General features: G+C 57.5%; 105 protein-coding genes (2 of these 105 only partly in view). 60 read left to right on the forward strand and 45 right to left on the reverse strand.

Going from position 1 to position 115,343, the window contains the following annotated elements; genetic code table 11:
* Positions 1 to 745 carry the start of a methyl-accepting chemotaxis protein gene (locus D777_RS06570; protein WP_036129737.1) on the reverse strand. It extends 1,286 nt beyond the left edge of the window, so only the first 745 of its 2,031 coding nucleotides appear in the window; its start codon is at positions 743 to 745; the stop codon falls past the left edge of the window.
* Positions 746 to 1,027: 282 nt separating this feature from the next.
* On the opposite strand from D777_RS06570, the gene ubiU reads away from it, so the two are divergent.
* The 7 genes from ubiU to D777_RS06605 all read left to right on the forward strand — a co-directional run bounded on the left by ubiU (position 1,028) and on the right by D777_RS06605 (position 7,453).
* Positions 1,028 to 2,023, forward strand: a complete 996-nt coding sequence (gene ubiU, locus D777_RS06575) for a ubiquinone anaerobic biosynthesis protein UbiU (RefSeq protein ID WP_036129738.1) — start codon at positions 1,028 to 1,030, stop codon at positions 2,021 to 2,023.
* 10 nt (positions 2,024 to 2,033) lie between these two features.
* The gene (locus D777_RS06580) at positions 2,034 to 2,924 is read left to right on the forward strand and encodes a U32 family peptidase (RefSeq protein ID WP_036129739.1); all 891 of its coding nucleotides are present in this window, start codon (positions 2,034 to 2,036) and stop codon (positions 2,922 to 2,924) included.
* 116 nt (positions 2,925 to 3,040) lie between these two features.
* Positions 3,041 to 4,474, forward strand: coding sequence for a 4Fe-4S binding protein (locus tag D777_RS06585; protein WP_150112619.1), 1,434 nt, complete (start codon positions 3,041 to 3,043; stop codon positions 4,472 to 4,474).
* 76 nt (positions 4,475 to 4,550) lie between these two features.
* On the forward strand, positions 4,551 to 4,976 hold the full coding sequence (locus D777_RS06590; protein WP_036129740.1) for a hypothetical protein: 426 nt from the start codon (positions 4,551 to 4,553) through the stop codon (positions 4,974 to 4,976).
* On the forward strand, positions 4,976 to 6,163 hold the full coding sequence (locus tag D777_RS06595) for an FTR1 family iron permease (RefSeq protein WP_036129743.1): 1,188 nt from the start codon (positions 4,976 to 4,978) through the stop codon (positions 6,161 to 6,163). Before D777_RS06590 ends, D777_RS06595 begins: the two co-directional genes overlap by 1 nt.
* 43 nt (positions 6,164 to 6,206) lie before the next feature.
* Positions 6,207 to 6,746 (forward strand): iron transporter, encoded by a 540-nt coding sequence (locus D777_RS06600; RefSeq protein WP_036129745.1) that lies wholly within the window; start codon positions 6,207 to 6,209, stop codon positions 6,744 to 6,746.
* 68 nt (positions 6,747 to 6,814) lie between these two features.
* A complete protein-coding gene (locus tag D777_RS06605; RefSeq protein ID WP_051668986.1) occupies positions 6,815 to 7,453 on the forward strand; it encodes a bacteriohemerythrin in 639 nt (212 codons plus the stop codon).
* A 19-nt stretch (positions 7,454 to 7,472) separates the two neighbouring features.
* Here D777_RS06605 and ubiT read toward each other — a convergent pair whose 3' ends face one another.
* The 3 genes from ubiT to D777_RS06620 all read right to left on the reverse strand — a co-directional run bounded on the left by ubiT (position 7,473) and on the right by D777_RS06620 (position 10,665).
* Positions 7,473 to 8,042, reverse strand: coding sequence for a ubiquinone anaerobic biosynthesis accessory factor UbiT (gene ubiT / locus D777_RS06610; protein ID WP_227501700.1), 570 nt, complete (start codon positions 8,040 to 8,042; stop codon positions 7,473 to 7,475).
* Between the two features lie 85 nt (positions 8,043 to 8,127).
* Complete coding sequence (gene narL, locus D777_RS06615; protein WP_036129746.1) at positions 8,128 to 8,787, reverse strand: two-component system response regulator NarL; 660 nt, start codon at positions 8,785 to 8,787, stop codon at positions 8,128 to 8,130.
* 18 nt (positions 8,788 to 8,805) lie between these two features.
* Entirely contained in the window at positions 8,806 to 10,665 is a 1,860-nt protein-coding gene (locus D777_RS06620; RefSeq protein ID WP_036129749.1) for a histidine kinase, read from the reverse strand.
* A gap of 157 nt (positions 10,666 to 10,822) precedes the next feature.
* Here D777_RS06620 and D777_RS06625 point away from each other — a divergent pair, with 157 nt between their 5' ends.
* The 15 genes from D777_RS06625 to D777_RS06700 all read left to right on the forward strand — a co-directional run bounded on the left by D777_RS06625 (position 10,823) and on the right by D777_RS06700 (position 29,701).
* Positions 10,823 to 12,085, forward strand: a complete 1,263-nt coding sequence (locus D777_RS06625) for an MFS transporter (RefSeq protein WP_227501701.1) — start codon at positions 10,823 to 10,825, stop codon at positions 12,083 to 12,085.
* 129 nt (positions 12,086 to 12,214) lie between these two features.
* On the forward strand, positions 12,215 to 15,955 hold the full coding sequence (locus D777_RS06630) for a nitrate reductase subunit alpha (protein ID WP_036129756.1): 3,741 nt from the start codon (positions 12,215 to 12,217) through the stop codon (positions 15,953 to 15,955).
* Positions 15,952 to 17,529 carry a nitrate reductase subunit beta gene (narH, locus tag D777_RS06635; RefSeq protein ID WP_036129764.1) on the forward strand — a complete coding sequence of 526 codons (1,578 nt, stop codon included), beginning with the start codon at positions 15,952 to 15,954 and terminating at the stop codon, positions 17,527 to 17,529. Before D777_RS06630 ends, narH begins: the two co-directional genes overlap by 4 nt.
* 10 nt (positions 17,530 to 17,539) lie before the next feature.
* On the forward strand, positions 17,540 to 18,280 hold the full coding sequence (gene narJ / locus D777_RS06640; protein WP_036129766.1) for a nitrate reductase molybdenum cofactor assembly chaperone: 741 nt from the start codon (positions 17,540 to 17,542) through the stop codon (positions 18,278 to 18,280).
* 19 nt (positions 18,281 to 18,299) lie between these two features.
* Positions 18,300 to 18,977, forward strand: coding sequence for a respiratory nitrate reductase subunit gamma (gene narI / locus D777_RS06645; protein WP_036129768.1), 678 nt, complete (start codon positions 18,300 to 18,302; stop codon positions 18,975 to 18,977).
* Positions 18,978 to 19,037: 60 nt separating this feature from the next.
* On the forward strand, positions 19,038 to 19,844 hold the full coding sequence (locus tag D777_RS06650; protein ID WP_036129777.1) for a peptidylprolyl isomerase: 807 nt from the start codon (positions 19,038 to 19,040) through the stop codon (positions 19,842 to 19,844).
* Positions 19,845 to 20,153: 309 nt separating this feature from the next.
* The gene (locus D777_RS06660; protein WP_036129782.1) at positions 20,154 to 20,903 is read left to right on the forward strand and encodes a Crp/Fnr family transcriptional regulator; all 750 of its coding nucleotides are present in this window, start codon (positions 20,154 to 20,156) and stop codon (positions 20,901 to 20,903) included.
* Positions 20,904 to 20,942: 39 nt separating this feature from the next.
* Positions 20,943 to 21,329, forward strand: a complete 387-nt coding sequence (locus tag D777_RS06665; protein ID WP_036129785.1) for a putative zinc-binding protein — start codon at positions 20,943 to 20,945, stop codon at positions 21,327 to 21,329.
* A 28-nt stretch (positions 21,330 to 21,357) separates the two neighbouring features.
* Complete coding sequence (locus D777_RS06670) at positions 21,358 to 21,759, forward strand: hypothetical protein (RefSeq protein ID WP_036129788.1); 402 nt, start codon at positions 21,358 to 21,360, stop codon at positions 21,757 to 21,759.
* Between the two features lie 149 nt (positions 21,760 to 21,908).
* On the forward strand, positions 21,909 to 24,023 hold the full coding sequence (gene nosR / locus D777_RS06675; protein ID WP_036129990.1) for a transcriptional regulator NosR: 2,115 nt from the start codon (positions 21,909 to 21,911) through the stop codon (positions 24,021 to 24,023).
* A 62-nt stretch (positions 24,024 to 24,085) separates the two neighbouring features.
* Positions 24,086 to 25,984 carry a TAT-dependent nitrous-oxide reductase gene (gene nosZ / locus D777_RS06680; RefSeq protein ID WP_036129791.1) on the forward strand — a complete coding sequence of 633 codons (1,899 nt, stop codon included), beginning with the start codon at positions 24,086 to 24,088 and terminating at the stop codon, positions 25,982 to 25,984.
* A 102-nt stretch (positions 25,985 to 26,086) separates the two neighbouring features.
* Positions 26,087 to 27,355 carry a nitrous oxide reductase family maturation protein NosD gene (locus tag D777_RS06685; RefSeq protein WP_036129793.1) on the forward strand — a complete coding sequence of 423 codons (1,269 nt, stop codon included), beginning with the start codon at positions 26,087 to 26,089 and terminating at the stop codon, positions 27,353 to 27,355.
* Entirely contained in the window at positions 27,352 to 28,278 is a 927-nt protein-coding gene (locus D777_RS06690) for an ABC transporter ATP-binding protein (RefSeq protein WP_036129796.1), read from the forward strand. Before D777_RS06685 ends, D777_RS06690 begins: the two co-directional genes overlap by 4 nt.
* Positions 28,278 to 29,108 (forward strand): ABC transporter permease, encoded by an 831-nt coding sequence (locus D777_RS06695; protein WP_036129799.1) that lies wholly within the window; start codon positions 28,278 to 28,280, stop codon positions 29,106 to 29,108. Before D777_RS06690 ends, D777_RS06695 begins: the two co-directional genes overlap by 1 nt.
* A gap of 14 nt (positions 29,109 to 29,122) precedes the next feature.
* Complete coding sequence (locus D777_RS06700) at positions 29,123 to 29,701, forward strand: nitrous oxide reductase accessory protein NosL (protein ID WP_036129800.1); 579 nt, start codon at positions 29,123 to 29,125, stop codon at positions 29,699 to 29,701.
* A 19-nt stretch (positions 29,702 to 29,720) separates the two neighbouring features.
* On the opposite strand, the gene moaA is transcribed toward D777_RS06700, so the two are convergent.
* Positions 29,721 to 30,710, reverse strand: a complete 990-nt coding sequence (gene moaA, locus D777_RS06705; RefSeq protein ID WP_036129803.1) for a GTP 3',8-cyclase MoaA — start codon at positions 30,708 to 30,710, stop codon at positions 29,721 to 29,723.
* A 182-nt stretch (positions 30,711 to 30,892) separates the two neighbouring features.
* Between moaA and D777_RS06710 the strand changes: the two genes are divergently transcribed.
* Positions 30,893 to 31,261, forward strand: coding sequence for a YbaN family protein (locus D777_RS06710; protein ID WP_036129806.1), 369 nt, complete (start codon positions 30,893 to 30,895; stop codon positions 31,259 to 31,261).
* A 29-nt stretch (positions 31,262 to 31,290) separates the two neighbouring features.
* Complete coding sequence (locus D777_RS06715; RefSeq protein ID WP_036129809.1) at positions 31,291 to 31,728, forward strand: Rrf2 family transcriptional regulator; 438 nt, start codon at positions 31,291 to 31,293, stop codon at positions 31,726 to 31,728.
* Here D777_RS06715 and D777_RS06720 read toward each other — a convergent pair.
* Both D777_RS06720 and D777_RS06725 read right to left on the reverse strand, forming a co-directional pair.
* Positions 31,716 to 32,807: a fatty acid desaturase family protein gene (locus tag D777_RS06720; protein WP_036129811.1), complete on the reverse strand. Its 1,092-nt coding sequence runs from the start codon at positions 32,805 to 32,807 to the stop codon at positions 31,716 to 31,718. The two genes, D777_RS06715 and D777_RS06720, sit on opposite strands and share 13 nt — an antisense overlap.
* Positions 32,808 to 32,855: 48 nt before the next feature.
* Positions 32,856 to 33,959, reverse strand: a complete 1,104-nt coding sequence (locus D777_RS06725) for a ferredoxin reductase (protein WP_036129814.1) — start codon at positions 33,957 to 33,959, stop codon at positions 32,856 to 32,858.
* A gap of 195 nt (positions 33,960 to 34,154) precedes the next feature.
* Here D777_RS06725 and D777_RS06730 point away from each other — a divergent pair, with 195 nt between their 5' ends.
* Entirely contained in the window at positions 34,155 to 34,784 is a 630-nt protein-coding gene (locus tag D777_RS06730; RefSeq protein WP_036129817.1) for a TetR family transcriptional regulator, read from the forward strand.
* A gap of 18 nt (positions 34,785 to 34,802) precedes the next feature.
* Here the strand turns inward: D777_RS06730 and D777_RS06735 are convergent, their stop codons facing one another.
* Complete coding sequence (locus D777_RS06735; protein ID WP_036129819.1) at positions 34,803 to 36,242, reverse strand: WS/DGAT/MGAT family O-acyltransferase; 1,440 nt, start codon at positions 36,240 to 36,242, stop codon at positions 34,803 to 34,805.
* Between the two features lie 216 nt (positions 36,243 to 36,458).
* On the opposite strand from D777_RS06735, the gene D777_RS06740 reads away from it, so the two are divergent.
* The 4 genes from D777_RS06740 to D777_RS06755 all read left to right on the forward strand — a co-directional run bounded on the left by D777_RS06740 (position 36,459) and on the right by D777_RS06755 (position 41,247).
* Positions 36,459 to 36,842, forward strand: a complete 384-nt coding sequence (locus D777_RS06740; RefSeq protein ID WP_036129993.1) for a CidA/LrgA family protein — start codon at positions 36,459 to 36,461, stop codon at positions 36,840 to 36,842.
* Positions 36,835 to 37,566, forward strand: a complete 732-nt coding sequence (locus tag D777_RS06745; protein ID WP_036129821.1) for an LrgB family protein — start codon at positions 36,835 to 36,837, stop codon at positions 37,564 to 37,566. Before D777_RS06740 ends, D777_RS06745 begins: the two co-directional genes overlap by 8 nt.
* A gap of 211 nt (positions 37,567 to 37,777) precedes the next feature.
* Entirely contained in the window at positions 37,778 to 39,853 is a 2,076-nt protein-coding gene (locus D777_RS06750) for a TonB-dependent receptor family protein (RefSeq protein ID WP_036129824.1), read from the forward strand.
* A gap of 35 nt (positions 39,854 to 39,888) precedes the next feature.
* Positions 39,889 to 41,247 carry a TrpB-like pyridoxal phosphate-dependent enzyme gene (locus tag D777_RS06755; protein ID WP_036129827.1) on the forward strand — a complete coding sequence of 453 codons (1,359 nt, stop codon included), beginning with the start codon at positions 39,889 to 39,891 and terminating at the stop codon, positions 41,245 to 41,247.
* Between the two features lie 63 nt (positions 41,248 to 41,310).
* Here D777_RS06755 and D777_RS06760 read toward each other — a convergent pair whose 3' ends face one another.
* The 4 genes from D777_RS06760 to tmpT all read right to left on the reverse strand — a co-directional run bounded on the left by D777_RS06760 (position 41,311) and on the right by tmpT (position 47,028).
* Positions 41,311 to 42,885 (reverse strand): SpoVR family protein, encoded by a 1,575-nt coding sequence (locus D777_RS06760; RefSeq protein ID WP_036129830.1) that lies wholly within the window; start codon positions 42,883 to 42,885, stop codon positions 41,311 to 41,313.
* Positions 42,882 to 44,177, reverse strand: a complete 1,296-nt coding sequence (locus tag D777_RS06765) for a YeaH/YhbH family protein (protein ID WP_036129832.1) — start codon at positions 44,175 to 44,177, stop codon at positions 42,882 to 42,884. The genes D777_RS06760 and D777_RS06765 overlap by 4 nt, the downstream gene beginning before the upstream one ends.
* A 20-nt stretch (positions 44,178 to 44,197) precedes the next feature.
* Positions 44,198 to 46,120: a PrkA family serine protein kinase gene (locus D777_RS06770; RefSeq protein ID WP_036129835.1), complete on the reverse strand. Its 1,923-nt coding sequence runs from the start codon at positions 46,118 to 46,120 to the stop codon at positions 44,198 to 44,200.
* Positions 46,121 to 46,374: 254 nt separating this feature from the next.
* Positions 46,375 to 47,028 (reverse strand): thiopurine S-methyltransferase, encoded by a 654-nt coding sequence (gene tmpT / locus D777_RS06775; protein ID WP_036129837.1) that lies wholly within the window; start codon positions 47,026 to 47,028, stop codon positions 46,375 to 46,377.
* Between the two features lie 75 nt (positions 47,029 to 47,103).
* Here tmpT and D777_RS06780 point away from each other — a divergent pair, with 75 nt between their 5' ends.
* Positions 47,104 to 48,039 carry a D-2-hydroxyacid dehydrogenase gene (locus D777_RS06780; protein WP_036129838.1) on the forward strand — a complete coding sequence of 312 codons (936 nt, stop codon included), beginning with the start codon at positions 47,104 to 47,106 and terminating at the stop codon, positions 48,037 to 48,039.
* 64 nt (positions 48,040 to 48,103) lie between these two features.
* On the opposite strand, the gene D777_RS06785 is transcribed toward D777_RS06780, so the two are convergent.
* Positions 48,104 to 49,357, reverse strand: a complete 1,254-nt coding sequence (locus tag D777_RS06785) for an OmpP1/FadL family transporter (RefSeq protein WP_036129840.1) — start codon at positions 49,355 to 49,357, stop codon at positions 48,104 to 48,106.
* Positions 49,358 to 49,555: 198 nt separating this feature from the next.
* Between D777_RS06785 and D777_RS06790 the strand changes: the two genes are divergently transcribed.
* Positions 49,556 to 50,914: a YihY/virulence factor BrkB family protein gene (locus D777_RS06790; protein WP_036129841.1), complete on the forward strand. Its 1,359-nt coding sequence runs from the start codon at positions 49,556 to 49,558 to the stop codon at positions 50,912 to 50,914.
* On the opposite strand, the gene D777_RS06795 is transcribed toward D777_RS06790, so the two are convergent.
* The 4 genes from D777_RS06795 to D777_RS06810 form a co-directional block, all read right to left on the reverse strand.
* A complete protein-coding gene (locus D777_RS06795; protein WP_036129843.1) occupies positions 50,896 to 51,939 on the reverse strand; it encodes an HDOD domain-containing protein in 1,044 nt (347 codons plus the stop codon). The genes D777_RS06790 and D777_RS06795 overlap by 19 nt on opposite strands.
* A gap of 107 nt (positions 51,940 to 52,046) precedes the next feature.
* A complete protein-coding gene (locus tag D777_RS06800; protein WP_036129995.1) occupies positions 52,047 to 53,276 on the reverse strand; it encodes a DUF445 domain-containing protein in 1,230 nt (409 codons plus the stop codon).
* Positions 53,277 to 53,553: 277 nt separating this feature from the next.
* Complete coding sequence (locus D777_RS06805) at positions 53,554 to 54,288, reverse strand: 16S rRNA (uracil(1498)-N(3))-methyltransferase (protein ID WP_036129846.1); 735 nt, start codon at positions 54,286 to 54,288, stop codon at positions 53,554 to 53,556.
* A gap of 15 nt (positions 54,289 to 54,303) precedes the next feature.
* Complete coding sequence (locus D777_RS06810; RefSeq protein WP_036129848.1) at positions 54,304 to 55,653, reverse strand: adenosylmethionine--8-amino-7-oxononanoate transaminase; 1,350 nt, start codon at positions 55,651 to 55,653, stop codon at positions 54,304 to 54,306.
* A gap of 169 nt (positions 55,654 to 55,822) precedes the next feature.
* On the opposite strand from D777_RS06810, the gene D777_RS06815 reads away from it, so the two are divergent.
* A complete protein-coding gene (locus D777_RS06815; protein WP_036129850.1) occupies positions 55,823 to 56,311 on the forward strand; it encodes a DUF2505 domain-containing protein in 489 nt (162 codons plus the stop codon).
* Positions 56,312 to 56,315: 4 nt separating this feature from the next.
* Here the strand turns inward: D777_RS06815 and D777_RS06820 are convergent, their stop codons facing one another.
* The 7 genes from D777_RS06820 to D777_RS06850 form a co-directional block, all read right to left on the reverse strand.
* The gene (locus D777_RS06820) at positions 56,316 to 57,062 is read right to left on the reverse strand and encodes an amino acid ABC transporter ATP-binding protein (protein WP_036129853.1); all 747 of its coding nucleotides are present in this window, start codon (positions 57,060 to 57,062) and stop codon (positions 56,316 to 56,318) included.
* Between the two features lie 13 nt (positions 57,063 to 57,075).
* Positions 57,076 to 57,747 carry an amino acid ABC transporter permease gene (locus D777_RS06825; RefSeq protein ID WP_036129855.1) on the reverse strand — a complete coding sequence of 224 codons (672 nt, stop codon included), beginning with the start codon at positions 57,745 to 57,747 and terminating at the stop codon, positions 57,076 to 57,078.
* Between the two features lie 88 nt (positions 57,748 to 57,835).
* The gene (locus D777_RS06830; RefSeq protein WP_051668988.1) at positions 57,836 to 58,594 is read right to left on the reverse strand and encodes a transporter substrate-binding domain-containing protein; all 759 of its coding nucleotides are present in this window, start codon (positions 58,592 to 58,594) and stop codon (positions 57,836 to 57,838) included.
* Positions 58,595 to 58,832: 238 nt separating this feature from the next.
* Positions 58,833 to 59,702, reverse strand: coding sequence for a methylenetetrahydrofolate reductase [NAD(P)H] (metF, locus tag D777_RS18055; protein WP_036129858.1), 870 nt, complete (start codon positions 59,700 to 59,702; stop codon positions 58,833 to 58,835).
* Positions 59,703 to 59,714: 12 nt separating this feature from the next.
* Positions 59,715 to 61,109: an adenosylhomocysteinase gene (ahcY, locus tag D777_RS18060; protein WP_036129860.1), complete on the reverse strand. Its 1,395-nt coding sequence runs from the start codon at positions 61,107 to 61,109 to the stop codon at positions 59,715 to 59,717.
* Between the two features lie 210 nt (positions 61,110 to 61,319).
* Positions 61,320 to 62,510, reverse strand: a complete 1,191-nt coding sequence (gene metK, locus D777_RS06845) for a methionine adenosyltransferase (protein WP_036129865.1) — start codon at positions 62,508 to 62,510, stop codon at positions 61,320 to 61,322.
* 151 nt (positions 62,511 to 62,661) lie between these two features.
* Positions 62,662 to 63,663 carry a metalloregulator ArsR/SmtB family transcription factor gene (locus tag D777_RS06850; protein ID WP_036129866.1) on the reverse strand — a complete coding sequence of 334 codons (1,002 nt, stop codon included), beginning with the start codon at positions 63,661 to 63,663 and terminating at the stop codon, positions 62,662 to 62,664.
* A gap of 224 nt (positions 63,664 to 63,887) precedes the next feature.
* On the opposite strand from D777_RS06850, the gene tkt reads away from it, so the two are divergent.
* From tkt to fba, 4 genes are read left to right on the forward strand one after another with little or no spacing between them, the layout of a single operon-like run.
* Positions 63,888 to 65,888: a transketolase gene (gene tkt, locus D777_RS06855; RefSeq protein WP_036129870.1), complete on the forward strand. Its 2,001-nt coding sequence runs from the start codon at positions 63,888 to 63,890 to the stop codon at positions 65,886 to 65,888.
* Positions 65,888 to 66,922: a type I glyceraldehyde-3-phosphate dehydrogenase gene (gene gap / locus D777_RS06860; protein ID WP_036129873.1), complete on the forward strand. Its 1,035-nt coding sequence runs from the start codon at positions 65,888 to 65,890 to the stop codon at positions 66,920 to 66,922. The genes tkt and gap overlap by 1 nt, the downstream gene beginning before the upstream one ends.
* Positions 66,923 to 66,951: 29 nt before the next feature.
* A complete protein-coding gene (locus D777_RS06865; protein ID WP_036129877.1) occupies positions 66,952 to 68,112 on the forward strand; it encodes a phosphoglycerate kinase in 1,161 nt (386 codons plus the stop codon).
* Between the two features lie 48 nt (positions 68,113 to 68,160).
* Positions 68,161 to 69,225, forward strand: coding sequence for a class II fructose-bisphosphate aldolase (fba, locus tag D777_RS06870; protein ID WP_036129879.1), 1,065 nt, complete (start codon positions 68,161 to 68,163; stop codon positions 69,223 to 69,225).
* Between the two features lie 79 nt (positions 69,226 to 69,304).
* Here fba and D777_RS06875 read toward each other — a convergent pair whose 3' ends face one another.
* From D777_RS06875 to D777_RS06890, 4 genes are read right to left on the reverse strand one after another with little or no spacing between them, the layout of a single operon-like run.
* Positions 69,305 to 69,940: a DUF2894 domain-containing protein gene (locus D777_RS06875; RefSeq protein ID WP_051668989.1), complete on the reverse strand. Its 636-nt coding sequence runs from the start codon at positions 69,938 to 69,940 to the stop codon at positions 69,305 to 69,307.
* Positions 69,930 to 70,586, reverse strand: a complete 657-nt coding sequence (locus tag D777_RS06880; protein WP_051668990.1) for an OmpA family protein — start codon at positions 70,584 to 70,586, stop codon at positions 69,930 to 69,932. The genes D777_RS06875 and D777_RS06880 overlap by 11 nt, the downstream gene beginning before the upstream one ends.
* Positions 70,586 to 72,664: a coiled-coil domain-containing protein gene (locus tag D777_RS06885; protein ID WP_036129881.1), complete on the reverse strand. Its 2,079-nt coding sequence runs from the start codon at positions 72,662 to 72,664 to the stop codon at positions 70,586 to 70,588. Before D777_RS06885 ends, D777_RS06880 begins: the two co-directional genes overlap by 1 nt.
* Positions 72,661 to 73,353 carry a DUF3348 family protein gene (locus D777_RS06890; RefSeq protein WP_036129884.1) on the reverse strand — a complete coding sequence of 231 codons (693 nt, stop codon included), beginning with the start codon at positions 73,351 to 73,353 and terminating at the stop codon, positions 72,661 to 72,663. Before D777_RS06890 ends, D777_RS06885 begins: the two co-directional genes overlap by 4 nt.
* Before the next feature lie 199 nt (positions 73,354 to 73,552).
* Here D777_RS06890 and D777_RS06895 point away from each other — a divergent pair, with 199 nt between their 5' ends.
* Both D777_RS06895 and D777_RS06900 read left to right on the forward strand, forming a co-directional pair.
* Positions 73,553 to 74,512, forward strand: a complete 960-nt coding sequence (locus tag D777_RS06895; protein WP_036129887.1) for a DnaJ C-terminal domain-containing protein — start codon at positions 73,553 to 73,555, stop codon at positions 74,510 to 74,512.
* Positions 74,513 to 74,523: 11 nt separating this feature from the next.
* Positions 74,524 to 74,877 carry a chaperone modulator CbpM gene (locus D777_RS06900; RefSeq protein ID WP_036129888.1) on the forward strand — a complete coding sequence of 118 codons (354 nt, stop codon included), beginning with the start codon at positions 74,524 to 74,526 and terminating at the stop codon, positions 74,875 to 74,877.
* On the opposite strand, the gene D777_RS06905 is transcribed toward D777_RS06900, so the two are convergent.
* The 3 genes from D777_RS06905 to D777_RS06910 all read right to left on the reverse strand — a co-directional run bounded on the left by D777_RS06905 (position 74,847) and on the right by D777_RS06910 (position 76,948).
* Positions 74,847 to 75,653, reverse strand: coding sequence for a substrate-binding periplasmic protein (locus tag D777_RS06905; protein ID WP_150112621.1), 807 nt, complete (start codon positions 75,651 to 75,653; stop codon positions 74,847 to 74,849). The genes D777_RS06900 and D777_RS06905 overlap by 31 nt on opposite strands.
* A gap of 94 nt (positions 75,654 to 75,747) precedes the next feature.
* Positions 75,748 to 75,918, reverse strand: a complete 171-nt coding sequence (locus tag D777_RS17920; RefSeq protein WP_150112622.1) for a DUF6435 family protein — start codon at positions 75,916 to 75,918, stop codon at positions 75,748 to 75,750.
* Between the two features lie 67 nt (positions 75,919 to 75,985).
* Entirely contained in the window at positions 75,986 to 76,948 is a 963-nt protein-coding gene (locus tag D777_RS06910) for an NAD(P)H-dependent flavin oxidoreductase (RefSeq protein ID WP_036129894.1), read from the reverse strand.
* Between the two features lie 92 nt (positions 76,949 to 77,040).
* On the opposite strand from D777_RS06910, the gene D777_RS06915 reads away from it, so the two are divergent.
* The 3 genes from D777_RS06915 (at position 77,041) to D777_RS06925 (ending at position 79,732) form a co-directional block, all read left to right on the forward strand.
* Positions 77,041 to 77,772 (forward strand): DsbA family protein, encoded by a 732-nt coding sequence (locus D777_RS06915; RefSeq protein ID WP_036129896.1) that lies wholly within the window; start codon positions 77,041 to 77,043, stop codon positions 77,770 to 77,772.
* 173 nt (positions 77,773 to 77,945) lie between these two features.
* Entirely contained in the window at positions 77,946 to 78,980 is a 1,035-nt protein-coding gene (trhO, locus tag D777_RS06920; protein WP_036129898.1) for an oxygen-dependent tRNA uridine(34) hydroxylase TrhO, read from the forward strand.
* A 20-nt stretch (positions 78,981 to 79,000) separates the two neighbouring features.
* On the forward strand, positions 79,001 to 79,732 hold the full coding sequence (locus D777_RS06925) for a DUF481 domain-containing protein (RefSeq protein ID WP_036129900.1): 732 nt from the start codon (positions 79,001 to 79,003) through the stop codon (positions 79,730 to 79,732).
* On the opposite strand, the gene D777_RS06930 is transcribed toward D777_RS06925, so the two are convergent.
* From D777_RS06930 to D777_RS06950, 5 genes are all read right to left on the reverse strand, one after another.
* The gene (locus tag D777_RS06930) at positions 79,733 to 80,680 is read right to left on the reverse strand and encodes a YbgA family protein (protein WP_036129903.1); all 948 of its coding nucleotides are present in this window, start codon (positions 80,678 to 80,680) and stop codon (positions 79,733 to 79,735) included.
* 102 nt (positions 80,681 to 80,782) lie between these two features.
* On the reverse strand, positions 80,783 to 83,020 hold the full coding sequence (locus D777_RS06935) for a glycosyltransferase (protein WP_036129905.1): 2,238 nt from the start codon (positions 83,018 to 83,020) through the stop codon (positions 80,783 to 80,785).
* A complete protein-coding gene (locus tag D777_RS06940) occupies positions 83,017 to 84,075 on the reverse strand; it encodes a lysylphosphatidylglycerol synthase transmembrane domain-containing protein (RefSeq protein ID WP_036129906.1) in 1,059 nt (352 codons plus the stop codon). The genes D777_RS06935 and D777_RS06940 overlap by 4 nt, the downstream gene beginning before the upstream one ends.
* 65 nt (positions 84,076 to 84,140) lie before the next feature.
* Positions 84,141 to 85,157 (reverse strand): DUF6160 family protein, encoded by a 1,017-nt coding sequence (locus tag D777_RS06945; protein ID WP_036129907.1) that lies wholly within the window; start codon positions 85,155 to 85,157, stop codon positions 84,141 to 84,143.
* A gap of 293 nt (positions 85,158 to 85,450) precedes the next feature.
* Positions 85,451 to 86,107: a GntR family transcriptional regulator gene (locus D777_RS06950; protein ID WP_036129908.1), complete on the reverse strand. Its 657-nt coding sequence runs from the start codon at positions 86,105 to 86,107 to the stop codon at positions 85,451 to 85,453.
* 259 nt (positions 86,108 to 86,366) lie between these two features.
* Between D777_RS06950 and D777_RS06955 the strand changes: the two genes are divergently transcribed.
* Positions 86,367 to 87,506 carry an alkane 1-monooxygenase gene (locus D777_RS06955; RefSeq protein WP_081849493.1) on the forward strand — a complete coding sequence of 380 codons (1,140 nt, stop codon included), beginning with the start codon at positions 86,367 to 86,369 and terminating at the stop codon, positions 87,504 to 87,506.
* 138 nt (positions 87,507 to 87,644) lie between these two features.
* Positions 87,645 to 88,193, forward strand: coding sequence for a lactoylglutathione lyase (gene gloA, locus D777_RS06960; protein WP_036129909.1), 549 nt, complete (start codon positions 87,645 to 87,647; stop codon positions 88,191 to 88,193).
* Positions 88,194 to 88,202: 9 nt separating this feature from the next.
* Here gloA and D777_RS06965 read toward each other — a convergent pair whose 3' ends face one another.
* The 7 genes from D777_RS06965 to D777_RS06995 all read right to left on the reverse strand — a co-directional run bounded on the left by D777_RS06965 (position 88,203) and on the right by D777_RS06995 (position 96,025).
* Complete coding sequence (locus tag D777_RS06965) at positions 88,203 to 89,144, reverse strand: DMT family transporter (RefSeq protein ID WP_036129910.1); 942 nt, start codon at positions 89,142 to 89,144, stop codon at positions 88,203 to 88,205.
* The gene (locus D777_RS06970) at positions 89,141 to 89,797 is read right to left on the reverse strand and encodes a LutC/YkgG family protein (protein WP_036129913.1); all 657 of its coding nucleotides are present in this window, start codon (positions 89,795 to 89,797) and stop codon (positions 89,141 to 89,143) included. Before D777_RS06970 ends, D777_RS06965 begins: the two co-directional genes overlap by 4 nt.
* The gene (locus D777_RS06975; protein WP_036129915.1) at positions 89,794 to 91,224 is read right to left on the reverse strand and encodes a LutB/LldF family L-lactate oxidation iron-sulfur protein; all 1,431 of its coding nucleotides are present in this window, start codon (positions 91,222 to 91,224) and stop codon (positions 89,794 to 89,796) included. Before D777_RS06975 ends, D777_RS06970 begins: the two co-directional genes overlap by 4 nt.
* Complete coding sequence (locus D777_RS06980) at positions 91,221 to 91,997, reverse strand: (Fe-S)-binding protein (RefSeq protein ID WP_036129917.1); 777 nt, start codon at positions 91,995 to 91,997, stop codon at positions 91,221 to 91,223. The genes D777_RS06975 and D777_RS06980 overlap by 4 nt, the downstream gene beginning before the upstream one ends.
* 123 nt (positions 91,998 to 92,120) lie before the next feature.
* Complete coding sequence (locus tag D777_RS06985; RefSeq protein WP_036129919.1) at positions 92,121 to 93,140, reverse strand: asparaginase; 1,020 nt, start codon at positions 93,138 to 93,140, stop codon at positions 92,121 to 92,123.
* Positions 93,137 to 94,540: an aspartate ammonia-lyase gene (locus D777_RS06990; protein WP_036129921.1), complete on the reverse strand. Its 1,404-nt coding sequence runs from the start codon at positions 94,538 to 94,540 to the stop codon at positions 93,137 to 93,139. The genes D777_RS06985 and D777_RS06990 overlap by 4 nt, the downstream gene beginning before the upstream one ends.
* A 6-nt stretch (positions 94,541 to 94,546) precedes the next feature.
* Positions 94,547 to 96,025 (reverse strand): alanine/glycine:cation symporter family protein, encoded by a 1,479-nt coding sequence (locus D777_RS06995; RefSeq protein WP_036129924.1) that lies wholly within the window; start codon positions 96,023 to 96,025, stop codon positions 94,547 to 94,549.
* Between the two features lie 176 nt (positions 96,026 to 96,201).
* On the opposite strand from D777_RS06995, the gene D777_RS07000 reads away from it, so the two are divergent.
* Positions 96,202 to 97,017 (forward strand): helix-turn-helix domain-containing protein, encoded by an 816-nt coding sequence (locus D777_RS07000; RefSeq protein WP_036129926.1) that lies wholly within the window; start codon positions 96,202 to 96,204, stop codon positions 97,015 to 97,017.
* A gap of 42 nt (positions 97,018 to 97,059) precedes the next feature.
* Here D777_RS07000 and D777_RS07005 read toward each other — a convergent pair whose 3' ends face one another.
* Together D777_RS07005 and D777_RS07010 are read right to left on the reverse strand one after the other, a co-directional pair.
* Positions 97,060 to 97,329 (reverse strand): ComEA family DNA-binding protein, encoded by a 270-nt coding sequence (locus tag D777_RS07005; RefSeq protein WP_036129929.1) that lies wholly within the window; start codon positions 97,327 to 97,329, stop codon positions 97,060 to 97,062.
* 460 nt (positions 97,330 to 97,789) lie between these two features.
* Positions 97,790 to 98,422, reverse strand: a complete 633-nt coding sequence (locus tag D777_RS07010) for a GntR family transcriptional regulator (protein WP_051668991.1) — start codon at positions 98,420 to 98,422, stop codon at positions 97,790 to 97,792.
* Positions 98,423 to 98,804: 382 nt separating this feature from the next.
* Between D777_RS07010 and urtA the strand changes: the two genes are divergently transcribed.
* From urtA to D777_RS17835, 16 genes are all read left to right on the forward strand, one after another.
* Positions 98,805 to 100,103 (forward strand): urea ABC transporter substrate-binding protein, encoded by a 1,299-nt coding sequence (urtA, locus tag D777_RS07015; RefSeq protein WP_036130009.1) that lies wholly within the window; start codon positions 98,805 to 98,807, stop codon positions 100,101 to 100,103.
* An 81-nt stretch (positions 100,104 to 100,184) separates the two neighbouring features.
* The gene (urtB, locus tag D777_RS07020) at positions 100,185 to 101,789 is read left to right on the forward strand and encodes an urea ABC transporter permease subunit UrtB (protein WP_036129931.1); all 1,605 of its coding nucleotides are present in this window, start codon (positions 100,185 to 100,187) and stop codon (positions 101,787 to 101,789) included.
* A 3-nt stretch (positions 101,790 to 101,792) separates the two neighbouring features.
* Entirely contained in the window at positions 101,793 to 102,914 is a 1,122-nt protein-coding gene (gene urtC / locus D777_RS07025; RefSeq protein ID WP_036129933.1) for an urea ABC transporter permease subunit UrtC, read from the forward strand.
* The gene (gene urtD / locus D777_RS07030; RefSeq protein ID WP_036129935.1) at positions 102,911 to 103,735 is read left to right on the forward strand and encodes an urea ABC transporter ATP-binding protein UrtD; all 825 of its coding nucleotides are present in this window, start codon (positions 102,911 to 102,913) and stop codon (positions 103,733 to 103,735) included. The genes urtC and urtD overlap by 4 nt, the downstream gene beginning before the upstream one ends.
* 17 nt (positions 103,736 to 103,752) lie before the next feature.
* Entirely contained in the window at positions 103,753 to 104,451 is a 699-nt protein-coding gene (gene urtE / locus D777_RS07035; RefSeq protein ID WP_036130011.1) for an urea ABC transporter ATP-binding subunit UrtE, read from the forward strand.
* Positions 104,448 to 105,344, forward strand: coding sequence for an urease accessory protein UreD (locus D777_RS07040; protein WP_036129936.1), 897 nt, complete (start codon positions 104,448 to 104,450; stop codon positions 105,342 to 105,344). Before urtE ends, D777_RS07040 begins: the two co-directional genes overlap by 4 nt.
* A gap of 38 nt (positions 105,345 to 105,382) precedes the next feature.
* Complete coding sequence (gene ureA / locus D777_RS07045; RefSeq protein ID WP_036129938.1) at positions 105,383 to 105,685, forward strand: urease subunit gamma; 303 nt, start codon at positions 105,383 to 105,385, stop codon at positions 105,683 to 105,685.
* Positions 105,686 to 105,695: 10 nt separating this feature from the next.
* Complete coding sequence (locus tag D777_RS07050; protein ID WP_036129940.1) at positions 105,696 to 106,007, forward strand: urease subunit beta; 312 nt, start codon at positions 105,696 to 105,698, stop codon at positions 106,005 to 106,007.
* Positions 106,008 to 106,162: 155 nt separating this feature from the next.
* The gene (gene ureC, locus D777_RS07055) at positions 106,163 to 107,866 is read left to right on the forward strand and encodes an urease subunit alpha (RefSeq protein WP_036129942.1); all 1,704 of its coding nucleotides are present in this window, start codon (positions 106,163 to 106,165) and stop codon (positions 107,864 to 107,866) included.
* Positions 107,867 to 107,904: 38 nt separating this feature from the next.
* A complete protein-coding gene (gene ureE, locus D777_RS17830; RefSeq protein WP_081849488.1) occupies positions 107,905 to 108,477 on the forward strand; it encodes an urease accessory protein UreE in 573 nt (190 codons plus the stop codon).
* Entirely contained in the window at positions 108,449 to 109,162 is a 714-nt protein-coding gene (locus D777_RS07065; protein WP_036130013.1) for an urease accessory protein UreF, read from the forward strand. Before ureE ends, D777_RS07065 begins: the two co-directional genes overlap by 29 nt.
* Positions 109,163 to 109,348: 186 nt before the next feature.
* Positions 109,349 to 109,987: an urease accessory protein UreG gene (gene ureG / locus D777_RS07070; protein ID WP_036129948.1), complete on the forward strand. Its 639-nt coding sequence runs from the start codon at positions 109,349 to 109,351 to the stop codon at positions 109,985 to 109,987.
* A 43-nt stretch (positions 109,988 to 110,030) separates the two neighbouring features.
* A complete protein-coding gene (locus tag D777_RS07075; protein ID WP_036129951.1) occupies positions 110,031 to 110,606 on the forward strand; it encodes a HupE/UreJ family protein in 576 nt (191 codons plus the stop codon).
* 734 nt (positions 110,607 to 111,340) lie between these two features.
* Positions 111,341 to 112,429: a DUF4297 domain-containing protein gene (locus tag D777_RS07085; protein WP_150112623.1), complete on the forward strand. Its 1,089-nt coding sequence runs from the start codon at positions 111,341 to 111,343 to the stop codon at positions 112,427 to 112,429.
* A gap of 32 nt (positions 112,430 to 112,461) precedes the next feature.
* Positions 112,462 to 114,177: an AAA family ATPase gene (locus tag D777_RS07090; RefSeq protein WP_036129957.1), complete on the forward strand. Its 1,716-nt coding sequence runs from the start codon at positions 112,462 to 112,464 to the stop codon at positions 114,175 to 114,177.
* A 126-nt stretch (positions 114,178 to 114,303) separates the two neighbouring features.
* Positions 114,304 to 115,343: the 5' portion of a YaaC family protein gene (locus tag D777_RS17835; protein ID WP_081849490.1), read on the forward strand. Its footprint extends 292 nt past the window's final position; 1,040 of the gene's 1,332 nt are visible here — the first part of the coding sequence; it begins with the start codon at positions 114,304 to 114,306; the stop codon falls past the right edge of the window.

Here is a 115,343-nt window from a genome sequence, read left to right on the forward strand (position 1 = left end):
GAAAGGCGAGGATCTGCTCCCGAACGTCAGCGGAAAGGCGGCTGCCCGCTGTCCGCAGCAAAGCATCCTGCTGGCCTGCGAGCGACGAAATTCGGCTCAGTGTCGGCAAGTTGAAGGTGCCACCACGGATAAGACCAGCACCCACCGCCCGCTCCCGGCCCGCCATTTCCGCCGCGCCTGCGAGGGCGTGGTAAGCGCTGATCTGTCGGGACAGTTCAGGATCGCTGGCCTGGCGGACGAGCAGGGGAATCCGGTTCACAATCTCCATAATCAGGCCGGTGTAGCGTTGGGCGGATTCGGCGCTGCTTACTTGCCGGCGATCGACACCTGCGCGTAGCCGATCCAGCGTGCCGATGTCCTGCCGGAAACGTTCGAGACTTTTGCCGATCTCAGAGCTGAACCCGGTGCTTGAGCGCAGCTCGCGAATCCCCTGTTGGTAGCGTTCCAGGGCCTGATCTGAGGCGGCGCGTTGGGTGTTGAGCGCCCTCGAGGCGTCGGCCTGCCCCTGCGCACCTGCTTTGCTTGCCAGCGCAACGGCCGAGCGTCCACGCTCCCGTTGGAGTTCCTCGACCAGCGGGTCGCCCAGCCGGGCCAGCGTGGCCATGGCTTGAAGCTGGTGCATGTCGTTCAACACATTGGCGTTGCGGCGAATGCTGTCTCCGGCAAGGAAAGCGATCACAAGCAGGGCCGGGATAACCAGCATAACCAGCTTGCCGCGAATGGAGAGATTGTTGAGGAAGTTCATGATGTGTCCCTATCAGTATTCAATAGCCACATTTTGCAAAAGCCCGGCTGCGGGCACTATTGGCTGCTTGGGGTACCTGAAGGGGTATTCCGCTCTTTGTAAGTTGTTGTAATTTGGTGTTAGTTGCCTGAATTGCGTTCGGTTTTTCTATCGGTAGGGGTAAGTGCCGGGAATACCTCCAATGAGGTATGGAAAGCATTTCCGCGAGTCCGGTGACAAAGGTCAAGGTGCCCCGGTTGGCAGCCCGTTAAGGTGCACGGGTATTTTTCAGCGGAGAAAACCATGGAGCTCGTATGCCCGGCCGGCAGTCTTCCGGCCCTGAAAGCCGCCGTGGACAACGGTGCCGATGCCGTCTATTTCGGCTTCCGCGACAGTACCAATGCCCGCCAGTTCGCCGGTCTGAACTTCAACGACAAGCGGGCGGCTGAGGGCATAGCGTATGCCCATGCCAGGAACACCCGGGTGTTCTGTGCCATCAATACCTACCCGCAGCCTGAGGGCTGGGCCCAGTGGACCGCAGCGGTAGACCGTGCGGCCGGTCTGGGGGTGGATGCCATTATCCTCGCCGATATGGGGTTGCTGGATTACGCTGCCAATAAACACCCACACATCCCCCGTCATCTTTCCGTACAAGGGTCAGCAACCAGCTATGAGGCCCTTTCGTTCTATAAGGACAACTTCGACATCCGCCGGGCGGTTCTGCCCCGGGTGCTGTCGCTGGATCAGGTACGAGGCGTGGCGAAACACAGCCCAGTGGAGCTTGAGGTATTCGCGTTCGGTAGCCTGTGCATCATGGCTGAGGGACGTTGTTACCTCTCCTCCTATCTGACAGACGAATCCCCGAATACCCGGGGCGCCTGCTCCCCCGCCAAGGCGGTGCGCTGGGAGGAAACCCATCAGGGCCTGGAGTCGAGGCTGAACGGTGTCCTGATTGATCGCTATGGGGCGGGGGAGTCGGCTGGCTATCCCACACTTTGCAAGGGCCGTTTCGAGGTGGAGGGCAGTGTCTATCATGCCATTGAGGAGCCGGTCAGCCTGAACACCCTGGATCTGTTGCCTGAGTTGAAGGACTTGGGGATTGCGGCGGTCAAGATTGAAGGTCGCCAGCGTAGCCCGGCCTATATCGCGGATGTTGCCCGGACCTGGAGCCAGGCACTGGACAATCTGGACCGCACTCCCGGCATGTTCACGGTCGAGAATGCATGGCGGCAGACCCTGTCCGGCCTTTCCGAAGGCGGTCTGACAACGCTGGGTGCCTACCATCGTAAGTGGAAATAAGGGTGTACCAATGATGAAACTGTCGCTCGGGCCGATTCTCTGGTTCTGGTCCAAGCAAACCGTATTCGATTTCTACAGCAAGGCCGCCGAGTGGCCGGTGGATACCATTTACCTGGGCGAGGCCGTGTGTGCCCGTCGCCGGGAACTGAAACCGGACGACTGGTTTGCGCTGGCCCGGGATCTGCGAGCGTGCGGCAAGGAGGTCGTGCTCTCGACCCAAACCCTGATTGAATCGGAAGCGGATCTCAGACGCCTGCGCAGAATCTGTGAACAGGATGACTTCCTGGTGGAAGCCAACGATCAGAGCGCTGTGCAGGTCGCGGTCCGACACCAGATTCCGTTTGTGACCGGCCCGTCCATGAACATCTATAACGTGGCCTCGCTCGTGGTGCTGGCCAAGCAGGGGCTCCGGGGCTGGAGTCTGCCCGTGGAGCTGGGCAAAGACACATTGCAGCAGCTGCTTGAAGGCCTGTCTGCGTCCGGACTGGAATTGCCGGCGGAGGTATTTTCCTGGGGATTCCTGCCCCTGGCCTGGTCTTCCCGTTGTTTTACGGCTCGCCATTACAATCTGCCAAAAGACAACTGCGAGTTCCGCTGCCTTCAACACCCGGATGGCCTGGCGCTCCGGTCGCGAGAATCCGAGGAGCTGTTCCGCCTGAATGGCATCTCCACGCTGTCCGGTGCCCGTTATGATCTAATGCGTGAGTTGCCGGACATGGCTCGCATGGGCGTGGGAACAGCACGTCTGAGCCCCGAATTACACGGAATGGAGGAGGTGATTGCGAGGTTTGACCAGGTGCGTCGGGGGCTTCTTCCCGAAACTGATCCCTTGACGCTGGTGGAAGCGCCTCCCTGCAATGGTTACTGGTATGGAAAACCGGGGATGGCACAGGTTCTCTGATCAATTAATGCTAAACATGTTAATAAAAATGATTTTCATCCACTTAAATTGATAAGAATCATTATTGATTGAGTTTTTGTGGGGTAAGTTATGCATGGTTGTCCACGGGGTATGCCATGCAATCGATTCCCATCAAAGATGTCACAGAACCGGAGTTGACGACTCGGTTCATCCGCGACCAGGTAAGTGCGCCGGAGCAAACGTCTGTTGAACGTTTGCTTGCCGGCATCCGCCCCTGGCTTCCCTGGGTCCACCTGGCCATGTTTCTGGTTTTCCTGGCGGTTCTGGTGGTTCCGGTCTATCTGCCGGAATCCCCGGAACAGGCCACCTTTCTTGATGACGGCCGTGTCTTGGCCAACTACCTGCTCTGGGGTGTCTGGTTCCCTCTGGTGTTCTTTTCGGTGGTGGTGACCGGACGGAGCTGGTGCGGCTTCCTGTGCCCGATGGGCGCTGCGGCGGAAGCCGCCAACCGCCGGGGATTACAGTGGGCAACGCCGGCCTGGATTCGCTGGCCGGGTACCCCAATCATCAGTTTTGTCGTGATCACCATTCTGGGGCAGACGACGGGTGTTCGCGATCATCCCGAAGCAGCGTTGGAAGTATTCGGCGGCACCTTCGTACTGGCGATTCTGGTTGGCTGGCTCTGGGGCCGGAACAAGCGGGTATGGTGTCGTCACCTTTGTCCGATCGGCCTTTTGCTCGGGGTATTTGCCCGACTCGGAGCCGTCCAGCTGTCGCCCCGCATGAGGAAAGCCGGATCGGACCGGTTGACGGAAAAAACCATCTGCCCGACCTATATCGACCTTCCGAGGAAACAGGCTGCCCGACACTGTATTGAGTGTTTGCGATGCATTCTGCCGGGCCATAAGGCTGGGCTGGCGGTTTCTTTTCGCAGGCCGGGACGGGAGTTGGAGTCCATTCGGCATCACCAGCCGGATGGCTGGGAAGTCCTGTTTATCTTTCTCGGCGCGGGCATCGCACTGGGTGGTTTCCTGTGGCTGGTCCTGCCGTTCTACGACACCTGGCGTCAGTCTGTGGGTACCTGGTTTATCGAGCAGGGGCAGTACTGGATCGGTGAGCCGGGGCCTGCCTGGCTAATGAGCGTGCATCCCGAGCGCCGGGAAGTCTTTCGCTGGCTCGACTTTCTGATGATCGCCGGAACCATGGTGTCTGTCATGGTGCTGTCTGCCTTGATTCTGGGCCTTGCGTCCCTTGCCAGTGCGTCTCTGGCCCGTCGCTTTGGCGGCAACTGCAAGACCCCTCAAGCAATGATCCAGATCGGCTACAGCCAGGCACCTGTTGCGCTCATGGCCCTGATGATAGGTCTTGCCACCGAGTTGTTCACGCCGTTTTTGGGGCTGGGCATGACCCACACCCAGGTAAACCATGTGAAAGTCGCGATGATTGTACTGGGCTTGCTGTGGAGCCTCTGGCTGGCCTGGAAGATTCTCGGCGGGCTGGGTGTGAAACGCGGCCGTCTGGTGAGCATCCTGCCCACCGCATTGGGAAGCACCGCCATGGCTGCCGCCTGGTGGATAGCGGTTCTGTGAGGGACCGAGTGCGAAAATATAAATCAGGAGCCGACGGCAGTCATTAACGATGAAGAGTAATAGGAAAGGCACCGGTATGAAAAAACGTATGAGATGGATTCCTGTCCTGTATGTGGCTCTGTTCCTGCCATTGACGCTTGTCGCCAAGGCAGGGAGCGAGGACTGGAGTCCAGTGGCTGAGCAGGTGAACGAGCAGCTCGACTCAGCCCTCGAGGCCTACCGGGCCGGTGACCCCCAGGCTGCGCGCCGTGGCGTGATCCAGGCCTATTTTGGGCCCTTTGAAGGAGAAAAAATGGAAGCGGCCATCCGCAGTCAGTTCGGAATCGAACCGGCCTTCCTTCTCGAACGGCAGTTTGGGGCATTGCGCAAGGCCATCAAGCAGGGCGCGGAGCTTCATCGGGTGAGCGAACTCGCCGAACAGTTGCAGGCGGCGCTTATGAGCCAGGCAGACAAGCTTAACGAAGCCGGTGTGCCACGAATCGTATTCGAGGTGAACCAGTGATGAGCCGATGGATGTTACTGGTGGTCAGTCTGATCCTTCCCGCCGCCGGCATGGCGGCAGCGGCCGAGCGTAATAACCTGGATGCCGGCGCCGTCATCCAGGATCTGGTTGCCCGTGGCGATGCGACCATGGATGGGTACGCGCCGGACCAGGGGGTGGAGGCCATGGATGCTTTTTCCGGTCTCTATTTTGACGTGTTTGAGGGCTCAGGCCTCGAAACGGCTGTTGGTATGAAGGATCCGGGACTGAAAACCCGGGTCGAATCCCTGTTCGGTGCCGTGATCGGACTTGCTGGTAACGGTGCTGCGGCACCAGAAACAGCCGGGGCCTGGTCTGAACTCCGCACCGCTCTGACAGAAGACGTTGCGCCTCTGTTTGATCAGAAAGCCGTGGGATTTGGCGGGATTGTGCTGCAATCCTTCCTGATCCTGGTGAGGGAAGGGTTTGAAGCGATGCTGGTGGTCATGGCATTGGCCGCCTACTTGCGCCGGTCCTCGGCTGGCGCCGGAATGTCTGCCCTGTACGTGGGTATCGCACTGGCGTTATTGGCCAGTGTATTGACCGCCTATGGTCTGAACATTCTGTTCCAGGCTTCCGGGGCAGCTCGAGAGGCTCTGGAGGGCGTCACCATGCTGGTGGCATCCGCTGTCTTGCTGTATGTCAGTCAATGGTTGCTGGCAAAACGCCAGGCGGATAAGTGGCAGGCCTATATCCGCAAGAAAGTCGACAGTGCTTTGTCCGGTGGGCAGCTCTGGGCCCTGGGGCTGGCAGTTTTCCTCGCGGTGTATCGGGAAGGGGCAGAAACCATCCTGTTCTTCTATGCCCTGGCTGGGCAGGCACAGGATGCCGCATTACCGATGTTGCTGGGTGCCAGTGGTGCGGTTGCTGTGTTGGTGGCGGTATTCCTGCTGATGAGGATGGCGTCCCTGCAGCTGCCGTTACCGATATTTTTCAGCGTAACGGCGGCTTTGCTTTTCTATCTGGCCTTCAGCTTTGCCGGTACCGGCGTTCTGGAGTTACAGGAAGCCGGCTGGGTAGCCATCACGCCCGTCATCGGTGTGCCTCGCCTGACCTGGCTCGGCGTGTACCCGACCCTGGAAACGCTGCTGGCCCAGTCGCTTGTATTACTGCCGCTTGCACTGACTTTTGCGTGGGTGTGGCGGCGCCAATCCTTTAAAGCGGTCTGAAGGACCGGTTCATGTTTAACGGCCAAAAAACAGGAGTGAGACGATGAAAAAATACACACGGGTTCTGACGGCCAGCGCCTGGCTGGCGAGTTCTGCACTACTTGCCGGTAATGCCCTGGCCGGGGAGGTCATGATTGGCGAGCCGGTGGAGGTGAACGGCATGGAGATTGGCGCGGTCTATCTGCAGCCGGTCATGATGACCCCGGAACTGCCCGGTATGGGAGACAAAGACATTCACCTGGAGGCGGATATTGTTGCGATGCCAGGGAACAACAGCGGCTTCGGCGCAGGAGCCTGGGTGCCTTATCTCGGCGTCACTTATACCCTGACCAAACTGGATTCTGACTGGTCAGCCAGCGGTGCCTTCATGCCCATGGTCGCCTCGGATGGACCCCACTATGGCGCCAATATCAAGCTCGATGGCCCCGGTAAGTACCATGTGACCTATCACATCGATCCGCCCCCGTATCAGGGGTTCTATCGCCACAAGGACAAAGAGACCGGCGTTGGTAAGTGGTGGGCTCCGTTTGATCTGGAGTGGGACTTTGCTTATGTGGGTACCGGTAAAAAGGGCGGCTATTGATATCTGATTGGCTTTTTCTGACCTCGGGCAAGTTTCATGGCATCGGTCTGGATTACAGTGGAAAGTAAATGCTGACTCAGAGGCCGACTGCCATGGACATAAAGCCTGAATCCAGCGGCTTTGAAATCTTCCCCTGGAACCGGAATTTCGAGACCGGTCTGGAGGAAATTGATAAGCAGCATCGGGTTCTTGTCGATATCCTGAATCGTCTGGCAGAGCATTTCGCCATTGAGGGAGCGGAGCTGAATTGCTCAGTTATTCTGGATGAACTCCTGGCTTATACGGCTTTTCATTTCGAATGTGAGGAGACTATCTGGAACAATGCCTTGGGTAATTGCGACATGGCCCGAAATCATCACGATTGCCATCAGATGTTCTTTGCCCAGATTCAGGAGCATCGACAGAGCCAGGCACCCAGGGAGCAGATCCTTGAGGAGTTGCTGACCTTTCTTACGCGATGGCTTGCCTTCCATATTCTGGAATCTGATCGAAGAATGGCGCATACCGTCAAGGCCCTGGAAAGAGGCGTCCCTCTGGAACAGGCCCGGCATGAGGTGGATTCAGAATTGAGTGGTTCGATCTCCGTGTTGGTCAATGCCTTACTTGAGATCTATGGCAAACTCTCCGAAACGACCGTTCAGCTGATACGAGAAAAGAATGCCCGGTTTCGGGCAGAAGACGAATTGGTCCGCATACGTAACGGGTGACAGGTGTGCATTAACAGGATCAAGAGCCCGGGAAAAGAACGGCTCCCGGACTCATATCCCACTCCAGACCGTCCAGCAGGTTTTTCAGTGCCAGACCCAGTTCGGTATCTCCCTCAATAACGAGGCGGCGCTGAAAGAATAGCTGATCCGGATCCTGTCGCCGCTCTGCCAGGGTGACAAACGCCGACAGTGATCCTCGAATCGTGGCCTCCCCCGGGCCGTCCACGACCCGCAAGCGGCCTGCCCAGAACCCAAGGGTGATGCCCGGATGTCCCCCGTTCAGCTCGAGCCTGATCCGACGCCCTTCGAAATCGTCAAACTCCCCGTCCGCCATCGCACTCGAAAACAGACGGTTCAGTGGTGCTTCCGCAGCGATCTGTTTCACCGGCATGGGGACCTGACTGTCCAGCGCGCCCAGTACAGGCGCGGGTGAGGGCAGGTATTCCCGCAGCATGGCAACCGATTGGCCAAGCAGATTATGGCCGGTGAGGCTGCTGCGCAGGTGTGAAAGTCGACCGATGCCGGGTAATGACATAATCGATGGCAGTACCGCGTTCGGCAGGGGCGGTTTAGGAAAGGACATGGTCATGGGTTCTCCAGGCAGCACAGATCATGCTCAGAGTACCGGATTACCCCATGAACCGATTTGACTTAACTCAGGTGCACGCAGGGGATCAGCCTTTGTGCAGGCCTTCTTCCACAGCCCAGACGGCCACTTCAACACGGGAGCGAAGGTTAAGCTTTTTCAGCAGGTGTTTGACGTGGACCTTGACCGTGCCGTCACTGATGTCCAGCTTACGGCCAATCATCTTGTTGGACAGGCCCTCGGCGATCAGACGAAGGATGTCCTTCTCCCGCGGCGTCAGGCTGTCATAGTCAGGGCGAGAGGTTTGCTGTGGCTTGTTGGAGCGAAGCGCTTCCGCAAGCAGGGTGGTCAGCCGGTCACTGATCACCATTTTACCGACCGCTGCCTGGCGAAGCTGATCGATCATGTCCTCGGGTTCCATATCTTTCAGCAGGTAGCCGTCGGCCCCGGCGCGCAGAGCTGCTACCACGTCATCTTCCTGGTCGGATACGGTAAACATCACGATTCGAGAACTGACGTTCTGCTCCCGAAGCTTTTTCAATGCCTCTATACCATCCATTTCCGGCATGTTCAGATCCATCAGGATCAGATCCGGTTCCAGCTCTGTCGCGAGGCGAATACCGTCAGCGGCGTTGCTGGCTTCGCCGGCAACATCGATATCGTCTTCCATGTCCACCAGCTGTTTGATGCCCTGTCGGAGCAGCGGGTGGTCGTCAATTAGCAGAATACTTGCGGGTGATTCAGGCATGTTATCTCTCTTGTTGATTCAGGCGCTGGAAGCTTCGGTCGGGATAAGGTTCCGGCTCTTGGGAACGAACGTCAAGGCGACTTCCACGCCGCCGACCTCCCGGTTGGATACGGCTATTTTACCGCCAAGGGTTCGAGCCCTGTCCTGCATGATAATCAGCCCGTAGTGATTGACCGGCTGGCCTCCTCCGGGCAGTCCCTTGCCGTTATCCCTGATCCAGACCTGCACCTGGGGGGAATCGAACAGCACTTCTACGGAGATGCTGGTGGCATCGGCATGTTTGACTGCATTGGCAAGCCCTTCCCGAACGATCTGCAGGGTATGGATCTCTTCGTTGGGCGACAACGTCTGCGGTGGTAGGTTGTACTCCAGATGAACCGGTTTGCCAAGGCGCTCAGAGAATTCTTCAACGGTTTTGCGCAGTGCCGTTGCCAGATCCGGCGTGTCCAGCTTAAGACGGAACGTTGCCAGCAGTTCGCGCAGTTGGCGGTAGGCACTGTTCAGCCCTGTGCTGAGCTCGTCCAGAATCGCCTCATGAGCCTGTTGCTGTTGACCTTCGATATTCAAACGGCGTAGCCGGGCGACCTGCATCTTAAGGTATGACAGTGACTGTGCGAGAGAGTCATGAAGCTCCCTTGCGATGACCGTGCGCTCCTCAGCCAGAGTGATCTGTTGCTCCTCCGTAATCTGCCGTTCCAGGAAGATCGCGGTGGCCAGCTGGTCGCTCAGGGTTTCCAGCAGGCGTCGGGCAGTTTCAGACAGCCCCTTTTCCGCCGGATACCAGACTTCGAGTGTGCCCAATAGCATCCCCGGGGTGCGAATCGGCAGTAGCAAGCGACGACCGTCGTTATTCTCGCCCGGCAACTCATCGAAGGTTTCCGGTGTGATCAGGCAGGCATTGCAATGATGGTCCCGACAGTAAAAGGGGCGCTGTTTCGTGGCCGTGGTTACAGCTTTCACCGGCTCCGACGACTCACGGTCATGAAGGTAAAGGTGTATCGGCCCGATGCCAAGCAGAGACTCCAGCTCCTGCAGCATGGGTACGGCGCCGCTGCAGAGATCGTGGTTAGCAAACAGGTTACGGCTGGCGGAATGCAGGAGTTGCAGCGCGGAGTGGCTCTTCTCAAGCTCCTCGGTTTTGGTGCGTACTCGCTCTTCCAGTTCGTAATAGGTCAGGGCCAGTTCGCTGGTCATCTGGTCAAAAGCCTGGCCCAGTTGAGCCAGTTCGTCGGAGCCCTGGAGGTCGGCTCTCCGACTGAAGTCCTGTTCACCGACCGCACGAGCAATCATAACCAGCTTCTGCAGTGGGCGCAGTATGCGTTTTTTCAGATCAAGGAACAGCGCGACAATGATCAGGATCGAGAATGCAAGGCTGATCACTTGAATCAGGTGCAGAAGGTCGATGCGCGCCTCTGTTCGTTGCTCCAGCATGGACACCAGCTGATCGACACTTTCTACGTAGCGCTCGGTGATACCGTAGGCCTGGCCGTCGATCGGGGTTCCGAGCACATGCCCCTCGAGGGCCGGGCGCAAACGGCTGTGCCACTCGTCCACTATGCGTCGGTACTGGGTTGCCAGGGGATGCTCCTCTGAGCGAGGAATCGCCCTGGTTTCGCGCACGTCACCGAGACGGGTCTCGTATTGATCCAGTCGTTGTACCAATGCTTTGTCGGATACCCCGGCTTCGCCAACCCGGGCAGAGTAGGTGAGCAGCTGGAATGCTCCCATGCGCAGGGTACCCGCAAGGTTGATGGCAGTGGCATTGCCTTCAATGCTTCGGGATACCGCGAGGGTGGTCGCCATGCTGACAAGTGCGGTAAGCACCACCGCACCGACCACAATGGCGATTCTGTTAACAAGGGGACTTCGTTGTTTCATGCAGCCTCGTGAGAGCAGACGCCTTGTCGGATCTGATACCTCCATGAGGATATCTAATTACCCCAATGGTTGGTATCCCATCTTAATCTTTGACCAGAGCCGTAGCAAAAGATGAAACTGAAAGCCAGGTTTCAAGAAATGGGTTGGCCGGATGAGGATGGATTCGGATCGTGAAGACGACCGGCTGGCGTCTTTGGCGGTCGTATTACCACTGGCGGTGGCGGGGTTTGTCATTGCTGCGGGCTGCTGGACGCTGTTTGCGGTAGCCGGTGTGCACCTGCGGGCCGAGCTGGACCTGAGCAGCCTCCAGTTCGGCCTGCTGTTGGCCATGCCCATGGCAGGTAGCGCCGTGCTCGCCATTCCAGCCGGGCTGGCCGCCCAGAAATTCGGTGCCCGGACGGTGATGCTAACCTGCCTGGCAGGGCTGGCGGTGTGTATGGTGATCCTCCTGACCACGGATACCTTCGCTGGCTACCTGATCGCTGCGTCCGGGCTGGGGCTGGCCGGCGGCTTTTACAGCGCCGGGCTGCAATTTGTCACCTGGCACTGCCGACCTGCGCACCTCGGAGTCGCTCTTGGCCTGTTCGGCGCCGGGGTTACGGGGGCCGGATTCAACTACTATCTGGTCCCATTGTTCCATGAGGCGTTCTCATGGCACGGTGTCCCACTTGCCTACCTGATTGTCCTGATCCTGCTGCTGTCTCTGCTGACCATGCTGACCGAAGAGGGGGATGCGGAAGCGGATCCGTCGGCGGAAACCTCGATCCGGGTTCTGTTCGGGCGATTGCAGCAAACCCGTGCGTTGCAGTTATGCGGTTTCTTTGGCGTCATGGCGGGCAGCTTCTTTGCCCTGGCGCTCTGGTTACCGGATTACTTTTCGTCCCAGTTCGATGTGGGGGTTGAGTCCGGGGCACGGCTTTCTCAATGGTTTGTGATTCCCGGGGCCCTGGCGCAGGTCCTGGGTGGCGCATTATCTGATCGTTTCGGAAGCGCCCGGGTGGTTAGTCGGTCTCTGGTCGTCTGCCTGGCGGCGTTGTTTGTCCTTTCCTACCCTCCCATGACGCTGTTCATTCGAGGCGTTGATACCACCATCGAGATTGAATTCTCGCTTCCCCTGATGTTTGAAAGTGGTTTCATCGTGGTGTTGGGTATGGCCCTGGGGTGCTCGATGGGGAGTCTGCAGAGACTGGTCATCGGTGGACACCGCACGATGACGGCGTTTGTAGGCGGTTTGCTTCTGGTCAGCGCCTGCTCCGTTGCCTTCGTCCTGCCGGTATTGTTTGGTGCAGCCAACCACTGGCTTGGCATCCGCAGCACGGTCTTCATGATCCTTTTCATGCTTCTTGCCGCCTGCCTGCTCCTGTTTTCCATGGACAACCGCAGACAGGAGCGGGATCAGTTTCTCCAGCGTGGGATATAAGACTCTACCTCCGGGGGGGTAGAGGGCGGTTATGTAGTAGTAACCACGCAGATTTCAAGGGTTTCATCCCACACAATGGTCTCAACGTGGAACAACGATCCGTGAAACGGGTTGATGGAGAGAGAGACCATGAGTCATTTGATCGACAAGCTGAATTACTTCAGGAAGAAGCGTGAGCCATTTGCCAATGGCCACGGCGAAACCCATGACGTCAGTCGTGACTGGGAAGATGGGTATCGCCAGCGCTGGCAGCACGACAAGATCGTGCGCTCTACCCATGGCGTGAACTGCACCGGCTCCTGTAGCTGGAAAATCTACGTCAAAAACGGCCTGGTGACCTGGGAAACCCAGCAGACCGATTACCCCCGTACCCGTCCGGATCTGCCCAATCATGAACCCCGTGGTTGCCCCCGGGGCGCCAGCTATTCCTGGTACATGTACAGTGCAAACCGCCTCAAGTACCCGTTGATGCGCAAGAGCCTGATCAAACTGTGGCGTGCGGCCAAGGTTCAGCATAATGATCCGGTCGATGCCTGGGCGTCCATCGTTGAGGATCCCAAGAAAACCGCCGAGTACAAGCCCCGTCGTGGTATGGGTGGTTTTGTTCGCTCCAGCTGGGATGAGGTCAACGAACTGATTGGTGCGGCCAACGTTTATACCGCCAAGACCACGGGTCCGGACCGCATCATCGGTTTCTCTCCGATTCCTGCCATGTCCATGGTGTCTTACGCCTCCGGTGCCCGCTACCTGTCACTGATCGGTGGCGCCTGCCTGAGTTTCTATGACTGGTACTGCGACCTGCCTCCGTCCTCGCCGCAGACCTGGGGCGAACAGACCGACGTGCCGGAATCTGCAGACTGGTACAACTCCGGCTACATCATCGCCTGGGGTTCCAACGTGCCCCAGACCCGGACCCCGGATGCCCACTTCTTCACCGAAGTCCGTTACAAGGGCACCAAGACCGTGGCCATTACCCCGGACTACGCGGAAGTGTCCAAGCTGTCCGATGAATGGCTGAACCCGAAACAGGGTACGGATGCCGCATTGGGGATGGCCATGGGCCACGTGATCCTCAAAGAGTTCCATGTTGACCAGCCCAGCGAATACTTTACGGACTATGTGCGCCGCTACACCGACATGCCTTACCTCATCATGCTGGATGAGAAAGATGGCAGCTACGTGCCCGGCCGCTTCCTGCGCGCCAGTGACCTGGTGGATGGCCTCGGAGAGGAGAACAACCCCGAGTGGAAGACCATCGCCATTGACGAGTCCACCGGACAGCTGACCGCGCCCAATGGCTCCATCGGCTACCGCTGGGGTGAGAAAGGTAAGTGGAACCTCAAACAGACTGCCAAGGGCGACGACGTCAACCTGCAGCTGTCGATGGTTGAAAAGCACGACGAAGTCGTCGACGTTTCTTTCCCCTATTTCGGTGGTATCGAGCACGACCACTTCAGGCACGTTGAAATCAAGGATGTGCTCAAGCACAAGCTTGGCACCCGTAAGGTTCAGCTGGCTGACGGCACTGAAGCTCGCGTGGTTACCGTTTATGACCTGATGGTAGCCAACTACGGCATCAGCCGTGGCCTCGGTGAGGATGACGGCGCCACCTCGTTTGATGAAGTGAAGCCATATACCCCGGCCTGGCAGGAGCAGATTACCGGCGTGCCCGCCGAGAAGGTGATCCGCATTGCCCGGGAGTTTGCCCAGAACGCGGACCAGACCAAGGGACGTTCCATGGTCATCGTGGGTGCCGGTATGAACCACTGGTACCACATGGACATGAACTACCGCAGCCTGATCAACATGCTGATCATGTGTGGCTGCATTGGCCAGAGCGGCGGTGGCTGGAGCCACTACGTCGGTCAGGAAAAGCTGCGCCCGCAGACCGGCTGGCAGCCGCTGGCGTTCGGTCTGGACTGGCAGCGTCCGCCCCGTCACATGAACGGTACTTCCTTCTTCTACAACCACGCCAGCCAATGGCGCTATGAGAAGCTGGATGTTGAAGAAATTCTGTCCCCGCTGGCGGACAAATCCAAGTTCGGTGGCAGTCTGATTGACTACAACGTCCGGGCCGAGCGTATGGGTTGGTTGCCGTCTGCGCCCCAGCTCAACCGCAACCCGCTGACCATTGCTGCTGAGGCTGAGAAGGCCGGCATGGAAGTGCCGGACTACGTTGCCAAGTCCCTGAAAGAGGGTTCTCTGGCGTTTGCGGCTGAAAGCCCGGATGCCAAGGAAAACCACCCCCGCAACATGTTCATCTGGCGTTCCAACCTGCTGGGTTCTTCCGGTAAGGGACACGAGTACATGCTCAAGTACCTGCTGGGCACCAAAAACGGCCTGCAGGGCAAAGACCTCGGTGAGGAAGGTGGTGCCAAGCCGCAGGAAGTCACGTGGCAGGATCAGGGCGCCGAAGGAAAACTCGACCTGCTGGTGACCCTGGACTTCCGGATGTCCACCACCTGCCTGTATTCCGACATCGTTCTGCCAACGGCCACCTGGTACGAGAAGAACGACCTGAATACGTCCGACATGCACCCGTTCATTCACCCGCTGACCGCGGCCACCGACCCGGCCTGGGAAGCGCGCAGTGACTGGGAAATCTACAAGGGCATTGCCAAGTCCTTCTCCACAGCAGCGGAAGGCCATCTGGGTGTCGAGAAAGACGTGGTCACGTTGCCACTGTTGCACGACGCGCCGGCAGAACTGGGCCAGCCGTTTGATGTGAAGGACTGGAAAAAAGGCGAGTGCGACCTGATTCCGGGCAAAACCGCACCCAACTTCATCACCGTTGAGCGGGATTACCCGAATACCTATGCCCGCTTTACCTCGCTGGGACCGTTGCTCGACACCCTGGGTAATGGCGGCAAGGGCATCAACTGGAATACCGAGAAGGAAGTCAATTTCCTCAAGGAACTGAACTACACCCACATCGAGGGTGCCAACGCCGGTCGTCCGAAGATTGAGTCAGCCATTGATGCCGCCGAGGTGATCCTGACGCTGGCGCCGGAGACCAACGGTCAGGTGGCAGTAAAGGCCTGGAAAGCGCTGTCCGAGTTTACCGGGCTGGACCACACCCACCTTGCCGCCAACAAGGAAGAAGAGAAGATTCGCTTCCGGGACGTGGTGGCGCAGCCGCGCAAGATCATCTCCAGCCCGACCTGGTCAGGTCTGGAAGATGAGCATGTGTCCTACAACGCCGGTTATACCAACGTCCATGAGCTGATTCCCTGGCGCACCCTGACCGGCCGTCAGCAGTTCTATCAGGATCACGAGTGGATGCGTGCCTTCGGTGAGAGCCTGCTGGTCTATCGTCCGCCCATCAACACCAAGGCCGCAGCGCCGATGTTGGGCAAGAAGGGCAACGGTAACCCGGAGAAGGCGCTCAACTGGATCACACCGCACCAGAAGTGGGGCATCCACAGTACCTACAGTGAAAACCTGCTGATGCAGACGCTGTCCCGCGGCGGCCCCATCGTGTGGCTGAGTGAGGATGATGCCAAAGACCTGGGCATTGAAGACAACGACTGGATCGAGCTGTTCAACGTGAACGGCGCTATCGCAGCCCGTGCTGTGGTCAGCCAGCGCGTGATGCCGGGCATGGCGATGATGTACCACGCCCAGGAACGTCTGGTGAATATCCCCGGCTCAGAAGTCACCGGCACCCGCGGTGGTATTCATAACTCGGTTACCCGGGCTTGTCCGAAACCGACCCATATGATCGGGGGCTATGCCCAGTATTCCTACGGCTTCAACTACTACGGCACCGTAGGCTCCAACCGGGATGAGTTCGTGGTGGTTCGCAAGATGAAGAACGTGGACTGGCTCGATGGCGAAGGCAATGACTCAGTTCAGGAGGCTGTAAAATGAAGATCCGTTCCCAAGTTGGCATGGTACTGAACCTGGACAAGTGCATTGGTTGCCATACCTGTTCAGTCACCTGCAAAAACGTCTGGACCAGCCGTGAAGGCATGGAATACGCCTGGTTCAACAACGTCGAAACCAAGCCCGGTATTGGCTACCCGAAAGAGTGGGAAAACCAGGACAAGTGGAAGGGCGGCTGGATGCGCGATTCGTCCGGCAAGATCCGTCCCCGCATCGGTGGCAAGTTCCGGGTGCTGGCGAACATCTTCGCCAACCCGGACCTTCCGGAAATCGACGACTACTACGAGCCGTTCGATTTTGACTACCAGCATTTGCACAATGCGCCGGACAGCAAGCATCAGCCGATCGCACGGCCACGCTCTCTGATCTCCGGCGAGCGCATGAAGAAGATCGAATGGGGGCCCAACTGGGAAGAGATCCTGGGGACCGAGTTCGCCAAGCGCCGTAAGGACAAGAACTTTGATCAGGTCCAGGCGGACATCTACGGTGAGTTTGAAAACACCTTCATGATGTACCTGCCGCGACTGTGCGAGCACTGTCTCAACCCGGCCTGTGTCGCCAGCTGCCCCAGTGGCGCCATCTACAAGCGCGAAGAAGACGGCATCGTCCTGATTGACCAGGACAAGTGCCGCGGCTGGCGGATGTGTGTCTCCGGCTGCCCGTACAAGAAGATCTACTTCAACTGGAAAACCGGCAAGTCCGAGAAGTGTATTTTCTGCTACCCGCGAATCGAGTCCGGTATGCCGACGGTTTGTTCCGAGACCTGTGTTGGCCGTATCCGCTACCTCGGCGTGTTGCTCTACGATGCCGACCGCATCGAAGAAGTGGCCAGCACACCGGGCGAGCAGGACCTCTACGAGAAGCAGCTGGAAATCTTCCTGGATCCGAACGATCCGAAAGTGATCGAGCAGGCGAAGAAAGACGGCATCCCGATGAACGTCATCAAGGCTGCCCAGCAGAGTCCCGTGTACAAGATGGCGGTGGACTGGAAGCTGGCGCTGCCGTTGCACCCGGAATACCGCACCCTGCCAATGGTCTGGTACGTACCACCCCTGAGCCCGATCCAGTCAGCAGCTGAAGCTGGCAAGATCGAGTTTGATGGTGTACTGCCGAAGATCGAAAGCCTGCGCATTCCGGTCAAATACCTCGCCAACCTGTTAACAGCCGGCGACGAGAAACCCATCGTCACCGCCCTCAAACGGATTCTGGCCATGCGTTTGTACAAGCGTGCTGAAACCGTTGAGAACCGGGAAGACCTGAGAGCGCTCGAAGAGGCCGGTCTGACCAAGACGCAGGCGGACGAAATGTACCGTTATCTGGCCATCGCCAACTACGAAGACCGTTTCGTGATTCCCACCAGCCACCGTGAGCTGGCAAAGGAAGCGTTCCCGGATGCCACGGCATACAGCGAGCGCGGAGGCTGCGGCTTCAGCTTCGGTAACGGCTGCAGTGGTGGCGACAGCGATTTCAGCCTGTTCGGCGGCAAGAAGCAGACCACCAGCATGGTCAACAAGCTTGCCACCGTAAAGCAGGTCGACCCGAAGCAGCTGCAGGAATAAGGAGGTCATGATGCAACTTCTGAAAGTACTGGCCCGGGTCCTGGAATACCCCACCGAAGAGCTCCAGGCGTCCAAGGACGCTCTGGTTGCCGCGGTACTCGAGGACAGCCGGTTGCCACGGCAAAGCAAACAGCACCTGCTGACCTGCCTGGACCGACTTTGTGATGGCGACCTGCTGGATCTGCAGGAAGAGTACGTCGGCACCTTCGACAAGGGCAGGGCAACCTCCCTGCTGTTGTTCGAGCACGTGCATGGCGAGTCCCGTGATCGGGGGCAGGCCATGGTGGACCTGATGGAGGAATATCGCCGCAACGGTCTGGAACTGGATGCACGGGAATTGCCGGACTACCTGCCGCTGTTCCTGGAATACCTCTCCACCAGACCCTGGGACGACATCCAGAACTGGTTGGAGGATATTCACCACATTCTCGGGCTGCTTGCAGAGCGTCTGTTCCAGCGCCAGAGCCACTATCACGTCGCCATGGACGCCTTGCTGACCGTTGCCGGCAGACAAGTCGACCGTCAGGAACTGGCAAAAATCGTTGCCTCTGAAGAACGGGACGACACCCCGGAAGCCCTGGACAAGGTCTGGGAAGAGGAAATGGTGAAATTCGTGGATGACCAGGGCAGTTCCTGCAGCACCGGCAGCGTGGTTGGACAGCGCCGCCGTGAACTGGAACAGACCCAGACGATACACCTCAGCGACAAACTGATGGTGGATGCAAGTCCCCGTCAGGCAGGGCGCGCCTGAGGCGCAGGAGGAAAATACGATGTCCTATATCAATACACTACTGTTTGGAATCTACCCTTACATCGCCCTGATCGTACTGTTTGTCGGTACCTGGGCGCGTTATGACCACGGCCAGTTCACCTGGAAGGCCCAGTCCAGCCAGATGCTGCGCAAGAAAAACATGGTGATGGCGTCCGTACTGTTCCACGTCGGCGTGCTGGTCATCTTCTTCGGTCACTTTGTCGGGTTGCTCACACCCCACTGGGCCTACGAATGGCTGATCACCCCCGGCCAGAAACAGGTCATGGCCATCGCCGTCGGCGGCGTTGCCGGCATCATGGCTCTTATAGGCGGTGCCATGCTCGCCTGGCGTCGAATGACCGATCCACGGGTTCAGGCAAGCAGCACCACCGCTGATAACTTGATTATTCTGATACTGGTTGTCCAGGTGGTCCTCGGGCTGCTCACCATCCTGCCGACACTCGGCCACCTGGATGGCAGTACCATGCTCAAGTTCTCCGGCTGGGCCCAGGGAATCCTCACCTTCCAGGGTGGTTCCGCTGACTATCTGGCAGGCGTGCACTGGATCTACAAGACCCACATCTTCCTGGGCCTGACCATCTTCGTGCTGTTTCCCTTCACCCGACTGGTCCACATCCTGAGCGTGCCAGCGGAATACCTGACTCGCCGTTACCAAGTCGTGCGCAAGCGCGCATGACCTGACCCTCACCGGGGCTACGACGTGCCGTGGCCCCGGTCTTTTTAGGAGGTGCCGACCATGCAACTGATCCCGACCGGCGATGCCGGCAAACCCAGAAACCAGTTCCCCCCGGTATACGTAGGTGACACCCTCATCTCCGAAGACGACATCGCCCGGGAACTGCAGCATCACCCGGCCGAGGAAATGACCGAAGCCTGGCTGGAAGCCGCCAGAAGTCTGGTCATCCGCGAACTGCTCCTGACGCAAGCCAAGCGCCTGGAGCTGCCGGAAAACCTGGAGGAAGAAGCGCGCATCGCCAAACTGCTGGAGAACGAACTCGACGTTCCCGAGCCCACAGACGCCGACTGCGAACGCTTCTACGCTGCTAACCCGGCACGCTTCACAAGCCCGACCCTGATGGCCGTCAGCCACATCCTGTTGGCGGCTGCCCCGGACGACGTCCAGGAACGCGTTCGCCAGGAAGAAGCCGGACGCCAACTCCTCGGCGCTCTCCTTGATGGCCGCTCCCGGTTTTCCGACATGGCCAAACAATACTCCGCCTGCGAATCCCGCCACCAGGGCGGCAGCCTGGGCCAGATCAGCAAAGGCCAGACCGTCGAAGAATTCGAACGCCCGGTGCTCAACCTTGAAGAGGGCCTGAACCCGGAACTCATCGAAAGCCGCTACGGCTGGCACATTGTCCGGGTGGATCAACGAATCGACGGCGAACAGCTGCCCTACGACCACGTCAAACCCCAGATTCGCCAGTACCTGAGCGAAAGCGTCACCCGCCGCGCCTTCCGCCAGTACCTGCAAGTTCTGGCTGCTGAGACCGGTGTACAAGGCGTCGACCTGGAGATACCGGATTCGCCCCTGATGCAGTAATGCCTGATCAGCCCATTCGGTGTTTTGAGGACTGGCGCGGTAACCCCCTCCAAAACTGTGCGGAGCCAGGGATGGCGGAGCTCAAGCGTCACATGGACGTGCTTGAGCGGGTTTTGGAGGGGGTTGCCGCGCCGGTCAGGACTCCAAAAGTTCCAAACTACCAAGTAGCAAATCAAATCTTTGAGTTAGGTCAATTACTCCCGAATAACCCTCCGAACTACCCCCATCGGGGGAGCGATTTTTGACCAGTATCCGCCTAGTATTTAAATAGATATTTTTAATGCATGTATTTGCCAGGAGGGGCTCACCATGGGACTCATGCAAACCACCGGAACCCGATACAGCAAACCGATACTGGTTGCCGTCAACAAGCCGTTTGATGACGAAGACGGACTGCAGGCACTGCGCAGCCACCCGCTGTTCCGCAACCTGCGCTCCGGAGACCTGGAAGACCTGATCCAGCAGTCCCGCCGCCTGCGTCTCGGTCACCACCAGTTGCTGTACCGCCAGGACATGCCGGCCCATCACTTCTTCTTCGTGATCACCGGCCGCCTGCGCCTGTACCGCCTGGACTCCTCTGGCATTGACCGAACCCTCGACAGCATTGCCCCGGGTGATTGCTTTGCGGAAGTCATGATCTACGCGGATCCACCCCGCTACGCCTGCTACGCCGAAGCACTCAAATCCAGTGAAGTCCTGATGATTCCGGTGAAAGCCTACCGCGAACTCCTGGACCAGAACCCGGAGTATGCCCAGGCAGCCCTGAGCCACTATGCAAAACGAGCCGTCACCCGGTTCCACGATCTCGAAATCATGACCGTACAGAATGCGCGTGACCGGTTGATCCGATACCTGATTGACTTGCTGCCCAATGGCACTGAGCAGGGTGGAGAAGTCGAGTTGCCACTACCCAAGTGCCTCGTGGCCTCACGATTGGCCATGCAGCCGGAGACCTTCTCACGGATCCTGGCGGACCTGAAGTCCAATGGCCTGGTGCGGGTTAACCGGAGCAAATTGTTTATCTCCGATCCGCAGCGGCTGATTGAAATTAGCCAGTAACGTAGCCGGATATTCCTGAACAAACCGATAGGAGGCGCAGTGAAACCGAGAAAGCAACGACCGTTGATCTACGCCTGTTCTGGCTGCTCGGATGTCGCCCAGCTGGCGAACAACGCGGCTGTTGCGCTGGATCATGCCGGCGAGTTTGAAATGTCGTGCATATCCGGGGTCGGGGGCAAGGTGCCCGCCCTGGTGAAAGTAGCGCAATCGGGGCGCCCGATCACAGTGATTGATGGATGCCCGCTGCATTGCGCGAAGTCGTGCCTGGAGAACATCGGTGTTCAGCCGGAAGACCATGTAAGGCTCTACGAGTATGGCTTCAAGAAACACTACGGACAGAGCTACGGCAGTGAAGCCGTGGACGACGTCTGTGACGAAGTCCGGAATCGCTTTTATCAACATCAGTTAATCGCACGCCAGGCCTGAATCCGGCGATGTTTTTGAGGAACGAACGATGATCAGCAGTTACAGCCAGCTTATCCAGGCCTCCCGCGAACAGGCAGAACCACAGCGCCTGTTGTTCGTGTTCTGCCGGGCCGAGTTGCCCGACGACGCCTCCGCCTCGGAGAAGGCCGCGTTCGAACGGGGTGAGGGTGGGGCACTGACACCGGTGATCTGCGTCGACAAGACACCGGGTGAGGCGGCCGACTTTGCCTCACTGGTCGAGGAATCCCGCGCCACCGGACAACCCTGGGACCTGGTGTTTGTGGCGGCCATGTCAGGTCGGGGCGGTGTTTCCCCGTCATCGGACGAAGCCCAACAGCCTCTGACCATGATGGTGGAATCCATCCGGCTCGGGAATATCGCCAGTTATCTTCCCCTCGACACATCGGGGCAGGCCGTGTCCCTGAATTGACCCTGATCACTTACGGGGGTCTATCCAATTTGGGGTATTTGATTTCCGTTAATTTCTTCTAGTCTGGTTCTTACTATCTTGGCCAAAACTTCACATGCCCGGGGGCTCCTGTGACTCGGATTTACGGAATCCTGATCTGCCTTTGCGCCATCTTTGGTGGCGTTTCTGTATCAACAGCCGCCGCTGCGCCGCTGGCCAACTATGAACCGGTGGCCGCTCGCCAGGTGATCACCGAGGCCATGCCGGATGTCACTGAGATTCAGCCGCGTGAGGGCAACCGGGCCATTCAGGAGCTGTTTGCCGAGGGTGAATTGAAGGGGTACGCCTACCAGAGTCTGGACTTCCTTCAGACGCCCGCCTACTCCGGCAAACCCGTGAATATCGTCGTTGTGCTGGATACCGAGGGCGCCATCGTGGCCGCTCACGTGATTGAACACCATGAGCCGATCCTCCTGGTGGGAATACCGGAAAGCAAACTGCATGACTTTACCGACCAGTACATTGGCCTGAAGGCGGACCAGCGTGTGACCGTCGGGGGCAGTTCCAGCGAGACCCGGGTGGCCGTGGATGGTCTCTCCGGGGCAACCGTGACCGTCATGGTCGTCAATGAAATCATCATGAAATCCGCTCACCGGGTCGGTGCCGAACTTGGCCTGGTCAAAAACAGTGGCAAAGCGCGCCCGCCCATTGCCGAGGTGCAAACGGACGGCTTTGCCCAAAAGAGCTGGCAGACTCTGACAGGCGAAGGCTCGGTGCGCCGCCTGATGCTGACCCGAGGACAGGTGGACAACGCGTTCAAAGGAACGGCCGCTGAAGGTGTGGATCAAGCCGAGGCCGGTGAACGTGAGGAGCCGTTGATTGATCTCTACGCCGCCTACCTGAATGTGCCCACCATCGGTCGAAACCTGCTCGGTGAGAGCCAGTATCAGTGGTTAATGACCGAATTGAGAGAGGGCGAGCATGCGATCGCCGTCGTCGCGAACGGTGACTATTCCTTCAAAGGCTCCGGATACGTGCGGGGTGGGATTTTCGATCGAATCCAGATCCGACAGTTCGGTGACACCTTCAATTTCCGTGACCTGGACTACTATCGACTCAGCGATGTCTACGCCGAGGGCATGCCGGACTTCGGTGAGATGGCCATCTTCATTGTGCGTCAGCAGTACAGCTTTGACCCGGGCACCGAGTGGACTCTGGAGCTGACGGTAAAACGCCAGACCGGCCCGCTGGACAGCGAATTCCAGGTGTTCCCGCTCAGCTATCAATTGCCCGATCAATATTACACCCGGGCGGAGCCCGTGCTGACAGAAGAAGACATGCTGGCGGATCAACCCATGTGGGTGCAGGTCTGGTACCAGCGGGAGTTCCAGATCGTCGTGCTGTGTCTCGGGCTCGGCGTGCTGCTGTTCATCCTGTTCTTCCAGGACTGGCTGGTGCAGAAGCCGAAAATGATGCGCTGGATTCGCCATGGTTTTCTGGTCTATACCCTGGTCTTCATTGGCTGGTATGCCCTGGGTCAGCTCTCAATCGTCAATGTCCTCACCTTTGTGAACAGCCTGATCAGAGGGTTTACCTGGGAAACCTTCCTGATAGACCCGATGTTGTTTGTGCTCTGGGCGGTCGTGGCCGGCATTATCCTGTTGTGGGGGCGCGCCGTTTTCTGTGGCTGGCTGTGTCCTTTCGGGGCGCTTCAGGAATTGCTGAACGAAATCGCCCGCAAGTTCAAGGTGCCCCAGTACACCGTGCCGTTTACCTGGCACGAGCGGTTGTGGGCCATCAAGTACATCATCCTGCTGGTGCTGTTCGGTGTCTCTCTGGAGTCCATGGCCACAGCAGAGCGGCTGGCCGAAGTCGAACCCTTCAAAACGTCCATCACTCTGCACTTTGATCGCAGCTGGCCGTTTGTGAGTTACGCGGTGCTGTTGCTGGTTGTGAACCTGTTTACCCGCAAGGTGTACTGCCGCTATCTGTGCCCACTTGGCGCCGCCCTGGCGCTGCCTACCAAGATGCGGGTGTTCGACTGGCTCAAGCGTCGCAAGGAGTGCGGTAACCCCTGCCGTCTGTGTGACCACGAGTGCGAGGTGCAGGCGATTCATCCGGATGGCCATATCAACTACATGGAATGCCATTACTGCCTGGATTGCCAGATGACCTATTTCGATGACCACAAGTGCCCGCCGCTGATCGTCAAGCGACGGGGAAAACGCCGTGGTCATAACGCCCCTGGACACCCGGAAGAAATCCCGGTCACCCAGGTGAACTGAGTAGTCCCCATAAGAAAAACTGAAACGCAAAATCGCCATAATCAACAACGGAGTTGGATGCTATGAAGAAGCAAGAAGATCTGACCAGGGAGCAGTCTGAGGCACCGGAAGGTGGCTTGAGCCGCCGCCGGTTCATGGGCGCTGCTGCCATCGCTGGTGTTGCCGGCGCGACTGGTCTGGGCTCTGCCGTCATGTCCCGGGAAGCCTTCGCGGCCGCTGCCGAGGAAGCCAGGAACAAGTATGTGATTCATCCCGGCGAGCTGGACGAGTATTACGGGTTCTGGAGTGGCGGCCACTCCGGTGAGGTGAGGGTACTCGGCGTACCCTCGATGCGGGAGCTGATGCGAATTCCGGTATTCAATGTGGATTCCGCGACCGGGTGGGGGATTACCAACGAGAGTAAGGACGTGCTCGGGCACGACAATACCCATTTGAACGGTGATGCTCACCATCCTCATATCTCGATGACCGATGGCAGCTACGATGGCAAGTACCTGTTCATCAACGATAAGGCCAATACCCGGGTAGCTCGTATTCGCCTCGACATCATGAAAACGGACAAGATCACCCATGTCCCGAACGTTCAGGCGATCCATGGTCTGCGCCTGCAGAAGGTTCCCCATACCAAGTATGTTTTCTGCAATGCCGAGTTTGTGATTCCCCATCCCAACGATGGCAGCGACTTTAGCCTCGAGAACAGCTACACCATGTTCAACGCCATTGACGCGGAGACCATGGAAGTCGCCTGGCAGGTCATTGTGGATGGCAACCTGGACAATACGGATGCCGACTACACCGGCAAGTATGTTGCCTCAACCTGCTACAACTCCGAGAAGGCTCTGGACCTCGCCGGCACCATGCGTAACGATCGTGACTGGGCGGTGGTGTTCAATGTGGAGCGCATTGAGGCTGCGGTGAAGGCCGGTAACTTCAAGACCATTGGCGACTCGAAAGTCCCCGTGGTGGACGGCCGGCACGGCTCCGAACTGACCCGCTACATTCCGGTTCCCAAGAACCCTCATGGTCTGAACACCTCCCCGGACGGCAAGTACTTTATCGCCAATGGCAAGCTCTCTCCGACCTGTACCATTATTGCGATCGACAAGCTGGATGACCTGTTTGCAGGCAAGCTTGGAGAGGAGCGGGATGTGGTGGTTGCAGAGCCGGAGCTGGGCCTTGGGCCTCTGCATACCACCTATGACGGTCGCGGTAATGCCTACACCACGCTGTTCATCGATAGCCAGGTGTGCAAGTGGAACATTGCCGATGCCATCAAGCACTACAACGGCGAGAAGGTGAACTACATCCGTCAGAAGCTGGATGTCCACTATCAGCCGGGCCACAACCATGCGTCCCTGACCGAGTCCCGGGATGCCGATGGCAAGTGGCTGGTGGTGCTGTCCAAGTTCTCCAAGGACCGTTTCCTGCCGGCCGGTCCTCTGCACCCGGAGAACGATCAGCTCATCGATATTTCCGGTGAGGAGATGAAGCTGGTTCACGATGGTCCCACTTTCGCGGAGCCTCATGACTGTATTCTGGTCCGTCGTGACCAGATCAAGACCAAGAAGATCTACACCCGTGACGACCCCTATTTTGCCAGTGCGGTTGAGCAGGCGAAGAAGGATGGTGTGACGCTTGAAGCGGACAACAAGGTGGTTCGTGATGGCAACAAGGTTCGCGTGTATATCACCTCGGTCGCGCCTCAGTACAACATGACGGAGTTCAAGGTGAAGCAGGGTGATGAGGTGACGGTGTATGTCACAAACCTGGATTCTATTGAGGATGTGACTCACGGCTTCTGTATGGTGAATCACGGTGTGAGTATGGAGATCAGTCCGCAGCAGACGTCTTCTGTGACCTTTGTGGCGGACCAGCCGGGAGTTCACTGGTATTACTGCAACTGGTTCTGTCATGCGCTGCACATGGAGATGCGTGGTCGCATGATTGTCGAGAAGGCCTGACCTTCTCGCGCCGGGGCCTGATTGTTGGGCTCCGGTGCTCTCCTCCCAGCTTGCCAGACGTCTGGTGTAGCCTGATCGAACACATCTCCAAGAGAGTTATTGATGTATCAACATTTGCGTTATGGGGTGGCCCTGTCAGTCGCTCTGTTATCGCTGGCCGCTCATGCGGACCTTCAAGAACAGCTGGATGCGCTGGAGCCCGGTGCGTCTTTTGAGCTGCCTGCCGAACAACTCTCGCCGTTGGTGATTCGTGTGCCCGGAGTCGCGGTTTCCTGCGCTGCCGGGGCGGTCATTGATGGTGGCGGGCAGGGGAATGCGGTAGAGATTCAGGCGCCGAAGGTGACGTTCTCGGGGTGTGAGGTGCGTAACTGGGGGCGGGATCTGAACGAGCTGGATGCGGGTATTTTTGTGGCTCGCGAAGCCCGGGGCGCGGTCATCGAGGATTGTCATCTGCAGGGGCCGGCGTTTGGGGTGTGGCTGGATGCGACGCCGGATGTGACGGTGCGGAAGAATGTCATTCGTGGTGATACCAGCCTTCGTTCCCAGGATCGGGGCAATGGGGTGCACCTTTTCAATACCACCGGGGCGTTGATTGAGGGTAACGACATCAGTCAGACCCGGGACGCGATCTATATCGAGACGGCCAATGGCAATACCATTCGCGGCAATCTGATGACGGATCTGCGTTATGGCATCCACTACATGTACTCGATGGACAACCTTCTGGAGAACAACACAAGCCGAGGTACCCGGACCGGGTATGCGTTGATGCAGAGCAAGCGCCTGACGGTGTTGAACAATCGTTCCGAGAATGACGAGAACTACGGGATTTTGATGAACTTTATTACCCAGTCCGAGTTGCGGGGCAATGTGATTACCGGTGTGTCTCAAGGGCAGACGGCTGGGGTGGGGATTTCCGGTGCGGAAGGCAAGGCGGTGTTTATCTACAACTCCCTCTACAACACCTTTGCGGGGAATTATTTCGGGGACAGCAATATCGGTATTCACCTGACGGCGGGCTCCGAGCAGAACGAGGTGTTCGGTAACGCGTTTGTGAACAATCAGCGGCAGGTGAAGTATGTCGCGACCCGGACTCAGGAGTGGTCGAAGGACGGCAAAGGCAATTACTGGAGTGACTACCTCGGCTGGGACCGGGATCAGGATGGCCAGGGCGATGTGCCCTATGAGCCCAACGACAATGTGGACCGGCTGTTGTGGAAATACCCGGAGGCGAAGATTCTGATGTTCAGCCCTGCGGTGGATACGCTGCGCTGGGTTCAGGATGCGTTTCCCGTGGTGAAATCCGCCGGTGTGGCAGATTCTCATCCGTTGATGGGCCTTCCCGCTGAACTGCAATCGGAGATTCAATGAGCTGTTTTCGTCTGGAAAATGTCAGTTACCGGTACGATAAGGCCCCGGTACTGCAGGGTGTCGATCTTAGCCTGGAGCCGGGCGAGATCCTGGGGCTGTTCGGGCACAACGGTGCTGGCAAGACAACGTCTATCAAGTTGATTCTTGGGCTGATGCAGCCGACCCAGGGGAAGGTTTCTGTGCTCGGAGGGCTGGCAGGTGATCCTCAGGTAACCCAGCACATCGGGTATCTTCCGGAGAATGTGATGTTCTATCCGCAGCTGACCGGTCGCGAGATCCTGAAGCATTTTGCTCGTCTGAAAGGGGCATCCCTGAAACAGGTGCCAGCGCTACTGGAGCAGGTTGGGTTGGAAGATGCCATGGATGCCCGGACCCGTACCTACTCCAAGGGCATGCGCCAGCGTCTCGGGCTGGCCCAGGCGCTGCTGGGAAAGCCGCGGTTGTTGATGCTGGATGAACCGACGGTCGGCCTGGATCCGGTTGCGACAGCGGACCTTTATCGGTTGCTGCAGGGTTTACGGGATGAGGGGGCCGGGATCGTGCTTTGTTCTCACGTGTTGCCCGGTGTGGAGCCCTATATTGACCGGGCTGCGATCCTCACCGATGGGGCGGTCAAAGCGTCCGGTAATCTGGGATCCCTTCGGCAGCAGGCCCATATGCCGGTCTCGGTGCTGCTGACACCTGCGAATGGTATTTCCAGCCTGGAAAAGGTGATTGATGAGTCTGCAACGACCGGGCGGATGACGAAAACCGGTCAGGGCACATTGCGGGTGGATGTGCAGCCGCGGGAAAAGGTGGCCTTGCTGGAAACCGTTATGGCATCGGGTGAGGTGGCGGATGTGAGTATTCACCAACCAAGCCTGGAAGACATTTATGTGCACTTTATCGGGACGGGTGGTCTGGCCCATCGAGGAGGTCGTTGATGAGTAGTGTCTGGACCATTGCCCGCAAGGAGTTGAGTGACAGCCTGCGTAACCGTTGGCTGATGGCGATTTCCCTGGTCTTTGCCAGCCTGGCCCTCGGTATTGCCTGGTTTGGTGCTGCCGCCTCGGGGCAAGTTGGCTATGCCTCAACGCCCGCCACCATTGCCAGTCTCGCCAGCCTGGGTATTTTTCTCATTCCGCTGATTGCTCTGCTGCTGGCCTACGACGCTGTGGTTGGCGAGGAGGAGGGTGGAACCCTGTTGCTGTTGATGACCTATCCCCTCAGCCGCAGTCAGCTCCTGCTCGGGAAATTTCTTGGGCACGGACTGACCCTGGCGCTGGCGACGTTGATTGGTTTTGGGGTGGCCGGTGTTGCCATTGCCATGCTGGTGGAGGATGTCAGCGTTGCCAATCTGGCGGTGGCGATGCTCCGGTTCATTGCTTCCACGGTGTTGCTGGGTTGGGGGTTTATCGCCCTGGCCTACGTGATCAGTGTTCGGGTAAGTGAAAAGCCTGTTGCCGCAGGCCTGTCTCTGGCGGTCTGGTTCTTCTTCGTCTTGATTTTCGATTTGGTTCTGCTTGGAACGCTGGTGGCCAGCGAAGGCCAGCTCAACGCGGAACTGCTGCCCTGGTTGTTGCTGCTTAATCCAACGGATATCTACCGTTTGCTCAATATTGTCGCCTTTGGAGATGGTACTCAACTCAGCGGGGTACTGAGCCTGGGGGCAGATTTGCCCATCGGCGCTGGTGGGCTCTGGCTTGGTCTGGTGCTCTGGTTTGCGGTTCCGTTGTCCGGGGCCCTGTTGTTGTTCCGAAATCGTCGGATCTGAAAGGAGTGTTGTTGATGAAGCAAGTGACGTTGAGATGGCTGCTGGCCGGGGTTGTGGTCACCATCCTGTCAGGCTGCGGCGATGCGCAGGAACATACTGCGGTCAAACCGGCGCCGGTTAATTTTGAGAGTGGCGATGAATGCCATGTGTGCGGTATGGCGATCAGTGGTTTCCCCGGTCCCAAGGGGGAGGCCATTACCGAAAACGATCAGCAGGTGCGTAAGTTCTGCTCAACGAAGGATATGTTCGCCTGGGCTTTGCAGCCGGAAAACCGGAACCGGAATCATACCCTTTATGTGCATGACATGGCTCAGACCCAGTGGGCTAGCCCGGAAGATACTGCCCTGATTGATGCTCGGGAGGCGGTTTACGTTGTTGGAGCGGACCGGATGGGCGCCATGGGCCCAACGCTGGCCTCCTTTGCGAAAAAGGAGGATGCCAGATCCTTTGTGGAGCAGCATGGTGGTGAGATGTTGATGTTCCCGGACGTCACGCTTCAACACCTGAATCGTTCGATGTCGGGCAGCGATTCCGGAGAATTGCTCATGGAATCCATGGAGCACAGTCGCATGGATTCCATGGATCCGGAATAACGCCGTTGTTGAGAGGGGGTTAGCCTCCGGTCATGTTCATGAAGCGCAGGATCTGAACATCGCCATTGGTCGAGAAATCGTGGCGTTCAGGCTTGAGATCCATGGCGTTAATGATGGTCTGGCGGAGCTTGTCATCGGTGACAGGGTTGGCGCGCAGGACCCGGCGGAGGTCCACCGAGTGCTCGTTCCCGAGGCACAACAACAGTCGCCCTTCCACGGTGACCCGAACGCGGTTACAGGTGGCGCAGAAATTGTGGGAATGGGGTGAGATGAACCCGACCCTTATCGGGCTGTCGGGCATCCGATAATAGCGAGCCGGGCCGCCTGAGTCTTCGGTCGCTGGAACCAGTTCGTGATGATCACGAATGGCGGTGCGAACTTCGTCGCTGGTGCAAAGCGCGAGGCCCCGGTCGTGTTCTGAGATGTTGCCGAGGGGCATCTCTTCGATGAAGCTGATGTCCACCTGTTTGCGACGGGCAAACTCGATCAGCTCCGGGATTTCCTCGTCGTTCCTGCCCTTCATGACCACCGTGTTCAGTTTAATGCCACGGAAGCCGGCTTCGCGGGCGGCATCGATACCATCCAGAACCTGGCTGAGCTTACCGGTGCGGGTAATGCTGCGAAATTTATCCGCGTCCAGTGAATCCAGACTGATGTTCAGGCGGTGAAGCCCGGCTTTGCGCAAAGGCTCTGCCATGGTGGTCAGTTGGCTGCCGTTGGTTGTCATCGCGAAATCGCGCAGGCCATAGGTGCCAATTTCCCGAACCAGTTCCAGAATGTCTTTGCGTACCATCGGCTCGCCGCCGGTCAGCCGGATTTTCTCGGTACCCAGAGAAACGAAGTTGCGGGCGATGCGGGCAATCTCTTCGAGTGTCAGTACCTGTTGGCGAGGCAGGAACGTCATGTCCTCGGCCATGCAATACACGCAGCGAAAATCGCATCGGTCTGTGACGGACAGGCGCACGTAATTAACTGTGCGGCCAAATCGATCTGTCAATTGCTGCGGCATTGGAACGAATCCTGCGGACGTGACGTGTGTATAAATATGTAGGTCAAGTATTGCAGATTGAACGACGGATTCCGATACCCCTCGCGGGGTAATCCAACCGGCTCCGGAAGGGATTTTCCAAGACTTGATTTCTGTTTTTAGGTAGAATGAATGCGGGTATTATTCGAGGCGGAGGCCTTGTTATGAGTAGCGAGTCAGGAAAAAGATGCTTTCTGATTCTTTCATATGTATCCGTTGGGCTGGCAGTTGCAGGCATTGTTTTGCCGCTGTTGCCCACAACCCCATTTGTTCTCCTTGCGGCTTTTTTTGCCAGTAAAGGCTCCCCGGCGTTCGCCCGGTGGCTCGATGAACACCCCCGATACGGTCCAATCATCGATAACTGGCAGAGGAACCGCGTCGTACCCGTTAAGGCCAAGGTGCTGGCTTGCACCATGATGGCGTTGAGCTGGGCGCTGCTATTTGCGATGGGGACGTCTGCTGTAGTCCTGGTTGTGGTGGGGGTGTTTCTGACCTGTACAGCCAGCTATCTGCTGACCCGGCCCTCTTATTGAATTTGCCTTGTAAGGACTTGGAGTAAGACATGCACATCACCCGTTACACGGATTACTCTCTGCGAGTATTGATCTACCTGGCCGTTCAGGGTGATCGTCTGGCGACCATCCAGGAAATTGCGGACAGCTACGATATCTCCAAGAACCATCTGATGAAGGTGGTGCATCAGCTCAACAAGAAGGGCTACATCGAAACCATTCGGGGCAAGAAGGGCGGCATGCGCCTGCACATGGCGCCGGCGGATATCAATATCGGTATTCTGGTCAGGGAAACTGAGCAGGATCTGAGTATCGTTGAGTGCCAGTCCTCCAGTAATGCCTGCCGGATTACACCTGTGTGTGGGCTCAAATCGATGTTCTCGGAGGCCTTGCAGGCATTCCTTTCCACTCTCGATCAATACACGCTGGCCGATGTGATCCAGGATCAGCATCGGCCGCAGTTGTTACGCTTACTTCAGATCGCCTGAGCCGGCTCCGGGCTCGTCAATCTCTGGCGTACCCGGTCAGGCAGTGAGTACGCCATGATCCGCTTCAGCACGGTGCCATACTGGCGAGCAAAGCTGCCGGTGTTGTAGTGGATGCCATGTTTGCGGCAGACGGCCTGCACTTTTTCGGAAATCTCCGGGTAGCGATGAGCTGGCAAGTCAGGAAACACATGGTGTTCGATCTGATAGCTCAGGTGCCCGCTCAGCAGGTGTATCCACTTGCCGCCGGTGAAGTTGGATGAACCGGTGAGCTGTCGCAGGTACCAGTGGCCCTTGCTCTCATTCTCACATTCCTGCTCGGTGAATGTTTCCGCATCCTGGGTAAAGTGACCGCAGAAAATCACGGTGGATGACCACAGGTTCCGGATCAGGTTGGCACCGATGTTTCCTGCCAGCACAATCGGGGCGACCGGAAAGGTGATCAGCGGGAAGAACACGTAGTCCTTGAACGCCTGGCGTCCACCTTTACGCGCAAACTCTTTCAGGAAAGGAAGCTTGGACTTCCAGGTGATCTCGCGGCGGCGAAGTCTTTCGCTCTCCAGTTCGTGCACGCCCACGCCCCACTGGAACAGGACGGTCAGCAGGATGTAGTTGATGAACTGCAGAAGGTGCCCGGGGTGCCATTTGACGTCATCGCTGAGTCGAAGAACGGCGTAGCCATAATCCCGGTCCTTTCCGATCACGTTGGTGTAGGTGTGGTGCTCGTAGTTGTGAGTCCGGCGCCAGGAGTCGCTGGTACAGACCGTATCCCATTCATAGGTTTGTGAATGCAGGGATGGGTCGTTCATCCAGTCGTACTGACCGTGCATGACGTTGTGCCCAATCTCCATGTTCTCGATGATCTTGGAGAGACCGAGGGCCGTGGTGGCCGCCACGAATACAGGCGGGATAAAGCCAAAGGGCATCATGACGCGGCCGCCGATTTCCAAAGTCCGGTGCAGGCGGACGATCCGGCGGATGTATTTGGCGTCCCGCTCACCGCGGTCAGCCAGCACCTCATCCCGAATGGCATTCAGGTCGCTTTCGAGTTCTGCAAGTTGCTGTTCGTTCATCTTGATCATGTTCACTCCTCATGCTGCGCTCGGCAGCATGTAAACGTTCGAAATGTTTCAGATGTCCACGGAAACCGGGCCCTGGGGCACGGAAACGCAAAGTTGGATGTTCTCTTCGCCTGGGCCTGAGGTTTTGCCGGTCAGGCGGTTGACGACCGTGCCGCTGGTTTTCCGGCAACTGCACTGATGGCATATACCCATCCGGCAACCATGGCGCGGGGACAGCCCGGCGGCTTCCGCAATTTCCAGAATGTTGGCATCGCCTTCCGAGCTGACCTCAAGCTCACTGCCAGTGAACTGAACGATGCCGCCTACCGAGTCGCTGTCGAGCGCAACGCCAGGTGCGGCGAAGAAGGTCTTGTGAATGTGTTCAGCCTTGAGGCCTTGGGCTTCGAGCTGGGATTCCGCGAGGTCCATCAACCCGCCCGGTCCACACATGTAAACTTCCCGAGCCTTGAGTCCCGGAACGGACTGGAGGTCCTGCTCTTTAAGGAAGCGGGGCTTATCTGTGTCGTGGGTCGCAATGACATTGAGCGTAAGTGCGGAATAGCGAGACGCCAGCGCCTCGAGTTTTTCCTGGGCAATGATGTCCCTGGACGTTCGCACATAATAAAGAAGCGTCACTGGCGCGCGATAGTCATCTGCCGCCATGGTTTCCAGCATGCTCAGAATCGGCGTAATGCCGCTGCCGCCGGCGATGAACAGTACGGGACGTGGTATCTCTGGGAGTCGGAACTCTCCGAAGGCTTCGCCCAATCCGATCACTGCATCAGTGTCCAGGTGATCGTGAATCCAGTTAGTGACCAGACCGCCCGGTAGCCGCTTGATGGTTAACGTAATCAGTCCCTGATTGCGCCAGAGCGCTGGAGAACTGGAGAGGCTGAATGTGCGGTCGTAACGAACGCCGTCAATTTCGGTACATATGTTCACATGTTGTCCGGCGTAAAATCCTGCCCACTGTTTGGCTGGCTTAAGCACCAGGGTTTTGGTGTCTGCGGTTTCATTGATAACCTGTTTGATCTGTGCAGGTGTGTACTGTTGTACCCACATGGGGTTTAGCTGTTCCAGCAGCGGATCAAAAAAGGCAGCCGGGTCTTCCCGGTTAAAAAGCTGCCGGCCAAGCCACTGGAGCGCTTTGTGCTGTGTCTGTCTTGCTAACATGGTGCTTTCTCCATCGAGTCAACTGTGCTCTTGTGTACAGTTGTTCACTAATGTGTACGACTGTACACACGGAGTTGGAGGTCAGCAATACGGACTGGTGTGTTGGCTCAAAATGACAATTAATGCGTACTCTGGGCTTCCGGAATGTGTACACTTGTCATCTTGCAGTGAACAAGTAGCGGTACAGGCAAGGTCATGGCAGATCATCGACAACGCAGAAAACCGGGGGAAACCCGGGAAAAGCTGATGAACGCGGCTTTAGAGCTGGTGGGCAAGGGGCGGCATTTCGCGAGTCTCGGTATCCGGGAAGTCACCCGGCAGGCAGGGGTGGTTCCTACCTCGTTCTATCGTCATTTCCGAAATATGGACGACCTCGGCCTGCAATTGGTTGATGAGCTTGGCCTGGTGCTCCGGCGGATGATGCGGGAGGCCCGGGGCAATGTGCTTCAGGCTGACAAGCTGATTGAGGAGTCGGTGGGCATCTTCATTAGCCATGCCCTGGCAAACCGTAACTTCTTCCTGTTCATGGCTCAGGGGTTGGCCGGTGAGAGCCGCGCCGTGCAGGAAGGGATCCGGAGCGAAATGCGGTTTTTTGCCAGCGAGCTCGCAAATGACCTTCGACGCCTGCGTCTGGCAGAGCACCTCTCCGACAAAGACCTGGACGTGACCTGCGATCTGGTCGTGCGAACGGTGGCATTCAGTCTGACGGATTTGCTGGGGGTATCCGTTGACGATGATTACCAGGTCGATCAGATCAGGAAGCGGACAACCCACTTCCTTCAACTGATCTTTGTTGGTGCTGCCAACTGGCAAAGCGCTAAGTAAAGGGAGGGATAAGCGAAATTATCCCTTCCGGTTTGCAGTCTTTCCGGTTTTGGCTGTGGCCGGTGGCAGAAGCAGTTCCTCCAGCTCGTCCAGTGCCTCCCCGGTGTATACCGCCAGTTTCTGCATGCTCGGCAACGTGTCCCGGCAGCCGGTATAGCCGAAGTTCAGAGAGCCCGCATAGCTCAGGCAGGTGATATTGAGCGCACCGCCGTGAGCGATCAGGGAGACCGGATACATGGCTTCGAGCTTCGCTCCCTCATAGTAAAGGGTGCGTTGCGGTCCTGGCACATTGGAAATGGTGACATTGAACACCGGCCGCATGCGTCCGCCCATGCCGGACATCAGTTGCAGAATGTAGGGTGACATCAGCAGCATGGTGTACTGGGTGAGGGCACTCTTTGGCAGCTTCTGCAAATGCTCCTTCGCACGACGTGTTGACGTCTTGATGTTCTGCAGGCGGTTCAGCGGATCAGGCTCGTCTGTTGCCAGAGAGGCGATCATGAAGCTGATCTGGGTTCCAGTGCCCTGATCGTCCGCTGGCCGGATGTTGACCGGGATGCCAGCCGTGAGCGGCGTATCCGGCAGACCTTCATCCTGTTCGAGCAGGAAGCGCCGCAAGGCCGTCCCGCAAAGGTAAAGCACGATGTCATTGAGGGAACCGCCGGATACATGGGCCAGCTCTTTGAGCCGCTCCAACTGATAGTGTTGGGTGGCAAACCGCCTTTGCCCTGTCACCCGGTGGTTGATCTTTGACACCGGCCCGGTGAACGGAGCGGTCAGTCCGTCCTCCGGATGTCGTACCGAGTGCACCAGTCGGTTGCCTGCCTGCCAGAGCCTCGGGGCCATGTCGGCCTGCAGTTTCAGGGCATCCATGGCCTGGGAGAGCGCGCCGGGGATGGTGGCTTCCGAATCCTTTTTACTGCCACGGTGACGTTCCGGGCGTACCGACCAGGGCGGCAACATATTGCGTTTGTCCGGATCGGTCGTCAGAACCCGCTGCATCAGGCGAACACCGCTGATGCCATCAATCATCGAATGATGCATCTTGGTGTACAGGGCGAAGCGGTTGTTCTCCAGACCTTCGATGACATGGCACTCCCAGAGTGGGCGATCAAAATCCAGCGGATTGGAGTGCAGGCGCGATACCAGCACCCCAAGCTCTCTCTCGCCGCCAGGACGTGGGAGAGCGGAGTGTCGTACGTGGTAATCCAGGTCTATGTTCTTGTCGACTTTCCATGTCGGTGCCAGCAGGCGTCCGAGAAGTCCGGACCATGCCAGTTTGTAGCCCCAGGGCGGGGCGATGTCTCCGGCTTCTTTCATGCGGTTGACCATGTCCCGCAGGAAAGTGTCGGGAGCGCCTTCCGGCAGCGAAAAAATCTGGAGGTTGCCCACGTGCATCGGGGTGTCATCAGATTCTACGGCCAGCCAGGAGGCATCCAGGGTTGCTAGGCGTCTCATTCCTTGTTGTGCTCCACGGGTGTAAGGGTTCTTTTGATTGTAGACTGCAAGTATACGGATATCGTGCTGAGTTAACGATGTGGCAGGCTGAAAGGTTCCAGTGTTTTTGCTGTAGGTCACGCTTGTTACGCGCCCTCGACTTCTGTTCAGTGTTCGTGTTCCCGGTAAATGGCTATGCTTGGGGATTACCGTGTCACGATGGGCGGAGTGTCCGATATGCAGTTTCTCAATGGAATAACCCTTTTACTGGTCTATCAGCTGGTGGGTGAAATCGCTGTTCGTCTCGCTGGTGTTCCGATTCCCGGCCCCGTTCTCGGTATGGTGATGCTGTTCCTGACACTCTGGCTTCGAGGCGCGGTTCCAGACTCCGTTGGTGAGGCGTCCACAGCCCTGTTGTCTCACCTGTCCCTACTGTTTGTGCCCGCAGGCGTCGGCATGATGGCGCATTTCAGCCGCATTGCCGATGAGTGGGTGCCGATCACCCTGGCCCTGTTGCTCAGCACCATTATTACCATGGTGGCGACGGCGTTCATCATGCAACTGACAACCCGATGGCTGCAGAGAACGACGGCTCCTGAAGGAGGAAAGGGCAATGAATGATCCGGGCCTCAAAGATATCTGGGTATACCTCGCTGCCTCGCCGCTGCTGGGACTCACCATTACTCTGGTGGCCTATGGATTGGCCTATCGCCTCTATTTACGGACCAACTCCAATCCTCTGGCCAATCCGGTGGTGACCTCCGTCGCCTTGCTGATTGGCCTGCTGCTTCTGACCGGTACGCCCTATGAAGATTACTTCGAGGGCGGTCAGTTTGTGCATTTCCTCCTTGGGCCTGCGACAGTGGCACTCGCCGTGCCCCTGTACCAGCAGTTTTCCCGGCTGCGTCAGTTATGGCTGCCGGTCACCATCTCGCTGATTGCCGGGGTAGTGATTGCCGCCGGCAGCTCCATTGGGCTGGCCTGGCTGTTTGGCGGGTCCACGGAAATCCAGATGTCGCTGGCGCCCAAGTCAGCCACGGCGCCGGTTGCAATGGGTATCTCCGAGAAAATCGGAGGCCTGCCGTCGCTGACCGCGGTGCTGGTGGTCATCACCGGCATTACCGGCGCGGTCCTTGGAACCAAGCTGTTTGAATGGATCCGGATCAAGGACGACACCGCCAAGGGCATTGCCATGGGCGTGGCGGCCCACGGCATTGGGACCGCGAGAGCGTTTCAGGTCAGCCCCCAGATGGGCGCCTTTTCCGGGCTGGCGATGGCGCTGTCCGCGTTTGCGACGGCGTTGGTGGTTCCCTGGCTGGTCGATCTGATTTCGATGTGGGTCTAGGTGTTGATTTCGAGGCACCTGCTACCTGGGGCTTACGACCAACGAACAGTAATAAGCAAATCAAATGATTATTTAACGAGTCACCTTTTCTGTTTTGAATGGAGGTAAATCACACCCCTGAAAACGAATTTCGTCCGGGGATTGAGGCGCTGGTGCCTGAGCCCGGGACGACGAGGAGGTTCTCTTGATTTATAACAAGTATATAAAATCAATGATATTGTCGGTAGTGTCGCTGCCGGTGGCAGTGTCGGCCCTAGCTCAGGAAACAGAAGCGCAGGAGGTCGACGCTCTGGAGGCGAGAGCAGCTGAGCAGGAGTTGGTGCTGAAGGTGACCGCACCGCGCCTCACTCGTAACCTGTATGACACCCCGGCGGCGGTCTCGGTGATCAGTGCGCCTGACATTCAGCGGGGCCAGCAACGCCAGCAGCTCGACGAATCCCTGGACACGGTGCCTGGTCTGTTTTTCCAGAACCGATACAACTTTGCACAGAACCTTCGCCTCTCCACCCGCGGTTTCGGCGCAAGATCCCCGTTTGGAATCCGGGGGATTCGTATTCTGGTGGATGATATTCCCTACACGCTCCCGGATGGCCAGTCCCAGATAGACGCTATCGATCTGGATTCGGCGCAGCGTATTGAAGTCATTCGCGGGCCCTCATCGGTTCAGTACGGCAACGCTGCAGGTGGGGTTGTGGATATCTCCACCGCACTGGGAGACGAGTTGCCGGAGGCTGGTCGCCTCCGTCTTGATGGCGGCAGCCATGGGTATCGCAAGGTCGCGTTTCAGGGCAATGGCAGTGGGGACGACACCAGTGGCATTGCAACCCTGTCCTGGTTGAATGTCGATGGGCATCGGGAACACAGCGCCGCAGAAAAGGGGCTGCTGAACACCCGTGTATCCCATGAATTCTCTGCGGGGCGCCGCCTGACCGCAACGCTCAATGCGCTGCACAACCCGAAGGCTGAGGACCCCGGAGGATTAAGCCTGAGCCAGGCCGAGGACGACCCTGAACAGGCGACGACACTGGCAAAGCGTCTCGACAGTAGCCAGACCGTCAATCAACAAACATTCGGCCTGCAGTTCGATGACTCCCTTGCGTTACCCGGTCATTACTCGGTCACCGGCTTCTACACTCACCGGGATTTTGCCCAGCAGTTACCGTTTCCGGGCAGCAGCCGCATTGCCTACGATCGCGATTTCTATGGCCTCAGCTCGCAATACCAGCAAGCCAGCCATCTGGCGGGTATGCCGCTGACCTGGGTTGCGGGTCTGGATGTGCATCGACAGTCCGACCAACGGCGGCGTTACCTGGTTTCGATCAACGGTGAGGTGACAGGCCAGAGTCAGGCAGAAACCCAGAATGCGACCAACACAGCAATGTTCGGTCAGGGTGACCTGGCGCTCTCCGAGCAACTGACGGTGTCACTGGGAGCCCGGTACGATCACCTCCGGTTGTCGATTGACGACCACTGGCTGAGTGACGGCAACGACTCGGGAAGCCGGAATTTCAGGGAAGTCAGCGGTGTTGCTGGTATCAGCTACAGGATCACACCTGTCCACCAGATCTATGGATCGATCGGCACCGCGTTTGAGGCACCTACCTTCACGGAATTTGCCAATCCGAATGGGGGAGGCTTCAACCCGGACCTTGAGCCCCAGCAAGCGCTTAACCGGGAACTGGGTATGAGGGGCTTGCTCGGTCAGGGGTTAAGTTACGATATTGCCGTGTTCTCAATACGGGTTGATGACGAAATATTGCCCTATAACCTGGGCAGCCAGACCTTTTATGAAAACGCCGGAGAAACTCGCCGCAACGGTCTGGAAGTCGGGCTGGCGTGGGATATTTCCTATGCCTGGCGGCTGACCAGCGCCCTCACTCTCGCGGACTATGAACTGCGCGATTTCACCGACGAAGAGGGGAATGACGCCGATGGCAACGATATTCCCGGTTTGCCTGGAGAACTCTGGGTGAGTGAACTGGAATGGCAGGGCCGGAAAGGTCGTTTCGCTGCGCTGGAATGGCAGTACGTCGGCGACCTGTACGCGGAGAACAGTAACCAGACCGAGGTGGACGCCTACTGGCTGGTGGGGCTGCGGGCCGGAGACTCGTTCCAGTGGTCTGAACAGACTTTGAATCTCTACGCCGGAGTCCGAAACCTGTTGGACGAAGACTACTTTGCCAATGTGCGGATCAACGCCAACGCCAACCGACCGGTGGAGGATCGGGGCTATTTCGAGCCGGGACCGGGAAGAACTTTTTATGCTGGCCTGGAATGGGTATTCTGAATGCCTAACAACTTGAAAAACAGAGGCTTCAGAACATGAAAACCAAGTTTCTCCTGGACGAGAGCCAGATGCCGAAGTACTGGTACAACCTGCAGGCGGATTTTCCCGAACCGCTGCCGGCTGTGCTGCACCCGGGCACCCAGCAGCCGGTTGGTCCCTCGGATCTGGAGCCACTGTTCCCTGAAGCCCTGATCGAACAGGAGGTGACGACCGAGCGGGAGGTGGAGATCCCCGAACCGGTGCGCGATGTGTATCAGCTCTGGCGACCCGCGCCACTGTACCGTGCTCACCGGCTGGAGAGGGCGCTCGGGACGCCAGCCAAGATTTTCTACAAATACGAGGGGGTCAGCCCGGCTGGCAGTCACAAACCGAACACCGCCATCCCCCAGGCGTTCTACAACCAGCAGGCGGGTATCCGTACCCTGACCACGGAAACCGGGGCCGGCCAGTGGGGCACGTCACTGTCCTTCGCGGGTTCGCTGTTCGATATCGATGTGACCGTGTTTCAGGTCCGGGTCTCCTATAACCAGAAGCCCTACCGTCGTGCCGTGATGGAAACCTACGGTGCGAAGTGTGTTCCGTCTCCTTCAGAACTGACCGAGTTTGGCCGCAAGGTGCTTGCGGAGAACCCGGACCACACCGGCAGCCTCGGCATCGCCATTTCCGAGGCCGTAGAGTTGGCGGTTCAGGATCCCAACACCAAATACGCGCTGGGCTCAGTGCTGAATCATGTCCTGTTGCATCAGACAGTGATTGGTCTTGAAGCGATGCAGCAGATGGAAATGGCGGATTGCTGGCCGGACGTGATCGTAGGCTGCACCGGTGGCGGATCGAACTTCGCCGGCATTGCCTTCCCGTTCATGGGGCATGCGCTTCGGGGCGGGGAAAAGTCCCGGATTGTGGCCGTGGAGCCCTCAGCCTGCCCGACCCTGACTCGTGGCAAGTACGCCTACGATTTCGGCGACACCGCGCATATGACCCCGCTCACCAAGATGCACACCCTCGGTTCAGGCTTCACACCGCCGGGATTCCACGCCGGTGGCCTGCGATACCATGGTATGGCACCGATGGTTTCCCATGCCAAGGAGTTGGGGCTGTTCGACGCTGTTTCCTACACCCAGCGGGAATGCTTTGAGGCGGGTGTGCTGTTCGCGAGGAATGAGGGAATTGTACCCGCTCCGGAAGCCAACCACGCAGTCAAGGGGGCCATTGATGAGGCGCTCCGATGCAAGCGCGAGGGCAAGGAAGAAGTCATCCTGTTCAACCTCTGCGGCCACGGCCACTTCGATATGGCAGCCTACACCTCTTACTTCGCCGGAGAACTGAGCGACCACGAATACGACGAACAGGAACTGGCTATGGCCCTGTCAGGCTTACCTTCCGTAGGTGCCTGATCGGTCCCGTGGTGGGGGGTACCCCCGCCGCGGGACCAGCCACCAGCAAAGTAACGGGAGGGTTCAGTGAGCCCCCGATGACTGGTCGTCGACTACTGGCGGCGGGCAATGATATTCCTCCACCACGGTCCCATCGTCCACACTCTCAAGGTGAACATCGAACCCCCAGAGCCGGTGGACATGGCGCAACACCTCCTCCGTTTCCTGCCCCAGAGGCACCCGGTCCACCGGTATGTGCCGTAGCGTCAGAGAGCGGTCACCGCGAACATCCACATTCCACACCTGGATGTTGGGTTCCCGATAACTGAGGTTGTATTGCCGCGCCAGCTTCTCACGGAGTGGGCGATAGCCAGGATCGTCATGGATGGCGGTAACGGTGTAATGGTCTTCCTGATCATCGTTCTCAATGGAAAACAGCTTCAGGTCCCGCATGACCTTCGGTGACAGGAACTGCTGGATAAAGCTCTCGTCCTTGAAGTTCTTCATGGCGAAATGCAGCGTTTCCAGCCAGTCCGAGCCAGCGTAATCCGGGAACCACTCCCGGTCTTCATCCGTGGGGTTCTCGCAAATCCGTCGCAGGTCGGTAAACATTGAAAATCCCAGGGTGTACGGGTTGATTCCGGAATACCAGGGACTGTTAAAGGGCGGCTGGTAGACAACGGCCGAGTGGCTCTGCAGGAATTCCAGCATAAAGCCATCGTTGACCAGGCCCTTGTCGTACATACGATGCAGCAGGGTGTAGTGCCAGAAGGTGGCCCAGCCCTCATTCATCACCTGGGTCTGGCGCTGCGGATAGAAGTACTGGGCCAGCTTGCGCACGATGCGCACGATTTCCCGCTGCCAGGTCTCCAACAGTGGGGCGTTCTTTTCAATGAAATACAGGATGTTCTCCTGGGGATCTTCGGGATAGCGCTTTTTGAGGCTGACCGCGTCCTCGTCGCCATCCGGCCTGGGGATCGTCCGCCAGAGGTCATTGATGCGACGTTGCTGGTATTCCTCCCGTTCCTGCTGCCGCCGCTGCTCCTCGACAGCGGAGATCGGGGCTGGTCGCTTGTAACGGTCGACGCCATAGTTCATCAGGGCATGGCAGGAATCCAGGATTTCTTCGACGGCATCCACCCCGTAGCGTTCTTCGCACTCTGCCACGTAGTGTCGGGCGAAGACCAGGTAGTCGATGATGGCACTGGCGTCAGTCCAGGTCTGGAACAGGTAATTGCCTTTGAAGAACGAGTTGTGGCCATAGCAGGCGTGGGCGATCACCAGTGCCTGCATGGGCAGGGTGTTCTCCTCCATCAGGTAGGCAATGCAGGGATTGGAGTTGATTACGATCTCGTAGGCCAGCCCCATCTGGCCCCGCTGGTAGCCCTTCGAGGTGCTCAGGAACTGCTTCCCGAAGGACCAATGGTGATAGCCCACGGGCATGCCCACCGAACTGTAGGCATCCATCATCTGCTCTGCACTGATCACCTCGACCTGGTTTGGGTAGGTGTCCAGATGAAATTCCGCCGCGCACTTGGCGATTTCTTCATCGTATTGACGGATCAGATCAAAGGTCCACTCGGAGCTGGTGGATATCGGCTCGCTGGCCCTTGGCTGATCACTGTCAGGCGCGTTCGGGCGATCGGCAATATCAGTCATGCGGCTTTCCTCTCGAACAGCTGACGGAACACGGGATAGATCTCACCGGCGTCCGCGATCTGTTGCATGGCAAAGCTCTGGGGGAAGCGCTCCATGATTTTCTCGTACTCGTACCAGAGCATCTGGTGGTCCTGCGGCGTGATCTCCACATAGGCGTAGTACTGCACCAGTGGCAGAATGCTGTCGGCCAGGATTTTGCTGCACACAGGGGAGTCGTCGTTCCAGTTGTCCCCATCCGACGCCTGGGCCGCATAGATGTTCCATTCAGTCGGCGAATATCGGGATTCGATGATTTTGTGCATCAGCTTCAGGGCGCTGGAGACAATGGTGCCGCCGGTTTCCCGTGAGTAGAAAAACTCCTCTTCATCCACTTCCTTCGCGCTGGTGTGGTGGCGGATGAAAACCACGTCGATCTTCTTGTAGTTCTTCTGCAGGAACAGATACAGAAGAATGAAGAAGCGTTTTGCAATGTCCTTGTGCATCTGGGTCATTGACCCGGATACATCCATCAGACAGAACATGACGGCACTGGTGGCGGGCTTGGGTTGTTTCTGGTGTTGCCGGAAACGCAGGTCGATCTCATCAATGAACGGAATCCGCCGGACATTGGCCTTGAGGCGGGCAATCTCCGACTCCAGGGCTTCGATCTGGTCCTTATGGCTGAAGGCCGCATCCAGGTCATCCGGTGCGGATTTCAGGTCTGCCAGCTGCTCCTCCATTTCCCGGATCTTCTTGCGTCTGGCGCCGGCCAGCCCCAGCCGGCGGGCGTGGGCGCCACGCAGTGAGCGCACCACATCCAGCTTTGCCGGAACACCCTGGGTGGTAAAACCGGAGCGCACGTATTTGAACGCCTCCGTGTCTTTGAGTTTTTTGCGGGCGAGATTGGGGAGTTCCAGATCATCGAACAGGAAGTCCAGAAACTCTTCCTGAGTGATCTGGAAAGCGAATTCATCCATGCCTTCCCCGTCCGGGCTGGCCTGGCCCTGACCCTGGCCCTGGCCACCGCCGCCCTGGGGCTTTGGAATGCTGTCACCGGCAACAAACTCCTGGTTGCCGGGGTGGACCATCTCCCGTTTACCGCCCTGACCATGATGGAAAATGGGTTCGTCGATATCCCGGCTGGGAATGCTGACGTTCTCCCCGCGCTCGATATCCGTGATGGATCGGCGATGAACCGCGTCCGACACCGCTTTCTTGATGTGATGCCGGTAGCGGCGCAGGAACCGCTCCCGGTTCACCGCGCTTTTGTTCTTGCCGTTCAGTCGCCGGTCGACAATGTGGGTCATACCCATGGTACTGCTCCCGTTGGCCGTTAGTGGGACTTACGAACACGCAGGTACCACTCGGCGAGCAAGCGAACCTGTTTCTCCGTGTAGCCTCGATCGACCATACGTTCGACGAACTGCTTGTGTTTCTTCTGATCTTCCTGGCTGGCTTTCGGGTTGAAAGAAATAACCGGCAGCAGATCTTCGGTGTTCGAGAACATCTTCTTCTCGATTACGCTGCGCAGCTTCTCGTAACTGAGCCAGGAAGGATTACGCCCCTGGTTGTTGGCGCGGGCCCGCAGCACGAAGTTGACCACCTCGTTGCGGAAATCCTTCGGATTGCTGATACCGGCCGGTTTCTCGATTTTCTCCAGCTCGTCGTTGATGGACGAGCGGTCGAGAATCTCCCCGGTCTCCGGATCCCGGTACTCCTGGTCCTGAATCCAGAAGTCGGCATAGGTGACGTACCGGTCGAACAGGTTCTGACCATACTCGCTGTAGCTTTCCAGATAGGCTGTCTGGATCTCCTTGCCGATGAACTGGACATAGTGCGGTGCCAGGTATTCCTTGATGAATCGCAGGTACTTCTCCTGGATGTCGGTCTGGAACTGCTCCTGCTCAATCTGTTTTTCCAGCACATAGAGCAGGTGCACCGGGTTGGCAGCGACTTCGGTGGTGTCGAAGTTGAAGACCTTGGAGAGAATCTTGAAAGCAAAGCGTGTGGAAAGCCCGTCCATGCCCTCCATGACACCGGCAGAATCCCGGTACTCCTGAATGGATTTTGCCTTGGGATCGGTATCCTTGATGTTCTGTCCGTCGTAGACCCGCATCTTGGAGAAGATGCTGGAATTTTCGGGATCCTTGATGCGCGACAGCACCGAGAACTGGGCCAGCATGTCCAGGGTGTCCGGAGCACAGGGAGCCCCGAGCAGGGAGCTGTTGCTGAGTAGCTTCTTGTAGATCTCAATCTCTTCCGAGACCCGCACACAGTAGGGCACCTTGACGATGTAGACCCGGTCCAGGAACGCCTCGTTATGCTTGTTGTTGCGGAACGTCTGCCACTCAGACTCGTTGGAGTGGGCCAGAATGACGCCGTCAAACGGCACCGAACCCATGCCCTCGGTGGTGTTGTAGTTACCTTCCTGGGTGGCCGTCAGGAGCGGGTGCAGCACCTTGATCGGCGCCTTGAACATCTCCACAAACTCCATCAAACCCTGGTTTGCCTTACACAGGCCGCCACTGAAGCTGTAAGCATCCGGATCGTCCTGGGAGAAATCCTCCAGCATCCGGATGTTCACCTTGCCTACCAGTGCGGAAATGTCCTGGTTGTTGTCGTCACCGGGCTCGGTTTTCGATACCCCGATCTGATCCAGCACCGACGGGTATTTTTTCACCACCCGGAACTTGCTGATATCGCCCCCGTATTCGTGGAGTCGCTTGACGGCCCAGGGTGACATTATGGATTTCAGATACCGCGGAGGGATGCCGTACTCCTCTTCAAGAATCTGGGCGTCCTCCGTGGGATCGAACAGCCCGAGCGGCGTTTCATTGACCGGTGAGTCCTTGATGGCATAGAACGGCACCTTCTGCATCAGTGCCTTGAGCTTCTCCGCCAGAGATGATTTACCGCCACCCACCGGGCCGAGCAGGTAGAGAATCTGTTTCTTCTCCTCCAGCCCCTGAGCGGCATGCCGGAAGAACGACACGATGTTTTCTACGGCATCTTCCATGCCATAGAACTCGGAAAACTCCGGATAACGTTTGATCACCTTGTTGGAAAATATGCGTGACAGGCGGGGGTCACGGGAGGTATCGACGAGTTCGGGCTCGCCGATGGCAATTAACATTCTCTCCGCGGCCGTGGCGTAGGCCGTTGGGTCCTTTTTGCAGATCTCCAGGTATTCCTCCAGGCTGTATTCTTCTTCCTGGGTACTTTCATACCGATCTTTGAAATGCTGCACGATGCTCATAGATGGCCCCTCGCTTGCTCTCTAATGTCACTCTCAGTTCACGCAATATCCCCGTTGCATCGGTACCGCCGTTCCGGGCGGTTCATTTAGTTATGGGTGGAAGGAATGGATACTTACAAGCCGGCTGGCAACAGGTGCCTTTGCCGGCCTGTTTAATTTGAGCTTAGTTCACGCTCTGGAAGATAGACAGCCGGTATTCGTATTAGGTTCATTAAAATATGTTATGGGGTGTTTTTTTGTGTGGGGGGCAACACCTACCGCTTAACTAACCTGAAAACACTCTCAGTCCCGCCAATCAGCCCGCGCCGTTTGGCAAACAGATGATCATTCTCAATGGTGTTCGTCACGATGTGTTCGATATCGTAATCCTCGCCATAGAGCTCCATCACCTCCTCGTCGCTGACGTTAAACGGTGGCGCGGTGATGCGGGTCTTGTAGTCGAGGGTCACCAATAGAATCTTTGTGCCATCGGGAATGACCGCCGTCAGATGATCAACGTATTGCTTGCGCATGGTCGGGGGGAGGGCGATGAGGGCGGCGCGATCATAGACCAGGCGCACGTGCTTGAGATCGTCCGGAACCAGCTGGAAAAAATCGCCACACCATAGCTCAAGGTCATCATGGGCGAACTTGGTGAATGGCTCGCCAGGATGAACCTTCGCTTTTTCGCCGGCCTCCTCGAAAAAATCCTTACAGGCGATCTCGCTCAACTCGACACCGATAATCGGGTGTCCGCGGTCGCTTAGCCACCACATGTCGTGTGCTTTGCCGCAAAGAGGGACGAAGACAGCGTCGGTGGAATTGCCAGCCAGTGTTGGCCAGTGGTCGTGCAGGAACTGGTTGACGGTGCCCTCGTGAAAGCCGATTTCCGTCTTGGCCCACCGTTCATGCCAGAATTCATGTTCCATTGTATCCACCTCTCACTCTTGTGCGTTTGTATCAGTCTAACCTAATCTGTTGGCTTCTGGACTCAGGAGGAAAGTATGAGAGCGGTATTTCTGGATGCGAAAACTCTCGGTGATGACGTCGATCTGACATCGATCGAAAACGTCACTGGCGGATTGAAAAAATACGAGAAAACAGCGCCCGATGAGGTGCTTGAGCGCATTCAAGGTTTTGATACCGTTGTGGTTAACAAGGTGGTTCTGACCCGGGAACACTTTGATGCCTGCCCTGAACTGACGACCATTGCGGTGGTTGCCACTGGCACCAACAACATCGACAAGGTAGCCGCTGAAGACCATGGCATTCGTGTTCTGAACGTGACCAATTATGGCCGTTCGACTGTTGCCCAACACACCATGGCGTTGATTCTGGCGCTGGCGACCCGCCTCCTGGATTACGATCGGGATGTGCGGGCCGGGCGCTGGGGCAAGAGCGACATGTTCTGTCTGATGGACCATCCGATTCTCGAACTGGAGGGCCGTACCCTGGGGATTGTGGGATACGGTGATCTTGGTAAAGGTGTGATCGAACGTGCCGAGGCGTTCGGCATGAAGGTCATGCTGGGAACGCGCCCCGGTCAGGAGGCCGGAGAGGTGGATGGCTATCAGCGCATTCCGTTGGATGAGTTATTGCCTCAGGTGGATGTGCTCTCCCTTCACTGCCTGCTAACTGATGAAACCCGGGATATGATCGGTGAGCGGGAGCTGAAAATGATGAAGCCGGACTCGCTGCTCATCAATACCAGCCGCGGAGGACTGGTGAATGAGCAGGCCCTGGCTGATGCTCTCCGGGCTGGGGACATCGGAGGCGCCGGGTTTGATGTGTTGACAGAAGAGCCGCCCCGGAATGGCAACCCCTTGCTGGCGGATGATATTCCCAATCTGATCATTACGCCGCATTCCGCATGGGCCAGCCGGGAGGCGCGCCAAAGGATTGTGGAAATCACTGCCGGGAATCTCAAGTCCCTCGGCTGAACCGTCGGGTCAGTAACGAAAAAGCCCCGGATTCCGGGGCTTTTTTTGTACGGGTTGAACGTTCTCAGAACGTCCAGCCGAGGCTGGCGGAGGCGCCCACCTGATACATTTCCAGGGTGATGGTCTGATCCTGCGCCAGCGGGTTGTCGCCTGAGACTTCCTTGGCGGGGGAATAGAACACCATGCCGGACAGTGCCAGGGTGTCAGTGAACTGGTGCGTGAAGCCACCGGTGAAGTGCCATTCCTGAACACCCGGTGCCAGGATGTTGAACAACACATCCTCATCCGAAATCGGGTTTTCCCCGTAACTCACGCCCGCACGCCAGGCGTGTTCCGGTGTTTGCTGCCATTGCCAACCCAACTTGTAGATGGTCATGTCATCCCAGCCGAAACCGGCGCCATCATAGTTGCCGAGTTGGGCAGTCTGAAGGTTTGGTAGCAGCGGATTGCCAACACTGTTGATCTCGCTGTAGCGGATATGCTGAACATCGAACACGATCCAGTGGTTTTCGATACCGGACCAGGCGATGCCGGCGTTGAACATCTGGGGGATGTCAAAGTCGCCCTGTTCCGCAAACAGGCCGCGGTATTTGTCGAACTCGTTCATTTTGAGGATATTGCGCCAGCTGACGCCGCCTCTGAGCGTATCGGTAATTTCGCCCTGCCAACCGATCTGGTAGCCGTAGCCCCAGGCATCGTCAGTACCGTTGTTGGATACGGCATCAGGTGCCGATGAAAAGGCGCTGAAGCCCTGAAGACCCTTGGCTTCAAAACGCTGGTAAGCGATCACCGGAGAGAGTCCGAAGGCCTGGTTATCAGTGAATTCCCAGGACCATGTCGGAGCGATGAATACCTGCTCCAGGTTGACGCCGGTACGGCCGCCGTAAAAGGGACCACCGTTGCCACCGGGATAATCGGTATTCATGCCTCCGTTGGCGAACACGGAGACACCGAAGGCGGTGGTGTCCGAGAGCTCGGTATTGAATCCGAAGTGAGGGATCACAAACCCGTCGCGGCTGCTCTTATAGGTGCCCGGTTGCAGCGGAAACATGTCGCCGGGTGCCGGGTTGCCTTCCACCGTGTACTTGCGACGTGGAGAAAACACTTCGACACCGCCGTCTACGCGGTTGCCAATAAAGGCCATACCGGCCGGGTTGGTTGCAGCGGCGATGCTGTCCTGGGACAGCGCCGAACCTGCGCCTGCCATACCTTTACTGATGGTGCCGTATCCATGGCTGAAATATCCGTTGGTCGCCAGGGCCGCAGTCGGTGCCAGCGCAGTGGCGGCAGCGATGGCCAGGGGAAGCGTCAAACGCATAATTGAACACCTGTGAGTAAAGTGGGTCGTTTACGTGGTGGGCCTTTATACGTTATTTGGGTTATAAAAAGAAGTCACAAAAGTTGATATGGTTATAATGTCAGATTGGGCCTCGCAAAAAAATCCCAATCAGCCATACTCTGTTTGCCGGGTATCTGGCTGATAATCTGTATAAAAGACTGATAAACAGGATGTTGAGTGGCTTCTTCCCAACTGAAAGAACGACTTCAAAGTGCAGAAGACTGGATTCTCTCCAACCAGAATCCACCGTCGAGCTGGCCGTGGACATGGCTCTATAAAGTAGGGCGGACCGCCTACGCTCTGGTTCGTGATGTAATCAGCGGCCAACTGACCCTGCACGCCATGAGTCTGGTGTACACAACGTTGTTGAGTATCGTGCCTTTGTTGGCACTCAGCTTCTCAGTGCTCAAAGCGCTGGGTGTGCATCAACGCATGGAACCTTTCCTGTTCCAGTTCTTTCAGCCAATGGGGCCCCAGGGCATTGAGCTGGCCGAAAAGATTCTGGGTTTTGTCGATAACATGAAGGTTGGAGTGCTTGGGTCAGTTGGCCTGGCACTACTGGTCTATACGGTGGTTTCACTGCTCCAGAAGATCGAGCGGTCCTTCAACATGATCTGGCGTGTGCCTGACATGCGATCCATGGCTCAGCGGTTCAGCAATTACCTGAGTGTGATCATGGTTGGCCCCCTGCTGATGGTCTCGGCCATTGGTGTAAGCGCCACCATCTTTTCTTCAACGATGGTTCAGACCCTGCTCGAAATTGAGCCTTTTGGTTCGCTGATCCTGGTGATTAGTCGTTTTACACCGTTTTTTCTGGTGGTTGGTGCATTCACGTTTGTTTACATCTTTATGCCAAACACCCGGGTCAAGCTTCGGTATGCTTTTATAGGGGGGCTGGTTGCCGGTGTATCCTGGCAGGCAGGAGGCATGCTGTTTGCCTCGTTCGTCGCGGGTTCTGCCAAGTACGCGGCGATCTACTCAAGCTTTGCCATCGGTATCATCCTGCTCATCTGGACCTACCTGAACTGGATGATCCTGCTGCTAGGCGCCAGCCTGGCTTTCTACCTGCAAAATCCCGGATCGGTGGCCAAACGTCGTCAGGTGCAGCTGGCGCCGGAGTTGCAGGAAAAAGTGGCTGTGGCGCTGATGTGGATGGTGGCGAAGCCATTTCACGACGGCGATCCGGCACCCCAACAGGAAGTGCTTGAGCATCAGATGAGGGTTCCCGGTGAAGTCACCCGTGGCGTCAGCGACAAACTGATTCGAGCGGGCCTGCTGACCCTGGCCGGGCGCAATGGCGACGAGCTGGTGCCGGGGCGCACGCTCGAACACATCAGTGTTGAGGATGTTCTGCAAGTCGTGCGCCGAGATGATGATCGCATCGTGAATCGCTTGCCGGCTCTCGTTCCGATGGAGCGGCTATGGAGTTCCCATCAGGATCGGAAGGCTTCGTTCGCCGAACTGCTTCGAAATCCGGATGCATCATCCAGGCAAAGCCCGGAAACGGAACGGAACGCTCACTCCACCGATGACTGAGTGTGGTTCTGGAGCATGCTTTTGATCAGAGCATGGATGCCAGATATCTGGTCCGGTGATAGCTGTACGATCCGGCCCAGGTCTTCTTCGCTCAGATTTCTTTGACGTGCCTGCCTAAGCACTTCCCGGGTGCCAATAACCATCCCGTCAGCCAGTGGCGTGTGCGGCTTCCCGGGAATGGGGCGCTCGGCAGTCATCAGAAGCGCATGGTAGCTCGGCGGCAGGTTCCATTCGTTGGCGAGGAGTTGGCACACCATCCACTGATAGCGGGCCAGCGCATGGCGAATCAGAGCCGGGCTGGGCGGTGGGCTATCAGGCAGAACCTTGCAGATACGTTGCAGTTCCCGGTAAACCGTGAGGTAACCAAGTGCCGGTAACAGCCCCACCATGAAAAGCGGGCTGGTGTCTGCACCCCGCAGTCGGCCAACCTGTTCCGAGGCCCTGGCGCAGGCCAGCCCCCAGCGCCAAACGCGCTGTGCGAACAAAGCTTCCCGGCTATTACGGGCAGCCATCATCGGCCGCATGATGGCTGCTGAGATGACGTTGCGGATGCCATTCACTCCCAGCATGAATACCGCCTGGTCGACAGACTCGATGGTATGCTCGCTGGTGCGGAAATAGGGGCTGTTGGCAACCTGGAGAAGTTGATCGGTGAGGGCTGGATCCCGAAGAATGATGTCCGTCAGTTCTTGCCTTTCCGTCGCCTCATCCGAGAGCGCTCGCATCAGCATCGGCAGGCTGAGGGGCTGCCGTGGTAATTCCTCCATGTGCTGGCTGGTTAGCCGCTCAAGCAGCTCTCCCAGGGTTACCGCGGCCGAGTTCAGATTGTTTCTCAGCTCTGTGGGTTCGGCATCGAGCAACCAGCAGAACAGGTGCTCTTCCAGTTGATGGGCAAGCTGTAAGTTGCTTTCCTGGCCGGCCTCAGGTGGGTGTTGTGCCGGATTGAACAGCCTTGCTTCGGAGGTCGAGGGCTCCGGTGCCTTGCTGGAAAATAGACCTGAAATCCAGGAGAAAAAGCCTGGCATCCATTGCCTCCGGGCTAATCAATCATCAAAAATGCATCCAATTCAGCGCAGTATAGTAGGTGGCTACCCTGTTGCCCAGATGCAGGTCGATTGATTACCGCTATGGCTCAGGTCAATGTCTGCCCGAAAACCAGAATGAGCTGGCCAACACCGGCCGCCATACCCAGGAAAGCGCCCACCAGAATCAGTTTGATCTCATCTTCCTGGAAGCAGGGTCTGAGCAGATCCTGGAACTCCTCGGATGACAGGGCGACCATTCGCTCCACCATAATGGATTCCACTGCCTGGGCGCGGTCCTTCTCAAACATTGGGTTGTCGAAAGAGGTTTGTGAGATTTCAATCGCCTTTTCGCCAACCTGATTTTTCAGGGTGGCAAACCCGGTCGGGCCAAAGGCCATCTGGGTCAGGGCCTTGGCCATGCCTGTGGTTTCGTCTACCAGGGGTTTGATGTGTTTCTTGACCATGTTGCGGGCCCGATCGCCTTTAGAGCCCTCCATGATCGCGTTAATGATGTTTCCGACGGTCAGGATTTCGTGGGTGACGATGTGGCAAAAGGACTCTGCAACTTCCGGTTGTCGTTTCAGGAACAGTCCCTGAATCCTGAGCGGCCCTATTTTCTTGGCTTGTAGTGGTCGGAAGATCACGTTCAGGGCAATCCAGTTGGTCGCGTAGCCGACCAGCAGGCCGAAGAACGGGAGCACCCACCAGCTCTGATAGAAGTACCAGACACCCATCTGGATCAACCCGAACAGAAATCCGAAATAGAGGCCGGAGTTCACGATAAACCGGAACTCGACTTCGCCACACTCGAGGAATATACGGTTCAGAAGCCTTTTGTCTTTGGCCAGGCGTTCGATCACCATGCCCTTGATGTCCAGCAAGTCTTCGATATTGGCCGAGATATCGTCTACCAGGTTATCGACCAGCTGAGGTGTGGATTTTCGTACCCGTTCGTAGACCATCTTGCGAGCGGAGGAGGGCAGGTTTTCCCAGAAGGTCGGGTACTCTCGCAGCATCATTTCATCGACATACTCTTCGATCCGGGGGTCGACAGAATGAACGAGATACGTCGCCAGGACTTTCGGGTCGATCTGCTGAAAAATTTCGTCGACGGTGCCTATTTTCGAGATGGTGGCATCGACGCTGATCGCGGCCATTTTTCGGGCTTTGGATGGGATGATGCCCTGCCATCCAAGCAGTGGTGGTTTGCCGATAAATTCCAGGGGGTAGAAGGTCATTTTGATGGCGAGCCAGTTGGTGCTCCAGCCAATCAGGGCAGCAATGACGGGGATGCTGAGGTATTGCCAGAATTCAGGGTTGGTAAACAGGCTTGTCATCTGGTACTCGCGCTTTGTCGTTTTTTTGTTGGTCCTGGAGTTTGCGAGCCTTGGGATACTGTTTTCGAAAACTCGCTCCTGGCGGCACATCCCTGTGGCGCTTGAGCTTCGCCATCCATGGCTTCGCACAGTTTTCGAAAACAGTATCCCAAGGCTCGCTCCTGACTAGGGTGTTGCCTTTCCAAAGATTTTTATTAAAACCGGATAATGTTTGCAGGGCCGTGTTCTGTCAATGACTGACACGCCGCCAAACTCCGGCGTCACGGTCGCTGACCTTTCAGCGGCCTATGTCGCCCCACAACCACTGGCATAATGCGATAGACGCAACAGGTGCGGTTTCGGTTCGCAACACCCGGGGGCCTAGTGCGACCGGGAGGAAGCCTTCGTTCTCGGCAAGAACGATTTCATCGGCGGTTAAGCCGCCCTCAGGGCCGATCATCAATGCGACTCGCTTGGGTGTGTCCATGGACTTCAGGGACTGTTCCGTGCGGTGGTGGAGGACCAGTCGGAGATCGCAGTCGCGGCTGTGGTCGAGCCATTGGGCAATGGTCATCACCGGGAGTATGTCGGGAACCCTGGCCCGGCCGCACTGTTCGGCCGCGCTGATGGCAACCGATTGCCAGTGGCGCAGGCGTTTGTCTTCCCGGTCGCCTTTGAGCCTGACGTCGCAGCGCTCGGTGCTCAATGGAACGATGCGGGTGGCGCCCATTTCCACGGCTTTCTGGACGGCGTAATCCATCCGGTCGCCCTTGGAGAGTGTCTGGCCGAGGACGATTTCAAGATTGGACTCGGTGTGATTGGGCTCCGGGGTACCCACCATCACTTCGACGTTCTTTTTGCCCGCTGTGGTGATGGTGGCGGGGTAATCCTGGCCATCGCCATTGAACAGCCGCAGTTCCTGGCCTGGCTGCATGCGCAATACCCGTCCGACGTGCTGGGCGGCGTTCTCATCCAGTGCTGCGGTGCAGCCTTCCGCAAGTGGTGAGTCGGTGTAGATTCTGGGTATGCGCATGCATGGTTACCTTATTCAGTCCCGAACGGCAATCTCGATGCCCTCCGTTGCCACCTGACCAAGGTGGCGGATCTGTTCTTCGGTGATGACGTAGGGCGGCATGAAGTAAACCACATTACCCAGGGGGCGAAGCAAGGACTCTCGCGTCAATGCGTGCTGGTAGACCCGGATGCCGCGACGCTCCTGCCAGGGGAACGGGGTCTTGCTGGCTTTGTCTTTGACCATTTCCACCGCCATGGTCATGCCGTGCTGGCGGATGTCGCCCACATTCGGATGGTCTTTCAGGTGGGCGACTGATTCCGCCATGCATGCGGAAAGCCTGCGGTTGTTTTCGATGACGTTGTCGTCCCGGAAGATGTCCAGGGTCGCCAGGGCCACGGCACAGCCAATCGGGTTGCCGGTGTAGCTGTGGGAGTGCAGGAAGGCTCTGAGCGTCTCGTAATCGTCATAGAACGCGTTGTAGACGTCGTCGGTGGTCAGGACCACGGAGAGCGGCAGGTAGCCCGCTGTCAGCCCCTTGGAGAGACACATGAAATCCGGGGTGATGCCGGACTGTTCGCAGGCAAACAGGGTGCCTGTACGACCAAAACCAACCGCAATTTCGTCGGCGATCAGGTGCACGCCATAGCGATTACAGGCTTCCCGCAGTTTGGTGTGGTAAATGGGATGGTGCATGCGCATGCCGCCGGCGCACTGGATCAGTGGCTCCACCACCACGGCGCAGATTTCGTCGTGTTTTTCCGCCAGGAGTTTATCCATGGCCTCGAACTGGCGAAGGGCGTATTCCTCGTCGCTTTCTCCGGCTTCCTTGTTGAAGGCATCCGGAGAGGGCGCGGTCAGGACTTCCATCAGCAGGGGCTGGTAAGTGTCCTTGTAAAGGGCCACATCACCCAGGGCCAGGGCACCCAGTGTTTCTCCGTGGTAGCTGTTGGACAGGTTGACGAAGTTTTTCTTGCCCGGTTTGCCCTGATTCTTCCAGTAGTGGTAGCTCATCTTCAGCGCAGCTTCGATGGCCGATGAGCCGTTGTCTGCGTAGAAGCATTTGTTGAGCCCCTCCGGAGTGACCTCGATGAGCCGTTCGGACAGGTTGACCACCGGTTCGTGGCTGAAACCGGCCAGGATGACGTGTTCCAGCTTACCGATCTGTTCCTGAATGGCGGCGTTGATTCGTGGGTTGGCATGACCAAACAGGTTTACCCACCAGGAGCTCACGGCATCGATGTAGCGGTTTCCCTCAAAATCCTCAAGCCAGACACCTTCCCCCTTTTGGATGGGGACGAGGGGCAGGGATTCGTGGTCTTTCATCTGGGTGCAGGGGTGCCACACAGATTTTAGATCGCGAGCGACGAGATCGGCGTTGCGCATGGAGGTCTCCGGTCTGGCTGTCTGAAAAATAGAAGTTCGCTGTTAACCAGTGCGGATATTACAGTTAACAGCGCTGCCTGACCACCGTGCCATTCACTGCTGATTGGCGGGCCAATGATGGCAAGCGCCAAGGGCCGCAGAATTCTGGTTAAACCAACGGAGACCAGTCATGCAACTCGAACAGAAACACGCATATCAGGCGGACCTCGACCGAGTCCTGGGTGCTTTTTTCGACGAACAGCACATCCTGAAGAAAAACGAGCAGTTGGGTGCCCGGAACGTGCGCGTCACCGAAATATCCCGGGACGATTCCTCCGGCAAGCTGGTGATCGAACGTGAGATGACCACGTCCATTGAAGTGCCAGGAATGCTCGCCAGTTTCCATCGTGAATGGAATGAGGTACGCCAGGAAGAGCACTGGTTTCGCAAGAGCGACGATGAATGGCACTGCGAATTCCGGGTGCATATCCACAGCGTTCCGGCGAAGATCAAAGGGATGATGAAACTTCAGGGGCAGGGCGATTCCTGCGTTAACCACGTCACCCTGGATGTACGATGTGATGTGCCGTTACTGGGTAAGAAAATTGCCCGTTTCCTGGCAGATGATTCGAACCTCAAGATTGAGCGCGAGTATCAAACCACCTGCCAGTTGCTTTGAGTGCTCAGTGCCCAAGCACCCGGGACAGGAACGCCTGGGTTCGCTCGCTTTGCGGGTTGTCGAACACGTCGTCCGGTTTACCCTGTTCCACAATCTGGCCTTCGTGGATGTAGATCACCCGGTCGGCCACTTCGCGGGCAAAGCCCATCTCGTGGGTGACGACCATCATGGTCATGCCTTCCTTTGCCAGCTCGCGCATCACATCCAGCACTTCCCCGATCATTTCCGGGTCCAGCGCTGAGGTGGGCTCATCGAACAACATCAGCCTCGGCTCCATGGCCAGGGCCCGGGCAATGGCCACGCGCTGTTGCTGACCACCGGATAGCTGGCTCGGGTATTTGTCGGCCTGGTTACCGATACCGACCCTCTCCAGCAAACGCTCTGCCGTGGCCTTGGCGACGGTTTCAGCGGTGTTCTTCACCTTCATGGGGGCCAGCATGATGTTCTTCTTCACCGTCAGGTGTGGGAAAAGATTGAACTGCTGGAACACCATGCCCACTTCCTTGCGGATCTCGTTCAGGTTTTTCTGGTTTCCACCCTTGGGGGCGAGGGCGTGACCATCGACAACGAGGTTGCCGGATTCGTATTCTTCCAGGCCGTTGACGCAACGGATCAGCGTGGATTTGCCGGAGCCACTGGCGCCGATGATGACCACCACTTCGCCTTTCTCGACGGTGAGGTCGATATCTTTCAGGACATGCAGTTTGCCGAAGTACTTGTTCATGCCCTTCATTTCAACAATATGAGTCATGGGTACCTTTCCTTCAGACAGAACCAAGGCCGCGGCGCTCAAGCATACGGAGCATCAGGGACAGTGAGAGGGTGATGGCCAGATAGAGGATGGCGACCACGAAATACACCTCAAACGCGGTGAAGGTATTGGCGATGTAGATCTGCCCCTGGCGAACCAGTTCGCCCACGCCGATGACGGAGAACAGGGAGGTGTCCTTGATACTGACAATGGCCTGGTTTCCGAGCGGTGGAATCATGCGGCGGAATGCCTGAGGCCAGATGATGGACCAGAAAGTTTGTGTTCTGGACAAGCCCAGTGACAGGCCGGCTTCCGTCTGCCCCTTGGCAATGGACTGAACACCGCCTCGGACAACCTCGGAAATATAGGCACCGGAGTTAAGCGCGATGGCGGCAATACCCGCTGTGATGGGGTCGATAGGGCCACCAACCAGATCCGGCAGGCCGTAAAAGATAAAAAGTACCTGCACCAGGATGGGCGTACCCCGGAATATTTCGATGTAAGCGGTGGCCGGCCAGCGCAGGAACCACTTCTTGTTGATGCTCAGCAGGCCAAAGAGGATGCCGAGTGCAAAACCAATCAGCAGGCCGCCGAACGAGATGAGCAGGGTATAGGGAATACCCTTGAGTAGAAAAGGAATTGAGTCGATGGCCGATTGCCAGTCGAACTGAAACTGGAATTCCACAGTGTGAATCTCCGAAGGGAATGGAAGTCATGAACGGCCGGGGCTTTCACCCCGGCCGGAGAATCTGACCGGGTAAATCCGGTCGTCGTTACATGCCTTCCGGCATGGGGCCAAACCACTTCTCGTAGATGGTCTTGTAAGTACCATCTTCTTTCATGGAGGCCAGTGCGTCATTCACTTCGTCAAGCCATTCACTGCCTGATTTCAGAGCAATGCCGTATTGTTGGCCTTCATACAGGGGGCCTACGGTTTTGACCTTGCCTTTGCCCTTGGTACGAGCGAAGTAGCCCACGTTCGGAGCATCGTAGAAGACCGCATCCACAGCGCCGGACATCAGTGCCATGTACATGTCGGAGCTGCCCGGGTATGGGGTAACACCGTCGTCCTCTTCGAGGTTCTTGACCAGATAGTCGTAACTGGTTGAACCGATCTTGGAGCCTACTTTCTTGCCCTCAAGGTCGCTGAAGCCTTCAACACTGTCGTCATTCTGGGTGATCAGGATTCGAAGACCTGAATCGTAGTAGGGGTTGGAGAAATCAACGATCTCCTCCCGTTCCTCGGTGATCGTGATGCCGGCAATGGCGATATCGACGTTGCCCGTCTGGAGGGCTGGGATGATGCCATTAAAATCCATGGTGTTGAGGTCGATCTCGAAACCTGCCCGATCAGCCACTTCGCGGATAATCTCCATGTCGAAGCCGATCATTTCACCGGTTTCCTGATCCATCATTTCGAACGGAACGAAGCTCGGGTCAGTCACCACGCGCAGGGTCTCTGCGCTGACGGTTCCTGCTGCAACAGTGAGTGCCAGGCTGGCGCCAACGGTTTTCAGCCATTTCGTGCTCATGCTTTCTCCTTTGCTTTTTTATGAGGCTCCATCTGTCGGGTAAGACAGGCCGGAAACCACTGCGGATGACGATGATTTCCGGGGAGCGTTAATGGGACTGCATCCCATACAACATAGACTAATGCCATGGTGATTTCAGGAAATCAAATGCTTGGGCGCGAAAAGAGGGCTGGAACGGGGCGGAAGCAAGAAGGAAGAAAACGGCCAGGCAGAGGCCTGGCCGTTCGTTGGGGAGCGATCAGAATGCGATTTTCTCGCGATCACTGATGCCCAGGTTTTCCCAGATGCTGAGGCTGGGTTGTGCCTGGTTCAGTGTGTAGAAGTGCAGTCCGGGCGCGCCGGCTCTGAGCAGCTTTTCACACATGTTGGTAACCACTTCCTCGCCGAACTTGCGGATGCTGTCGGTGTCATCGCCGTAGGCTTCCAGCTGCTTGCGGATCCAGCGGGGAATTTCGGCGCCGCACATGTCGGAGAACCGCACCAGACTGGAGAAATTGACGATGGGCATGATGCCCGGCACCACAGGAATGGTGACTCCCATTTTTTCCAGACGGTCGATGAAGTAGAAGTAGCTGTCGGCGTTGAAGAAGTACTGGGTGATGGCGCTGTTGGCACCAGCCTTCACCTTGCGGGCGAAGTTCTGCAGATCTTCCTCGGCATTGCGCGCTTGCGGATGGAACTCCGGATAAGCGGCCACCTCAAGGTTGAAGTGCTCGCCACTGTGCTCCCGGATGAACTCCACCAGCTCATTGGCGAAGCGAAGTTCACCGGAGGCGCCCATACCTGAAGGCATGTCGCCACGCAGGGCGACGATCCGATTGATGCCGTTTTCCTTGTACAGGTCCAGCAGTTCGCCGATCTCCTGGCGGGTGCCACCCACGCAGGAGAGGTGAGGCGCGGTTGATATGCCCTGCTTATGCAGGTTCAACACGGTCTCGATCGTGCGGTCCCGGGTGGAACCGCCGGCGCCAAAGGTGACCGAGAAAAAGTCCGGGTTCACCTCTGCCAGTTTGTTGCGCACATTCTGAAGTTTTTCCTTGCCCTGATCGGTCTTGGGCGGGAAAAACTCGAAGCTGAAGCGGCGCTTGAATTGAGTCTGGCTTTGCATGGCTCTGTCCAATCAGTACTTGTAGCTTTCCGGCTTGTACGGTCCTTCAACCGGTACACCGATGTATTGAGCCTGCTCCGGGGTCATCTTGGTGATCACGCCACCAAAACCTTCCACCATGGCGCGGGCCACTTCCTCGTCCAACTGTTTCGGCAGAACCTGAACGTACACGCCCTTGGCGCGGGCGTCTTCCGGCAGGTCAGCGAATTTGCGCTCGAACAGGTACATCTGGGCTAGAACCTGGTTGGCGAAGGAACCGTCCATGATTCGGGACGGGTGACCGGTGGCGTTGCCCAGGTTCACCAGACGACCTTCAGACAGCAGGATCAGGTGATCGTTGGTCGCCTTGTCGCGGTATACCACGTGCACCTGCGGTTTGACCTCGTCCCATTCCCAGTTCTTGCGCATGTAAGCGGTGTCGATTTCGTTGTCGAAGTGACCGATGTTACACACCACGGCACCACTCTTGAGGGCCTTGAGCATGTGGGCGTCGCACACGTTGACGTTACCGGTGGTGGTAACCAGCAGGTCGGTGGTTCCCAGCAGATCCTTGTTAACACCGGCTTCGGTACCGGTGTTCACTCCGTCGATGTACGGTGAAACCACTTCAAAACCGTCCATGCAGGCCTGCATGGCGCAGATCGGGTCGGCTTCGGTCACTTTCACGATCATGCCTTCCTGACGGAGGGAGGCGGCGGAGCCTTTACCGACGTCACCGTAGCCCACAACGAGGGCCTTCTTGCCGGCCATCAGGTGGTCGGTGGCGCGCTTGATGGCGTCGTTCAGGCTGTGGCGACAACCGTATTTGTTGTCGTTCTTGGATTTGGTGACGGCGTCGTTCACGTTGATCGCCGGTACCTTGAGGGAGCCTTCGCGCAGCATTTCCTGCAGGCGGTGAACGCCGGTGGTGGTCTCTTCGGTGACACCGTGGCAGTTGGCCAGGATTTCCGGGTACTTGTCGTGGAGCAGGGCCGTCAGATCGCCGCCGTCGTCGAGGATCATGTTCGGCTCCCAGCCGTCAACGTCGGCACCGACGGTACGCTCGAGGCACCACTCGTATTCGTCGTCGGTCTCACCTTTCCAGGCAAAGACGGGCACGCCGCTGGCTGCGATGGCCGCTGCAGCCTGATCCTGGGTGGAGAAGATGTTGCAGGAGGACCAGCGCACGCTCGCGCCCAGCTCGACCAGGGTTTCGATCAGTACGGCGGTCTGGATGGTCATGTGGATGCAGCCCATGATGTTGGCGCCTTTCAGCGGCTGCTCTGCCTTGTACTTGTTACGCAGGGCCATGAGTGCGGGCATTTCGCCTTCGGCGATGCTGATTTCCTTGCGGCCCCAGCCGGCGAGTTCGATGTCGCGGACTTTGTAATCGCTGAAGCTGTTCAGTTGTTCTGCCGGAGTGCTCATTGGTGTTCTCCTGTCAGTTCTGTTTGGGCTCCGGGGATGGTACCCGGGCCTCTAAATCTGGTGGTTGGGTGGCGAGGGACTTCTTCCCCGGAACCGCTACGAGCACGTCCATGTGCGCTTGTTTCCGGCCATCCTTGGCCTTCAACATTCCGGGGAAGAAGTCCCCCGCCACCCTTTCTAACGTTTGGCGTAAGCCATCCTCGGGTGCTTTTAAATTCCTGCTGCGTCGCGAAGTGCTTCGGCGCGATCGGTTTTCTCCCATGGGAAGGCGGTGAAGGTTTTGCCGCCAACGGTCATTTCGTATGGGTCGCGTCCAAAGTGGCCGTAGGCTGCGGTTGCCCGGTACATCGGGTGCAGCAAGTCCAGCATGTTGGTGATCGCATACGGACGCAGGTCGAAGTGGTTGCGGACCAGTTCGATGATCTTGTCGTCGCTGATCTTGCCGGTGCCGAAGGTGTTCAGGGAGATGGAGGTCGGCTGTGCCACGCCGATGGCGTAGGAAACCTGAATCTCGCACTTGTCGGCCAGGCCGGCAGCGACGATGTTCTTGGCGACGTAGCGGCCAGCGTAGGCCGCGGAACGGTCAACCTTGGACGGGTCTTTGCCGGAGAATGCGCCGCCACCGTGGCGAGCCATGCCGCCGTAGGTGTCTACGATGATCTTGCGGCCGGTCAGGCCGCAGTCGCCGACCGGGCCACCGATGACGAACTTGCCGGTGGGGTTGATGTGGAACTGGGTGTCCTTGTGCAGCAGTTCTGCTGGCAGGGCATTTTTGACGATCAGTTCCATCACGGCTTCTTTCAGGTCCGCCTGGGTGACGTCTTCATCGTGCTGGGTGGAGAGGACCACGGCATCAATGCCGGTTACCTTGCCGTTCTCGTAGCGGCAGGTGACCTGGCTCTTGGCATCCGGGCGCAACCAGGGCAGCAGGCCGCTTTTGCGGGCCTCGGCCTGGCGCTGTACCAGGCGGTGGGAGAAGGTGATCGGGGCCGGCATGAGAACGTCGGTTTCATTGCTGGCGAAACCGAACATCAGGCCCTGGTCGCCTGCGCCCTGATCTTCGGGCTTCTGGCGGTCAACGCCCTGGGCGATATCCACAGACTGCTTACCGATGATGTTGATCACGCCACAGGTGTCGCCATCATAGCCAACTGTAGAGGAGGTGTAGCCGATGTCCTTGATGACGCCACGCACCAGGTCTTCCAGGTCGACCCAGGCGCTGGTGGTGATTTCGCCACCAACAATGGCTACGCCGGTTTTTACCATGGTTTCGCAGGCAACGCGGGCGTGAGGGTCATCGGTCAGGATGGCGTCCAGTACTGCGTCAGAGATCTGGTCGGCCAGTTTGTCCGGATGGCCTTCGGAGACCGACTCGGAGGTGAAGATGCTGTAGTCAGACATAGGTTTGCTCCTCTTTGAGCGATTCAAAATCGTGCCGGCGAAGGTCAGAAATGACAGGTTCCGGCGACCATGTTGTTGATGTTGTTTGAGTATACGTAGAACTACCTACACCCATATCAAAGTTTTTTGATATTCCCTTCAAGTGACCCGGTCATTTAGGACCGGTTGTTTTCCAGAATTCCCGGACCTGCACCTGAAACCCATTGCGCAGGCCTATAAACAGTTGTTCTCCCGCGGTCAGCCCGGCGTCGGTGGCCCAGGCCGTCAGCTCCTCGGGCTCAAAGCCAAGCCAGAGATCGCCGCAATTGTCTTTTGCCCAGTCCTGATCGTGGCTGCACAGTTCGCTGACCACGAAGCAGCCCCCGTTGTTCATCAGTGCGGCCGCGTCCAGGAAAATGTCAGCCGGACTGGGAACGTGGTGTAGCACCATGTTGGCGACCACCAGGTCAAAAGCATCGCCACGAGCGAGCAGGGTGTCGGTGACTCCTTCAATCAGGTCCACGTTGTTGAGCCGCTCGTCGATGCAGGTGCGGGTTGCCTTTGCCAGCATGTCCCGGCTGTTGTCCAGGCCAACCACGTGTGATGACAGCCCCGACAGTACTTTCAGAAAGGCGCCCTCGCCGGGGCCGATTTCCAGTGTGGTCTGCCAGTTCTGCTTTGCGGCGCGTTTGCGCAGTAATTCAGCGACCGGTTCGGCGTAGAGATCGAACGCGGCAATCAGTTCCTGCTGTTCCTGGAACTGTTCTGCGTGCCGGGCAAAAAATGCCTGGGACTGCTCGGCGCGCTGGGTCCGGATGGCCTCGATTTTCTCCTGCAGGTGTGTCGGCAGGGTTACCCGGTCAACGGTCTCGAAAATCTGCCGCACGGTCTGGTCGGTCAGTTTCTCGGTATCCAGATGCAACGGGCGACGATAGAAGATGGCGTTGCCTTCACGTTGCGGTTCCAGCAAGCCAGCTTTATGCATCACCTTCAAGTGATGGCTCATACCAGACTGGCGCATGTCAAAGAGCTGGCTGAGTTCCAGTACGCCGAAGGTATCCCGGCGGAGCACACGCAGAATCTCCAGGCGCAGGGGATCACCGCTCGCTTTGAAGATCGGTGCCAGTACGTCCACGGAGGACAATTCGTTTGCGTGTGCGTTCATGGATGTCATGGCACGGAAGTGTAGGAGGGTTTGGTTGGTCAATCAATAGGCATATCAAAAAATTTTGATATAGATTTCGGTTTTGTGAAAATTGGCCTGTTTCGGGAATCCACGGTTAAAGAATGGGTAAAACAAGGCAGGTTGATTTGCCCCGGCACACACTAATCGGCGAAAATACGCGCCTCTTTTTTGAACACTCTTCTTTTTGCCCGAAAATCACTGGAGAAACGTCAATGCCGTCCCGTAAAGATCTCGCCAACGCCATTCGCGCGCTGAGCATGGATGCGGTTCAGAAAGCCAAGTCCGGCCACCCGGGTGCGCCCATGGGTATGGCGGATATCGCCGAGGTACTGTGGAACGATTACCTGAGCCACAACCCGGCCAACCCTCAGTGGGCCAACCGTGACCGCTTTGTGCTGTCCAACGGTCATGGTTCCATGCTGCAATATTCCTTGCTGCACCTGAGCGGGTACGACGTTTCCATCGAAGATATCCAGAACTTCCGTCAGCTGCATTCCAAGACTCCGGGTCACCCGGAATACGGCTACACCCCCGGCGTTGAGACCACCACTGGTCCTCTCGGCCAGGGCATTGCCAACGCGGTCGGTTTCGCGCTTGCTGAGAAGTCACTGGCGGCACAGTTCAACCGTCCCGGACACGACATTGTCGATCACTACACCTACGCTTTCCTGGGTGACGGCTGCCTGATGGAGGGCATCTCCCACGAAGTCTGCTCCCTGGCCGGAACGCTGGGCCTTGGTAAGCTGATCTTCTTCTATGACGACAACGGCATCTCCATCGACGGTGAAGTGGAAGGCTGGTTCACGGATGACACACCGAAACGTTTCGAATCCTACGGCTGGCAGGTAATTCCTGCTGTCGATGGTCATGACGCCGACGCCATCCGCGCCGCCATCGAGGCTGGCCGTGCCAACACCGATCAGCCGACCCTGATCTGCTGCAAGACCGTTATTGGTTTCGGCTCTCCCAACAAGCAGGGTAAGGAAAGCTGCCACGGTGCGCCGCTGGGTGATGACGAGATTGCACTGACCCGCGAGCAGCTGGGTTGGGCGCACGGTCCGTTCGAAATTCCGGCGGACATTGCCGATGCCTGGAATGGCCGTGAAAAAGGCGCAGCAGCCCAAGCCGCGTGGGAAGAAAAATTTGCAGCCTATGAAAAGGCCGAGCCGGAGCTGGCCGCCGAATTCACGCGTCGCATGGCGGGTGACCTGCCGGCAGACTTCGCCGAAAAAGCCCAGGCTTACATCCAGGAATGCCAGGACAACGGCGAAACCGTTGCGTCCCGCAAGGCGTCCCAGAACACTCTGAATGCCTACGGCCCGCTGCTACCGGAACTGATGGGCGGCTCTGCCGACCTGGCCGGTTCCAACCTGACCATCTGGGGTGGCTGCAAGGGTCTGACCAAAGAAGACGCGTCCGGCAACTACATCTATTACGGCGTTCGCGAATTCGGCATGGCCGCCATCATGAACGGCATCGCCCTGCACGGCGGTTTTGTGCCCTATGGTGCAACCTTCCTGATCTTTATGGAATACGCCCGGAACGCGGTTCGCATGGCCGCCCTGATGAAGCAGCGCTCCATCTATGTATTTACCCACGACTCCATCGGCCTGGGCGAAGATGGCCCGACTCACCAGCCGGTTGAACAGTTGGCAAGCCTGCGCACGACCCCGAACATGAGCACCTGGCGCCCGGCGGATGCCGTTGAGTCGGCGGTAGCGTGGAAGTCGGCCCTTGAGCGCAAGGATGGCCCCACGGCCATGATCTTCTCCCGTCAGGGTCTGCCGCATCAGGATCGTAGTGCCCAGCAGTTGGCCGATGTTTCCAAAGGCGCCTATGTGCTGTCCGACAGCGACGGTACTCCGGAGCTGATCCTGATCGCTACGGGTTCTGAAGTATCTCTGGCCCAGGACGCCGCGGCTCAGCTGCGTGAAAAGGGACGGGCGGTGCGCGTCGTATCCATGCCGTCGACCGATGTATTTGACGCCCAGAGCGCCGAGTACAAGCAGCAGGTTCTGCCGCTGGAAGTGGCCAACCGCATCGCCGTGGAAGCGGGTATCGCGGACTACTGGTACAAGTACGTGGGCCTCGACGGTCGCGTTATCGGCATGACCACCTTCGGTGAGTCCGCTCCGGCGGGCGAGCTGTTCAAGGAATTCGGCTTCACTGTCGATAATGTCCTGGAAGTGGCTGACGAACTGCTGGACGCCTGATGAGCAACCCAAAGCCTTTTCGAGTTGCCATCAACGGGTACGGCCGAATTGGCCAGTGCGTGTTGAGAGCGCTCTATGAAAACGGCTATCGCGATCACCTCCAGGTGGTCGCGATCAACGAGTTGTCCGACATCGACACCATCGCCCACCTGACACGCTACGATTCCACCCACGGCCGTTTCCGTGGTGACATCGACGTGCAGGGCGATGATCTGGTCGTCAATGGCGACCACATCCGGATTCTCCGGCATCCCGAGGCGGAAGCGTTGCCTTGGCGGTTGCTGGACGTGGATCTGGTGCTGGAGTGCACCGGAGCCTACAGTGATCGTGCGACCGCCGAAAAGCACATAGATGCCGGCGCCCGCCGACTGCTGTTCTCTCAGCCCGCCGAGTCTGACGTGGATCGCACGGTGGTGTTCGGCATCAATCACCAGCAGCTGAACGCGGCGGACCGAATTGTTGCTGCAGGCTCCTGCACCACCAACTGCCTGGTGCCGGTGATCAAGGTCCTGGACGATGCGTTCGGTGTCGAGCAGGGCAGCACCACCACCATCCACGCTGCGATGAACGATCAACCGGTTATCGATGCCTATCATCATCAGGACCTGCGACGCACGCGAAGTGCGTTGCATAACATTGTTCCGGTGGATACCGGCCTGGCTCGCGGCATTGAGCGCCTGCTCCCTGAGATGGAGGGACGGTTCAGCTCGGTTGCCATGCGCGTTCCCACCCTGAACGTGTCCGCGATCGATATGGTGGTCAATGTGGAAAAGGCGACCACAATCCGGGAGGTTAATGACCTGCTCAGCGGCGCTGCCAAGGGGCCGCTGAAAGGTATTCTTGGATACACCGACGAGCTTCTGGCCAGTTCCGATTTCAACCACGATGCCCACTCCGGTGTGGTCGATGGTGGCCAGACTCGAGTGACGGGTGGAACCATGGTGAAAGTGTTGTGCTGGTTCGATAACGAGTGGGGCTTTGCGAACCGGATGCTGGATGTCAGCCAGAGCTGGCTGAAAACGACTGATAACTGATCTGCTGAATCAATCAAGGAAACAAGATTATGGCCATCAAAAAGATGACTGACCTGGACCTCGCCGGCAAGCGGGTCCTCATCCGTGAAGACCTGAACGTGCCGGTCAAGGACGGCAAGGTATCCAGCGATGCCCGTATCCGTGCCTCCCTGCCAACCATCAAGGCGGCCAAAGACGCCGGTGCCAAAGTCATGCTGATGTCCCACCTGGGCCGCCCGGAAGAGGGCGTTTATGACGAGGCCTCCTCCATGAAACCGGTCGCCGAGCACCTGACCGGCCTGCTGGGTCAGGAAGTGCGCCTGATCAAGGACTATCTGAACGGCGTCGAAGTGGCCGACGGAGAAGTGGTTCTGTTTGAGAACGTCCGCTTCAACAAGGGCGAGAAGAAAGACAACGAAGAGCTGTCAAAGCAGTACGCCGCCCTGTGCGACATCTACGTGATGGACGCCTTCGGCACCGCCCACCGCGCCCAGGCCTCTACCCACGGCGTTGCCCGGTTCGCGCCCGAAGCCTGTGCCGGCCCGCTGCTGGCCGCTGAGCTGGATGCACTGGGCAAAGCCCTCGACAACCCGGCCAAGCCGGTAGTGGCAATCGTGGGTGGCTCCAAGGTGTCCACCAAGCTGGACGTGTTGAACGCTCTGGAAAAAGTCTGTGACCAGATCATCGTGGGTGGCGGCATCGCCAATACCTTCCTCGCCGCAGCGGGTCACCCGGTTGGTAAATCCCTGTGCGAGCACGACCTGATCGATACCGCCAAGGACATCGCTTCCCGAGTGGAAATTCCGCTGCCGGTGGATGTCGTCGTCGCGCCTGAGTTCGCCGAGACGGCCCCCGCGACCACCAAGAACATCGACGAGGTCAGCGAAGGCGACATGATCCTCGACGTAGGGCCGGAAACGGCCGGGCAATTTGCAGAACTGCTGAAAAACGCCAAGACCATCCTCTGGAATGGTCCGGTTGGTGTGTTTGAGTTCGATCAGTTCGGCAACGGCACCAAATCCCTCGCCGATGCCATCGCCGAAAGCGACGCCTTCTCACTGGCAGGAGGCGGTGATACCGTTGCCGCCGTTGACAAATACGGCGTAGCTGACAAGATTTCCTATATCTCGACCGGCGGTGGTGCATTCCTGGAGTTCGTAGAAGGCAAGACACTCCCCGCTGTCGCTGTTCTGGAAGAGCGCGGCGCGTAAAGATTTACAGATCATCAACCTTAAAAGTCTAACTGAAGGAGACAACCCATGGCCCTGATTTCGATGCGGCAACTTCTGGACCACGCCGCCGAGCATGGTTACGGTGTGCCAGCCTTTAACGTAAACAACCTGGAACAGATGCGCGCCATTATGGAAGCCGCTGACAAGACCGACTCCCCGGTGATTGTCCAGGCGTCCGCCGGTGCTCGTAAGTACGCCGGTGCTCCGTTCCTGCGCCACCTGATCCTGGCGGCCATCGAAGAGTTTCCGCACATCCCGGTCGTTATGCATCAGGACCACGGCACCAGCCCTGCCGTATGCCAGCGTTCCATCCAGCTGGGTTTTAGTTCCGTGATGATGGACGGCTCCCTGGGTGAAGATGGCAAGACCCCGACGGATTATGAGTACAACGTGGACGTTACCCGTCGTACCGTCGAAATGGCCCACGCGTGCGGTGTATCTGTTGAAGGCGAGCTGGGTTGCCTGGGTTCCCTGGAAACCGGACAGGCCGGTGAAGAAGACGGCATTGGAGCGGAAGGCACTCTGGATCACAGCCAGATGCTGACCGATCCGGAAGAAGCAGCGGACTTCGTCAAGAAAACCCACGTGGATGCCCTGGCCATTGCCATCGGTACCAGCCACGGCGCCTACAAGTTTACCCGTCCGCCCACAGGTGACATTCTGGCCATCGACCAGATCAAGGCGATCCATGCCCGTATCCCGGATACCCATCTGGTCATGCACGGTTCCAGTTCTGTGCCCCAGGAATGGCTGAAAATCATCAACGAATACGGTGGTGAGATTCCGGAAACCTACGGTGTTCCGGTGGAGGAAATCGTTGAAGGCATCAAGCACGGCGTGCGCAAGGTCAACATCGATACCGACCTGCGTCTGGCCAGCACCGGTGCCGTGCGTCGCTTCCTGGCCCAGAACACCGCTGAGTTTGACCCGCGTAAATTCCTGAAGGAAACCATGAAGGCGATGACCGACGTTTGCATCGACCGTTATGAAGCCTTCGGTTGTGCCGGCAACGCCAGTAAGATCAAGCCGATTAACCTTGAGCGCATGTTTGAGCGTTACGAGGCTGGTGAACTGGACCCGAAGGTCAGGTAAGCCGCTGAACATACCCTCCGGGCCTGCCCGGAGGGTTTCCTCCCTCCGCCATTCCCCGGCCGTTTTCCTTGTACTCCGGTCAACCTTTCGGGTTGAGCTTTTCCATAGCCAGCAGTGCGTCGGTATAGGCCGCAAACCGCTTCAGGTAATCCGGCGACAAGCGCTGCATTTCCTTGATTGCCCTGCTGACCAGTCGATGGGCGTTCATCGGGCCGGCGTTGGCAGGCGTCTGTTCAATGGCTGCCTGAATTCGCTGTTCCAGTGAGCGTTCTCCTTGCCTCGCCTTTGCCTGCGCCATAGCCCGAAGCGGCTGCGGCGCCCCGGACGGTTGCGGCTGGTCAGCCTGATCCGTTCCGGTCGCCTCTGCGCTGCTCTGCTTCAGCAGCTCGAATAATGGCGAGGAGGGTTGTGGCACCGGGGGAGTCCCCTGACTGTCCAGGGCTTTTGATAATTCAGCCAGGGCTGACAAGGGTCTCGGCGGCGCAAGGGGTGGGGAGTCGGGAGATTCGGCATCTGAACAGACATCCTGAAACTCCCGTAGCTTTTGTTCCAGTCTGCGCCAGTGCTCGCTCCGTTCCAGCCCACGCTCTCTCAATCGTCGTTCGAGCGCTTGCAGATAACGAAACCGGACCGGATGTGTGCGGTCCAGGCCCCGATGCCGCATCTGTTCAAGCTGCTGTTCCGGCGACATCCGCTGGATGGCTTCAGTTGTCATTGCTGACTTCCGTCGGTGCCGGAACATTTGGATCAGGCCGGGGCACCGTACTGATTTCCACCCGACGGTTCTGGGCACGGGCTTCGGCATCCTCGTTGGGCACCACCGGATGGTGCTGGCCGAATGCGGCCGCAAATACCCGGTCTTTCGGCAGACCTTTATCGATCAAGGCCCGGGTAACCGTCAGTGCCCGCTGTGCAGACAGGCCCCAGTTGTCGCCATAACGGTTGCCGGAATGGATCGGCAGGTCGTCGGTGAAGCCGCTCACCATCAGCAACTCGTTATGGTGTTGCAGATAGGTGCCAAGCGGCTCAACCAGGGACTGAAGAACGTCTTCGCCGTCGGCTTGAAGCTGGTCCGAATTCAGCTGAAACAGCACATTACCGCTAATGCCGATACGGCCGTCCCGGAAGGTCACCAGGCCTTTGGTCAGCGGATCCTCCAGCGCCTGCTCCAGTGCCATGCGGCGCTGTTCTTCGGCTTGCCGGCGTTCCTTTTCTTCAGCCAGCGACTGGCTCAACTCCAGCTGAACGCCAATCACCCAGACCAGAATCAGCACCAGAATACCAACCAGCGCTGCCATCAGGTCCGAGAAGATGGCCCAGACCGGCGTCGACTGTTGCTCGCCGTCGTGAAGCTCATCCATCAGTCAGCCTCACTTGTTTCCGGCTTTGCCTGTCTCAGGGCGGCTGCCGCATCCATAACGTCCTTCTGGGAGCTGACGGTCAGGTCAATCACCTCTCGTGCCTGGGCAACATAATAGGCCAATTGCTCATCGTGCCGCGTGCTGGCGTTGTCCATGGCTTTCTGGATCTCAGACAGGCTCTCCTGCAAGCGGGTGTTGGAATTGCTGAACTGTTCCACAGCGGTCTGGAAGGCCTCGCTCAATGCACCCACTTCCTGGCTGCTGCCAGTGAGGTCTTCACCGAGTCTGCCCAGTCGCTCGCTTTGCTCCTGAATCAGCGTATTGAAACGTTCGCTGATGCCGCCAAGGATCTCGCTGGCGCCGGATACCAATGTGTCCACCGCCTGACGCTGTCCTTCAGCGTTTGTCCGCTGGGCTGCCAGTAATCCGTCCAGTTCCTGTACGAGCCGCTTGCGCTCTTCCAGGAGCTCATTCTCCCGTTCGCTGTTGCGGGCAATCTCGGACTGCAGCTGCTTGATGACTTCGGCGGCGGCCTTGGGTGTTTCCGAGGCGGTTTCGATCAAGCGGGTCATGGGCGCTTCAAGGGCGGTGCCCAGCTCGGTCAGGTGGCGTGCTACGGTGGCTTCCAATGCCTCCAGGCGCTCGCTCGCGGCCTCACCGCGGCTTGCCTCCTGGGTTCGCAAGTCGGAAAGCTGTCGCTGGATGCCTGCAATCAGCTCCTCGAGGCCGGATTCCTGCTGGCGAATCAGTGCGGCCGTATCCGCCTGGAACTGACTCTGGTGAGCCGAGAGTGTCTGGCTGACACTCTCCAGCAGCGAGGCTCCGGCATTTTGCTGCTGCTCGATCGCTGTTTGCCATCGGGCCTGGGCCTGTTCATTGGCTTTCTGAAGCGTTTCGCTCGCGGCTGTCAGCTGCTCGCCAGACTGAGCCTGGTGTCGCTGTTGGCTGTCTTGCAGATCAGCCAGCCACCTGTGCATCAGTTCTGACATGTCCTTATGGCTCTGTCGGCTCTGGTCCTCCAGCGCGCTCTGGTGCGCTGCACTTGCCTGCAACTGGTCTTCAAGCTGCTTCTGCCACCGATCAGAGGCCTGATCAGTGGTATTCCGGAAGGCGTCTGCCAGTTCGCCGAGTTGCTGTTCGGTTGTGGCCGCCCAATGCTTGTGCAGATCCGCGGCTTTATTCTGCAGCTGTTCCATGGCATTGGCGGTGATTGGCTCAATGCGGTCCGCCGCCTGTTGCGCACTGGCTGTCAGAGCTTCCCGGAGAGAGTCGGCCACGGAGTCTGCCAGGGTCTGGTAATGGCTTCCCACGGTATTGTGAAATTCCTGCTGGTTACGGGTCAGGGACCGCTCCAGCTGTTCGCCGAGCGCTTCCATGCGGGCGGTCATCGATTCCATGGCAGTGGCCATCGCGGGCAGGGCGTTGGCCTGGGACTCAAGGGCGCTGAACGCCTGGTGGCGCTGGAAATCGGCCGATAAGTGGTGCAGTTTCTGGCGCAGGCACCGATCCAGCTTTCGGGAAACCTGTGCGCGGTCTCTTCGGCTGAGGGTGGATGCGAGCCCGAGCATAGCGGAAGCAGCGACACCGGCGATGGACGTGCCGAAGGCGAGGCTGAGTCCCGCGATGGGTGCCGCCAGGGCGCCACGAATGGCACTCAGCTCCGTGCTGCCGTCCAGTGCTGAAGCTGCACCACCCAGTGTGACGATCATGCCGGCGAAGGTGCCAAGCAGGCCCAGCATGACAAGAAGTCCGGTGAGATACGGCGTCAGCTGAGGGCCGGGCAGAGCGGCTCCGTGGCCTTCAAGCCTGCGCTGCACGGCAAACTGGATGGGTTCGGGCAATCCATCGAGCCAGCGGTTCAGTTGGCTCTCATCCGTCGGGGGCTGGTCGAGTCGATCAGAGAGTCTGGCTGTGGTTTTGCGGAAACCGACCAGTTCGCCGAACCCGAGGCAGAACACCGCACCGATGACTCCGGTGAAGGCAAGCGCCAGTTGATCCGATCCGACAAAGCCGGCACCAATCCAGCTGGCTACGGCGATACCGATGGCAAAAGCAAAGGTAAAAAACAGTTTACTCATTGGGTGTGACTAACCTCGTTATGACAGGCCTCGAGCAATCCGAGAATGGGCTCCAGCCGAACATCCAGTTCAGCGAGCAACAGGTTCTGCGCTTCCTCGCAGTAACGGTGGAGCCAGTTTTCGGGATTGGCTTCGGAGCCGGAATCCTGCTCGAAGGATGATCGCAGGCTCTGGAAACGCTGCTCCAGAACCTTGGGTATTTGGGCGAAACACTGGCCGGTGTAGCTGGCCATGGTGTGGTCAAAAACGGCATCCATTTCAGCGAGGCGGGCCAGGGTTTGTCCTTGATCCTTCATGGATTTGCGAACTTTGTCCCGAAGTTGCCGGGTAGTGGCTGCAATCTTGCGCTGGGTAGTGAGCAGGGCGTTGATGTAAGGCTCAGGGCCAGGTTTGTCTGCTGCTTCTACATCATGGCCGTATTCCCGGAGTCTTTTCACGAGAATCCGGCGGGTGTTGGCGAGTTCCTTTACCAGGTTTTCCACCGTGCCCGCCTGGGGTGCCCCGGGTTGTCGGGAGCGGTGAGCCTGGGCTGCATCCAGCGACATGGTATCTCCCAAACCAAAAAGCCGGCTCAGGCGTTCTGCCAAGCACGGCAGTTTATCCGTGCTTACCGGTGCTCCGGCGTGCGACAGATATTGCATGAGTTTTGCCGGGGCAGCGCCAGGGGCTGCTGAGAAGGCCTGGTTCATGTTTGGTGAATCGTCCGGGAAATGTTTACACAGCGCCCCTGAATGATGGGCGCGCCCATTTTACTGGCTAAATCGCGGGAATGATAATGACCGAAGCGTCAGATGGGCGATGTTATGGGAATCCCCATGTTGCAATTTCGGGCTGCGGGTCAATTATTAGTAATCAGATACCCCTTTCTCAGTCAGTGTGAGGAATGCAATGGACTTCAAGGACTATTACGCCGTGCTTGGTGTGAGTGAGTCTGCCTCTCCCGAGGAGATCAAGAAGGCCTATCGTAAGCTGGCCAGGAAATACCATCCGGATGTCAGCAAGGAAGACGATGCCGATGCGAAGTTCAAAGACGTCGGCGAGGCCTACGAGGTACTCAAGGATCCGGAAAAGCGGGCCGAGTATGACCAGCTCCGAAAATACGGAGCCCGCCCCGATGGTTCCTTTGAGCCACCACCGGGCTGGCAGAGCGCATCGGGTTTTGGTGGCGGTGGTTATACCGAGGCCGATGCTCGCCAGTTCAGCGACTTTTTTGAGGAAATCTTCGGTGGTGGTCATCGTGGTGGCTTCGCCGGCGGCGGCTTCCACCGGAACATGCGCATGCGTGGCGAGGATGTTCATGCGCGCCTGGCGTTGTTTCTGGAGGAAGTGTTCGATGGCTGCGAAAAGCAGGTTTCCTTCACGGTGCATGATGTGGATGACCACGGTCGCGTTGTGCCCCGTCAAAAGACACTCAAGGTAAAGATTCCCGCCGGTATGCGTGAAGGCCAGCACCTGCGGCTCAAGGGCCAGGGGTCACCGGGGATGGGTGGTGGTGAAGCCGGTGACCTTTTGTTGGAGATCGAGTTGGCACCGCATCCCACCTTTGCCGTGGAGGGGCGCGATGTGCTGGTAACGGTGCCTGTTGCGCCCTGGGAAGCTGCCCTTGGAGCCACGGTGACAGTACCGACCGTTGGCTCAAAGGTGAACGTGAAGGTTCCGAAGGGTTCGACCAGCGGGCGCAGACTCAGGCTGAAGGGCAAGGGGTTCCCCGGACAGCACCCGGGGGATCAGATCGTCATCCTGCAGATAGCCATGCCCGAGGTGCATTCGCAAGAGGCTGAGGCGCTCTATCAGCAGTTGGCGGAAGCCGAGAAGAACTTCAATCCGCGCAGTAAGTTGCATGTGTAAGGAGAAGTGAGATGACCAGGACGACTGAAATGCTGACGGTCGAGGATTCCGGGGTCCTGTACACGCTCAGGGAGGTGTGTGAGCGCGGCGGCTGTCATGCGGAATTGGTAATCAAGATGGTGAGTTACGGTATTGTCGAGCCTGCGCCCGGGGCCGGTGGTGAGGAGGGGCAGCAATGGGCATTTGATTTACCCTCACTGCTACGAATTCAGAAGGCAATACGTCTCCAGAGAGACTTGAACATAAACCTTCCCGGCCTGGCGATGTCTCTGGACCTGCTGGACGAGATGGACACGATGCGGCGGGAGATCAGTTGTCTGCGCCAGCGACTGGCTCAGTTCTCCAGTGGGGCCGGGGAAGAGTGAGGGTGAAAAATCCGCTCCAGGGTGCCGTCCTCGCGCATGTCGGCGATGGTATCGTTTAGCTGGCTGTACTCACGGGTGACGGGCGATTCTGCCGATAGCCCGATATGAAAAGGAACCTTTTCGAAGGGGCCTGCCTGATATTTTAACCGGCTCCTCAGCAGTGGTTCGGACTTCAGCGCCTGCTCGCCCGCGTCCCGATTGACGAGAAATACATCGATCCGGTTGAGGTCCAGTCGCTTGAGGCTGCTCAGAATGCTGGGGCCTTCGTCTATGTCCAGCTCGTACTCTTCAACTGCTTTATTGAACGGCTCACCGTAGTTGAAACCGGCGACGGTACCAACCTTCAAGCCTTTGAGGTCCTCAAAGGAGTTAAAGTCCCGCTGGAAATTGCGCCCTTGCCTTGTCCAGACCAGGTTGACATCGTGGTGGACGGGGTCGGAAAACAGCAGATACTGAGCGCGTTCCTCGTTGCGGGTCAGCAGCATAATGCCGTCGAACTGTCCCGTTTTAACCCAGTGCAGACAGCGCTTCCAGGGCAAAAGCATAAGCTCGAAGTCCGCCTCCATCCGGGCAGCAAACTCACGAAATAATTCGACAGCCATACCCTTTTCAGGATGACGGCCCACCTCACCGTCGGTATAGGGGGGCCAGGGGTCCTCGCAGAATCGGTAGGACGCCCGTTGCTCTTCCTCATGGGCAAGCATTGACGTGCTCCAAAGAGCGACAATAGCGAAAGCGAGACCCTTTCTTTTCAGCATCCGTTCCATCAACTTCATACCGACTGGATTCACCCACAAATTATGTTACAGCGAACCCCGAAAAGGCGTCCTGCCCTTTTTGTATCGACTTTGTACGTTGGTGAGCCAGTGCTCACTCTTTAGATTTTAACTTCTGAATCTCCGCGTATATCGATTCTGCTTCTTCCATCAGGCTTCCGTGTGTCCGCAAATCGCCGTTTCGTTGCGCATGAAGCGCCTTCGCCAGTTTGTCCTCGTAAGCCTTCTGGAGTTTTTTACGTGGGTCACGATTGAATAAGCCCATTTGAGCCTCGCCTCCTGTTTAACGAATTACCGGCCACACATGCGTGAACGCATTCATTGTCGGGAACTTACGAGGCCAATTGCTTTTGGGATTGTTGATACTCCTTTTTCAGCCGCTTGACCAAAGTGGCGACGCTGGGCACATCGTGAATCTGACTGACACCCTGGCCAGCTGACCACACGGTCTTCCATGCCTTGGCCTCATCGTCCATTGGCTTGAGTTTCTCTCCGTAATTGATCTCTCCTGCCTGCCCGAGTTTGTTCATCTCGTAGCCAGCCGCCTCAAGACTCTGCCGCATAAAACTCGCGGGAATGCCGGAAACCGCTGGCGTATGGATGATGTCGCTGGATACCGCCTCGATGATCATGTTTCGGTATGCATCTTCGGCCTGGGATTCCTGTGTATTGATGAAGCGTGTTCCCATATACGCCAGGTCTGCCCCCAGGGCCCTGGCGGCGAGGACATCTTCACCGTGCGAAAGCCCACCGGCGAGCAGTATGGTGCCGTCGAATACCTCGCGAATTTCATGCACCAGAACAAAGGGGTTGATGGTGCCGGCATGCCCGCCAGCCCCGGCAGCGACGGCAATGATGCCATCAACACCGGCTTCTGCTGCCTTGCGGGCGTGCTTCTGGTTGGTGACATCATGGAATACCAATCCGCCATAGCTGTGTACCGCTTCCACCACCTGACTGGCGGCCCCGAGGGACGTAATCACAATGGGAACCTGGTGCTTTACACACAGTTCAAGGTCTGCCTGCCAGCGCGGATTGGTGCGATGCACGATCAGGTTGACGGCGTAGGGAGCGACCGTGGATTCGGGGTTCTGCTCGCGGTAGTGCGCCAACTCACCGTTCATCTGTTCAAGCCAGGCTTCAAAGCCCTCGCTGGTGCGTTGATTGAGTGCGGGAAAGCTCCCGACGATGCCTTCCTTGCAGCAGGCCAGAGCCAACTCCGGGCCCGAAATTAGAAACATGGGTGCGGCGACGACAGGTAAGGTGAGATCTCGTAGTTGAGCGGGCAAGGCCATGAAAATTCCTTATTTTTTGTTGGAACTAATGTCAGGTATAAAGGATCTTAGCAACCCGCGAATGACCAATACGAGAAAAAAAGGAGATAAAAATGGGTGAGGCCAAACGCAGGAAGGAAACCGGAGCCCCCGCGCCCAGGAAAAACGGATCCAGAAAGCCGCTGTTCATCGGTATTGTTGTGCTGGTTCTGGCGGCGGTGGTGTTTGGTCTGTCATTCCTGACGGCAACGCCGGATCCTACGTCGGGTGAGCTTCCGGTTGCAGCCCCCGGGGCAGAGCCCTTCCCATCGGAGCTTGATCAATATGGCGTGTCGATCGGCAACGCTGACGCACCCGTAGTGGTTCGTGAGTTCGCCGATTACCAGTGCCCGGCCTGTGCCCGTTTTTCCGACGCGACCGAGAAGCTGAAGCAACAGTACGTTGAGGCCGGCAAGGTCCGTTTCGTCTACTTCGAACTGCCGCTGCAACAGCACCAGAATGCCATGCCTGCAGCCCAGGCCGCCCGCTGTGCCGGCGACCAGGACGCCTACTGGGCCATGCACGAAAAGTTATTTGATGCCCAGAGTGAGTGGAGCGGCTCTGGCGATCCGGTAGCCACCTTCAGCCGCTACGCCGGTGAACTCGGTCTGCAGGAAGCGCGGTTCCGACGTTGCATGAGCACGGAACTGCACCGCGAAGCCATTGAACAAAGCCGCCAGATTGCCGTTCAGATGAAAGTCATGAGCACGCCGACGGTGTTGGTGGATAACATACAGCTCACTCGCCCCGGTTGGGGGCAGTTGTCTGCGGTTGTGGAACGGGAGCTTGCGAGCAGCGCTGAATAGCCCATCTTCGGGCGGTCTTTCGGGCAGCCCGCACTTGAACCCGTGGCAGAGTTGGTTAAAATTTGCGCCCGCTCTGCTCAGGGCGCTGCTTGAATGCCGACAGCCCTCAAGAGTACCGGACAACTTCTAAAATCATGCTCCGGATTTACGATCCGGCCCGCAGGAGATATGTAATGAGTAACACGAACAACGTCGTGGTCTGCGCGATGTACAAGTTTGCCGTCCTGAACGACTACCAGTCCCTTCGCCAGCCACTGCTGGACCTGATGCTCGATAAAGACGTGCATGGCACTTTGTTGCTGGCCCGCGAGGGCATCAACGGCACCATCGCCGGTAGTCGCGAGGGGATCGATGCGGTCAAGGCCTGGATTGCCAGCGATGAGCGTTTTGACGGTATCGACTACAAAGAGTCGTTTGTGGACATCCAGCCTTTCAAACGCACCAAAGTGAAGCTCAAGAAAGAGATCGTCACCATGGGCGTTGAGGGAATTGACCCGAAGCGGATCGTGGGTACCTACGTTGATCCCAAAGAATGGAACGACCTGATATCCGATCCTGATGTGGTCCTGGTGGATACCCGCAACCAGTACGAGGTGGAAATCGGCACCTTCCAGAACGCCGTCAACCCGGCCACGGATACCTTCCGGGAGTTCCCCGAGTACGTAAAGCAGAACCTGGACCCGGCCAAACACAAGAAGGTCGCGATGTTCTGTACCGGCGGCATCCGTTGTGAAAAGTCCACGGCGTATCTGAAAGAGCAGGGCTTCGAGGAGGTTTATCACCTCAAGGGTGGCATCCTCAAATATCTGGAAGATGTCCCCAAAGAACAAAGCCTGTGGCACGGAGAGTGCTTTGTATTTGATGATCGGGTCACCGTCAATCATGACCTGGAGCGCGGCGACTACGACCAGTGCCATGCCTGCCGCCGACCGATTACCGAGGCGGACAAAGAGCGCCCGGAGTACGAGCAGGGTGTCAGTTGCCATCAGTGCATTGATTCTCTGACCGAAGAGCAGAAAGCCCGCTTTGCGGAGCGGGAGCGTCAGATCCGGCTGGCCCGTGAGCGTGGTGAAGAGCACGTGGGCGGTGAGGCAGCCCGCGTCATTGCGGAGCGCAAGGCGCTCAAGAAAGCCGAGCGAGCCCAGCAGGCCAAAAAGAGTCTGGCTGGCGAGAAGACTCGTAGTAACCGGAGTACACAGGGAGCCTGATTCAAAACTGAGGAGACTTTATGGGTATCCGATATTCGATCCTGGCCGCGGCCGTCGCTGTGGCGCCCCTGGCGCAAGCGGAAACGGATGATAACTGGAAGGGTGAGGCCGAGCTGGGTGTATTGATCACCTCAGGCAACACCGATGAGACCATTATTAATGGCCGGTTGGGGCTGGCCCATGAAGTCGAGCGCTGGCGCAGCAAGGGCGAGCTGAGCTCAAAGTACTCGGAAACCGAGGATGAGACCACGGCGGAAGAATACCGGGCCTCTGCGGAAACCAACTACAAGTTTGATGAGCGCCAGTACTGGTTTCTGCGAGGCGCCTATGAGGATGACCGTTTTTCCGGCTATGACTTCGAGTCCTCCGTGACCACCGGTTACGGTAACCGTGTCTGGCAGGTCGGTGAGCGTTCGTTCCTGGATCTGTCAGCCGGTGCCGGTTATCGCTACAACAAATTGGATACGGTGAATGCCGAGGGCGAAGATACCGAAAAGGAAGCCATCGCGCGGCTCGCCGGCCAGTTTGATTACGCGTTATCGGACAGCTCGTTGTTTCGCCAGAAGCTGAGCTCGGAAATCGGCCTGGATGACAACAACACCATCACCGAATCCGAGACCTCCCTGCAGGCGAACGTCGTGGGCAATCTATCCATGAAAGCCGCCTACCGTATCAAGCATGTGTCTGATCCCCCCGCCGGGTCTGAAAGCACCGACAAGGAATTTTCCCTGTCGCTGCTTTACGGCTTCTGATCAGAGGTTGTTCCTGAGGCCAAGCTCATCCGGGTAAGGCGTCAGGTATTTCTGCACATGCAGGTAGTCCACCGGTTCCCGGCGCTGCGCCATCCGTAGCAGCGTCATCGGAACCACCAGGGGGACCTCGCCCCGGCGATAGGCCTCCATTTGTTCCATCAGTACCTTGCGGTCTTCATCGCCCATGGAGTCCCTCAGGTAGCCCATCAGGTGCTGCATGGCATTCATGTGTGAACCCCGGCTGACCTTCTTGCTCATCGCTTCCATGAAGAGGTGAATGTAGCGGTCGGCAATCTGTTCCAGCGGTTCAGACTTCAGGTCTCCCAACATGGGCCCGAGCTGCCGATAGATCGGCTCGCAATGCGCCAGCAACTGGAACTTGTGGCGGGTGTGAAACTCGATGAGAGCCTGAGGTGTCAGCTTGTCCCCAGCCACGTTCTGCATCCAGTCGTCATACGCGAATACCCGCTCAATGAAATTCTCACGGATCTGATCGTCGTTCAGGCGCCCTTCCTCTTCAACCGGCATCAGGGGATAAGCGTTTATCAGAGCCTCGGCAAACAGGCCCCGACCATCGCGACGGGTAACCCGGCCCTCTTCGTTGTGGATCTTGATGCGTTCCATCCCGCAACTCGGGGATTTGGCCATCAGAATGTACCCCCGCAGATCCGCGAGTGTCGGCATGACCTGGTCTATAAAGCCAGCCATGGCCTCGGTGTGATCTGCGGAACCCTTGGACTCGATCAGACGAATACCGTCCTCGTATTCTCGAAGATGGATCGCTGGGCGGGGAACGCCGAGCCCGGCTTCCAGCTCCGGGCAGATCGAACGGAATTCGAAGTGCTTGGCCAGCACCTGGGTGCAGTAACGGGAATGCTTGTGGCCACCATCATGTCGTACTTCTTTGCCGAGAAGACAGGTGCTGATGCCTACGGGGATATCGCTCACGTTAAGTCTCCGGTGATGAAGTCTGCCCGGGAAGAAACCGGGCAATGCGTAACGATTCGTACGTGATTCCAGTCTAAACCGATCATGGCGGCGATGGGAACGTCAGTTGGTCTTCCAGATCTGTTTCCGCTTCTTTTCTGCCAATGCCAGTGTGCTGGCGTAGATCTCGCGAACGTCTTTTGCAAACTGTTCCACCGAGTAATCCGCCGCAAACGTCAGGGCCTGCTCTGCGAGGGTCTTCCGCAGGGAATCGTCCTCCAGCAGCTTTTGTGCCTGTTCCACCCATTGCCCCTGTTTTTCGGGTGTCTTGAAACCATTGAAGCCGTGGCGAACCACGTCTTCAATCCCGCTGGAGCGAACGGCGACAACGGGCAGCCCGGCGGCCATGGCTTCCAGGATCACCATGCCCTGGGTTTCTGATTTGGAGGCAAAAAGAAAGGCATCGCCCAGGTGATACCAGGTGGCCATATCCTCCGGAGGTACCGCGCCGACCAGAGTGAAATGGTCTTCCAGCCCGCGCTCTTTGATCTTCTGTTGCAGACGATCCCGCTGATGGCCGTCACCGATCATCAGGAAGCGGAACGGAACATCGGTCCTGTGCCGGAGCGTGTCGATGGCTTCGATCATGAAGTCGATGTTCTTTTCGTTGGATAGCCGCGACACGCTGATGAACACTCTCTCACCCGCAAGACCGAGCTGCTGGCGAAGCTTGTTAACGTCCTCACCACTGACTTCCTGAAAGCGTTGGTACTCGATGCCGGTAGGCTGCACAAACGTCGGCGTTTTCACGCCAATCATCCTCAGGTATTCCTCTGTGGAGTAGGTAGGCACAATCACACCATCACAACGGTTCGCGAAGCGCTTGATCAGCGCGTGGGAAATCAGGTTCCGGAACAGCATCCCCGGAAGCGGAACGAAATGGGCATAGTGTTCGAGCCGGGTGTGGTAGGTGTACACGGCAGGCACACGGAGTACCCGGGCCATGAACAGCCCCAATGAGCCCAGCCAGAATGGATGATGGATGTGGATGATATCGGGTCTGAATTGCCGGACGCCGTGACGAATCCGGGCCAGAAAAATGTTGGCCAAGCGGAATTCCCGCTTCTCCCCGAGCGCCAACAGGGAGGGTACCCGCAGGACATGGTCTTCATGCGGGGGCTGGTCCCGGTAGCGGGGAGCCACGATCAGTAGCTTGTCCCCCAGTGCCTCAAGCCCCCTGCGCAAGCGCTCGATTGATATCGGAACGCCGCCAATAAACGGCAGGTAGTTGTTGGTGAACATGGCCACTCGGAGCGGTTTCTCCAGCCAGGGCGCGGGGTCGAGGTCGTAGTCCGGGTAGTAATCCTTGCCAACGAAAATAACGCTATAAAGCTTGATCGTCAGTGCGACGAACACGGCAAGTATGATGATAAAGTTCACGTAGCCCGAGTACAGCAGGGAGTAGATAAAGAACCACAGGCTTTCCAGTTGCTTCAGAATCGGGTGTTGTCCCACTTTCAACCGTTTCAGGCTGTGACTGACCTCACCGTCCGGGCTCACATTTACCTGCACAAAGTGATAGAAACTCGTGTCGTTGTTAAGCACCAGCCCCCCGGCGCCACCGGTGGTGATAAAGAGAGTATCCCCAACCTGTTCCTCCTCGTAAGTGGACAGATTGGCGGAAAACACCATATCAACATCATGCTCTTTGATTTGCTGCATCAGTGCGCTTCGGAATGCGGGGGGGTGCAGGTAATCTTTTCTGCGATCAAACGGCGCGTCCTCGGCGGTCATCGGTGGGTGGCCGATAAACAACAAGCGGGCTTTCGAGTCGTCCTGGCTCAGCAGGTCATCCAGCCAGCGGATTTGCCATTGCCAGGGTGTCTTGCCGGTACTGTCGAGAAAAATCAGGCGGCTACTGCCCGCGCGGATACTGAAAAAGTGCGGTCCGAAGTGGTCGTAAAAGCGAAAGCTGCCAAATTCCTCGTATTCGTGAGCGCCGAACGTCAGCAGGTAAGGAATGGTCAGATGCCCCAGGCTGCCATACAGCGCCCGGTATTTGTCTTCGCCGCCACCGCTGACGGCATTGCCTGCGGATACCATGAAGTCGAGATCGGACGCGTTCAGCTCCGGTACGATGCGCTCCTCAAAGATACCAATGGAATTGTTGATGTTGCCGACCACGGCGAAACTGACGGCTTCTCCCTCGCTGACTCGGCTCTGGATTCGCTCCACCTGTAGAGTGTGAACGCCCTGGAAATCCTCCATGAAAAGATTCAGGTACGTTTTGTAGGCCACCAGCAGGCCTACGATTGCGAGGCAGATGTAAAACAACCACTTGAGCGGATTTCGAAAAGTCATCGGGGTGTCCTGTGGTTTTTGAGAAGTTCCTTTTGCAGCACCATCAGGCCAATAATCATGCCCAGGTAAATGGTCAGTGCCCGCCACACCACGGTCACCAGAACCAAATGGTTACCGGACAGGATATCCCGGAAGAAACTCCCGAACACCCCCTCGGAAATACCGGAAGCGCCCGGTGTGGGTGAGAAGTACATGATGAACGTGGTGACGACAAGAAGCCCAAGCGAAGACAGGTAATCCACGTCGTACCCCAGTCCAAACATCAGCACGGCGGGGAAACTGAACAGGCTGAGCAGGAAAAGGGCGGTAAAAACTATGGATAGCCCAATGAATAACGGACGACCGCTCAGGTAATCGCCGAAACTTCGGGAAAACCTCAGCATTTCCCGTCGCGCGCGAAATTGCCAGCGCCGGTGCCGGGACTCGTTGAGCAGGTGCATGCGGTGCAGCCCGGAGAGCACACGACTGAGAGGACCGATCAGCCAGTGGGTACGGAACAGAAGCACGGCAAAGAATCCAAGGTAGAGTGCGATGAAAACTGCCAGCGCTACCCCGACATTACCCGCAATGGTTCGGCCCTGAAGCGCATCGAGGGTGAGCAGGAAAACCGGTGTCAGCGAAAAAATGAAGGCCACCGCCAGCACCGTTCGAATTGTGGTGGCCGCCGTGGCTCGCCCCATGGGGACACCATGCTGGTGCAGATACCAGACCTGGGCAAAGCCGCCGCCCGTGGCCATGGGGGTCACGTTTGAGAAGAACAGGTTGATGAAGACCAGCCGAAACAGCACCTTGAACGGAAGCTTGTGGCCGAGCGCCCTCAGTGCATAATGCAGGCGCAGCCCGTCAGACAGGAAGTAGACGGCCAGAAGGGCAATAACCGCGAGGACGGTCGTGGGTGATAGTAACTGACTGTCGAAGGTAAAACTGCGACCGGCGAAGCGATCAAATACGGTATAGACTCCGATGCCGGTCATGGCGATGAAGATCAGGCTGAACACAAGCAGCCTGCGCCAGGAGGTCTTCTTCGCGTAGTCTGAGTCAGTGGTTTCGGTCATGGGCTGCCCGTCAGGATGAGACGGGCAGTGTACAGGAGTCTGGGCGAGGGCTGTCCAGTGCCGTTTTAGTGGCCATACACCATCATGGTGGTATCCGTGATGGCGAAATCGGTAAATTGCACGCTACCGATACTCGCCTGACCGATTCGGAACACCGGCATGTCGATATCGGCCCGGAATTCCACGTCGTGCACGGAAAGCCCTTCCTTGCCGGAAGCGGCACTGGTTCCCTTCGACAGTTTCGCCGTCGCGCTGGCCATACCAAAGTGGCCGAGCGTGTCGTTGCCGCGGCGATTGTGAATCTGGAGGCCTTCAATGCCGACAGCGGCAAAGTTGAATATCAGGATCAGGTCTGCGGCATCCCAATTCAGGCTGCCGTCGGTAATCTCGAAGTGAGTGTCGAGCTGTAGCTCGGAGCCGGAGACCGTATTGCCGTTGGCCAGCGTTCGGGTGGATGTGCCGCCATTGCGGATCACCAGATCGGTCGGGCCTACATAGCCTTGCAGCAACACGTTGGAGAACAGGCTGGTGGTGCCTTCGGTACCACTGGTGGTCAGGCTGTCGACGGCCAGCTCAAAATCCACCGCCTGCAGATAGTCGGTCAGGTTGGTGGGGTCGCCATAATCCGTCGCGCCCAGGTGAATGACCAGATCACCGCTGTTGAACTGCTTACCAAAGCCGGCACCGGTGTCGTAAGTGGCCAGGGCGTCGGCGATATCCGCATTGCTACCCGGATCCAGAAGCCCGGCGTCCGCCCGGCGTGCAATTTCCGAGAAGCCGTGCTCCAGCACCTCATTCTGACCCGCGATATCGACGGTCAGCTTCATGTTGTCCATGGTGGTGTCGTTGTGACCCGACAGCCGCAAGCCATTGACGTTCAACGAACCTTCATCGGTCCACGTCAGGCGGTCCATGTTCACCTTGGTTTCCAGCTCGATGGTCACCCCGGCCTGGCCGGTCACACTGGACATGGCACCATCATCCATGGGCTTGAACTCGGCCATGGCAGCCGAAGGCAGGGACAGTGCGAAAACCAGCGCGGGAAGCATACGTTGTTTCGATTGGACGGGTAACTGAGTCATGTTGGCCCCAAAATCCGTTTCCTGATTGTTTTTTGTATTTGGATGCGTCGGCAATCCGGGCCGCAGGGGACAGCACAACCAATGCAGCAATAAATTGAGCTTGTTACACGTTGTTACGATAGGCGTGAAACGGCGACAGGTCTGTGCGTTTGGTCACAGCTTCGGAGTGTGAGCAGTCTGCCAGGCCTCCCCAAAACACGCTGTGAATACATCCCTGTATGCTCTGCTCCGCCATCCCTGGCTACGCAAGGTTTTGGGGAGGCCTGGCAGACCGCTCAATCCAGCTTTGCAGGTTAATCGAGTGCTTGCCGGATCAAGAGCTTCTGATGCTCGGCAAAATCCCGGATCAGCATCTGGGCTCGGTCGGCATCCCGGGCGATCACGGCCTGGGGAAGCTCGGTGAAGAAGGTGGCGGTTTTCTTGAGGTCCTGGCGGTAGCGATCGGCGCTGAGGTAGTAGGCTCGGCTCACGGCAGGCTTGAAGTTGGACAGGGCCTCGGAAAGGTATGGATTGCCGACGACCTTGCCGCAGGCCTCCATGACTTCAAAACTGGCCTCAACAATGGCCGTGATATCCGCAGAGGCATGCTTGGTTTGCTCCACGACTCTGGCGACAACATCCAGCATGGTCTGCTTGTCGGGTTCCTGCCAGCGCTCGCAGAGCCGGGTGACCAGCATCATCAGCAGGTGCATGTACACATCGTAAAGCTCGGAGGCGTGGTCGGCGTCCAGGCGGGTGGCGGAAGCCCCTTTACGTGGGGTGATTTCCACCAGGTGCCAGCGCTCCAGTGTGTAGAGGGCCTCTTTGACCGAGGCGCGGCTCACCTTCAATTCTGTGGCCAGCGTTGCTTCCTGAATACGTTCACCGGGCCGGATCTGGCCGGTCATGATCCTTTCCGCCAGATAGTTGGCAATCTGCTCTGCCAGGGTATTGGGAACCTGAAAATCCATAAGGGCTCTCTGAACAGGTGGCAACAACCGGTACGCCGGAGAAGGGATGCCGGTTGTTGTCGCATTCGTCATCGTGGTGCGCATGAGTCTATCACAGCCTTGGTTCCGGGGAGCGTCAACGCATTGATCTGTGGTGGATTCCAGAATCACCCGTAAAAAACTGCTCAATTTTGTTGACGATTGATGCATTGTAGGACAATAATGCACAAAACAAAAGGTGATTATTTAATCGCCAACAACTGGAACGGGAGAAATGGTTATGAGTACCCACCCCCTGAACATGGATCGGGAAGCGGCCCGCAGGAAAGTGCTTCTGGGTTTGAAGAAGTACAGCTATCTGATCGCGATGATTCCCCTGCTGTTACCACCGCTGCTACTGGCGGCTGGTGAGGCTCTGAATCTGGTAAACGTGTTTGCCTGGGGCGTGCCCGTTGTGGTGTTCGGCATTATCCCGGTGCTTGATCTCCTGCTTGGTAAAGATGCGCTCAATCCGGACGAAGAAGTGGAAGTGCCGGCGATGAACAGTGAGCTGTTCTACCGGGTAATCACCCTGGGTTGGGTGGCCGGTTTTGCCGTTCTGCTGCTCTGGAGTATGTGGATTCTGGGTTCGGGGACGTTCAGCCTCATGGGTGGTCTGGGCTGGATTGTCTCGGTCGGTATTGTGGGCGGTCTCGGCATTAATGTTGCCCATGAACTGATTCACAAGGACGCAAAGCTGGAGACCCGGGCTGGCGGTTTTCTGCTGTCGTTGGTGTGTTACGGCGGTTTCAAGGTGGAACACCTCCGTGGCCACCATGTGCATGTGTCCACACCGGAAGATGCCTCATCGTCCCGCTACAACCAGTCACTGTATGATTTTCTGCCTCAGGCCTACGTTCGCAACTTCCTGAACGCCTGGAAGCTGGAGGCCCAGAAGTTGTCCCGCAAGGGCACGCCGGTCTTCAGCTGGCGCAATGAGCTGCTCTGGTGGTACGGCATCAGCCTGCTGGCTCTGGTGGGCTTCACCGTGGCGTTTGGATGGATTGGGGCCGCGTTTTTCCTGGGCCAGAGCTTTATCGCTTTCACACTGCTTGAGATCGTGAACTATCTGGAACACTACGGCTTACATCGTCGCAAGCTGGAGAACGGCCGGTACGAGCGTACAACGCCGGAGCACAGCTGGAACAGCAACTACTTCCTCACCAATGTTTTCCTGTTTCACCTGCAGCGTCACAGCGACCACCACGCCTACGCCAAGCGCCGTTACCAGGTTCTGCGGCACCATGATATTTCGCCGCAGTTGCCCGCCGGCTATGCCGCGATGATCGTTCTGGCGATGTTCCCGCCACTCTGGAAACGAGTGATGAACCCTCGCGTTGAGGCCTACTATCAAGGCGAGGAGCATCAGCTGGCTTCCTGAGCATCGAGCCAATTGGCAAAGGCCTTTTTGAACCCGCGGAGGCGACGGTCTCCGCGGGTTTTTATCACACCCTTGAAATCTCGCTGAAACGCACACAGGTATATCGTTTAAACTCCGCGAGCAAAAAGGGACAACATCATGCCCAAGCATTTCGAGCAGGCACCCGGCCTTTACGACGACCCCGTTCCCGAGACCGAGGGTTACGTGTTTAACCAGACCATGCTCCGTATCAAGGATCCCAAGCGCTCACTGGACTTTTACAGCCGTGTTCTGGGCATGCGCCTGGTGCGCAAGCTGGATTTCCCGGAGATGAAGTTTTCCCTGTATTTCCTGGGATACCTGGATGATCGCCAGGCCGCTCAGGTGCCTCAGGACGATGACTACCGCACCACCTTCACGTTTGGCCGTGAAGCGATGCTGGAGCTGACCCATAACTGGGGTACCGAAAACGACGAAGAATTCGAGTATCACAACGGGAATGATCAGCCCCAGGGCTATGGGCACATCGGCATTGCCGTTCCAGATGTGTACGCCGCAGCTGATCGCTTCGAGAAGCTGGATGTGGAATTCGTGAAGAAGCCCGACGACGGAAAAATGAAAGGCCTGGCCTTTATCAAGGATCCGGACGGGTACTGGATTGAAATCCTGCAGCCCAACATGCTGCAGAAGCAGGCCCGCGAAAGCTGATTCAGCCTGCTAGCCGGCATCGGCCTTCTCGCCGGTGCCGCTCTTCCCGCCATACCGTGAAGCCACGATCACCGCTGCCGTCAGTATCAGGGCGCCTGCAATGCCGACAGGGCCCAGCACCTCTCCCAGGAACAACCACGCCAGGAGCGCCACAAACAGCGGTTCCATGGTGACAATGATGCTCGATAAGGTGGCCGGGGTGGTCTTCATGCCCGTAAAGAAGCTGACATAGCCGATGCAGGTCGGTACCACGCCAATGTACACAATCATCAGCCAATGGCGGACGTTCAGGGACTCCAGGCCCTCGAAGCCGCCAGTGAGCGCGACCACGGGAAACAGGATCAGCGCCGCGGTAAAAAAGCAGATAAAGGCGGTGGTAAACACCGGTGTGCCCGACGAGCTGTAGCGGCTGGTCAGGGTAAAGCCGCTGTAGACCACCGCTGCCAGCAACGCCACCAGAATGCCCGCCAGGCGGAGGGTGCCTGCGGTGTCCATATCGCTAAGCACCAGCATCCCGGTACCAATGATTGCGGCAATCAGCGCCAGGATCGTCAGCCAGCCCGGCTTTTCGCCCAGAAGCGGTGCCGCGAGAAGGGAAACCAGAACCGGGGGCAGACACAGGGCGATCAGCGTGGCAATCCCGGCACCGGTCAGGTCCACTGCCAGAAGATAGCTGCCTTGATAGAACGCCTGGAAAAAGCCCAGGGCGGCCAGGGGCAGCAACGCCTTCCTGCCGAGTTTTCGCAGGGACGCGCTGCCATGATGGCTCTGCCGGAGCTGGTGTTGCTCGCGCCGCATCAGCAACCAGAAAAAAGGTACAGCGACCACCAGACGAACGAATCCGAGGGTGATCGGTTGTAGCTCGGTGCCGGTGAACAGGAATTTTGCGACGATGCCCGTGGTCGCCCAGAGCAGGGCTGCCAGGGCGATCAGGAGAGCGCCTCGAATCATTCAATGACCAATACAATCAGCTCTTTGGGACCGTGAACACCGTAGGCCAGGGTTTGCTCGATGTCGGCGGTTTTGGATGGGCCAGAGATTAACAGGGCGTTGGTCGGCATACCAGAGGCCCAGTTCTGGGCGCGCATGGCGTCATGGAGCGTGGTATAGAGTTCGTCGGCCCGGAGCACCGCGATGTGAATGGGGGCCACCAGGCTCATCAGTCGCGGTTCATCCGGCGTCGGCCAGAGGATCAGCGAGCCGGTTTCGGCAATGCCGCCACGGGTTGAGGTGATGCTGGCATCCACATCGTTGAACAGCACCGACTGCCAGCTCTCGATGGGTTCATCGTAGATCAGCAGGTTCGGGAGATCTTCGCGTTGTGCTTCCGTTCTGAGGCGCAGGCCAATGCTGTGTTCCTTTGGAATCAGAAGATTTCGGGCGCCCCGCGTTGTCAGCACTTCAGCGAGGCGGTCCACCCAGGAGTCTTCGGTACAGCGGTGTACCTCGCCGTGCACCGACTCGATCATCTGCTCAAACCGGTCGAGCCGCTCTGCGGTGCTCCAGTCCGGCCGCTTGAGCACGGAAAAATCGCATTCGGGTGCGGATAGGGTTCCCCCGCTGCGGTTGCGCAGGCGTTGCAGGATGGTGTTACGGGAGCTCATTGCTTGCGCTCCTTCATGCGTTCATGGAGGGTCTTGCTGGCCAGTTTCGGAGCTGTGCGGTAATCGGTCCAGGCGCCGGCCTTGCCGGGCTGAAGCATCCGGAACCGGGTTGCCAGGCCAGTGCCGAAACGATAAACGCCAGCGTTGGAATGCATCCAGCTCCAGCCTTTCCATATCATGGCTTCCAGGGAACTGCGTTTGGCTCCGTGACCACGGACGCGGGCCGGGTGGAGCTTGTCACCATCCACCGACTCCTGGCGCAGACGCACCAGCAGGTCCGGGATCGGGATCTTCACCGGGCACACCTCACCGCAGGCACCGCAAAGGCTTGAGGCCGTCGGCAGGTGCCGGCCCTCATCGAGCCCCACCATGTGCGGCATCAAAATCTTGCCGATCGGGCCGGGGTAGGTGGTGCCGTAGGCGTGGCCGCCCACGCGGGTGTAGACCGGGCAGTGGTTCATGCAGGCGCCGCAGCGGATGCAGCGCAGCGTATCCAGCAGTTCATCGTCCTGATAGATGGTGGCACGGCCGTTATCCACCAGCACTAGATGAACCTCTTCCGGACCATCCAGTTCCTCGGGCTTTCGCGGCCCGGAAATCATGTTGAAGTAGGTGGTAATGTGCTGACCGGTGGCTGAGCGCGTCAGCAGCGCCAGCAGGGCGGAAACATCCTCCAGGCTCGGCACCACCTTCTCTATGCCGGTCACAGCAATATGGCAGGGGGGAACCGTGGTGGTCATGCGCCCGTTGCCTTCGTTCTCGACGAGGCAGAGCGTTCCGGTTTCCGCCACCGCGAAGTTGACCCCGGACACGCCCACATCGGCGTTCATGAACTTTTCCCGGAGTTGCTGGCGGGCGCTGGCGGTCAGGTACTCCACATCGTTGGAGAGGTCCGTGCCGGTCTTGTCGTGCATCAGCTCTGAGATCTCGCCGGTATTCTTGTGGATGGCCGGCATGATGATGTGCGACGGCGTTTCATCGGCGAGCTGGACAATGTATTCGCCCAGGTCCGATTCCAGCGCCTCAATGCCCTCACCGGAAAGGTAGTGGTTCAGCTCCATTTCCTCGGAGACCATCGACTTGCCCTTGATGACGCTTTTCGCATCGCGGGCAACGCAGATATCGCGGATGATGCGGCAGGCTTCGTCGCCATCAACGGCCCAGTGCACCTTGATCCCGTTGTCGGTGAGTTTCTGCTCCAGCTGCTCCAGAAGATCGGGCAGGTTGGCAAGGGCGCGCAGGCGGATGTTGGCGCCAAGTTCCCGGAGGGTCTCCAGGTCCCAGCCCTCAAAGGCGCTTTTGCGCTTGGCCATCAATCCGTCCATGGCCCGGCGGAAGTTCTGCCGGATTTTCGGATTGCCAATGGCCTCCCGCGCCCGGGGGTGGAACTGTTTTACGTCGACGTGATGATGGGCCGAGTCAGTCACGATCCACCTCCTGCCTTATTGGTACGCTCCCATAGAAAGCTGAGGATATGCTGTCCGGTAAGTGGTTTTCGGTTCTTCTCGGCGTAACCGGCGATGTTCATCAGGCAGCCGCAGTCGGTGGTGACGAAATCCTGGGTGCCGGTTTCCACAAGTGCGTCGACTTTCTCACTTACCATGGCACCGGAAATCTCCGGATGGCGAACGGCAAAGGTGCCGCCGAAACCGCAGCATTCTTCGGCCCGAACCTGCTCCACGAGGGTGACATTATTGAGCTGGCCTATAAGAGCGGGGCCCACCTCGGCAACCCCCATTTCCCGGCGGGCGGAGCAGGAGGTGTGCATGGCCACTTTCGTGGGCTGCCCGAGGTCCTCCAGTTTGATGTGGCAGACATTGAGCAGAAAATCCGTCAGCTCCCATACCCGCTCGGCAACGCTGGCCGCCCTGGCCTCATCGCCGGTATCCCTGAACAGGGCCGGGTAGTGCTTACGCATCATCCCGCCGCAGGACCCCGAGGGCACCACAATGGGCCAGTCCTCCGGAAACAGGTCCAGCTGGGCCCTGGCTACGGAGCGGGCCTCATCGTGATAACCGGAGGTGTAGGCCGGTTGGCCGCAGCAGGTCTGGCCCTGGGGAAAGATCACTTCGATACCTTCCCGTTCCAGCAATTCGACGCCGGCGATGCCGGCATCCGGATAAAACATGTCCACCAGACAGGTCCCGAAAAAATAGACCTTCCGGGGTTTTGCGGGATAAACCTTGATGGGATCAGCCATACGCCGACACTCAACTGTTTTGAATTGTTATCTCATCATAATAGGGGGCTGCGTTGGCTGTTGCCAGACGACTTTCTGCGGAGGGGAAGGGGCGTAGGCCAAGGAAGAAGGTTCGCCTCTTCCTCAGTGAGGCTGGACGCTCAGGTCGCCCTGGCGGGGGCGTTGGAGTTCCCGGCGGAGTGAGGCGCCGGAATAGCCCGTTGCCAGCAGGAAATGGAGTTTTGCAAAGGCCGCCTCGGGTGTCAGATCAGCGCCGGAAACAACGCCGATGCGGGCCAGTGCGGCTCCGGATGCGTAGGCGGTTTGTGAAATCTGCCCAAACGGGCATTGGCTGACGTTGATCACCGTTATGCCTCGATTAATGCCCTGTTCCAGTGCCTTGATCAGGTCAGCGTCTGCGTCCGGTGCATTACCGGCTCCATAGGATTGCAGAACCAGTCCTTTCAACTCCGGGATGGCCAGGATGGACTCAACCACGGCGGCCGATATGCCGGGGTAGAGCACCAGAGACGCCACTCCGGCGTGCTCAAAGTCCGGCAGTTGGAAATCCGGTTGGCCGGCAGGAAGCAGCAGGTCGTGGCGGAGTTCCAGATGAATGGCTGCCCGTCCAAGCAGAGGCGCGTTGGGCGAATCGAAGGCATCCAGTTCGCTGGTTTTCAGTTTTCTTGAGCGATTACCCCGGATCAGCTTGCCCCGGAAACAGACACAGACTTCCGAGATCTCCGGACGCGCGGCCAGCATCAGCGACGTGGTGACGTTGTCCACGGCGTCGGTCCTTGGCTGCTCCAGCGGGATCTGGGAGCCGGTCAGAATGACCGGCTTGTTGGCGCCCTTGAGTATGTACGAGAGTGCCGACGCGGTGTAAGCCATGGTGTCCGTGCCATGCAACAGCACGAATCCGTCATAGCGTTCCCAGTTGCGGATGAGCACCTCGGCCATGGTGTGCCAGTGCGTTGGGCTCAGGTTGGCGCTGTCGATCAGTTGGTCCAGCTCGATCACATCGAAATGCGGCAAGGCCTCCAACGGCGTTCCGAGGTGACGGGTGAGCCGATCACCAAACGCAGCGCCGGGAACGTAACTTCCGCCGGAGGACACCATACCGATGGTCCCGCCGGTATACAGCACCAGGACACGACGGTTCACTGGTCATCTCCGACCGGCGCCAGCATTGTTCGCGGGCTCAGCAGACGGTCCAGCTGCTCAGCGTTCAGCAGGCCTTCCTCAAGCACCAGTTCACGCACAGTGGAACCGGAGTTCAGCGCCTTCGAGGCGATCCGCGTGGCGTTGGAGTACCCCAGCTTGGGCACCAGCGCAGTGACGATGCCAATGCTGTTGTCCAGATGGCGCGCACACTGTTCGGTGTTAGCGCGGATATCCTTGATACACCGCTCATCCAGCATGGTGCAGGCTGAGCCGAGCATTTTCATGGAGTTCAACAGGTTGTAGACAATGAGTGGTTCCATGGCGTTGAGCTGCAGTTGTCCGGCTTCCGCCGCCAGGGTCACGGCGAGATCACTGGCAATCACCTGGTAGGCGGTCTGGTTGACCGCCTCCGGGATGACCGGGTTGACCTTGCCAGGCATGATGGACGATCCCGGCTGCATCGGCGGCAGCAGGATCTCGCCCAGGCCGGTGCGAGGGCCGGATGACAGCAGGCGCAGGTCGTTGCACATCTTGCCCAGCTTCACCGCAAACCGTTTCAGGATGCCGGAGAACAGCACAAAGGCGCCCATGTCCGAGGAGGCTTCCACCAGGTTGCTGGCGGATACCACCGGCTTGCCGGAGATCTGCGCCAGATAATCAACGGCCAGCCTTTGGTATCTCGGATGGGTGTTGATGCCCGTGCCAATGGCAGTCCCACCAAGATTTACCTCGCACAGGAGCCGGCTGGCTTCATGGAGGCGATCAATGTCTTCACCGAGGTTGACGGCGAAGGCCTCGAATTCCTGACCCAGGGTCATGGGCACCGCATCCTGCAACTGGGTGCGCCCCATTTTGACCACATCCGCAAACTCATGACCTTTCCGCTCGAGGCCTTCCCGGAGTTGCACAATGGCCGCTTCCAGGGGTTCTGCTGCAAACTGAACCGCCAGGCACACCGCCGTCGGGTAGGCGTCATTGGTGGACTGGGAACGATTGACGTCATCGTTGGGGTGAAGGTGCTGGTACTCACCCTTGTTGTAGCCCAACTTCGCCAGTGCGAGATTGGCGATGACTTCATTTGCGTTCATATTGGTGGAGGTGCCCGCTCCACCCTGGATCAGGTCAACCACGAACTGGTCGTGCAGCTCACCGGCGATGATGTCATCACAGGCCGCCATGATGGCTTCGGCCTTGTGTGGCGCCAGGGCGCCAAGGTCCCGGTTCGCCATCGCGGCGGCTTTCTTCACCATGACCAGCGCACGAACGAAGTCCGGGAAATGGCTGATCGGAACGCCGGTGATCGAGAAGTTATCCAGCGCACGCTGGGTTTGCACGCCATACCAGGCATCGGCAGGCACCGGCAGATCTCCCAGAAGATCATGTTCAATGCGAGTGTTCATAGGTGGTCAGACGCTCTCTCTGGCAGGCTCGGATTTGCCCTGGGCTTTTGCCTGGGCCCGTTCGATGTCTTCGGGCTCCAGTTCCCATGCGGCCGGGTCCAGGTCCATATCCTGGAACCGGGATACATCGAACACCGGCTGCTCGATGCCGCTGGCAATCTGGCTGTCGAAATCCTTGAGAATGCGCAGGCCAGGTTTGAACAGGGCGATCAGTGCAATCAGGTTAACCAGCGCCAGCAGCCCCATGGTCACGTCGGCAAAGCCGAAGACCGTGCCCAGATCCGTGGTCGCGCCCCAGCAGACCAGACCGATGATGGCAACGCGGAACGTATTGAAGAAGTTCTGATTCTCGGTGCTGAAGAAGTTGATGCTGTTCTCGCCGAGGTAGTAGTTGTACAGAATCGTACTGAACCCGAAGAGCACCAGTGCAACACTCACAAAGCTCCTGCCCCAGTCGCCGACATGATCCGCAAGTGCGGACTGAGTCAGCGCCACGCCACCCACATCGCTGACGCTGGCCGGATCGTAGATGCCGCTTAGCAGAATGATCAGGGCGGTGGATGAACAGATGATCAGGGTATCAATGAATACCGAGAATGCCTGCACAACGCCCTGATTGGCCGGGTGAGGCACATAAGCGACAGCGGCCACGTTGGGCGCGCTGCCCAGACCGGCTTCGTTTGAGAACAGGCCGCGCTTCACGCCCATCATGATGGCCGCGCCGATACCACCACCAACAACCGGTTCCAGACCAAAGGCACTGTTTACGATGAGCATCAGCGCGTCGGGGATCTGCTCAAGATTGAGCGTGAGCACGACCGCGGTGATCAGCAGGTAGCTTCCGGCCATGACCGGAACCAGGTATTCCGCCACCCGGGCAATACGGCGAACGCCGCCAAAGATGATGGTGCCAACGACCATGGCCAGAGCGATACCGGTGTAGAAGACCGGTACCCCGAAGGCGTCGTCAACGGACGTTGCAACGGCGTAGGACTGCAGTGCGGTAAAGCCGAAGCCAAAGGTCAGCAAAAGAAGAAGCGAGTAGAGGCCGGCCATCCACTTCCAGCGGGCGCCCAGGCCGCGGGCAATGTAGTACGCGGGCCCGCCACGATAGGTGCCGTCCGCCTCAGCTTCTTTATAGGTTTGTGCCAGGGAGCACTCCAGGAAACTGGTCGCCATGCCCATGAGGCCGACCACCCACATCCAGAAAATCGCGCCGGGACCACCCAGAGTGATGGCGACTGCAACGCCAGCAATATTACCGCCACCGACGCGGCCAGCAACAGAAAGCAAAAGTGCCTGAAACGAACTCAGGTGGCCGTGTTTATCCCGCTGAAACGCCTGGCTGGCACTCAGTATCCGGAACATGCGTCCAAAATAACGGAACTGGACAAAGCGGGAGGCAACGGTGAACCCGATACCAACGGTAAGCAGCAGGGCAATCAGGATCTTGCCCCAGAGTAGGTCGTTCAGAAACTCCAACATAAATAACTCCGGTGGTCTTTTTGTTGTGCGAAGCCCTTATTTAACCAACCAGGGGCCCTTGCTAACATTTCCAACCTGTCGCCTGACTGGCGCGAATTGTTGCTGGGTAGCGTCAAGTTGCGCTATCGCAAACTGACGCTCCGGGCACTCACCCAATTCAACAGGCAAGCCTCTCAATGCATCAGGATCTGGCCCAGAACCTCAGGCTGCTTTGCAGCTACTACAAGTCGATTGCGGAAGTTTGTCGGCGCCTTGGCATCAACCGGCCACAGTTCAATCGCTACCTGGGCGGACAGCACAAGCCTTCAGCCAATACCCTGCGTCGCCTGTGCGAGTTCTTCGGAGTTGATGAACAGGAAATCCTCCTGCCGCATGACCAGTTTCAGCAGCTCGTGGCGGTGCGGCCACAGGCCAGTGCCCGGCCGGAAGGCGATGAGCGTTCCATCCAGGAACACCTGGAGCGGTTGGCCCATGAGGGTCGCGACGACATCGATCACTACCTTGGTTATTACTACGAGTATTACCAGTCAATGTCCGCGCCGGGGAAAGTGTTGCGTAACCTGGTGTGTCTTGAGCGGCAGGGCGGAAACGTCGTTTTTCAGCGGACAGAGCGGATGCGGGCTACCCGCACAGAACCACCTTGCCACAACCGCTATCAGGGCGTGGCCTATCTGCTGACGGACCGCCTGTTTCTGGTGGACTATGAAACCCTCAATCGTCATGAGATCACGCAGACGATTCTGTTTCCGAGCTTTCGGAACCGGCTCACCCGGTTAACAGGCCTGAAAGTCGGTGTGTCGGATAACAGTGAAAGAATGCCGTGTTGCGCTCGGGTGCTGTACGAATATCTGGGACAAAAGGTGGTTGTGCGCAAAGCGCTTGCGAAGTGCGGTCTTTATGATGCGGACAGTTCTGCGATTGAGCCCTCAATCCGAAACGCCGTACTGAACGATATCGGGCAGGGTGAGTATCTTTTCAGAGCACGGCACTGATTCGGGGGTAGGGGCAGCGGCCTGGCGCCGCTGCCAGCTTGCTTACTTGATCGCCAGACGGTCCGCGTTTTTCTCGACGGTGCGTGCTCCAATCCCTTTCACATTGGTCAGATCGGCTGTGGATGCAAACGGTCCGTTAGCTTCACGGTAGTCGATAATGGCCTGGGCCTTGCTGTCGCCAATGCCGTTGAGGCTGGCGAGTGTGGCGACATCGGCGGTGTTGATGTTGATGGCTGCATCCTGAGCGTGGGCAAAGCCTGCCATCAGGCTGAACAGCAGAACCAGTGTCGCGAATAGCGGTGTGCGTGTCATGTGAATAAGCTCCTGAGCTTGAAAAACGTCGTTATGGTTAAGCCGGGACGTCGCGCAGCGCAGGCGCAGCTTCAGGTAGTGAGCGTCTGTAAAACGAAGCCGGGAGTAAAGGGGCTGGGAAATGGGGTGAAAGGGTGAGGGTAGTGCACGGATGAGGACCACTGTCCGTGTGATCCCGCAAATCCGTGGCTGACCCCTGCCTGTTCCTTCAGGCTGCGCATCATCCTGAGCGCTTCATCCTTGCAGTCGTCCTTGCGCCCTGATCCATCGGGCAACTCCGATCCGTGGAGTTCTCATCCTTGAGCCAACGTTCCTTGCTGGCTTGTCATCCCTGACACTGATCATTCTAAACAGGATGTAATTTCGCAAAATCGGAGAATCGCTCCGTCCGCTGTGCGAAATCTCCTACACGGTTTGTAAGCCCGGATGGAACCGGTCGGAAGGGGCTGATACTCAGTGTTTATGCGCTTTCCGGGGCAATTTTTTGCCCGCCTTGCAGGGCCTTGGTCGCCTCGCGGGCAACCCGTTGAATGGAACGTATGTGTTGTATCAGCTGTGCCCCGGCATCATCGGCTTTGCGGGCCTGCAGGGCGCTGATGATTTTCTGATGCTCGGCCTGAACCAGAACATCGTGATTCCTGGGGGGCGGCACAAGGCAGCTGATAAACCGAAGCCGATCGATGACTTCCCCGTGGATTCGGGTCAGTTCCCGGTTGCCTGCAGCGGCCACCAGTTCACAATGAAAATCCAGTTCCCGATGCAGCGTGAATTCCGGCAGTGGCTCTGGCAGGGCACAGAGCTTGTCGACGGCGGCCCGCTCCAGGGCAATACGCAGGTCATAAAGTTCATCCACCTGTCTGGCGTCCAGGGGCTTTACCTGCCAGCCGCTGCGGAAGAGCACTTCCACATAACCCTCCCGTTGCAGCCGGTAAAGGGCTTCCCGCACCGGTGTGCGGCTGGCCTTGAGCCGGGCGCCCACGTCCCCCTCGCTGAATTTGTCCCCCGGGATCAGGCGGAACGCGAAGATTTCGTCCTTGAGGGCGTTGTACACCCTGTCGGCCATGGACGCCTTTCGTTTGGTGGTTGTTGCCATGGTCTGGATCGCCGGGCCCGTTTTGAGGGCACGGATTTCACCCCTTATCAGTAATGGATGCTTGTATACATGGCAACCGCAATGCCCGTGCCATACGCGGTTTAATATATAAATAGTCTTTAAAAACATATGGATGCAGGGCATGAGGTTGGGGCTGCGGTGAGGTGCGCCGCACCGAACTGGTGCGAGTGCACCAATCAAGATGCATCAAAATGGGGTTTTACCGCGATTTTATGGTTCAAGGCCCTTGTTTTTCAGCTTGTATACTAGATAACGTTCTGTTTTTTAATGAATTAAGGGGTAGTTGGAACGGCTGATGCAGAAGTCGGTGTGCGATTTAATCCCAGAAGTACCTATCAATGACGAAAAGGACTCGCACAACATGACTATTAAAAAACACGTGAAACTTGGCCTCTCAGCCCTGGCGCTTTCCATCTCCCTGAACTCTGTTGCAGCAGAAGACCCCATCAAGGTCGGTATTCTTCACTCTCTCTCCGGCACCATGGCGATCAGTGAGTCCACCCTGAAAGACACCATGCTGATGCTGATTGAAAAGCAGAACGAAGAAGGTGGCATCAACGGCCGCATGCTCGAGCCGGTGGTTGTCGACCCAGCGTCCAACTGGCCGCTGTTTGCGGAGAAAGCCCGCGAGCTGCTGGCAAAAGAGAAGGTAGACGTGATCTTCGGTAACTGGACCTCAGTTTCCCGTAAGTCGGTACTGCCGGTGGTGGAAGAGCTGAACGGCCTTCTGTTCTACCCGGTTCAGTACGAGGGTGAGGAATCCTCCGAGAACGTTTTCTATACCGGCGCGGCGCCCAACCAGCAGGCGATTCCGGCGGTGGACTACCTGATGAACCAGATCGGCGTTGAGCGCTGGGTACTGGCGGGCACCGACTACGTATACCCGCGCACCACCAACAAAATCCTTGAGACCTACCTCAAGGACAAAGGTGTGGCTGCGGACGACATCATGATCAACTACACCCCGTTCGGTCACTCCAACTGGCAGTCCATCGTTTCCGACATCAAAAAGTTCGGCAGCGCCGGCAAGAAGACCGCCGTGGTCTCCACCATCAACGGTGACGCCAACGTGCCTTTCTACCGCGAGCTGGGTAATCAGGGCATCGACGCAGCTGATATTCCGGTTGTGGCCTTCTCCGTGGGTGAGCAGGAACTCTCCGGTATCGACACCGGCCCGCTGGTTGGCCACCTGGCCGCGTGGAACTACTTCATGAGCGTGGACAACGACGCCAACTACGACTTCATCGACGCCTGGGTTGAATACACCGGCAACGAAGAAGCCGTCACCAACGACCCGATGGAAGCGCACTACATCGGCTTCAACATGTACGTGGAAGCGGTCAAGAAAGCCGGCACCGCCGACGTGGACGCGGTTAAAGACGCCATCATCGGCGTGAGCGTACCGAACCTGACCGGCGGCTACGCCACCATGATGCCGAACCACCACATCACCAAGCCGGTGCTGATCGGCGAGATCCAGGACAACGGCCAGTTCTCCGTGGTCTGGGAAACCGCCTCCACCGTTGCCGGCGATGCCTGGTCTGACTTCCTGCCAGGTTCCAAGGACCTGATCAGTGACTGGCGCAAGCCGCTGTTCTGCGGAAACTTCAACGTGGTTTCCGGCACCTGCGGCGGCAAGTCGGAAGTCGCTTCCAACTAAGCCCTGCCTGAAACAGCGGATGGGGTGAACGCCCCATCCGCGTTTTGACCAGCAACACAATTTCTCAAGGACAGGACAATCATGGGCATCATCCGATCGCTCAGCCAGCTTCTGCTTGTCTGCTGCCTGCTATGGCCCGCCCTCGCATCGGCGCAGGTAGACGACTCACAAGCACAGCAGCTGCTCACCGCCCTCGCTGAATCTTCCTTCAAAGAGAAGAAAAGCGTCGTCAACCAGATCGCCGGCAGCGGCGACGACCGCGCCCGCACATGGCTGGAAGCCTATGGCGACAACAAACTCGGCCGCATCGAATCCAGCGGCGACTTCATCATCGTGCTCAAGAACCGCGGCCGGAACTGGACCGTTCAGAGCGCCCTGAGTGGTGAGAATCTGGGTGAGATTTCCCGCCGGGACATCGACACCATCCGGGTCAACAACGCCCTGCGTAACGAGCTTGAAGGCATTCTTTCCGTCATCGATCTGAAAAGTCCCGATGAGGACAACCGATTAACCGCCGCCCGCGCCCTCAAAGGCAGCGTGGACGACACCCTGGCCGAGCGCGTGCCGGACTTTATCGCCGCCGAAGAGAGCGACGCGGTACAGGCAGCGCTGACCGAAGCCCTGGCCATCTATCAGGTGGAAGAGCAGGGCGATGTCTCGGCCGTCGCTACCCTTTCTGGCAGTCTCAACTCAGAAGCCCGCGCGGCTCTGCAACAGGCCCAGAACAGCGACGATCCCGCCCTGGCCGCCGCAGCCGCCAAGGCCATGGAAAGCATCGAACAGAAACTGAAAATGAACCGTGCCGCCGAGACCCTGTATTTTGGTCTCTCCCTCGGTTCGGTACTGGTACTGGCCGCCATTGGCCTGGCCATCACCTTCGGCGTGATGGGCGTGATCAACATGGCCCACGGCGAGCTCATCATGCTGGGTGCCTACACCACCTGGGGCATGCAGCAATTGCTGCCGGGCCAGCCTGGCCTGGCACTGATTCTCTCCATCCCGGCCGGCTTCCTGGTGGCGGCGCTGGCGGGTATTGCCATTGAACGCACCGTGATCCAGCACCTGAAAGGCCGCCCGCTGGAAACCCTGCTTGCCACCTTCGGTGTGAGCCTGATCCTGCAGCAACTGGTACGTACGGTGATCTCCCCGCTTAACCGCACCGTGATCACCCCGGACTGGATGAGCGGCTCGGTGATGATCAACGAAGGCCTGTCGCTCACCCTGAACCGCATGTACGTCATCGGCTTCGCGCTGGTGGTGTTCGCCGGCCTGATGCTGATCATGCGCAAGACCCGGCTCGGCCTGGAAGTGCGCGCCGTTACTCAGAACCGCGCCATGGCCCGCTCCATGGGTATCAAGGCCACCAAAGTGGACATCCTCACCTTCGGCCTGGGTTCCGGCGTGGCCGGTCTGGCCGGTGTGGCCCTTTCCCAGATCACCAACGTGGGCCCGAACCTCGGCCAGAGCTACATCATCGATTCCTTCATGGTGGTGGTGTTCGGCGGCGTGGGTAACCTCTGGGGCACCCTGCTGGCAGGCCTCTCCCTCGGCACCATCAACCAGCTGCTGGAACCCTGGGCGGGTGCCGTGCTGGCGAAGATCCTGGTGCTGGTTTTGATCATTCTGTTCATTCAAAAGCGGCCAAGAGGGCTTTTCCCTCAAAAAGGCCGGGCTGCGGAGGGCTGAGTTATGTGGTTAACAAGACCTTTGCAGGAACGTTCCACCCAAATCTTCCTGGGCGTGCTCTTCGGCGCCCTGGTGATCGTCAGCGCGCTGCATCTGTTCATGCCTCAGGACAGTGCCCTGTATGTCAGCTCCTACACCGTCACGCTGCTGGGTAAATACCTGTGCTACGCGTTGCTGGCGGTGGCGGTGGATCTGGTCTGGGGCTACCTCGGTATCCTCAGCCTGGGCCACGGTGCCTTCTTTGCCCTCGGCGGTTACGCCATGGGCATGTACCTGATGCGCCAGATCGGTGATCGCGGCGTCTACGGAGATCCCGTCCTGCCGGACTTTATGGTGTTCCTGAACTGGCAGGAACTGCCCTGGTACTGGGCCGGCTTCGACATGGCGTGGTTCGCCTTCATCATGGTGCTGCTGGCACCGGGTATCCTGGCGCTGGTGTTTGGCTTCCTGGCCTTCCGCTCCCGGGTAACCGGCGTGTACCTCTCCATCATCACCCAGGCGCTCACGTTCGCCCTGATGCTGGCCTTCTTCCGCAACGAGATGGGCTTTGGCGGCAACAACGGCCTGACCGATTTCAAGGACATCCTTGGCTTCGACCTGCGCACCGACGCCACCCGCCTCGGCCTGTTCCTGGCCACCGGCATCGCACTGGCGATCGGCTACGTGATCTGCCGTGGCATCGTCACCAGCAAGCTGGGCCGTGTGAGTGTGGCCTGCCGGGATGCCGAAGCGCGAACCCGCTTCATCGGCTACCGGGTTGAGCGGGTGCAACTGTTCGTGTTCGTGGTGTCCGCCATGCTGGCGGGTGTGGCCGGTGCGTTGTATGTGCCCCAGGTGGGCATCATCAACCCCAGCGAATTCTCGCCGCTGTTCTCCATCGAAGTGGTGGTGTGGGTAGCCCTGGGCGGTCGCGCAACTCTCTACGGGGCCGTCATCGGCGCGCTGCTGGTGAACTACGCCAAGACCGTGTTCACCGGCATCATGCCGGACGCCTGGCTGTTCGCCCTCGGCGGCCTGTTCGTGCTGGTCACCGTGTTCCTGCCCAAGGGCATTGCCGGCCTGATGTCCCGTCGTAGCAAGAAGGACGATACCGACACCCCGGCAGCGCAGGAGGCCACCGCATGAGCATTTTCCAGGAACTCACCAACCGGGATCAGGTGTTCGAATTCCTCGCGCCGGTACAGTCCCCGGTGGACGTTCGCCACGGCCCGATTCTGTACATGGAAGACGTGAGCGTGAGCTTTGACGGCTTCAAGGCCATCAACAACCTCAACCTCACCATCGACGACGGCGAACTGCGCTGCATCATCGGCCCCAACGGGGCCGGTAAAACCACCATGATGGACATCATCACCGGCAAGACCCGCCCGGACACCGGTTCGGTGTGGTTCGGCAGCCGCCACAACCTGCTCACCATGAACGAGCCGGACATCGCCACCCTCGGCATCGGCCGCAAGTTCCAGAAGCCGACCGTGTTCGAAGCGTTAACGGTATTCGAAAACCTCGAACTGGCCATGGCCACCGACAAACGCATCTTCCCGACGCTGACCGCCACCATGAAACCGGAATATCGGGAGCGCATCGAGGAAGTGCTGGAAATGATCGGCCTCAAAGACCTGCGTAACGCCCCGGCGGGCATCCTCTCTCACGGCCAGAAGCAGTGGCTGGAGATCGGCATGCTGCTGATGCAGAAACCCCGCCTGCTGCTGGTGGACGAACCCGTGGCCGGCATGACCGAACAGGAAATGGAACGCACCGCCGAACTGCTCACCAGCCTCGCCGGCAAACAGTCGGTGGTGGTGGTGGAGCACGACATGGGCTTCGTGCGCTCCATCGCCCGCAAGGTCACCGTACTGCATCAAGGCAGCGTGCTGGCCGAAGGCTCCATGGACCAGGTCTCCAACGACCCGGAAGTGGTCAAGGTGTATCTCGGGGAGGAAGCCTGATGTCTGACGAAAACCTGATGGTAAAAATCGACAAACTCAACCAGTACTACGGCGAAAGCCACACCCTGTGGGACCTGGAGCTGGACGTGCCTCAGGGCCAGTGCACCTGCGTGATGGGCCGAAACGGGGTGGGCAAGACCACCCTGATGAAATGCATCATGGGCGAGGAAAGCGTCAAAAACGGCTCCATCGAATTCGCCGGTGACGTGGAACTCACCAAAAAGAAAATCGAAGACCGCTCCCGCCTGGGCATCGGCTACGTGCCCCAGGGCCGGCAGATCTTCCCGCTACTGACCGTGGAAGAAAACCTGCGCACCGGCCTGGCCGTGCGTGCAGACGGCAGCAGGAAAATCCCCGAGCGAATCTACGAGCTGTTCCCGGTGCTCAAGGAAATGAAAAACCGCCGCGGCGGCGACCTCTCCGGCGGCCAGCAGCAACAGCTGGCCATCGGCCGGGCCCTGGTGATCGAACCGCGCCTGCTGATCCTCGACGAACCGGGCGAGGGCATCCAGCCCAACATCGTCGCCCAGATCGGCGAAGTCATCCGCAAGCTGATCGAAGAAGACGGCCTGACCGTGTTGCTGGTGGAACAGAAACTCCCGTTCGCCCGCAAATACGCCGACCGCTTCGCCATCCTCGACCGGGGCCGCCGCGTGGCTGAAGGCGAAATCGCCGGGCTGACCGATGAACTCATCAAACAGCACCTGACCGTATGACCGCCTACCAGCCGATCGACACGCACACCTCCGGCCACCGTTTCGACAAGGAACGGCGCTGGGCAGCGGCCCTCTCCCTCGGGTTTGAATCCCGGGAAGAGGGCGCGGCCGCACCCATCACCCGCCTGGTACGCCGACACCACATCGGCCCCCTGCGGGTACAGCGCCCGTTCTACCCGGAAGGCAAAACCGGCTGCTGCCACGTGTACCTGCTACACCCACCGGGCGGACTGGTGAGCGGCGACGAACTGCGCATAGAAGCCAGCGTCGCCGAAGGCGGCCACGCCCTGCTGACCACCCCGGCAGCGGCCAAGCTCTACAAAGCCGACAGCCACGGCGTCGCCTGGGGCCAGCACACACATCTGATGGTCGCGAAAAACGCCACCCTCGAATACCTGCCCCAGGAAACCATCGCCTTCGATGGCTCCCGGGGAGAACAGACCACCACCATCGAACTGGCAACCGGCGCGAAAACCCTGGGCTGGGAAGTCCTCGCCCTCGGCCGCCCGGCCAGCGACTTGCCCTTCGCCACCGGCGAACTGGAACAACGCTTCCACCTCAGCCTCGACGGCAAACCCTTGTGGCTGGAACGCCAGATTCTCGACCCCAAACACCGCCGCTTCATCGGCCACTGGGGCCAGGGCGGCGCGACCGTGCAGGCAACCCTTTGGGCTGTAGGAATCGACGACGAAGCCGCCGCCATCGAAGCACTGAGAGAACAACTCCCGGAACACAACCGCTGGGCCGTCACCCGGCGCCGTGGCGTACTGCTGCTGCGCTACCTGGGCACCGAACGCAACGAAGCCTGGGCCCTGTGCGAACAGGCCTGGCACATCCTGCGCCCCCTGCTCACAGGATTACCGGCCCACACACCCAGAATCTGGCTCACCTGACGGCCATAGCCCAAAAAAAGAGAGACAACGGAGTCAACATGGAACTCACACCCAGAGACAAAGACAAGCTCCTGCTGTTCACCGCAGCACTGCTGGCCGAACGCCGCAAAGCCAAGGGCCTCAAACTCAACTACCCGGAAGCCGTCGCCCTCATCAGCGCCGAAATCATGGAAGGCGCCCGCGAAGGCCGCTCCGTGGCCGAACTCATGAGCTCCGGTACCGAAATCCTCACCCGTGAAGACGTCATGGACGGCGTCGCCGACATGGTCCACGAAGTGCAGGTGGAAGCGACTTTTCCAGACGGGACCAAACTCGTGACTGTTCATAACCCCATTGTGTAAGGAGCCAGACATGATTCCCGGTGAATACATGATCCAAGACGGCGACATCGAACTCTGCGCCGGCCGCGAACGCATCACCCTGGACGTCTCCAACACCGGCGACCGCCCGGTCCAGATCGGCTCCCACTACCACTTCGCCGAAGCAAACCCCGCGCTCGAATTCGACCGCGCCAAAGCCAAAGGCTTCCGCCTCGACGTAGCCGCCGGCACCGCCATCCGCTTCGAACCCGGCCAGACGAGATCCGTCACCCTGATCCCGTTCGCCGGTACGCGCGAAATCTACGGCTTCCGCGGCGACGTGATGGGAAAACTGGACAACTAACACGGAGTAGGAGGAGCGAGTGAGATTGGGTTTCCAAAACTGTGCGAAGCCATGGATGGCGAAGCTCAAGCGCCACATGGATGTGCCGCCAGGAGCGGGTTTTGGAAACCCAATCTCACTTGCTCTAACTCCCAAGTTAAGAATAGAGGGATAGCATGAAAATCAGCAGACAAGCCTACGCCGACATGTACGGCCCCACCGTCGGCGACCGCGTGCGCCTGGGCGACACCGAGCTGTGGATCGAAGTCGAAAAAGACGTTACCCACTACGGCGACGAAGTAAAATTCGGCGGCGGCAAAGTTATCCGTGATGGCATGGGCCAGAGCCAGCGCTGCGACGACGCCGTGATGGACACCGTCATCACCAACGCCCTCATCCTCGACTGGTGGGGCATCATCAAAGCCGACGTCGGCATCCAGAAAGGCCGCATCGCCGCCATCGGCAAAGCCGGCAACCCGGACACCCAGCCGGATGTCGAAATCGTCATCGGCCCCGGCACCGAAATCATCGCCGGAGAAGGCAAAATCCTCACCGCCGGCGGCATCGACCCCCACATCCACTTCATCTGCCCCCAACAGGTAGAAGAAGCCTTGATGAGCGGCGTAACCACCATGCTCGGCGGCGGCACCGGCCCGGCCACCGGCACCAACGCCACCACCTGCACACCGGGCGCGTGGCACATGGGCAAAATGCTCCAGGCCGTCGACAGCCTGCCCATGAACATCGGCTTCCTCGGCAAAGGCAACGCCAGCCTCCCCGAAGCCCTCGAAGTACAGATCAAAGCCGGTGCCATCGGCCTCAAACTGCACGAAGACTGGGGCACCACCCCGGCCAGCATCGACAACTGCCTCACCGTCGCCGATGAATACGACGTACAGGTGGCCATCCACACCGACACCCTGAACGAATCCGGCTTCGTGGAAGATACACTGGCCGCCTTCAAAGGCCGCTGCATCCACACCTTCCACACCGAGGGGGCAGGGGGCGGCCACGCACCGGACATCATCACCGCGTGCTCCAAGGACTACGTACTGCCGTCCTCCACCAACCCGACACGGCCCTACACCGTGAACACCATCGACGAACACCTCGACATGCTGATGGTGTGCCACCACCTGGACCCGAACATCCCCGAAGACGTCGCCTTCGCCGACTCCCGCATCCGCCGGGAGACCATCGCCGCCGAAGACATCCTGCACGACATGGGCGTGATCTCCATGATCTCCTCCGACTCACAGGCCATGGGCCGCGTCGGCGAAGTGATCTGCCGCACCTGGCAAACCGCCCACAAAATGAAAGTACAACGCGGCCTGCTGCCGGAAGACGAAGAGCGGGGTGCCGACAACTTCCGCGCCAAGCGTTACATCGCCAAATACACCATCAACTCCGCCATCACCCATGGCCTGGCCCACGAAGTGGGCTCCGTGGAAGTGGGCAAACTGGCCGACCTGGTGCTGTGGAGCCCGGCCTTCTTCGGCGTGAAACCCGCCTGCATCCTCAAAGGCGGCATGATCGCAGCGGCCCCGATGGGAGACCCCAACGCCTCCATCCCCACACCGCAGCCCGTGCACTACCGCCCCATGTTCGGCGCCTTCGGCAAAGCCGCCAGTGCCACCCGCCTGACCTTCGTCAGCCAGGCCGCACTGGACGCCAACATCGGCGAAGAACTCGGCCTCGACAGCCCACTCTCCGCCTGCAAAGGCGTGCGGGACGTGCGCAAGAGCGACATGAAACTGAACGACGCATGCCCACACCTCACCGTGGACCCGCAAACCTACGAAGTACACGCAGACGGCGAACTGCTCACCTGTGAGCCCGCCACCGAACTGCCCCTGGCTCAGCGTTACCATCTTTTTTAATCAATACAGCTCAGGGCTGCTCTGAGAGGAATGCACGAATGTTAGAACTGACAAAACGACTCAACGAACAGGAAGCGACCGAGATCGACAGCTCCGAGATTCTCGACAACCTGATCCTGCCCTACGAACTGCGCATCCGTGGCCGCCTCCGCGCGACCACCGAAACCAAGGTAGACGTAGGCCTCTTCCTCGACCGAGGCCCGGTACTGCGGGACGGCGACCTGCTGCAAGCCAAAACCGGCGAAATCGTCCGCATCCGCGCCGCCGAAGAACAGGTAGTGACTGCCCGCATCGAAAACGGCCAGCCTTTGGCGCGCCTGTGCTACCACCTGGGCAACCGCCACGTCACCCTCGCCATCGGCATGGACGACCAGGGTGCTTACGTGCGCATCACCCCGGACCACGTACTCGAAGAACTGGCGGAACGCCTGGGAGCCACCCTGATACACCACACCGCCCCCTTCGACCCCGAACCCGGCGCCTACACCCAGGCCGGATACTCCCACGGACATGGCCATTCACATGGGCACAGCCATAGCCACGGAGAAAGCCACGACCACTCACGCGACCACGGGCACAGCCATGGCCACAGCCACCCACACACCCACTGAGGCGACCACCGGGCCCGTTGCCGACCTGGCCCTGCTGGGCCTGATGCAACTGGTGAGCCCCGCTCTGCCCATCGGCGCGTTTGCCTGGTCCCAGGGACTGGAAAGCGCGTTCGAACTGGGCTGGGTGAACAACGAAGCCGAACTGGCGGAGTGGATCGAAGGCGTGTTGGAAGACGGCCTCAGCCGCTGCGAACTGCCATTACTGGCACGCCTGCAACAGGCATGGGCCGAAAGCGATGCCGACACCATCGCCGAGTGGAACAACTGGCTGCACGCCACGAGGGAAACCGCAGAACTGAGCGACGAAGACACCCGCCTCGGCGGCGCCCTCGTCACCCTGCTGCGCAACCTCGACCTGCTGCCGGAAAGTAGACTGATTCCGGACGAGCCCGGTTACATCTCCATGTTCGCCTGGGCCGCCCACAAACGGATCGTACCCGTTCGGCAAACGCTGCTCGGCTTCGCCTGGGCCTGGCTGGAAAACCAGCTCGCGGTGGCCTGCAAGGCACTGCCATTAGGCCACACCGCAGCCCAACGCATCACCGAACAACTCCGCCCGAAACTGGTGGAAGCAGTCGACGTTGCGCTGGCAAGAGACGAACACGAACTCGGGCCCATCCTGCCGGGACTGGCGCTCGGAAGTGCGTTACATGAAACACAGTATTCGAGGCTTTTCAGAAGCTAGAAAGCCGTTGATTTGAAAACAACTCCGATGACCGGGGAGGCGAGTGGTGACTGCATTGCGGGAATGTGCGGAGCCATGGATGGCGGAGCTCAAGCGTCACATGGACGTGCCGCAAGGAGCGTTTCCCGAAATACAGTCACCACTTGCCGACCACCACGGAGCCGAACACATTAAAGGAGAATTACCATGACACATTGCCTGAGAGTCGGAGTAGGCGGCCCCGTAGGGTCCGGTAAGACTGCGTTGCTGCGCCAGCTGTGCAAAGCTCTGCGCGACCACTACAACATCGCCGTCGTCACCAACGACATCTACACAAGAGAAGATGCCGACTTCCTCCTGCGCCACGAAGCCCTCGACGCAGACCGCATCCTCGGCGTAGAAACCGGCGGCTGCCCGCATACAGCAATACGCGAGGATGCCTCCATGAACCTCGCCGCCATCGACGACCTCCAGAGCCGCCACCCGGACCTGGAACTGGTGCTTGTAGAGTCCGGCGGTGACAACCTCTCGGCTACCTTCAGCCCGGAACTGAGCGACCTCACCCTGTATGTGATCGACGTCTCCGCCGGCGACAAAATCCCCCGCAAAGGCGGCCCCGGCATCACCAAATCCGATTTGCTGATCATCAACAAAATCGACATCGCCGAACAGGTACACGCCTCCCTCGACGTCATGGAGCGGGACAGCAAAAAAATGCGCGGCGAACGCCCCTTCGTATTCACCAACCTGTACGACGGCGTAGGGCTGGACACCATCATCAGCTTCATCCTCGAACGCGGCATGCTGCCTGAAAGACGGCCCGAAAAACTGGCCGAGCCAGCCTGAGCCAACCGAATCAAAACGACTTGAGAGCCACCAGGAGACAACCATGAAACTCACAGCCAAACTCCTAACCGCCGCAGCCCTGCTGACGGCCTCCGCCACCGCCATGGCCCACCCCGGCCACACCGAAGGCGGCTTCACCAGCGGCCTGCTGCACCCCATGCTCGGCCTGGACCACCTGCTCGCCATGGCCGCCATCGGCTTCTGGAGCGTACGCCAGAGCAACACCATGAAAAACGCCACCCCGGCCTTCGTGATCGGCGGCATGATCCTCGGCGCCACCCTCGCCTGGGGCGGCCTGAGCCTGCCCGGCGTTGAAACCGGCATCACCTTCTCCGTACTGGTGGCCGGCATCCTCATCGCCACGCTGGCGAAACTCCCGACGGCAGTGGGCGGCACCCTTGTCGGTGCGTTCATGCTGTTCCACGGTTTTGCCCATGGTGCGGAAATGCCTGCTGGTGCAACACTGGCGGCCTACCTTGCTGGCTTCTCCATTGCGACTCTGGCGATCACGCTGGTTGGCCGTGGGTTGGGTAGCCTGATGATGAAGGCAGACAGCAAATTCAGCCGTGGTGTTGGTGGTGTTTTGGCGGTTGCAGGAGCGTATCTGGCTGCTGCTTAATAACACAGATACGAGCAAACACTCATGAAAGCCGCCCGGGAAACCGGGCGGCTTTTTCTGTATTGGGTTTACAGATTTTTGCAAAGACGGGGTGGCAAGCTTCCTAAGAGTTAGGCTAGTGTGTGGTGATAAGAAACGGATTGAACCGCTGTTAAGGATAACGGATGGACGCTGGCCAGCTACTTTCAACTCTCCCGAACTCGACTCCAAATACTGCCTGGTATTTTGTACCGCTGTTTATCCTTACGTTGCTCTTCAACCACGTTATCTGTCGTCGCGCGTGTATCCGCTTTGGCCATGCCGAGAAAAAGAGGTTGCTGGATATTAGAGCTGGAGCGTTTGCGATTATGGCAAAGAAAGGTGAGCTCAGGAGCGTTGTATGCCAAGGAAAGTGGGGAAGTGCCATTCGGAATATTGAAGAAGGCGGGTTCGGCATTATTGCAATAATGACGAATCGTCGTTTTTGCCGCCCCGTAAAACTGGAGGGGTGTAGGCTGTTGTTTTTGAGTCGGTTTTTTATAGGGTCCTTCGGGATGTGAGTGTTATGCCGCGTTCGGTATTTTTGCAATAACGAAGCGTTCCATCTAATACGCTGTTATACGGCGCTATAGCTGCATACATATTTTAACCCCATATTATATTTGGGTTATTGACAAGGAGACTGAATTGACCAAGACAACCACCTACGCTTTAATGAAGCAGATAATATTTTGCCGCTAGTTGGTCACGCGAAAATGCACAATACTATACAGTCTGACCTAATTACAGTGCCTCAAACCGAGACTGCAGGCTCTCGCAGTCCAGCAAGGTTTGCCTATCAACGAAACTGGGCTTTAGCAGAGCTGATTGAATACCATTTGGAAGGGAAAGATTATGTCTTTGCCTTTGAGTTCCACGATGACATATTGATACTTGATTCCGAAGTTAACCCGTCAATCCTGCAATTTATCCAAGTAAAAACTAAAACAACTGGCCAAAAGTGGTCTGTTCATCAGCTCACGACGTCTGAAAAAGGTAAGAATGGGTATCCCGACAAATTATCAATAATCGGTAAGCTTTACGAAAATAAGAAAAATTTCGCTGATCATAGTAGCCAATTACGCTTTGTCACTAATGCATATTTTTCATTCGTTGATCCAGTACCTGTAACAATTGCAAGTCAGTTAGAAAAGAAAGACCAAGACAAGATAACTAATGCAGTCCAAGCACAGCTTGGAGCTGGCGCTGTTGATTTAAACGCCCTCCAACTAGAACAAAGCTCTCTGAGTGTCGATGACCATGAAAAGCATATTCGGGGTATTCTACATAATTTCTTTGAGGAGCTATTTGGTAGCGATCATAATATCGCCGTGTCACCTTGGTATCAGTCCATATCTGACCAGATTAAATTAAAAAATAATTACCCATCAGCGCAAGTTAAGTCTTTCGACGATTTTATACGTAATAAGTGCATTACAAAATCTGAAATAGATGATTTTGTACAGCGAGTAAACCGCTCTCATAATAGCCGTGACAACTGGGATATCATCAAATCCCAACTACAAACAGAAGGCTTTGGGTTTCAAGAATTAATAAAACTCCAGCGTAGTTGGCAAAAGTACGCCACTGATAGGCTGGATTACGACAACAATGCTCTAAAGAATCTCGAAATTGACATTTCTAATGCAGTAAGCACAACTTCATTTGGAGACAGTCCAACGCTAAAAGATGTGATTTCGAGCATTAGAAAAGACCTTTCTAAAAAGCTGTCAAAATTGGCAAGCATTTTTGATAGTCACTACATAGACTCCATCATCCTGTGGCAATACTGTGAACAGTTATAGTTTTAAAAAACTTGTAAGGCATTTGCGAAAAAATGGAACTAAACCAGCTACTGATAAAGCAACTAACGATCCTGTCGATACCGGAGAAGTCCGCAAAAACAGTGACGTTCCATCCACAAAGAAACCTGATAACGGGCGAGAATGACGTAGGTAAATCTTCCATTATCAAGTCCATCTACCACTCTCTCGGTGCTGACGTTCACTTTGACAGTGTTTGGGAAAAAGCTGACGCTATTAGCCTACTGACATTTTCGTATAGCAACAAAGATTACATGATCTTACGTTCCAGAGATCATTTTGGGCTCTTTGATATACACGGCAATCTTCTCAAATCCTTCGACAGTATTATCAAAGGCCTTTCTCCTTATTTTGCAAAATTATTTAATAACAGACTGCTGCTTAAACAGTCAAAGACAAATCAAAGAATTCCTGCTTCACCGGCCATTCAATTCCTACCATTTTATATTGATCAGGATAAGGGCTGGGCAAAGCCGTGGGATTCTTTTGAAGGCCTCGGCGTATTTGGCGGTTTCAAACGAGATTTAATCAATTTCGTTACAGGTATACGCCCGAATGAGTACTTCCTTCTATCCGAACGAATAGACCAACTTTCGGCCAAATTAACAATGCTTAAAAATGAATCAGGAGTTCTTGTATCAGCCAAAAAGACCGTTGAAAAGCATATCCCAAATGCCACTTTTGACATTGATATTAAAGCTTTTAAGAGAGACATAGATAGGCTCCTTGTTAAGCTAGAGGTGTTGAAAAATAAGGAAAATGAATACCGAAAAAACCTGATTAAGCAAAAAAATAAAGAAGTATTTATAGATAATGAGATTGCTATTGTTAGTAAATCCATTCGCGAAATCAATAAAGACTATGAGCATTCGCTAAATGATCTTGATTGCGAAATAACTTGCCCTACCTGTAATGCTACTTATGAAAACTCGATGGTTTCCAGATTCGGTCTTTTAGAAGACATCGACACTTGCCGAAGCCTTCTCTCTGACTACTTAGAAGAAAAAAAGAAAATCACAAAGGAAGTCACCAAGCTGGAAAATCAGCTTAACCTGCAAGTTGCCAAGGTGCGCGAAATCACCGACCTTCTTAATGAAAAGAAAGGCAAAGTTCGCCTCAAGGATCTTATTCAAAATGAAAGCTCCAAGCAGGTTAAAGAAATTTTTAACCGAAGCCAGAGCAACTACAGTACTCAAATTGGTGAAATCGAAGAGCAGAAATCAGGCCTTGAGATTGACCGGTCTAAATTGAACAACAAGGAGCGTAAAGAGTCGATTATCAGTAGGTTTAATACCCTTATTGACCTATTTCTAATAAAGCTAAATGTTCACACCCTCAATTCTGATTGGTTCAGCGATATCCCTTTATCAGTTAAATCCCAGGGCAGTGATACTCCGCGAGCTCTTCTGGCTTATTACTATGCCATTCTTTTTACTTCCAAAGAGTTTACATCTCTACCACTCTTCCCGCTGGTGATTGACTCACCAAACCAGCAGGATCAGGACGCAACAAACAGAAATAAAATCATCAAGTTTATTTTTGATAACACGCCTGATGACTATCAACTAATATTGGGAACAGTAGATTTGCATGGTGTTGAATACGATGGTCACACTATATCTCCAGCGACTAAGCTTCAGTTATTAGATAAGGACGAGTTTGAGGACGGTTACAATAAAATTGCTCCCCTCTTGGACCGCCTACAAGCTAGCCTAATAGCTGAATCGTGATTAAACTGAGTGTTTCAGAGATGTGAATTCGGTCCGTATAACAAGGCACTGCTGTCGGACAAATTTTCCGCTGCGCTCCAAATTTGCCGCAGAGTGCGGCGTTAACTTTTTCAAGGAAGTAGAGAAGTGCTAGATAATTTACTGTCAGAACTAATAGAAATTGTTGAGGCTGAAAATAACCCACCTTTTAGCGATGATGGCGCGTACGATGAGTTAGCTTCAAAAAAGGAGGCTCTTCTTGAAAAATGGAAGGGCTTCAGTCCAGAAGAAAGAAAACCGTATAATGGAAACATAAAAAATTATTTCAAGGGTGAAGGGCTTTCTGACAACCTAGATCCTTCTTTATATGCATCAAGGAATTTCAATCTTCTTCGAAAAGAAATAGATGCTCGTTTATCTTCAGACGACTCCGTAAGGTTACTGCCAATAAATGATCTCCATTTTGAGCAATCAATTTTAGAGCTTGTTGAAAATATGGAGAATACTGAACATGTTCGTGAACTTTATAAGCTTAGAAAGAGGGCGGTTGGTGACTCACGAAAGTCCGGAATAAATGCTATAGAAGCATCTCGCATTAGAAACTGTATGCGGCAAGGTCGCGAACTTTATCTTGCTGGAAAATCCGGATCATTAATGGTAAAACCACTAAACTTTTTTTACTCACTTACGGCTTACGCATATGCTTTTATTATTTTAAATAATCCGATTAGATACTCACTGGATTCTCTTCCTGGTTCGCATGGCTTAAATTACATTCCTGATGGTATGAAAAGTCAGGTAGGTGGTGATATGCCGCAGGGAACTTTTAGCGATTTAGTTTGCTCTTTTCCAACGTTAAGTGTGCGGAATGCGGATATTTCCATCCAACAAGATGCCTCATCTTCGATACTTGAGTTTTTTAAGAGAAGGCATACGATTGGTGTAGGCACATTACTAAGTATGATTCCTGAAATACGCGAATATTATAGAATCGCGACAGGAGAGATTGGGCGGACCCATCCTCTTACTGTCTCAATGGGTAAGAGCGACCGAAGTATTGTTTGGGAATTTCAAATAGGTGATGGGGAAAGACGTCCAGATATGGCCGATATAGAAAATTCTTTTAAGGGGTTTTCTATTACTGAGCGTTACGGAAAATATATAATTTCGGTACCTGCCTCAGATGC

Origin of the sequence: Marinobacter nitratireducens, from assembly GCF_000708045.1 — a bacterium.
Classification (GTDB): domain Bacteria; phylum Pseudomonadota; class Gammaproteobacteria; order Pseudomonadales; family Oleiphilaceae; genus Marinobacter; species Marinobacter nitratireducens.

Coding starts and splice junctions, on each gene's coding strand:
- D777_RS06800 (WP_036129995.1), bottom strand. CDS start 53,276: ATGACAAGCCTGTTTACCAACCCTGAATTCTGGCAATACCTCAGCATC.
- D777_RS06780 (WP_036129838.1), top strand. CDS start 47,104: ATGAGAGCGGTATTTCTGGATGCGAAAACTCTCGGTGATGACGTCGAT.
- D777_RS06820 (WP_036129853.1), bottom strand. CDS start 57,062: ATGACTCATATTGTTGAAATGAAGGGCATGAACAAGTACTTCGGCAAA.
- D777_RS06965 (WP_036129910.1), bottom strand. CDS start 89,144: ATGATTCGAGGCGCTCTCCTGATCGCCCTGGCAGCCCTGCTCTGGGCG.
- D777_RS06720 (WP_036129811.1), bottom strand. CDS start 32,807: ATGATCAAGATGAACGAACAGCAACTTGCAGAACTCGAAAGCGACCTG.
- D777_RS06970 (WP_036129913.1), bottom strand. CDS start 89,797: ATGAGCTCCCGTAACACCATCCTGCAACGCCTGCGCAACCGCAGCGGG.
- D777_RS06755 (WP_036129827.1), top strand. CDS start 39,889: ATGAAAACCAAGTTTCTCCTGGACGAGAGCCAGATGCCGAAGTACTGG.
- D777_RS07000 (WP_036129926.1), top strand. CDS start 96,202: ATGCATCAGGATCTGGCCCAGAACCTCAGGCTGCTTTGCAGCTACTAC.
- D777_RS06670 (WP_036129788.1), top strand. CDS start 21,358: ATGATCAGCAGTTACAGCCAGCTTATCCAGGCCTCCCGCGAACAGGCA.
- D777_RS06715 (WP_036129809.1), top strand. CDS start 31,291: ATGCACATCACCCGTTACACGGATTACTCTCTGCGAGTATTGATCTAC.
- D777_RS06945 (WP_036129907.1), bottom strand. CDS start 85,157: ATGACTCAGTTACCCGTCCAATCGAAACAACGTATGCTTCCCGCGCTG.
- D777_RS06885 (WP_036129881.1), bottom strand. CDS start 72,664: ATGAGTAAACTGTTTTTTACCTTTGCTTTTGCCATCGGTATCGCCGTA.
- D777_RS06850 (WP_036129866.1), bottom strand. CDS start 63,663: ATGACATCCATGAACGCACACGCAAACGAATTGTCCTCCGTGGACGTA.
- D777_RS06890 (WP_036129884.1), bottom strand. CDS start 73,353: ATGAACCAGGCCTTCTCAGCAGCCCCTGGCGCTGCCCCGGCAAAACTC.
- gap (WP_036129873.1), top strand. CDS start 65,888: ATGAGCAACCCAAAGCCTTTTCGAGTTGCCATCAACGGGTACGGCCGA.
- D777_RS06605 (WP_051668986.1), top strand. CDS start 6,815: ATGCTGACTCAGAGGCCGACTGCCATGGACATAAAGCCTGAATCCAGC.
- urtC (WP_036129933.1), top strand. CDS start 101,793: ATGTGGTTAACAAGACCTTTGCAGGAACGTTCCACCCAAATCTTCCTG.
- D777_RS06740 (WP_036129993.1), top strand. CDS start 36,459: ATGCAGTTTCTCAATGGAATAACCCTTTTACTGGTCTATCAGCTGGTG.
- metF (WP_036129858.1), bottom strand. CDS start 59,702: ATGCAAAGCCAGACTCAATTCAAGCGCCGCTTCAGCTTCGAGTTTTTC.
- D777_RS06765 (WP_036129832.1), bottom strand. CDS start 44,177: ATGGGTATGACCCACATTGTCGACCGGCGACTGAACGGCAAGAACAAA.
- D777_RS06580 (WP_036129739.1), top strand. CDS start 2,034: ATGATGAAACTGTCGCTCGGGCCGATTCTCTGGTTCTGGTCCAAGCAA.
- D777_RS06595 (WP_036129743.1), top strand. CDS start 4,976: ATGAGCCGATGGATGTTACTGGTGGTCAGTCTGATCCTTCCCGCCGCC.
- D777_RS06600 (WP_036129745.1), top strand. CDS start 6,207: ATGAAAAAATACACACGGGTTCTGACGGCCAGCGCCTGGCTGGCGAGT.
- trhO (WP_036129898.1), top strand. CDS start 77,946: ATGAGTAACACGAACAACGTCGTGGTCTGCGCGATGTACAAGTTTGCC.
- D777_RS07040 (WP_036129936.1), top strand. CDS start 104,448: ATGACCGCCTACCAGCCGATCGACACGCACACCTCCGGCCACCGTTTC.
- D777_RS06915 (WP_036129896.1), top strand. CDS start 77,041: ATGGGTGAGGCCAAACGCAGGAAGGAAACCGGAGCCCCCGCGCCCAGG.
- D777_RS06590 (WP_036129740.1), top strand. CDS start 4,551: ATGAAAAAACGTATGAGATGGATTCCTGTCCTGTATGTGGCTCTGTTC.
- D777_RS06905 (WP_150112621.1), bottom strand. CDS start 75,653: ATGAAGTTGATGGAACGGATGCTGAAAAGAAAGGGTCTCGCTTTCGCT.
- D777_RS07090 (WP_036129957.1), top strand. CDS start 112,462: ATGGAACTAAACCAGCTACTGATAAAGCAACTAACGATCCTGTCGATA.
- D777_RS06995 (WP_036129924.1), bottom strand. CDS start 96,025: ATGTTGGAGTTTCTGAACGACCTACTCTGGGGCAAGATCCTGATTGCC.
- D777_RS06750 (WP_036129824.1), top strand. CDS start 37,778: ATGATATTGTCGGTAGTGTCGCTGCCGGTGGCAGTGTCGGCCCTAGCT.
- D777_RS06685 (WP_036129793.1), top strand. CDS start 26,087: ATGTATCAACATTTGCGTTATGGGGTGGCCCTGTCAGTCGCTCTGTTA.
- D777_RS07085 (WP_150112623.1), top strand. CDS start 111,341: ATGCACAATACTATACAGTCTGACCTAATTACAGTGCCTCAAACCGAG.
- D777_RS06745 (WP_036129821.1), top strand. CDS start 36,835: ATGAATGATCCGGGCCTCAAAGATATCTGGGTATACCTCGCTGCCTCG.
- D777_RS06990 (WP_036129921.1), bottom strand. CDS start 94,540: ATGAACACTCGCATTGAACATGATCTTCTGGGAGATCTGCCGGTGCCT.
- D777_RS06725 (WP_036129814.1), bottom strand. CDS start 33,959: ATGTTAGCAAGACAGACACAGCACAAAGCGCTCCAGTGGCTTGGCCGG.
- D777_RS06735 (WP_036129819.1), bottom strand. CDS start 36,242: ATGAGACGCCTAGCAACCCTGGATGCCTCCTGGCTGGCCGTAGAATCT.
- fba (WP_036129879.1), top strand. CDS start 68,161: ATGGCCCTGATTTCGATGCGGCAACTTCTGGACCACGCCGCCGAGCAT.
- D777_RS06875 (WP_051668989.1), bottom strand. CDS start 69,940: ATGACAACTGAAGCCATCCAGCGGATGTCGCCGGAACAGCAGCTTGAA.
- D777_RS06935 (WP_036129905.1), bottom strand. CDS start 83,020: ATGACTTTTCGAAATCCGCTCAAGTGGTTGTTTTACATCTGCCTCGCA.
- ureG (WP_036129948.1), top strand. CDS start 109,349: ATGACACATTGCCTGAGAGTCGGAGTAGGCGGCCCCGTAGGGTCCGGT.
- ureA (WP_036129938.1), top strand. CDS start 105,383: ATGGAACTCACACCCAGAGACAAAGACAAGCTCCTGCTGTTCACCGCA.
- D777_RS06585 (WP_150112619.1), top strand. CDS start 3,041: ATGCAATCGATTCCCATCAAAGATGTCACAGAACCGGAGTTGACGACT.
- D777_RS06620 (WP_036129749.1), bottom strand. CDS start 10,665: ATGAAACAACGAAGTCCCCTTGTTAACAGAATCGCCATTGTGGTCGGT.
- ureE (WP_081849488.1), top strand. CDS start 107,905: ATGTTAGAACTGACAAAACGACTCAACGAACAGGAAGCGACCGAGATC.
- narJ (WP_036129766.1), top strand. CDS start 17,540: ATGCAACTTCTGAAAGTACTGGCCCGGGTCCTGGAATACCCCACCGAA.
- D777_RS06770 (WP_036129835.1), bottom strand. CDS start 46,120: ATGAGCATCGTGCAGCATTTCAAAGATCGGTATGAAAGTACCCAGGAA.
- D777_RS17920 (WP_150112622.1), bottom strand. CDS start 75,918: ATGGGCTTATTCAATCGTGACCCACGTAAAAAACTCCAGAAGGCTTAC.
- D777_RS06955 (WP_081849493.1), top strand. CDS start 86,367: ATGAGTACCCACCCCCTGAACATGGATCGGGAAGCGGCCCGCAGGAAA.
- gloA (WP_036129909.1), top strand. CDS start 87,645: ATGCCCAAGCATTTCGAGCAGGCACCCGGCCTTTACGACGACCCCGTT.
- ahcY (WP_036129860.1), bottom strand. CDS start 61,109: ATGAGCACTCCGGCAGAACAACTGAACAGCTTCAGCGATTACAAAGTC.
- D777_RS06695 (WP_036129799.1), top strand. CDS start 28,278: ATGAGTAGTGTCTGGACCATTGCCCGCAAGGAGTTGAGTGACAGCCTG.
- narI (WP_036129768.1), top strand. CDS start 18,300: ATGTCCTATATCAATACACTACTGTTTGGAATCTACCCTTACATCGCC.
- D777_RS06940 (WP_036129906.1), bottom strand. CDS start 84,075: ATGACCGAAACCACTGACTCAGACTACGCGAAGAAGACCTCCTGGCGC.
- D777_RS06625 (WP_227501701.1), top strand. CDS start 10,823: ATGGATTCGGATCGTGAAGACGACCGGCTGGCGTCTTTGGCGGTCGTA.
- D777_RS07050 (WP_036129940.1), top strand. CDS start 105,696: ATGATTCCCGGTGAATACATGATCCAAGACGGCGACATCGAACTCTGC.
- tmpT (WP_036129837.1), bottom strand. CDS start 47,028: ATGGAACATGAATTCTGGCATGAACGGTGGGCCAAGACGGAAATCGGC.
- D777_RS06830 (WP_051668988.1), bottom strand. CDS start 58,594: ATGAGCACGAAATGGCTGAAAACCGTTGGCGCCAGCCTGGCACTCACT.
- D777_RS07075 (WP_036129951.1), top strand. CDS start 110,031: ATGAAACTCACAGCCAAACTCCTAACCGCCGCAGCCCTGCTGACGGCC.
- moaA (WP_036129803.1), bottom strand. CDS start 30,710: ATGCCGCAGCAATTGACAGATCGATTTGGCCGCACAGTTAATTACGTG.
- D777_RS06900 (WP_036129888.1), top strand. CDS start 74,524: ATGACCAGGACGACTGAAATGCTGACGGTCGAGGATTCCGGGGTCCTG.
- D777_RS06910 (WP_036129894.1), bottom strand. CDS start 76,948: ATGGCCTTGCCCGCTCAACTACGAGATCTCACCTTACCTGTCGTCGCC.
- tkt (WP_036129870.1), top strand. CDS start 63,888: ATGCCGTCCCGTAAAGATCTCGCCAACGCCATTCGCGCGCTGAGCATG.
- urtE (WP_036130011.1), top strand. CDS start 103,753: ATGGTAAAAATCGACAAACTCAACCAGTACTACGGCGAAAGCCACACC.
- D777_RS06650 (WP_036129777.1), top strand. CDS start 19,038: ATGCAACTGATCCCGACCGGCGATGCCGGCAAACCCAGAAACCAGTTC.
- D777_RS06730 (WP_036129817.1), top strand. CDS start 34,155: ATGGCAGATCATCGACAACGCAGAAAACCGGGGGAAACCCGGGAAAAG.
- D777_RS06660 (WP_036129782.1), top strand. CDS start 20,154: ATGGGACTCATGCAAACCACCGGAACCCGATACAGCAAACCGATACTG.
- ureC (WP_036129942.1), top strand. CDS start 106,163: ATGAAAATCAGCAGACAAGCCTACGCCGACATGTACGGCCCCACCGTC.
- D777_RS07010 (WP_051668991.1), bottom strand. CDS start 98,422: ATGGCAACAACCACCAAACGAAAGGCGTCCATGGCCGACAGGGTGTAC.
- D777_RS06980 (WP_036129917.1), bottom strand. CDS start 91,997: ATGGCTGATCCCATCAAGGTTTATCCCGCAAAACCCCGGAAGGTCTAT.
- ubiU (WP_036129738.1), top strand. CDS start 1,028: ATGGAGCTCGTATGCCCGGCCGGCAGTCTTCCGGCCCTGAAAGCCGCC.
- D777_RS06710 (WP_036129806.1), top strand. CDS start 30,893: ATGAGTAGCGAGTCAGGAAAAAGATGCTTTCTGATTCTTTCATATGTA.
- D777_RS06865 (WP_036129877.1), top strand. CDS start 66,952: ATGGCCATCAAAAAGATGACTGACCTGGACCTCGCCGGCAAGCGGGTC.
- nosZ (WP_036129791.1), top strand. CDS start 24,086: ATGAAGAAGCAAGAAGATCTGACCAGGGAGCAGTCTGAGGCACCGGAA.
- D777_RS06880 (WP_051668990.1), bottom strand. CDS start 70,586: ATGGATGAGCTTCACGACGGCGAGCAACAGTCGACGCCGGTCTGGGCC.
- narH (WP_036129764.1), top strand. CDS start 15,952: ATGAAGATCCGTTCCCAAGTTGGCATGGTACTGAACCTGGACAAGTGC.
- D777_RS06700 (WP_036129800.1), top strand. CDS start 29,123: ATGAAGCAAGTGACGTTGAGATGGCTGCTGGCCGGGGTTGTGGTCACC.
- urtA (WP_036130009.1), top strand. CDS start 98,805: ATGACTATTAAAAAACACGTGAAACTTGGCCTCTCAGCCCTGGCGCTT.
- D777_RS06950 (WP_036129908.1), bottom strand. CDS start 86,107: ATGGATTTTCAGGTTCCCAATACCCTGGCAGAGCAGATTGCCAACTAT.
- D777_RS06785 (WP_036129840.1), bottom strand. CDS start 49,357: ATGCGTTTGACGCTTCCCCTGGCCATCGCTGCCGCCACTGCGCTGGCA.
- D777_RS06690 (WP_036129796.1), top strand. CDS start 27,352: ATGAGCTGTTTTCGTCTGGAAAATGTCAGTTACCGGTACGATAAGGCC.
- narL (WP_036129746.1), bottom strand. CDS start 8,787: ATGCCTGAATCACCCGCAAGTATTCTGCTAATTGACGACCACCCGCTG.
- urtD (WP_036129935.1), top strand. CDS start 102,911: ATGAGCATTTTCCAGGAACTCACCAACCGGGATCAGGTGTTCGAATTC.
- D777_RS06810 (WP_036129848.1), bottom strand. CDS start 55,653: ATGCGCAACGCCGATCTCGTCGCTCGCGATCTAAAATCTGTGTGGCAC.
- D777_RS06630 (WP_036129756.1), top strand. CDS start 12,215: ATGAGTCATTTGATCGACAAGCTGAATTACTTCAGGAAGAAGCGTGAG.
- urtB (WP_036129931.1), top strand. CDS start 100,185: ATGGGCATCATCCGATCGCTCAGCCAGCTTCTGCTTGTCTGCTGCCTG.
- ubiT (WP_227501700.1), bottom strand. CDS start 8,042: ATGACCATGTCCTTTCCTAAACCGCCCCTGCCGAACGCGGTACTGCCA.
- D777_RS06895 (WP_036129887.1), top strand. CDS start 73,553: ATGGACTTCAAGGACTATTACGCCGTGCTTGGTGTGAGTGAGTCTGCC.
- D777_RS06925 (WP_036129900.1), top strand. CDS start 79,001: ATGGGTATCCGATATTCGATCCTGGCCGCGGCCGTCGCTGTGGCGCCC.
- metK (WP_036129865.1), bottom strand. CDS start 62,510: ATGTCTGACTACAGCATCTTCACCTCCGAGTCGGTCTCCGAAGGCCAT.
- D777_RS07065 (WP_036130013.1), top strand. CDS start 108,449: ATGGCCACAGCCACCCACACACCCACTGAGGCGACCACCGGGCCCGTT.
- D777_RS06815 (WP_036129850.1), top strand. CDS start 55,823: ATGCAACTCGAACAGAAACACGCATATCAGGCGGACCTCGACCGAGTC.
- D777_RS06805 (WP_036129846.1), bottom strand. CDS start 54,288: ATGCGCATACCCAGAATCTACACCGACTCACCACTTGCGGAAGGCTGC.
- D777_RS06795 (WP_036129843.1), bottom strand. CDS start 51,939: ATGCCAGGCTTTTTCTCCTGGATTTCAGGTCTATTTTCCAGCAAGGCA.
- D777_RS07005 (WP_036129929.1), bottom strand. CDS start 97,329: ATGACACGCACACCGCTATTCGCGACACTGGTTCTGCTGTTCAGCCTG.
- D777_RS06760 (WP_036129830.1), bottom strand. CDS start 42,885: ATGACTGATATTGCCGATCGCCCGAACGCGCCTGACAGTGATCAGCCA.